This is a genomic window from Enterocloster sp. 210928-DFI.2.20, from assembly GCF_020554465.1.
GTDB lineage: Bacteria > Bacillota > Clostridia > Lachnospirales > Lachnospiraceae > Enterocloster > Enterocloster bolteae.
The window spans coordinates 1-115,343 of the sequence record NZ_JAJCHK010000004.1; the positions used below are offsets into that span (position 1 = coordinate 1).

At 49.1% G+C, this 115,343-nt stretch carries 110 protein-coding genes and 7 tRNA genes (1 of these 117 running past the window's edge); 79 read left to right on the forward strand and 38 right to left on the reverse strand.

Going from position 1 to position 115,343, the window contains the following annotated elements:
• The first annotated feature begins 222 nt into the window (after window positions 1-222).
• The 4 genes from LI015_RS05625 (at window position 223) to LI015_RS05640 (ending at window position 1,631) form a co-directional block, all read left to right on the forward strand.
• Window positions 223-295: transfer RNA gene (locus LI015_RS05625), tRNA-Asn, on the forward strand.
• 21 nt (window positions 296-316) lie between these two features.
• A tRNA-Glu gene (locus LI015_RS05630) sits at window positions 317-388 on the forward strand.
• A 15-nt stretch (window positions 389-403) separates the two neighbouring features.
• Window positions 404-474 (forward strand) — tRNA-Cys (locus tag LI015_RS05635).
• 71 nt (window positions 475-545) lie between these two features.
• On the forward strand, window positions 546-1,631 hold the full coding sequence (locus LI015_RS05640; protein ID WP_227124295.1) for a C45 family autoproteolytic acyltransferase/hydolase: 1,086 nt from the start codon (window positions 546-548) through the stop codon (window positions 1,629-1,631).
• A gap of 4 nt (window positions 1,632-1,635) precedes the next feature.
• Here LI015_RS05640 and LI015_RS05645 read toward each other — a convergent pair whose 3' ends face one another.
• The 4 genes from LI015_RS05645 to LI015_RS05660 are packed head-to-tail and all read right to left on the reverse strand — an operon-like array spanning window position 1,636 to window position 5,337.
• On the reverse strand, window positions 1,636-2,889 hold the full coding sequence (locus LI015_RS05645) for an AMP-binding protein (RefSeq protein ID WP_227124296.1): 1,254 nt from the start codon (window positions 2,887-2,889) through the stop codon (window positions 1,636-1,638).
• 45 nt (window positions 2,890-2,934) lie between these two features.
• Window positions 2,935-4,128, reverse strand: a complete 1,194-nt coding sequence (locus tag LI015_RS05650) for an acetyl-CoA C-acyltransferase (protein ID WP_227124297.1) — start codon at window positions 4,126-4,128, stop codon at window positions 2,935-2,937.
• A 10-nt stretch (window positions 4,129-4,138) separates the two neighbouring features.
• Window positions 4,139-4,690: a biotin transporter BioY gene (locus LI015_RS05655; protein WP_002571105.1), complete on the reverse strand. Its 552-nt coding sequence runs from the start codon at window positions 4,688-4,690 to the stop codon at window positions 4,139-4,141.
• Between the two features lie 2 nt (window positions 4,691-4,692).
• Window positions 4,693-5,337, reverse strand: coding sequence for a hypothetical protein (locus tag LI015_RS05660; protein WP_227124298.1), 645 nt, complete (start codon window positions 5,335-5,337; stop codon window positions 4,693-4,695).
• A gap of 299 nt (window positions 5,338-5,636) precedes the next feature.
• Here LI015_RS05660 and LI015_RS05665 point away from each other — a divergent pair, with 299 nt between their 5' ends.
• Window positions 5,637-6,650 carry a 3'-5' exonuclease gene (locus LI015_RS05665; protein WP_002566436.1) on the forward strand — a complete coding sequence of 338 codons (1,014 nt, stop codon included), beginning with the start codon at window positions 5,637-5,639 and terminating at the stop codon, window positions 6,648-6,650.
• Between the two features lie 80 nt (window positions 6,651-6,730).
• Here the strand turns inward: LI015_RS05665 and LI015_RS05670 are convergent, their stop codons facing one another.
• Complete coding sequence (locus LI015_RS05670) at window positions 6,731-7,777, reverse strand: LacI family DNA-binding transcriptional regulator (RefSeq protein WP_227124345.1); 1,047 nt, start codon at window positions 7,775-7,777, stop codon at window positions 6,731-6,733.
• 315 nt (window positions 7,778-8,092) lie between these two features.
• Between LI015_RS05670 and LI015_RS05675 the strand changes: the two genes are divergently transcribed.
• The 9 genes from LI015_RS05675 to LI015_RS05715 all read left to right on the forward strand — a co-directional run bounded on the left by LI015_RS05675 (window position 8,093) and on the right by LI015_RS05715 (window position 17,202).
• Complete coding sequence (locus tag LI015_RS05675; RefSeq protein ID WP_002566434.1) at window positions 8,093-9,325, forward strand: substrate-binding domain-containing protein; 1,233 nt, start codon at window positions 8,093-8,095, stop codon at window positions 9,323-9,325.
• A 126-nt stretch (window positions 9,326-9,451) separates the two neighbouring features.
• Entirely contained in the window at window positions 9,452-10,987 is a 1,536-nt protein-coding gene (locus tag LI015_RS05680; RefSeq protein WP_002566433.1) for a sugar ABC transporter ATP-binding protein, read from the forward strand.
• Between the two features lie 23 nt (window positions 10,988-11,010).
• Window positions 11,011-11,988 (forward strand): ABC transporter permease, encoded by a 978-nt coding sequence (locus tag LI015_RS05685; RefSeq protein ID WP_002566432.1) that lies wholly within the window; start codon window positions 11,011-11,013, stop codon window positions 11,986-11,988.
• 17 nt (window positions 11,989-12,005) lie between these two features.
• Window positions 12,006-13,229, forward strand: a complete 1,224-nt coding sequence (gene mtnK, locus LI015_RS05690) for an S-methyl-5-thioribose kinase (protein ID WP_002566431.1) — start codon at window positions 12,006-12,008, stop codon at window positions 13,227-13,229.
• A gap of 60 nt (window positions 13,230-13,289) precedes the next feature.
• On the forward strand, window positions 13,290-14,390 hold the full coding sequence (gene mtnA / locus LI015_RS05695) for an S-methyl-5-thioribose-1-phosphate isomerase (RefSeq protein WP_002566430.1): 1,101 nt from the start codon (window positions 13,290-13,292) through the stop codon (window positions 14,388-14,390).
• Window positions 14,391-14,394: 4 nt separating this feature from the next.
• Window positions 14,395-14,838, forward strand: coding sequence for an RbsD/FucU family protein (locus LI015_RS05700; protein ID WP_002566429.1), 444 nt, complete (start codon window positions 14,395-14,397; stop codon window positions 14,836-14,838).
• A gap of 22 nt (window positions 14,839-14,860) precedes the next feature.
• Entirely contained in the window at window positions 14,861-15,514 is a 654-nt protein-coding gene (locus tag LI015_RS05705; RefSeq protein ID WP_002566428.1) for a class II aldolase/adducin family protein, read from the forward strand.
• An 18-nt stretch (window positions 15,515-15,532) separates the two neighbouring features.
• Window positions 15,533-16,528, forward strand: a complete 996-nt coding sequence (locus tag LI015_RS05710; protein ID WP_054354716.1) for a dihydroxyacetone kinase subunit DhaK — start codon at window positions 15,533-15,535, stop codon at window positions 16,526-16,528.
• A 38-nt stretch (window positions 16,529-16,566) separates the two neighbouring features.
• Window positions 16,567-17,202, forward strand: coding sequence for a dihydroxyacetone kinase subunit L (locus LI015_RS05715; RefSeq protein ID WP_002566426.1), 636 nt, complete (start codon window positions 16,567-16,569; stop codon window positions 17,200-17,202).
• Window positions 17,203-17,269: 67 nt separating this feature from the next.
• On the opposite strand, the gene LI015_RS05720 is transcribed toward LI015_RS05715, so the two are convergent.
• The 11 genes from LI015_RS05720 to LI015_RS05770 form a co-directional block, all read right to left on the reverse strand.
• Window positions 17,270-17,962 (reverse strand): response regulator, encoded by a 693-nt coding sequence (locus LI015_RS05720; protein ID WP_002566425.1) that lies wholly within the window; start codon window positions 17,960-17,962, stop codon window positions 17,270-17,272.
• A gap of 3 nt (window positions 17,963-17,965) precedes the next feature.
• Window positions 17,966-19,075: a sensor histidine kinase gene (locus tag LI015_RS05725; RefSeq protein WP_002566424.1), complete on the reverse strand. Its 1,110-nt coding sequence runs from the start codon at window positions 19,073-19,075 to the stop codon at window positions 17,966-17,968.
• Between the two features lie 85 nt (window positions 19,076-19,160).
• On the reverse strand, window positions 19,161-20,795 hold the full coding sequence (locus LI015_RS05730) for a D-alanyl-D-alanine carboxypeptidase family protein (protein ID WP_227124299.1): 1,635 nt from the start codon (window positions 20,793-20,795) through the stop codon (window positions 19,161-19,163).
• Window positions 20,796-20,896: 101 nt separating this feature from the next.
• Window positions 20,897-21,592 (reverse strand): TIGR01906 family membrane protein, encoded by a 696-nt coding sequence (locus LI015_RS05735; protein WP_002566422.1) that lies wholly within the window; start codon window positions 21,590-21,592, stop codon window positions 20,897-20,899.
• Window positions 21,593-21,686: 94 nt separating this feature from the next.
• Window positions 21,687-21,759: transfer RNA gene (locus LI015_RS05740), tRNA-Lys, on the reverse strand.
• 232 nt (window positions 21,760-21,991) lie between these two features.
• A complete protein-coding gene (locus LI015_RS05745) occupies window positions 21,992-22,537 on the reverse strand; it encodes a V4R domain-containing protein (RefSeq protein WP_002566421.1) in 546 nt (181 codons plus the stop codon).
• A 2-nt stretch (window positions 22,538-22,539) separates the two neighbouring features.
• Complete coding sequence (locus LI015_RS05750; protein ID WP_002566420.1) at window positions 22,540-23,460, reverse strand: ABC transporter permease; 921 nt, start codon at window positions 23,458-23,460, stop codon at window positions 22,540-22,542.
• Window positions 23,457-24,506, reverse strand: a complete 1,050-nt coding sequence (locus LI015_RS05755) for an ABC transporter permease (protein ID WP_002566419.1) — start codon at window positions 24,504-24,506, stop codon at window positions 23,457-23,459. The genes LI015_RS05750 and LI015_RS05755 overlap by 4 nt, the downstream gene beginning before the upstream one ends.
• Window positions 24,499-26,025, reverse strand: coding sequence for an ABC transporter ATP-binding protein (locus tag LI015_RS05760; RefSeq protein ID WP_118017070.1), 1,527 nt, complete (start codon window positions 26,023-26,025; stop codon window positions 24,499-24,501). The genes LI015_RS05755 and LI015_RS05760 overlap by 8 nt, the downstream gene beginning before the upstream one ends.
• A gap of 62 nt (window positions 26,026-26,087) precedes the next feature.
• The gene (locus tag LI015_RS05765) at window positions 26,088-27,212 is read right to left on the reverse strand and encodes a BMP family lipoprotein (RefSeq protein ID WP_002566417.1); all 1,125 of its coding nucleotides are present in this window, start codon (window positions 27,210-27,212) and stop codon (window positions 26,088-26,090) included.
• 27 nt (window positions 27,213-27,239) lie between these two features.
• Window positions 27,240-28,109 carry a phosphorylase family protein gene (locus LI015_RS05770; RefSeq protein WP_002566416.1) on the reverse strand — a complete coding sequence of 290 codons (870 nt, stop codon included), beginning with the start codon at window positions 28,107-28,109 and terminating at the stop codon, window positions 27,240-27,242.
• Window positions 28,110-28,277: 168 nt separating this feature from the next.
• On the opposite strand from LI015_RS05770, the gene LI015_RS05775 reads away from it, so the two are divergent.
• Window positions 28,278-29,930, forward strand: a complete 1,653-nt coding sequence (locus LI015_RS05775; RefSeq protein ID WP_227124300.1) for a sigma 54-interacting transcriptional regulator — start codon at window positions 28,278-28,280, stop codon at window positions 29,928-29,930.
• Between the two features lie 72 nt (window positions 29,931-30,002).
• Here LI015_RS05775 and LI015_RS05780 read toward each other — a convergent pair.
• From LI015_RS05780 to trmB, 3 genes are all read right to left on the reverse strand, one after another.
• A tRNA-Lys gene (locus LI015_RS05780) sits at window positions 30,003-30,075 on the reverse strand.
• Between the two features lie 217 nt (window positions 30,076-30,292).
• Window positions 30,293-30,454, reverse strand: coding sequence for a hypothetical protein (locus tag LI015_RS05785; RefSeq protein WP_002566414.1), 162 nt, complete (start codon window positions 30,452-30,454; stop codon window positions 30,293-30,295).
• A 36-nt stretch (window positions 30,455-30,490) separates the two neighbouring features.
• Complete coding sequence (gene trmB / locus LI015_RS05790) at window positions 30,491-31,153, reverse strand: tRNA (guanosine(46)-N7)-methyltransferase TrmB (RefSeq protein WP_002566413.1); 663 nt, start codon at window positions 31,151-31,153, stop codon at window positions 30,491-30,493.
• A 185-nt stretch (window positions 31,154-31,338) separates the two neighbouring features.
• Here trmB and LI015_RS05795 point away from each other — a divergent pair, with 185 nt between their 5' ends.
• The 21 genes from LI015_RS05795 (at window position 31,339) to LI015_RS05895 (ending at window position 51,198) form a co-directional block, all read left to right on the forward strand.
• Entirely contained in the window at window positions 31,339-32,334 is a 996-nt protein-coding gene (locus tag LI015_RS05795) for an SH3 domain-containing protein (protein ID WP_119205504.1), read from the forward strand.
• 202 nt (window positions 32,335-32,536) lie between these two features.
• Window positions 32,537-32,848 carry a H+-transporting two-sector ATPase subunit H.a gene (locus LI015_RS05800; RefSeq protein WP_002566411.1) on the forward strand — a complete coding sequence of 104 codons (312 nt, stop codon included), beginning with the start codon at window positions 32,537-32,539 and terminating at the stop codon, window positions 32,846-32,848.
• A gap of 4 nt (window positions 32,849-32,852) precedes the next feature.
• On the forward strand, window positions 32,853-33,872 hold the full coding sequence (locus LI015_RS05805; protein ID WP_227124301.1) for a V0D/AC39 family V-type ATPase subunit: 1,020 nt from the start codon (window positions 32,853-32,855) through the stop codon (window positions 33,870-33,872).
• 17 nt (window positions 33,873-33,889) lie between these two features.
• Window positions 33,890-35,830, forward strand: coding sequence for a V-type ATP synthase subunit I (locus LI015_RS05810; protein WP_227124302.1), 1,941 nt, complete (start codon window positions 33,890-33,892; stop codon window positions 35,828-35,830).
• Window positions 35,831-35,861: 31 nt separating this feature from the next.
• The gene (locus LI015_RS05815) at window positions 35,862-36,296 is read left to right on the forward strand and encodes an ATP synthase subunit C (RefSeq protein WP_002566408.1); all 435 of its coding nucleotides are present in this window, start codon (window positions 35,862-35,864) and stop codon (window positions 36,294-36,296) included.
• Window positions 36,297-36,300: 4 nt separating this feature from the next.
• Window positions 36,301-36,609 carry a V-type ATP synthase subunit F gene (locus LI015_RS05820; protein ID WP_002566407.1) on the forward strand — a complete coding sequence of 103 codons (309 nt, stop codon included), beginning with the start codon at window positions 36,301-36,303 and terminating at the stop codon, window positions 36,607-36,609.
• Between the two features lie 26 nt (window positions 36,610-36,635).
• Window positions 36,636-37,229, forward strand: coding sequence for a V-type ATP synthase subunit E (locus LI015_RS05825; protein ID WP_002566406.1), 594 nt, complete (start codon window positions 36,636-36,638; stop codon window positions 37,227-37,229).
• Entirely contained in the window at window positions 37,222-38,988 is a 1,767-nt protein-coding gene (locus LI015_RS05830) for a V-type ATP synthase subunit A (RefSeq protein ID WP_002566405.1), read from the forward strand. The genes LI015_RS05825 and LI015_RS05830 overlap by 8 nt, the downstream gene beginning before the upstream one ends.
• A 15-nt stretch (window positions 38,989-39,003) precedes the next feature.
• Window positions 39,004-40,395, forward strand: a complete 1,392-nt coding sequence (locus tag LI015_RS05835; protein ID WP_002571092.1) for a V-type ATP synthase subunit B — start codon at window positions 39,004-39,006, stop codon at window positions 40,393-40,395.
• Window positions 40,396-40,400: 5 nt separating this feature from the next.
• Window positions 40,401-41,021, forward strand: coding sequence for a V-type ATP synthase subunit D (locus LI015_RS05840; protein WP_002566403.1), 621 nt, complete (start codon window positions 40,401-40,403; stop codon window positions 41,019-41,021).
• Window positions 41,022-41,030: 9 nt separating this feature from the next.
• Entirely contained in the window at window positions 41,031-41,411 is a 381-nt protein-coding gene (locus LI015_RS05845) for a MazG family protein (RefSeq protein WP_002566402.1), read from the forward strand.
• A 100-nt stretch (window positions 41,412-41,511) separates the two neighbouring features.
• Window positions 41,512-41,787, forward strand: coding sequence for an HU family DNA-binding protein (locus LI015_RS05850; protein ID WP_002566401.1), 276 nt, complete (start codon window positions 41,512-41,514; stop codon window positions 41,785-41,787).
• Between the two features lie 3 nt (window positions 41,788-41,790).
• Window positions 41,791-42,030: an RNA-binding S4 domain-containing protein gene (locus tag LI015_RS05855; protein ID WP_002566400.1), complete on the forward strand. Its 240-nt coding sequence runs from the start codon at window positions 41,791-41,793 to the stop codon at window positions 42,028-42,030.
• A 112-nt stretch (window positions 42,031-42,142) separates the two neighbouring features.
• Window positions 42,143-42,430 (forward strand): sporulation protein YabP, encoded by a 288-nt coding sequence (gene yabP, locus LI015_RS05860; protein WP_002566399.1) that lies wholly within the window; start codon window positions 42,143-42,145, stop codon window positions 42,428-42,430.
• Window positions 42,431-42,438: 8 nt separating this feature from the next.
• On the forward strand, window positions 42,439-42,819 hold the full coding sequence (yabQ, locus tag LI015_RS05865; protein ID WP_002566398.1) for a spore cortex biosynthesis protein YabQ: 381 nt from the start codon (window positions 42,439-42,441) through the stop codon (window positions 42,817-42,819).
• A gap of 4 nt (window positions 42,820-42,823) precedes the next feature.
• Window positions 42,824-43,141, forward strand: a complete 318-nt coding sequence (locus LI015_RS05870; protein WP_002571091.1) for a septum formation initiator family protein — start codon at window positions 42,824-42,826, stop codon at window positions 43,139-43,141.
• Between the two features lie 104 nt (window positions 43,142-43,245).
• Window positions 43,246-44,664 carry a SpoIIE family protein phosphatase gene (locus tag LI015_RS05875; RefSeq protein ID WP_002566396.1) on the forward strand — a complete coding sequence of 473 codons (1,419 nt, stop codon included), beginning with the start codon at window positions 43,246-43,248 and terminating at the stop codon, window positions 44,662-44,664.
• 90 nt (window positions 44,665-44,754) lie between these two features.
• On the forward strand, window positions 44,755-46,284 hold the full coding sequence (tilS, locus tag LI015_RS05880) for a tRNA lysidine(34) synthetase TilS (RefSeq protein WP_227124303.1): 1,530 nt from the start codon (window positions 44,755-44,757) through the stop codon (window positions 46,282-46,284).
• A 20-nt stretch (window positions 46,285-46,304) separates the two neighbouring features.
• Complete coding sequence (gene hpt, locus LI015_RS05885; RefSeq protein ID WP_227124304.1) at window positions 46,305-46,838, forward strand: hypoxanthine phosphoribosyltransferase; 534 nt, start codon at window positions 46,305-46,307, stop codon at window positions 46,836-46,838.
• Window positions 46,839-46,860: 22 nt separating this feature from the next.
• Window positions 46,861-48,675 (forward strand): ATP-dependent zinc metalloprotease FtsH, encoded by a 1,815-nt coding sequence (gene ftsH / locus LI015_RS05890; protein ID WP_002566393.1) that lies wholly within the window; start codon window positions 46,861-46,863, stop codon window positions 48,673-48,675.
• A gap of 399 nt (window positions 48,676-49,074) precedes the next feature.
• Complete coding sequence (locus LI015_RS05895; RefSeq protein WP_002566392.1) at window positions 49,075-51,198, forward strand: glycoside hydrolase family 13 protein; 2,124 nt, start codon at window positions 49,075-49,077, stop codon at window positions 51,196-51,198.
• A 205-nt stretch (window positions 51,199-51,403) separates the two neighbouring features.
• Here LI015_RS05895 and LI015_RS05900 read toward each other — a convergent pair.
• Together LI015_RS05900 and LI015_RS05905 are read right to left on the reverse strand one after the other, a co-directional pair.
• Window positions 51,404-51,487: transfer RNA gene (locus LI015_RS05900), tRNA-Leu, on the reverse strand.
• Window positions 51,488-51,589: 102 nt separating this feature from the next.
• Window positions 51,590-51,671, reverse strand: a tRNA-Tyr gene (locus tag LI015_RS05905).
• 365 nt (window positions 51,672-52,036) lie between these two features.
• Here LI015_RS05905 and LI015_RS05910 point away from each other — a divergent pair.
• The 5 genes from LI015_RS05910 to LI015_RS05930 all read left to right on the forward strand — a co-directional run bounded on the left by LI015_RS05910 (window position 52,037) and on the right by LI015_RS05930 (window position 56,952).
• The gene (locus LI015_RS05910; protein ID WP_002566391.1) at window positions 52,037-53,089 is read left to right on the forward strand and encodes a LacI family DNA-binding transcriptional regulator; all 1,053 of its coding nucleotides are present in this window, start codon (window positions 52,037-52,039) and stop codon (window positions 53,087-53,089) included.
• A gap of 6 nt (window positions 53,090-53,095) precedes the next feature.
• Window positions 53,096-53,827, forward strand: a complete 732-nt coding sequence (locus LI015_RS05915; RefSeq protein WP_002566390.1) for a 6-phosphogluconolactonase — start codon at window positions 53,096-53,098, stop codon at window positions 53,825-53,827.
• A gap of 21 nt (window positions 53,828-53,848) precedes the next feature.
• Window positions 53,849-55,171 carry an ABC transporter substrate-binding protein gene (locus LI015_RS05920; protein WP_002566389.1) on the forward strand — a complete coding sequence of 441 codons (1,323 nt, stop codon included), beginning with the start codon at window positions 53,849-53,851 and terminating at the stop codon, window positions 55,169-55,171.
• Window positions 55,172-55,228: 57 nt separating this feature from the next.
• Entirely contained in the window at window positions 55,229-56,122 is an 894-nt protein-coding gene (locus LI015_RS05925; RefSeq protein WP_002566388.1) for a carbohydrate ABC transporter permease, read from the forward strand.
• A gap of 131 nt (window positions 56,123-56,253) precedes the next feature.
• Window positions 56,254-56,952, forward strand: coding sequence for a carbohydrate ABC transporter permease (locus LI015_RS05930; RefSeq protein WP_412413407.1), 699 nt, complete (start codon window positions 56,254-56,256; stop codon window positions 56,950-56,952).
• Window positions 56,953-56,962: 10 nt separating this feature from the next.
• Here the strand turns inward: LI015_RS05930 and LI015_RS05935 are convergent, their stop codons facing one another.
• Both LI015_RS05935 and LI015_RS05940 read right to left on the reverse strand, forming a co-directional pair.
• Window positions 56,963-57,358, reverse strand: coding sequence for a DUF2752 domain-containing protein (locus tag LI015_RS05935; protein ID WP_227124305.1), 396 nt, complete (start codon window positions 57,356-57,358; stop codon window positions 56,963-56,965).
• The gene (locus LI015_RS05940; protein WP_002566385.1) at window positions 57,351-57,695 is read right to left on the reverse strand and encodes a DUF4234 domain-containing protein; all 345 of its coding nucleotides are present in this window, start codon (window positions 57,693-57,695) and stop codon (window positions 57,351-57,353) included. The genes LI015_RS05935 and LI015_RS05940 overlap by 8 nt, the downstream gene beginning before the upstream one ends.
• A gap of 271 nt (window positions 57,696-57,966) precedes the next feature.
• Here LI015_RS05940 and LI015_RS05945 point away from each other — a divergent pair, with 271 nt between their 5' ends.
• From LI015_RS05945 to LI015_RS05975, 7 genes are all read left to right on the forward strand, one after another.
• Complete coding sequence (locus tag LI015_RS05945; protein ID WP_002566384.1) at window positions 57,967-60,015, forward strand: DHH family phosphoesterase; 2,049 nt, start codon at window positions 57,967-57,969, stop codon at window positions 60,013-60,015.
• A 44-nt stretch (window positions 60,016-60,059) separates the two neighbouring features.
• Complete coding sequence (gene rplI / locus LI015_RS05950) at window positions 60,060-60,506, forward strand: 50S ribosomal protein L9 (protein WP_002566383.1); 447 nt, start codon at window positions 60,060-60,062, stop codon at window positions 60,504-60,506.
• A gap of 71 nt (window positions 60,507-60,577) precedes the next feature.
• Window positions 60,578-61,936, forward strand: a complete 1,359-nt coding sequence (dnaB, locus tag LI015_RS05955) for a replicative DNA helicase (RefSeq protein ID WP_002566382.1) — start codon at window positions 60,578-60,580, stop codon at window positions 61,934-61,936.
• Window positions 61,937-62,029: 93 nt separating this feature from the next.
• Window positions 62,030-62,698: a MerR family transcriptional regulator gene (locus LI015_RS05960; protein WP_002566381.1), complete on the forward strand. Its 669-nt coding sequence runs from the start codon at window positions 62,030-62,032 to the stop codon at window positions 62,696-62,698.
• A 228-nt stretch (window positions 62,699-62,926) separates the two neighbouring features.
• Window positions 62,927-64,528 (forward strand): C40 family peptidase, encoded by a 1,602-nt coding sequence (locus LI015_RS05965; RefSeq protein ID WP_002566380.1) that lies wholly within the window; start codon window positions 62,927-62,929, stop codon window positions 64,526-64,528.
• Between the two features lie 43 nt (window positions 64,529-64,571).
• Window positions 64,572-65,267, forward strand: a complete 696-nt coding sequence (locus LI015_RS05970; RefSeq protein ID WP_002566379.1) for a response regulator transcription factor — start codon at window positions 64,572-64,574, stop codon at window positions 65,265-65,267.
• Between the two features lie 8 nt (window positions 65,268-65,275).
• Window positions 65,276-67,648 (forward strand): sensor histidine kinase, encoded by a 2,373-nt coding sequence (locus LI015_RS05975; protein WP_002571080.1) that lies wholly within the window; start codon window positions 65,276-65,278, stop codon window positions 67,646-67,648.
• 183 nt (window positions 67,649-67,831) lie between these two features.
• Here LI015_RS05975 and LI015_RS05980 read toward each other — a convergent pair whose 3' ends face one another.
• The 5 genes from LI015_RS05980 to LI015_RS06000 form a co-directional block, all read right to left on the reverse strand.
• Window positions 67,832-68,581, reverse strand: a complete 750-nt coding sequence (locus LI015_RS05980; RefSeq protein ID WP_002570496.1) for a phosphotransferase family protein — start codon at window positions 68,579-68,581, stop codon at window positions 67,832-67,834.
• Between the two features lie 161 nt (window positions 68,582-68,742).
• The gene (glgB, locus tag LI015_RS05985) at window positions 68,743-70,671 is read right to left on the reverse strand and encodes a 1,4-alpha-glucan branching protein GlgB (RefSeq protein WP_002566376.1); all 1,929 of its coding nucleotides are present in this window, start codon (window positions 70,669-70,671) and stop codon (window positions 68,743-68,745) included.
• 1 nt (window position 70,672) lies between these two features.
• Window positions 70,673-72,013: an alpha-amylase family glycosyl hydrolase gene (locus LI015_RS05990; protein ID WP_002566375.1), complete on the reverse strand. Its 1,341-nt coding sequence runs from the start codon at window positions 72,011-72,013 to the stop codon at window positions 70,673-70,675.
• Between the two features lie 68 nt (window positions 72,014-72,081).
• Complete coding sequence (locus LI015_RS05995; protein ID WP_007035993.1) at window positions 72,082-72,396, reverse strand: YaaL family protein; 315 nt, start codon at window positions 72,394-72,396, stop codon at window positions 72,082-72,084.
• 34 nt (window positions 72,397-72,430) lie between these two features.
• Window positions 72,431-72,784, reverse strand: coding sequence for an ArsR/SmtB family transcription factor (locus LI015_RS06000; RefSeq protein ID WP_002566373.1), 354 nt, complete (start codon window positions 72,782-72,784; stop codon window positions 72,431-72,433).
• 295 nt (window positions 72,785-73,079) lie between these two features.
• Between LI015_RS06000 and LI015_RS06005 the strand changes: the two genes are divergently transcribed.
• The 14 genes from LI015_RS06005 to LI015_RS06070 all read left to right on the forward strand — a co-directional run bounded on the left by LI015_RS06005 (window position 73,080) and on the right by LI015_RS06070 (window position 85,646).
• Window positions 73,080-73,664, forward strand: coding sequence for a prepilin peptidase (locus tag LI015_RS06005; RefSeq protein WP_289302125.1), 585 nt, complete (start codon window positions 73,080-73,082; stop codon window positions 73,662-73,664).
• Between the two features lie 56 nt (window positions 73,665-73,720).
• Complete coding sequence (locus LI015_RS06010) at window positions 73,721-74,725, forward strand: hypothetical protein (protein WP_002570494.1); 1,005 nt, start codon at window positions 73,721-73,723, stop codon at window positions 74,723-74,725.
• Between the two features lie 77 nt (window positions 74,726-74,802).
• A complete protein-coding gene (locus tag LI015_RS06015) occupies window positions 74,803-75,999 on the forward strand; it encodes a CpaF family protein (RefSeq protein WP_002566370.1) in 1,197 nt (398 codons plus the stop codon).
• Between the two features lie 61 nt (window positions 76,000-76,060).
• Complete coding sequence (locus LI015_RS06020) at window positions 76,061-76,798, forward strand: type II secretion system F family protein (RefSeq protein ID WP_002566369.1); 738 nt, start codon at window positions 76,061-76,063, stop codon at window positions 76,796-76,798.
• Between the two features lie 7 nt (window positions 76,799-76,805).
• Complete coding sequence (locus LI015_RS06025; protein WP_119205512.1) at window positions 76,806-78,086, forward strand: hypothetical protein; 1,281 nt, start codon at window positions 76,806-76,808, stop codon at window positions 78,084-78,086.
• Window positions 78,087-78,104: 18 nt separating this feature from the next.
• The gene (locus LI015_RS06030) at window positions 78,105-78,284 is read left to right on the forward strand and encodes a Flp1 family type IVb pilin (protein ID WP_002566367.1); all 180 of its coding nucleotides are present in this window, start codon (window positions 78,105-78,107) and stop codon (window positions 78,282-78,284) included.
• Window positions 78,284-80,281 carry a DUF5702 domain-containing protein gene (locus tag LI015_RS06035; protein ID WP_002570491.1) on the forward strand — a complete coding sequence of 666 codons (1,998 nt, stop codon included), beginning with the start codon at window positions 78,284-78,286 and terminating at the stop codon, window positions 80,279-80,281. The genes LI015_RS06030 and LI015_RS06035 overlap by 1 nt, the downstream gene beginning before the upstream one ends.
• A gap of 45 nt (window positions 80,282-80,326) precedes the next feature.
• Window positions 80,327-81,322: a hypothetical protein gene (locus LI015_RS06040; RefSeq protein ID WP_038294445.1), complete on the forward strand. Its 996-nt coding sequence runs from the start codon at window positions 80,327-80,329 to the stop codon at window positions 81,320-81,322.
• Between the two features lie 21 nt (window positions 81,323-81,343).
• Window positions 81,344-81,895, forward strand: coding sequence for a hypothetical protein (locus LI015_RS06045; RefSeq protein WP_002566364.1), 552 nt, complete (start codon window positions 81,344-81,346; stop codon window positions 81,893-81,895).
• Entirely contained in the window at window positions 81,892-82,284 is a 393-nt protein-coding gene (locus LI015_RS06050; protein ID WP_002566363.1) for a hypothetical protein, read from the forward strand. Before LI015_RS06045 ends, LI015_RS06050 begins: the two co-directional genes overlap by 4 nt.
• The gene (locus tag LI015_RS06055; protein ID WP_227124307.1) at window positions 82,274-83,827 is read left to right on the forward strand and encodes a DUF6382 domain-containing protein; all 1,554 of its coding nucleotides are present in this window, start codon (window positions 82,274-82,276) and stop codon (window positions 83,825-83,827) included. Before LI015_RS06050 ends, LI015_RS06055 begins: the two co-directional genes overlap by 11 nt.
• Window positions 83,828-84,009: 182 nt before the next feature.
• Window positions 84,010-84,630 carry a rhomboid family intramembrane serine protease gene (locus tag LI015_RS06060; RefSeq protein ID WP_002566361.1) on the forward strand — a complete coding sequence of 207 codons (621 nt, stop codon included), beginning with the start codon at window positions 84,010-84,012 and terminating at the stop codon, window positions 84,628-84,630.
• Window positions 84,631-84,672: 42 nt separating this feature from the next.
• Window positions 84,673-85,089: an HIT family protein gene (locus LI015_RS06065; RefSeq protein WP_002566360.1), complete on the forward strand. Its 417-nt coding sequence runs from the start codon at window positions 84,673-84,675 to the stop codon at window positions 85,087-85,089.
• A gap of 5 nt (window positions 85,090-85,094) precedes the next feature.
• Window positions 85,095-85,646, forward strand: a complete 552-nt coding sequence (locus tag LI015_RS06070; RefSeq protein WP_002566359.1) for an RNA polymerase sigma factor — start codon at window positions 85,095-85,097, stop codon at window positions 85,644-85,646.
• A gap of 2 nt (window positions 85,647-85,648) precedes the next feature.
• Here LI015_RS06070 and LI015_RS06075 read toward each other — a convergent pair whose 3' ends face one another.
• On the reverse strand, window positions 85,649-86,713 hold the full coding sequence (locus LI015_RS06075; RefSeq protein ID WP_117627320.1) for an undecaprenyldiphospho-muramoylpentapeptide beta-N-acetylglucosaminyltransferase: 1,065 nt from the start codon (window positions 86,711-86,713) through the stop codon (window positions 85,649-85,651).
• 176 nt (window positions 86,714-86,889) lie between these two features.
• Here LI015_RS06075 and LI015_RS06080 point away from each other — a divergent pair, with 176 nt between their 5' ends.
• The gene (locus LI015_RS06080; protein WP_227124348.1) at window positions 86,890-87,660 is read left to right on the forward strand and encodes a DUF4367 domain-containing protein; all 771 of its coding nucleotides are present in this window, start codon (window positions 86,890-86,892) and stop codon (window positions 87,658-87,660) included.
• Window positions 87,661-87,676: 16 nt separating this feature from the next.
• Window positions 87,677-88,201: a hypothetical protein gene (locus tag LI015_RS06085; protein WP_330628593.1), complete on the forward strand. Its 525-nt coding sequence runs from the start codon at window positions 87,677-87,679 to the stop codon at window positions 88,199-88,201.
• A 132-nt stretch (window positions 88,202-88,333) separates the two neighbouring features.
• Here the strand turns inward: LI015_RS06085 and LI015_RS06090 are convergent, their stop codons facing one another.
• Entirely contained in the window at window positions 88,334-88,576 is a 243-nt protein-coding gene (locus tag LI015_RS06090; RefSeq protein ID WP_002570482.1) for a TIGR03905 family TSCPD domain-containing protein, read from the reverse strand.
• A 144-nt stretch (window positions 88,577-88,720) separates the two neighbouring features.
• Here LI015_RS06090 and LI015_RS06095 point away from each other — a divergent pair, with 144 nt between their 5' ends.
• The 4 genes from LI015_RS06095 (at window position 88,721) to LI015_RS06110 (ending at window position 93,219) form a co-directional block, all read left to right on the forward strand.
• Window positions 88,721-89,413: a 5'-methylthioadenosine/adenosylhomocysteine nucleosidase gene (locus tag LI015_RS06095; RefSeq protein WP_002566354.1), complete on the forward strand. Its 693-nt coding sequence runs from the start codon at window positions 88,721-88,723 to the stop codon at window positions 89,411-89,413.
• A 232-nt stretch (window positions 89,414-89,645) separates the two neighbouring features.
• Entirely contained in the window at window positions 89,646-90,728 is a 1,083-nt protein-coding gene (locus LI015_RS06100) for a hypothetical protein (protein WP_227124309.1), read from the forward strand.
• A 236-nt stretch (window positions 90,729-90,964) separates the two neighbouring features.
• A complete protein-coding gene (locus tag LI015_RS06105) occupies window positions 90,965-91,714 on the forward strand; it encodes a hypothetical protein (RefSeq protein WP_002570480.1) in 750 nt (249 codons plus the stop codon).
• A 155-nt stretch (window positions 91,715-91,869) separates the two neighbouring features.
• On the forward strand, window positions 91,870-93,219 hold the full coding sequence (locus LI015_RS06110) for a glucose-6-phosphate isomerase (RefSeq protein WP_002566351.1): 1,350 nt from the start codon (window positions 91,870-91,872) through the stop codon (window positions 93,217-93,219).
• 247 nt (window positions 93,220-93,466) lie between these two features.
• On the opposite strand, the gene LI015_RS06115 is transcribed toward LI015_RS06110, so the two are convergent.
• The 4 genes from LI015_RS06115 to LI015_RS06130 form a co-directional block, all read right to left on the reverse strand.
• On the reverse strand, window positions 93,467-94,837 hold the full coding sequence (locus LI015_RS06115; RefSeq protein ID WP_227124310.1) for an MATE family efflux transporter: 1,371 nt from the start codon (window positions 94,835-94,837) through the stop codon (window positions 93,467-93,469).
• A 116-nt stretch (window positions 94,838-94,953) separates the two neighbouring features.
• Entirely contained in the window at window positions 94,954-95,781 is an 828-nt protein-coding gene (locus LI015_RS06120; protein ID WP_227124311.1) for a MerR family transcriptional regulator, read from the reverse strand.
• A 14-nt stretch (window positions 95,782-95,795) separates the two neighbouring features.
• Window positions 95,796-96,062, reverse strand: coding sequence for a hypothetical protein (locus LI015_RS06125; RefSeq protein WP_002585465.1), 267 nt, complete (start codon window positions 96,060-96,062; stop codon window positions 95,796-95,798).
• A 75-nt stretch (window positions 96,063-96,137) separates the two neighbouring features.
• Window positions 96,138-97,004, reverse strand: coding sequence for an AraC family transcriptional regulator (locus LI015_RS06130; RefSeq protein WP_054354124.1), 867 nt, complete (start codon window positions 97,002-97,004; stop codon window positions 96,138-96,140).
• Between the two features lie 269 nt (window positions 97,005-97,273).
• Between LI015_RS06130 and LI015_RS06135 the strand changes: the two genes are divergently transcribed.
• The 7 genes from LI015_RS06135 (at window position 97,274) to LI015_RS06165 (ending at window position 105,907) form a co-directional block, all read left to right on the forward strand.
• Window positions 97,274-98,686: a family 4 glycosyl hydrolase gene (locus tag LI015_RS06135; protein ID WP_117627120.1), complete on the forward strand. Its 1,413-nt coding sequence runs from the start codon at window positions 97,274-97,276 to the stop codon at window positions 98,684-98,686.
• 193 nt (window positions 98,687-98,879) lie between these two features.
• Window positions 98,880-99,974 (forward strand): hypothetical protein, encoded by a 1,095-nt coding sequence (locus tag LI015_RS06140; RefSeq protein ID WP_117627177.1) that lies wholly within the window; start codon window positions 98,880-98,882, stop codon window positions 99,972-99,974.
• A 106-nt stretch (window positions 99,975-100,080) separates the two neighbouring features.
• A complete protein-coding gene (locus LI015_RS06145; protein WP_227124312.1) occupies window positions 100,081-102,012 on the forward strand; it encodes a sigma 54-interacting transcriptional regulator in 1,932 nt (643 codons plus the stop codon).
• A gap of 365 nt (window positions 102,013-102,377) precedes the next feature.
• Window positions 102,378-103,637: a TRAP transporter large permease gene (locus tag LI015_RS06150; protein WP_227124349.1), complete on the forward strand. Its 1,260-nt coding sequence runs from the start codon at window positions 102,378-102,380 to the stop codon at window positions 103,635-103,637.
• Between the two features lie 19 nt (window positions 103,638-103,656).
• Entirely contained in the window at window positions 103,657-104,685 is a 1,029-nt protein-coding gene (locus LI015_RS06155) for a TRAP transporter substrate-binding protein (protein WP_054354125.1), read from the forward strand.
• A gap of 17 nt (window positions 104,686-104,702) precedes the next feature.
• Window positions 104,703-105,386, forward strand: coding sequence for a cyclase family protein (locus LI015_RS06160; RefSeq protein WP_117627123.1), 684 nt, complete (start codon window positions 104,703-104,705; stop codon window positions 105,384-105,386).
• 11 nt (window positions 105,387-105,397) lie between these two features.
• A complete protein-coding gene (locus LI015_RS06165) occupies window positions 105,398-105,907 on the forward strand; it encodes a TRAP transporter small permease (protein ID WP_002589270.1) in 510 nt (169 codons plus the stop codon).
• A 140-nt stretch (window positions 105,908-106,047) separates the two neighbouring features.
• Here the strand turns inward: LI015_RS06165 and LI015_RS06170 are convergent, their stop codons facing one another.
• The 3 genes from LI015_RS06170 to asnS form a co-directional block, all read right to left on the reverse strand.
• A complete protein-coding gene (locus LI015_RS06170) occupies window positions 106,048-107,913 on the reverse strand; it encodes an ATP-binding protein (protein WP_227124313.1) in 1,866 nt (621 codons plus the stop codon).
• Between the two features lie 4 nt (window positions 107,914-107,917).
• Window positions 107,918-108,988 carry a metallophosphoesterase family protein gene (locus LI015_RS06175; protein WP_227124314.1) on the reverse strand — a complete coding sequence of 357 codons (1,071 nt, stop codon included), beginning with the start codon at window positions 108,986-108,988 and terminating at the stop codon, window positions 107,918-107,920.
• 239 nt (window positions 108,989-109,227) lie between these two features.
• Window positions 109,228-110,619, reverse strand: coding sequence for an asparagine--tRNA ligase (asnS, locus tag LI015_RS06180; protein ID WP_002566323.1), 1,392 nt, complete (start codon window positions 110,617-110,619; stop codon window positions 109,228-109,230).
• Between the two features lie 585 nt (window positions 110,620-111,204).
• Between asnS and LI015_RS06185 the strand changes: the two genes are divergently transcribed.
• The 4 genes from LI015_RS06185 to LI015_RS06200 all read left to right on the forward strand — a co-directional run bounded on the left by LI015_RS06185 (window position 111,205) and on the right by LI015_RS06200 (window position 115,185).
• Window positions 111,205-112,479, forward strand: coding sequence for a glucose-1-phosphate adenylyltransferase (locus LI015_RS06185; RefSeq protein ID WP_002566322.1), 1,275 nt, complete (start codon window positions 111,205-111,207; stop codon window positions 112,477-112,479).
• Window positions 112,476-113,597, forward strand: coding sequence for a glucose-1-phosphate adenylyltransferase subunit GlgD (glgD, locus tag LI015_RS06190; protein ID WP_002566321.1), 1,122 nt, complete (start codon window positions 112,476-112,478; stop codon window positions 113,595-113,597). The genes LI015_RS06185 and glgD overlap by 4 nt, the downstream gene beginning before the upstream one ends.
• 77 nt (window positions 113,598-113,674) lie before the next feature.
• Window positions 113,675-113,962: a septation regulator SpoVG gene (gene spoVG / locus LI015_RS06195; protein ID WP_002566320.1), complete on the forward strand. Its 288-nt coding sequence runs from the start codon at window positions 113,675-113,677 to the stop codon at window positions 113,960-113,962.
• Window positions 113,963-114,270: 308 nt separating this feature from the next.
• A complete protein-coding gene (locus LI015_RS06200) occupies window positions 114,271-115,185 on the forward strand; it encodes a hypothetical protein (RefSeq protein ID WP_002570469.1) in 915 nt (304 codons plus the stop codon).
• Window positions 115,186-115,252: 67 nt separating this feature from the next.
• Here LI015_RS06200 and LI015_RS06205 read toward each other — a convergent pair whose 3' ends face one another.
• A protein-coding gene (locus tag LI015_RS06205) for an NAD(P)/FAD-dependent oxidoreductase (RefSeq protein WP_002566318.1) crosses the window boundary here: on the reverse strand, window positions 115,253-115,343 show its final stretch. 1,322 nt of this gene lie beyond the right edge of the window; 91 of the gene's 1,413 nt are visible here — the last part of the coding sequence; the start codon falls outside the window, past its right edge; it ends in the stop codon at window positions 115,253-115,255.

Consider the following 115,343-nt stretch of genomic DNA (forward strand, 5'->3'; position numbering starts at 1 on the left):
GGAAGTGCAGTAATGTACGGAGCTGACTAATACTAATCGGTCGAGGGCTTATCCAGAAGGTTAAGGGAAAAAGGTTTGTAAACAATCGGAATTCAATATGTGGTTTTGAAGGTATGTATTACCTGCATAATTAATGCAGGTTTTTCATATAATATCTTCAAAAGGTACTTGATGAATTTTTTATTATCATGTATAATAGGAAATCGGAGAGCATCAGCCTATTCCTCGATAGCTCAGTCGGTAGAGCACGCGGCTGTTAACCGCGCTGTCGTAGGTTCAAGTCCTACTCGGGGAGTTTTTTAATTTATATATGCAAGGCCCCATGGTCAAGCGGTTAAGACATCGCCCTTTCACGGCGGTAACAGGGGTCCGAATCCCCTTGGGGTCATTTATAAGTTAATATGGCGACGTAGCCAAGCGGTAAGGCACGGGTCTGCAACACCCTTATCACCGGTCCGATTCCGGTCGTCGCCTCTCAGAAAGAATCACGTATATGTGGTTCTTTTTATTTTAGTTAAAAACAAAAAGCAGGGAGAGGCAATACCATGAGGACAAGGAAGATGAAAAGGTGGCTGTCAATTTTACTGGCAGGCCTGGCGGCGGTGATTCTTATTGCAGCGGCAGGAGGGGCATTCCTGTTCCGGCATGAGTTAAAGACGTTGCACTCGCTTAAAAAGGTGGATGACAATGTGCTGTATACCATGAAGTATGATGGGGATTATGGATTTGATGAATTTCTGGAGACAGGGGCCAGCAGTGACAGTGAGCTGGTGGAATTTGTGACGAATCGTCTGTTAAAGGGAATTCCGCTGGAATTTTCTATTCCTGACTTAGGCTGCTCTACCTTCAGCGCACAGACAGAGGACGGGGCCCGCATATTCGGCCGTAATTTTGATCTGACGTATTCGCCGGCCATGTTCGTATTAACAGAGCCAGCCAACGGTTATCGTTCCATGTCAACAGTCAACCTGGCATTTCTGGGGTTTGGAGAGGACAAGCTGCCGGATACATTGAAACGCAAAATTATAACGCTGGCAGCGCCCTATGCCCCTTTGGACGGTGTGAATGAAAAGGGGCTGGCGGTGGCTGTTCTGCGCATTGGCGATGAGCCTACAAACCAGGATACGGGAAAAACAGATATTACCACCACCACGGCTATACGTCTTATGCTGGATAAGGCCGCCAATGTGGATGAGGCCCTGGAACTACTGGCACAATACGACATGCACTCGTCGGCCGGGAGCTGCTACCACTTCCAGCTGGCAGATGCACTGGGCAACAGTGCGGTGGCAGAGTATATTGATAATGAATTTGAAGTTATCGGAAAAAAAGGAGATTACCAGGCTGCAACGAATTTCCTGCTGTCAGAGAAGAAATTTAATTTTGGAAATGGACAGGACCGTTATCAGATATTGGAACAGGCATTGGGAGAATGTGCCGGCATTGTTAGGGATGAGCAGGAGGCTATGGACCTGTTGGAAGCTGCGTCTAAGGACTGGCATGTGTCTGAGACAACAGGACGTCTTAATGCCACACAGTGGTCCATTGTATATAATTGCACGGACCTTACAGCCAGTGTGGTTACCGGGAGGCAGTATGACAAGCCTGCCCATGAATTCAGTCTTAAATAGCAATCTATTCTTTTGCGGAGAGCAGTCTCTTGACTGTCTTTCCGCTGTTGTTTTTTGGAAGGTTTTCATGGAATATAATATCTCTGGGAATTTCCCAGGATTCCAGATAATCATTCAGCCCCCTTTTTATAATACGGCGCAGGGAAACTGCGTCCTGGCCGGAAGGATTGGGCACTGTGAGGACAACATGGGCCTGCAGGGCATTGTTTTGAAGAATAACAGCGGCTTCCTGTATCTGAGTCAGGGAGTTCAGGGCATTTTCTATTTTTACAGCTGAGACTTTTCTTCCGTGAATATTATATACATTGTCTTTACGGCCATTAAAATACAGATAACCTTTATGGTCTGTATAGCCCATATCGCCAACGCTGTAAGGTCCCGTGATTCCTATGGCGGAATAGGGAGTATCCACATAGATTTCGCCGTTACGGAGGGTTACATCCACGCCGGGAAAGGGTTTGCCGATACAGGCAGGATTATCATTCATTTCCTGGTCTGTCAGCCAGGTGACATAGCTCAGTTCACTGGCCCCATAATAGAGGAAACAGCAGCTGTTGGGATAGGCTGCTTTTAAAAGGACTATATCCCCGTGGCCAAGGCTCTGGGAACCGGCCAGGATGGTCTTGATATCAGGGCTGGGATGGGAGATATATTTTGCCAGGAGCCGGAGCTTGGAGGGGATGAGATAGAGGGCGTCCGCATGGTGAAGCTCTATTTCCCTGCACCAGACAAAAGGATTTACATGGGAAGCAGTGATGATGGATGCCCCTAGTGACAGAAGAGACAGATACAGATTCAGATTGCCGGTGAATGCCAGGTTGCCATGAGCAAAGAGCCGTGTTTGGGCAGTCATTCCAAAGATTGCATTTTGGGTAGGAAAGAAGGAGGCCCAGCTATCCAGGGTACGGAACCATAGTTTGGGCTGACCCGTTGAACCGCTGGTAAGCACTCCCATACAGGCTCCGGCAGGGATTCCCTCTGTTATAAGGGATTCAGGAACATATTTCATGTCCGCAGGCACAATGACAGGAATATGGGATGTACCGCTTAACGCCAGAAACTGTACCAGCTGGCCGTGCACAGACGCTGCCCTGATCCATGCTGCGGAAGGCACAGACGGTTCCGGGGTCAGGGAACGGATACGGCAGGCTTCCCTGGTAAGCATGCCGTATGTATAAAACCGGCCGTTTTCGACCAGGGCTGTCCTGTGGGGAGGAATTGACTGAATCAGAGAGAGATAATCCGTAGAATGTTTCATGGGAGGACTCCTTTTGACGTATGACATTTGGGGAGATGATACTGATTACCGTTCCAAAAGAATGGCGCTTCCGATTCCGCCTGCGGCAGCCGCGCAGCAGATGCCCCGGCAGCTTTTTGACAGCTCCATGGATCTCATAAGATGGAGAAGGATAATGGCACCGGAAGCCCCATAGGGATGTCCATAGGCCAGGGCGCCGCCCAATGGATTGTAACGGGATGCCTTATCCGGATACGCCCGGTTGATGAGAACATCAATGGCAGCAAACGCCTCGTTGCACTCAATGGCTCCTATGTCATCCATTGAGAGTCCGCTGCGTTCTAAAAGCCCCCTGACAGCAGGAAGCACGGAGGCAGGGCTCATAAGAGGGTCAGCTCCAACCGTACAGGCATTAGAAAAGCGGAAACAGGAGGAGAGTTTGTGCTTTTTCAGATACTGTTCTGAGCAGAGAAGAAGGAATGCAGCCCCGTCATTCATGGTACAGGCATTAGCAGCGTTGAGATACCGGCCATCCTTCAGGACGCAGGGCAGCCGGTCCAGCAGACGCTGATTCAGGCGGGGGCGGATTCCCTCGTCATGGGCAAGACCATATACAGGGACAATAATGCCGTCAAGAAGGCCTTCCTGGGCTGTTCTGTACGCCCGCCTGTGGCTTTCCAGCACCCAGGCATCCATTTCTTCTGGGGTTATATGATAATGGCATATAGTCTTTTCCGCACCCTGCAGCATCACATCCTCACGATGAGGGCCGGGAATAAATTTGGCAGTGCTGTATGTCAGGGAAAGCTCCGTCCTGTGGGCATTGCAAATGCCGGCAGGATTACCGGAAAGAGTATCATCATGGGCGGCAGCAGCGTATGGATGGTTAGGGTTATAGCAGCGCATGGGCTGGGTGGAACTGCTTTCAAAACCTCCGGCAATTACCAGATCAGCCAGACCGCTCTGTATCCTGGCGGCGGCTGTTATGACGGCCTCCAGGGAGGAAGCGCACTGAAGGTCCACTGTAAAGGAAGGAATGGATTCTGAAAGTCCTGCTTCCAGCGCCATAAGGCGGGTAATGTTGCCTCCTCCTCCCACACAGTTGCCGCAGATCACCATATCAATCTTTGACGGCTGATACCGGTTGGTCAGTTCCTTTAACACAGCCGCCCCCAGATGCTCGGCGGGGACATGCCGGTATGCGCTGTTTCTGACGCCGATATAGCTGCGGAGTCCGCCCAGTATGAATACCTTGTCCATATAGGTCCCCCTAACGTGCCCGCTGGGCGTTTGACAGACTTATCTGCACCGGCTTTGCAATCAGGGCGGCAGCAAAGCATTTAAAAATGTCAAGGGGAATAAACGGGATTACGGCGGCTGTAAAGGTAGCTGCCCAGTCCATTCCGGTTATGAATTTCATATACGCACTTCCCACCAGATAGATTACCGGCATTCCCACCAGAATGGTCACCAGGCAATACCGCTTAAAGCTGTAATATGTTCCCTTTAACCATGACATGAGGATGACAGCTGGAATCCATGACATGATATAGCCTCCTGTTGGGCCAAACAGTTTTCCGGGACCGCCCATGGCGCCGGAGAATACAGGCAGACCAGTCAGTCCAAGAAGAATATACACGACCATGGTAAATGCTGCCTGCCTGGGAGTGAGAAGCAGTGCAATAAGGTTGACAACCAGGGTCTGGGCTGTAAGGCTGGCCGGTGTGAATGGAAGGGGGATGACAATATAAGCGGAAACGCATATCAATGCAGTCAGCAGTGCCATTTTTGTGAGTTCCACGGTGTTGAATTTCTGGTTCATGATTACCTCCGTTTTTGAGTTTGGACTGATGTGTGAATGGTCATGGTAAAACAGGTAGCGCTGCCCATGGTTCCTGTTACTATATTGTTTTTTTGTTCCAGACGGACAGAACCGCCTGTATGGACAGGACGCAGGAACCGTATGGACAGAGTTTCTGCAGGTCTGTGGGAGCCGTACATTTCCTCCAGCCGGCTGAGAATCCACAGGCCGGGAATGACTGCATTTGGCCCATGGTGAATCGGGTTGGAATCCCCGGAATCAGCCAGGAAGCGATCAAGACATTTCTGGGGGAAGGTCATAGTCATCTGACCCGGCATACATCCAGATGCCATACATCCAGATGCCATACACCCAGAAGTGGCAGGGGAAGCAGCCCGGCTGGCAGGAAAAGTAGAGGCTTTGGTCCCCCAGGAATCCCTGAGAACCTTAATGTCCACCAGACAGATTTCAAGAGACTGGCAGGGCCGGCGGCAGGCATCATATGATGTAGTTTCCAACAGGACATATCCCCGAGCAGCCTTTTGGGGTATGGATTCGCATGATACAGGTTCCGAATGGCTGTGGATACAATACCGGGCCTTTCCAATCACCCACCCGTCAAAATCCTTTTGTCCCCATTGGCAGGCAGCTTGTATGAGCTTTATCATATTGGATACCTCTCTGAAATCTGTCATTATATTTTACTTATTATAGAGAGTCAGCGGCTGATTGTCAACATAAAATAGAATTTTGGTTAACAATTAAAAAGTATCATTGGCAGGCACCTGCTGGAAGGTATTCATTGCCACATGTTCGCTAATGGCATGAGGCTGCAATTAGCGCGGTGGAAACAGAGACAGAATTGACAATACTGGGAATCAATGACATAGAAAGCCCCTTTCCATATCCTTTCCGATATGGTAAGATAGGTAAGTAAATTGAGATTGTATAATGACAGGATGAAAAGATGAATTACATTGTTTTTGATTTGGAATGGAACCAAAGTCCCAATGGGAAGGAAGATTCGGTGGAGCATCTTCCCTTTGAAATCATAGAAATCGGAGCAGTGAAGCTGAACGGGAATTTTGAACAGACAGGAACGTTCCACAAGCTGATCCGGCCCAAGGTTTATAAAAAGATGCATTTTAAGATATCGGAAGTAACACACATGGATATGGCGGAGCTGCGTCAGGAGGGAGAACCCTTTGATGTAGTTATGAACCGTTTCCTTGCCTGGTGCGGGGAAGAGGAGTACTGCTTCTGCACCTGGGGCTCCATGGATTTGACCGAGCTTCAGAGGAATATGGCTTATCATAAACTTCCAAACCCATTTCCCAGGCCCCTTCTATATCTGGATATCCAGAAGCTTTACTGCCTTCAGTACGGGGACGGAAAAAACAAGGTATCCCTTGATATGGCGGTACAGATTCAGGGAATGGAGGAGGAGAGGCCTTTTCACAGGGCGCTGGACGATGCCTATTATACCGGCCGCATCCTTTCGGTTCTGGACATGGAGACGTTTGGAACCTATGTGTCGGTGGATTATTACGGACTTCCCAGGAATAAGGCTGAGGAATACCGGCTGCATTTTCCGGAATACTCCAAGTATGTGTCCAGAGAATTTGACTCCAGGGAAGATATCCTTAAAGATAAGGATATAACAGATATGAAATGCGTGAAATGCAGCAGGATGCTGCGCAAGAAGATCAGGTGGTTTCCCTATGGACAGAGATTTTATTTCTGTCTGGCCGTATGTCCTGAGCATGGATATGTGAAAGGGAAAATAAGGGTAAAAAAGTCAGAGGATGACCGCCTTTATGCTGTGAAGACAGCAAAAATGGCGGATGCCCAGGATGTGGAGCTTCTGGCCCAGAAGAAGGAGGACGGCCGGAAAAAGCGCAGTGCCAAGGCCCACCATAAGGCTGCCTCCAAATCCCTGAAGGGGAAAAGCAAACAGAACCAGCCGGATAAGGTGTCATAGAAAGAAACGGAGCAAGTACCTGGCTGCACTTACAATCTCCCGGTCCCTCAAGTTTGAGAGACCGGGAGATTTTTGTCTGATTATGCCAGATGTTTCACGCTGGAGCGTTCCACCAGCTTTCCCGTAATCTGGGTCTTCATGGGCATGAACCGGGGATCCTCTATGAGCTGCATCAGCTGGATGACGGACTGCTTACCCATTATCTTTCTCTGTACATGAATGGTGGTCAGGGTGGGAGAGCTTATGGAGGAATAGGGAATATCGTCAAAGCCAATCAGGGATACGTCATTGGGAATTTTGTATCCCTTTTCCTTCAGAGCCTTCATGGCGCCCAGGGCAATGGTGTCGTTTTCCGCAAAAAAACAGGAGGGAAGCACCGGGTTCCGATCCAGTATTCTGAAAAAATCGTCATGGGCACCCAGCATGGTGGGTTTTACACGAAACTCATTTTTAGAGTCAAACTGAAAATTCAATTCTTTTACATATCTGAGAAAGGCTATGTGCCGTTCATTAAAGTTTTCTGCCCCGGTGGTACTGCCCAGGTAGCCCAATTCGGTATGTCCGCATTCTTTGCAGTACTGGAGGGCGATGTGGACATTTTCGGCATTGTTCATGCATACACTGCTACAGTAATGGTTGGGGACGGTGTTGTCCACCACCACAAAGGGGATGGGAATGGAATCAAGGGCTGAAAATTCATCCCGCATTACCTCGGTTGCAATGAGGAACATCCCGCAGTATTTGCTGTAATCAATGGAATCAAGGGCTGACTTTAAACCGGTTTTGACCACGGTCATGGTCATACCCAGCTGCTCCGCACGGAGCTGTTCCTCGATGGAATCAATAATCATGGAGATGAATCCCTGATTTTCCTCCACCAGCATACCGCTTTTATAGTATTTTACCAGGAGCACGTTCTTGCCGCTTTTGGGCTTACGGGCAGGAGGCATGTACTGGCAGGCTTTTACCGCATCCAACACCTTCTTTCGTGTATCCTCACTGACTCCCTTTTTTCCGTTTAACACAATGGAAATGGTTGCGGGTGAAACGCCAATCTGCTTGGCCAGCTCTCTGACGGTCATATGAAATCTCTCTTTCCGGATTGCAGACGTTAAATTAAACATAATTGAACAATCCATGTGTTTTACTAATCATACTATAATTTGAATTATAACACAGGGTTGAAACTGGGTCAATTCAATATATAAAATTGAATGTTTACTAAACAAAAATAAATACAAAAACGGCTAAAATAGGGTCGTTTATTGATTTGAACAATTAAAATGCACAATAAAAACAATAATTTATGGAAAATTATAACAAAAACACCAAAGACATATTGACATTGAAGAAAAATCGTTGTACTATTTAGTTAACACAAAGAACGAGGCACACATATTGTTTAGTAAACAATATCAATAACAAAAAGGAGGAAAGAGTAAATGAGAAAAATGAAAAAAGTTGTCAGCGTAATTGCAGCGGCTGCTATGGCAGCATCCTTGCTGGCAGGCTGCGGAGGCTCGGGAGGTTCATCCACCACGGCAGCAGAGACTAAGGCGGCAGAAACCACCGCAGCAGCGGCGGAGACCACGGCAGCAGAGGCAGCGGCAGATACCACAGCGGCGCCGGCTGCAGCAGAGAATCCGGTGGCAGGTAAGAAGGTGGCCTATATCATGCTTCTGCCTTCCGCAACTATTTTCCAGATGTGGAAAGATTCCTGTGCATCTCTTTGCGATGCCCTGGATGTAAAGTTTGATTTCTTCTTCTGTGACGGTGACTTCAACAAGTGGCAGGATACCATCCGTACCTGCGCATCCGCAGGATATGACGGACTGCTGGTCAGCCACGGCAATCAGGACGGTTCCTATGTATTTCTTAAGGAAATCACAGAGCAGTATCCGGATATGAAGATTGTTACCTTTGACACACAGTTCTACTCCGACGGAGAGTATCAGAAGCTTCCGGGCGTTACCCAGATGTTCCAGCAGGATAAGTCCCTGGTTACCGTTCTTTTGGACCAGATGATTGAAAAGTATGGAGAAGGTGTCCGTCTGATTAAGGTTTGGAGAGGTCCTAACTACAACAGCCCATTTGACCGCCGCGAGGTTGGCTGGCAGGAGTATGAGGCAGCCGGTAAGATCGTGACTGTAGGCGAGGTACAGCCTCTTCAGGATTCTGTTGACTCGGCAAACACAGTGACTGCTGCATATCTGCAGGGCGTGAACAGAGCGGATGTGGACGGCGTCATTGCATACTATGACTTATACGGCCAGGGCGTTTACAACGCAATTGCTGAGAATGACAACTTTAACGGCAAGAACGGCGACGCGCTTCCCATGGCATCTGTTGATATTGACCCGGTTGACGTGACCAACATGCAGACCCGTCCTGACATCTGGACCGCAGCAGGAACAACCGACTGGACCATGAACGGCGAGATTGGTATGCGTATCCTGATGCTGGAGCTGGCAGACCAGTATGATAAGATTTTTGACCCTGCAACCGGCGAGAGCGGCGTGGATGTAGTTGAAGTTCCCGGCACTGCAATCAAGGCGGATGCGCTTAAGTCAGATTCCACCGTTGAGAATCTGGGCAATATTGCCGGCGAGACATACGGAAATCTGGATTATCTGTCTGCTGCAGACTGGATGCCAAAGGATTTGATTCACAAATAAGCGGCCAGTAAAAAACGAGGTTTTTTTAGAACACAAAACCACAGGCAATCGTTTTTTTGGGAAGCGCGGGTTTTGGCCTGCGTTTCCCTTTTTTAAAAAGATTGTATCGCTGAAAAGAGGGACTCCATGGATAGGATTAAATTAGAGACGAAACATGTTTCCATTGAATTTCCGGGCGTCAAAGCACTTGATGACATTAATTTTGAGGTGACCACCGGTGAAATCCGGGCAGTCGTGGGCGCCAACGGAGCGGGGAAATCAACTTTGATGAAGGTGCTGGCAGGGGCAAACTCCACTTATACCGGAGAAGTGCTGCTGAATGGAAAAAAGGTGGAGGTAAGGACACCGGTGGATGCCAAGAAACTTGGAATCCAGATTGTGTATCAGGAAGTGGATATGGCGCTGTATCCCACCTTATCAGTTGCGGAGAACATTGTACAAAACGATATGGTCATGGGAAAGAGCGGCTATATTGTAAACTGGAAAAAAGCATACAAGCAGGGGCGCGAGGCCCTGGACCGGCTGCATATCGGCCGCGACCAGGTGGATGAACACGAACTGGTTCAGAACTTGTCCCTGGCCCAGAAACAGATGGTGCTTATAGCAAAGGCCATCCGGTCGGAATGTAATTTCCTGATTCTTGACGAGCCGACCGCGCCATTAAGCAATACCGAGACAGAGGAACTGTTCCGGATTGTCAAGCATTTGCATGAAACGGAAAATATTGCGATTCTTTTTATTTCCCACCGGTTAAATGAAATCCTGGAGGTCTGCGAGAATTATACGGTGATGCGAAACGGCAAAATGATTGACACCACACCGGTTACAGGGGAGACTACCACTAAGGAAATCGTGGAGAAGATGCTGGGGCGCAAGTTCGAGGAGAACTTCCCAAAGGAAGCCTGCCAGATTGGAGACGTGCTGTTTCAGACAGAACACTTATCCGGCGCAGGCGGCAAGGTAAAGGACGTGTCCATACAGGTGAAAAAGGGCGAAGTGGTAGGAATCGCCGGACTGGTGGGAGCCGGAAAATCCGAGCTTTGCAAGACCATCTTCGGTGCATATAAAAAGACAGGCGGGAAAGTCCTTCTGAAGAACAGGGAGTTAAAGATAGCAAATCCCTCCGGGGCAGTAAAGAACAGGATGGCTCTGGTACCGGAGGAACGGAGAAAGGAAGGCGTTCTGGTAAATGAGAATGTAAGCTTTAATTTATCGGCGGCCTGTCTTTCACGGTTCTGCACAGGACCTTTTATCCGCAGGCGGAAAGTGGACGACAATGCGAAGCGGTTTGTAAAGGACCTTGGGATTTCCACGCCGAGCGTGAGGCAGCAGGTCAAGAATCTTTCCGGCGGCAACCAGCAAAAGGTAGCCGTGGGAAAATGGCTTGCGGCGGACTGCGATGTATACATATTTGACGAACCCACAAAGGGAGTGGATGTGGGTGCAAAGCAGGACATTTTCCATTTGATCAATGAAATTGCGAAACAGGGAAACTGTGTTATCTATGCTTCCTGTGAAAACTCGGAGCTGCTGTCTTTGACAGACCGCATGTATGTCATGTACAACGGTACGGTCATGGCAGAGCTGGAAACCGCTAATACCACGGAGGACGAAATCATGTACTACTCGGTTGGCGGGAAAGACAATAAGAACGGGAAATAATAGACAGGAGGGATACGGTAGCGATGAAAAGTCGTACAAATATTAAGAGGTTTTTAGTGGATTGGGCTGCGGTCCTGGCATTGATGGTTTGCTTTGTTGCATTTACAGCCTATAAGGGCAATTCCTTTATGTCAACAAGCAATATGGTGAATATTCTCAGGGCAATGGCCATTAATACGGTGTTTGGTATAGCGGCCACCATCACCATGGCGCCGGATGGTTTTGACATGTCGGCCGGAACACTGGCCAGCTGTTCCGCGTATGTGTTTGTGTCTGCATATCTCTGGCTGGGACAGTCATTAGGAATGTCAATTCTTATCTGTATTCTGGCTACTCTGGTTATGTACCAGCTGACCATGTTCCTGATTCTTGTGTGCAAGATTCCGGATATGCTTGCCACCTGCGCCCTGATGTTTGTCCATCAGGGAATCGGACAGTGGTATATAGGCGGAGGCGCTGTCTCCACCGGCATGAAGACTTCCTGGGGAGCGGCTCCTGCACGTACCGCGCTTTCAGAATCATTTTCAGCCATCGGACGCGCTCCGTGGATCATTATTATCATGCTGGGCTGTGTGCTTGTGGCCTATCTTTTCCTTAACTTTACCAAGCATGGCCGGTATCTCTACGCTATGGGCGGCAATAAGGAAGCTGCAAAGCTGTCTGGTATTGATGTAAAGAAATACCGCTATCTGGCCGGTATGATTACAGCAGTGTTCATCGCCATCGGCGGTATTCTGGTGGCATCCAGGGGAAGCTCGGCCCAGGTTATGTGCTGCGATAACTATTTGATGCCGTCACTGGCAGCTGTTTTCGTGGGACGTACCGTGGGCGGCGCTGAGAAGCCCAATGCACTGGGAACCATGATAGGCGCCATGCTGGTTTCCACACTGGAGAACGGACTTACCATCTGCGCGGTTCCGTTCTATGTTCTGCCGGCAGTAAAGGGTGCTGTCCTGGCACTTGCGCTTATTGCAGCTTATGCGTCTAAAAAAGAAGATTAATCAGGAGGTTACTACATATGTCAAGATTTGATCATTATTTTCAGATGAACGTGGGGGATGTCATTGAGTATACACTGGAGAAGACAACAGAAATTCCCTGGGACCGCGATTCCATGGAGGCAGTGGTTCCTCCTTCCCATGGCAACCTGAACTATGTATACCGTGTATGGGACGGCAAGGGCCATTCCATCTACATCAAACAGGCCGGATCCGAGGCCAGGATATCCAAGGATATAAAACCATCCAGGGACAGAAACCGCCTGGAGTCTGAAATCCTTATGCTGGAGGACCAGTATGCGCCGGGAATGGTGCCTCATGTGTATTTCTTTGACACCGTTATGTGCGCCTGCGGTATGGAGGACTGCTCTGATTATGCTGTCATGCGTGACGCCATGTTAAAGCATGAGACCTTCCCCGGGTTTGCTGAGGACGTATCCACCTTTATGGTCAACACCCTGCTTTTGAGCAGCGATGTGGTCATGGACCACAAGGAGAAGAAGGAGCTGGTGAAAAAATTCATCTCGCCGGACCTGTGTGATATCACGGAAAAACTTGTGCTCATGGAACCTTATATGGATTTGTATAACAGGAACAATGTATATGCGCCTAACCGGGATTTTGTGAAGAAGGAGCTCTATGAGGACGAGGCGCTCCACCTGGAGGTGAGCAAGCTTAAATTTCGTTTTATGACAGACGCCCAGGCCCTTCTGCACGGCGATCTCCACACGGGCTCCATCTTTATACGCCAGGATTCAACAAAGATATTTGACTGTGAATTCGGAACCTATGCGCCTATGGGTTATGATGTGGGAAATGTGGTGGCTAACCTTATATTCGCATATGACAACGGCCTTTCCACGGACGACGGACCGTTCTGCGACTGGTGTCTTAAGACCATTGAAGAGACAGTGGACCTCTTTATAGAGAAGTTTGGCAGGAAATATGACGAGGCAGTGACAGAGCCAATGGCTAAGGTAAAGGGTTTTAAGGAGTGGTATTTTGACGGAATCCTTAAGGATACCGCCGGTTATGCAGGTACAGAGCTGCACCGCAGGACCGTGGGCATGGCCAATGTGGTGGATGTGACCACCATCCAGGATGAAAAGAAACGTCTCCTTGCGGAGCGCATCAATATACTGGCAGGCAAGGAATATATCATGAACCAGGGAGCCTTCCGGACCGGCGCCGATTACGTTGCGGCGGTGTTAAGGGCAAAGGAAGCAGCCCAAAAGACCCTTTAGGCACGGTTGGGATATAAAAAGGGATTATACAGGTTTAGTAGAGAAGGAGGCATAAAAACCATGACGGTAGAGGAATTTTTTGACCAGGTAATCACGGTCAGAATGAGAGAGGACAGAAGCTCGCTGGACATCATAGACCAGACGCTTCTTCCGGGTACCATTAAGCGCATTCATCTGAATACGAAAGAGGAAATATGGGAGGCAATCAAGAAGCTGAGAGTGCGCGGCGCTCCTGCAATCGGCGCTGCGGCTGCCTATGGAATTGCCCTGCTGGCATCGGGCATTGCCGAGGACCAGTATGACGCGTTCTACAGCCGGTTTAAGGAATTAAAGGATTATCTGGCTTCATCCAGGCCAACGGCTGTCAATCTGTTCTGGGCGTTAAACCGTATGGAGGCGGCTGTGATTGCCAACAAGGAAAGGGGCGTGGCTGCAATCAAGGAGCTGCTCTTTGAGGAGGCGGATAGGATTCGCGAGGAGGATATCCAAATCAGCCGCGGTATCGGGGAGATTGGCTTTGGACTGCTGAAAGAGCTTAAAAAGGAGGGGAAGGAGATCGGTATTCTGACCCACTGCAATGCAGGAACGCTGGCCACGGCCAAGTACGGGACAGCTACAGCGCCCATGTATATTGCCCTGGAAAAGGGATGGGCGGGAACAGATATGCATGTTTACTGTGATGAGACAAGGCCGCTTCTCCAGGGCGCCCGCCTCACCTCCTTCGAGCTGTACAATGCCGGCATCACCACCACCCTGCAGTGCGACAACATGGCGTCCATACTGATGAAATCAGGAAAAATTGACATTATCTTTGTGGGCTGCGACCGGGTGGCCAGAAACGGCGATGCCGCCAATAAGATAGGAACCAGCGGTGTGGCCATTCTGGCAAAGCACTATGGAATCCCATTCTATGTGTGCGCGCCGACCTCTACCATTGATATGGATACACTGACAGGCGACCAGATTCCCATTGAGATGCGAAGCCCGGATGAGGTGACCGAGATGTGGTATAAGGAGCGCATGGCTCCGGAAGGAATCAATGTATACAATCCTGCCTTTGACGTGACCGACCACTCCCTGATTACGGGCATCATTACGGAGAAGGGGATGTGCCGCGCGCCATATGACAAGGCGTTTGAAGCCTTGGGAATAGGGAGGTAAGCATATGCTGAGTGGAGTACCTGCAAGCATTTCGCCTGAGCTGCTGAAGGTTCTGCATGAGATGGGGCACGGGGATACCCTGGTTATCGGGGATGCCAATTTTCCGGCTGCATCCATTGCGGCAGAGAAGAATCATATTAATATCCGGTGCGACGGGCACCGGGCCACAGACATGCTGGACGCCATCCTGCAGCTGATGCCTTTGGACGGCTTTGTGGAGAAACCCGTTACCATCATGGATAAAATGGAAATGCACCGTGACCTTAAGTGCCCTGTTTGGGACGAGTTTACGGATATTGTGGCAAAACATGACGAACGCGGCGCAGATGCAGTGGGCTTTTTGGACCGGTTCGCGTTCTATGACGCGGCAAAGGATGCCTATGCGGTGGTATCCACCTCAGAGACGGCATTTTATGCCTGCATTATGATACAGAAAGGATGCCTGTAACGGCAGAGCGGAGGGATTTTACATGCTTGATATATTAAAGGAGCAGGTGGTTGCAGTTGCAAAGGAGGCGGAGCGCCTGGGCATGTGCAGGCACAAATCAGGCAATTTCAGCATCTATGACCCGGAGACGGGATATGTGGTGATAACGCCCAGCGGTGTGGCCAGGGATGTGCTGGGGCCGGAACACGTCTGCGTCATGGACCTTAGCGGTAAGGTGATTGAGAGGGCGGCAGAGGTCAAGCCTTCCAGCGAGGCCATGATGCACCTGTATATTTATAAGGAAAGAAAGGATATCCGGGCAATCGTGCATACACACGCCCGCTATTCCACTGCGTTTTCCATCATGAATAAGCCTATTATGCCCATTGTTTATGAGTGCGCCTACCTGGGCAAGACGGGAACAGTTCCCGTGGCGCCTTATGGACGGGCCGGAACCGTGGACCTGGCTGAGAAGGTGGCGGAAGTGATGAAGGAGTATGACTGCTGTCTCATGGAGAGCCACGGCGCCATTGCAGCGGATAAGGACATGGACGCGGCATTCTTAAAGGCCCAGTACGTGGAGGAAATCGCGGAGATGTATTATATCACTCTGGCCGCCGGAAACGGGGCAGAACCACATGCCCTGCCGGTGGAGGAACTGCAGAAGTGGGCTTATCCAAAAGAAATCATTCTTTAGAAGGATTTAGGAGGTTCTATGAAGAAAATAATAAATGCCCCGGAAGCATATACGGATGATATGCTGCGCGGGATCTACGCTGCCCATCCGGATATGGTGAAATATGTGGAGGATGACCTCCGCTGCTACTGTACGGCAAAAAAGAAACAGGGAAAGGTGGCAATCATTACCGGCGGGGGCACCGGGCATCTGCCGCTGTTCCTTGGATATGTGGGTGAGAACCTGCTGGACGGCTGCGGGGTCGGCGGTGTGTTCCAGTCGCCTTCTTCGGAACAGATTTACAATGTGGCCAAGGAAGTGGAGGCCGGGGCAGGAGTCCTGTTCCTCTATGGGAATTATACAGGGGACATTATGAACTTTGATATGGCGGCTGAGATGCTGGATATGGATGATATCAGGACTGCAAGCATCGTGGGAGCGGATGATGTGCTCTCCAATAAAGACGCCCAGGTTCGCCGGGGAGTGGCCGGAATCTTCTTCATGTATAAATGCGCAGGGGCCATGGCTGCCCGGATGGGAACGCTGGAGGAAGTATTGGACGCGGCAAAAAAGGCAAAGGAAAATACCAGAACCGTTGGTTTTGCCCTGACGCCCTGCGTCATCCCGGAAATCGGCCATTCCAACTTTACCCTGGCAGAGGACGAGATGGCCTTTGGCATGGGAATCCACGGTGAGCCCGGAGTGTGGAACGGTCCGGTTAAGACAGCGAATGACTTGGCAGAGGAATCCGTGGGGGAGATACTGGGAGATATGCCCCTGAATCCGGGTGAGGAGGTCTGCCTGCTGATTAATGGCCTGGGAGCAACCAGCCAGGAGGAGCTGTATATTCTGTCGGGAAGCGTGCACCGTATTCTGGAAGAAAAGGGAATTAAGGTGTACCGCACCTTTGTGGGAGAATATGCCACCAGTATGGAGATGGCCGGAGCTTCCATATCCATCTGCCGCATGGCAGACCAGGAGATGAAGCAGTGGATTGACATGCCTGTCCATACGCCGTTTTACACCCAGGTGTAACCGGTAATACTTATCTGGTTGGTTAAGGAGGAAATAGAATGGAACGGATTACATGCCATGAACTTCCGGATCTCTTTCAGGGTGCGGCGGATATCTTCGGGGAGAAAAAGGAAGAGCTCTGCGAGATGGATGCCAGAATGGGAGACGGAGACCTGGGGCTGACCATGCAGAAAGGGTTTGGGGCTTTGCCCCAGCTGATACGGGATAATGAGGCGGAAGGAGATATTGGAAAAACGCTCATGAAGGCGGGTATGAAAATGGCTGCTCTGGTTCCGTCCACCATGGGAACCCTGATGTCCAGCGGAATCATGGAAGGCGGAAAGGCCATTGGCAAAAAAGGAGAGATGGGGCCCGGGGAGCTTGCGGATTTTCTGGCCGGTTTTGCCAGAGGGATTGCGCACCGCGGAAAATGCCAGTTGGGAGACCGTACCATCCTGGATGCTGTGGACGCCGGGGCAAGGAAGGCCCAGGAGGCCTGTGCAGAAGGCGCTGACATGGGGGCCATGCTCCGCCGGGCGGCAGAGGGCGCAAAGGAAGGCGTGAAAGCAACCGAAGATATGCTTCCGAAGTATGGAAAGGCGGCTGTGTTTTCTGCCAAAGCCAAGGGCGTACCGGACCAGGGCGCTGTGGCGGGACAATATTTTCTGGAAGGATTGGGGAGATATTTTCTATAAAAAGGATCTTTTTATAAAAAGAGGACCGCTCTGTCCGGGCGGTCCTCTTTTTGCTGGTCTTTTTATTTTATTCCTCGCGCATCCGGTAGCCAACCCCGATTTCCGTAAATATGTACTGGGGTTCAGCGGGATTTTCCTCCAGCTTCCTTCTGATATGGGCCATGTTTACCCGCAGAATCTGGTTGTCACTATCCGCAAACGGACCCCATATTTTGGAAATAATACTCTCATAGGTCATGACCTTGCCGGCATTCTGGGCCAGCAGGGAAACCAGCTTATATTCGATCTGGGTCAAATGGACATCCTGTCCCTTTACCTTTACCAGCCGGCGTTCAAAGTCAATGAGAAGATCGCCTACTTCATATTTAAGACTCTGGGTGCCGGCCGCTCTCTGGCTGTGGCGCAGCGCGGTGCGGATGCGGGCCAGCAGCTCAGCCGTGCCAAAGGGTTTGGTGAGGTAGTCGTCAGCTCCCAGGTCCAGGGCAGCCACCTTGCTGCGCTCCAGGGTCCTGGCGGAAATCACGATGATGGGCAGGGCGCTGGTGGATCTGACCTCCTGTATGAGTTCCAGGCCGTCCATGTCCGGCAGTCCCAGGTCCAGAAGTACCACATCTGGCTTAAGGGATTCGATGAGCTTCAGCCCGTCCGTTCCGGTGTTGGCGCAGGTAACCTGGTAGCCCTGGGGGGACAGGACAGTCTCTATGAAGTTACAGATGTTCTTCTCGTCTTCAATGATGATGATGTTGGCTTTGGTATTCATGATTTAGTATTCCCTCCAATCTGGTAAGGTAAATGTAAACTGGGCGCCCCGCAGGTGATTTCCGGCATGGATTTCGCCTCCGTGGGCATTGATTATGGTTTTGCAGATGCTCAGGCCGATTCCCATTCCTTTGTGTCCGTCACCGGTATGGTTTTCCGATGTCCCTCCGCCGTCAAAAATCGTATCCAGCAGTTCGGGAGCAATCCCCTTGCCGTAATCTTTGATGGAAACAGAGAGTCCGCTTTTTTCGGAGGCAGCCACCAGGTCAATGGGCCCATTGGTACCGGAATGGAACAGGGCGTTTTCCAGAAGGTTATTGATTACCTGCTCTATCAAGGTTGCATCCATGGGTATTATGATGACGGAGTCGGGAATGCTGACCCGCACCTGGACATCCGGAAACCGTTTTCTGAACCGCTGCACGGATTCGGATATGACTTCTTCCAGGGATTCGTCTGCCTTGACCACGGAGGCCACGCCTTTTTCGTCCTGGATTCTGGTGACTGAAAGCAGATTCTCCACCATATTGAGAAGCCACTGGGCATCTTCCTCTATGTTCCTGACCAGCTTCCGTTTTTCCTCAGGAGACATATATTCCTCCTGAGCCAGGTAGGTGGAGCTGGAACCGATGATGCTGGTCAGGGGAGTGCGCAGGTCGTGGGACATGGCCCGCATCAGGTTGGCCCTCATGGTTTCCTTTTCCGCATTGAGCAGCATGCGGTCTTTTTCCTGAAGCTGGACATTCTGCTTGGTAATCATGATGCAGATGCTGCTGGACAGGCTGGATATGAGGGCCATGCCCAGGAAGGTGATGGGATAACCGGACATGGTGAAATTTAAAGTCAGGTAAGGGTATGTAAAGGCAAAATTCACCCAGAATACGCCGAAAAGAGAAGCCAGGATACCGGCGCCGTAGCAGCTGGTAGCACGGGCAATCATGATGATGGCCAGGGTGTATATGATGGATATATTTGTTACATTGTTGCTGAAGTGAAAAAATATGGTGGAAACTAAAGTGGCTGCAGCCATATATTCAATGGTAATGGGCAGATTCCTTACCAGATTTATGGCAGCAGCCTTAAGGTCGGTTTTATTTATATGGAATGATTTCATTACATATTCCCCTGTTGGCGTTGGATGCATTCCGGCTGCATAGATGAATTAACAATTTTTATTATAGCGTATGCCGGGGGGAAGTTCAACGGAAAAAGGATTTTTTGCGCCTCCGTCCCCTGCCTTTTTTCCCCTTTTCTCCCAGAGGAGGGGAGGATACGCGGCGCTGGGCCACCAGCTTTTCAAAATCCGAGGAGGAAAAACCGATGTCTTCCAGGCGCTCCAGCCTTCGCTGGCGTCTGAGGTATAGGTCCTCTTCTTCCTTCTTGCGCACATGAATCTTCACGGCCGCCACAATAGCAATGATGACAGCCAGGGAAAATGCGATTCCCAGAATGGCCAGGGTGTTGGCCGGAATCCGGATGCTGGCAGCGGTCCCTTCCTTTGAAGTAATGTCCTGGCGGGGGGCCGGGGTCGGGGCCGGCGTCTGCCCGTGGGGAGTTTCTGCATTAGACGGTGCTTCCGGTGTATCCTGGAGGCCGGGGGCGTCTGGGCGGCCGGATGGATCCGAAGGAGCGGGATTATCCGCCTCTCCGTCCTGGCCTATGGAAACCGCAGAGGCTCCTGAGGCGTCCTGGGATGTCAGGGAGGCAGCGCTTCCCTCCAAACCAGGAGAACACAGGTACACGGAACCCACAGGCCTGTCATTGTACGTATAGCTGATACAGGCAATGGCTGCCTGGGGATGGCTGCCGTCCAAATCATAAGTAAGGGCGGACTGGGTGTCGGTGAAGTCGGCATCCCTGGGTATCACCACGCGGCCGCTCCGGTCCAGCTCCAGGGATATGCTGTCGCCGGAGGTCATGCCGGCAATGGTCATGTCATTTTCCAGGGACTTGTACCTGGTTTCGTAATCAACAGTCCGCAGGGACTGAAAATTGCGGAAACCAAAATCGAAAAGAGCCTTGGTATCAGAGTAATGGGACTGGTGGCCGTTGAGCACCACTGCAATCAGAGTCATGTCATTTTTCCTGGCACAGGTAACCAGGGTGTTTCCCGCTAAGGAGGTGTATCCTGTCTTGCCTGCAAAGGCGCCGGGATAATATACGGCTTCATTTTTATTTAACATCTTGTGGTGGTTGGCCACATAACCTCCCTCCGGGGTCCGCTTGGTGGGAGCCAGCTGGTAGCTTCGGGTGCCGTTGATGGTGAGAAATTCCGGGTTCTGGATGGCGGCTCTGGCTATCAGGGCCATGTCATGGGCCGTAGTGTAGTGGTTTTCGTCATTCAGGCCGCTGGGGTTGTTAAAATGGCTTCCCGTGCAGCCCAGGCTCCGGGCCTTCTCGTTCATCAGCTGGGCGAATGCCTCCCTGGATCCGCTTACATGGCAGGCCAGGGCATTGGCGCTCTCATTGGCAGAGGCTAGCATCAGAGCGTAAAGGCAGTCCCGCACGGTCAGGACATCCCCTTCATCAATGCCGGCGCTGCTGCTTCCAGCTTCCACATTGTATACATCGTCATGGGAAAATGTAACCATCTCATTCAGATCGCACTGTTCCAGCACAATCAGGGCTGTCAGTATCTTGGTGATACTGGCAGGGTAATAGGGCTGGTCCATGTTTTTTCCATAAAGAACCGTCCCGGTGTCGGAGTCCATGACAATGCCCGCGTCAGCCTGGATGGACACATCAGAGGGCCATTCGGGGGCTGCCGCTGCTGTTATGGGGAAAAGTCCTGCACACAGGCAGAGGCATATAAACAACATAAGGAATCGCTTCATCCTAATATTCTCCATTCACTTCTTTGCTAAGATACAGTATAAAGGATTTGCGGCTTCAAGTAAAGGCTGGAGAGGGGCGTTATTTTTGAATCTGTGTCCATTCAGCTTACTTTCCTGCGGTTTTTTATAGTTAGGAGCAGGCAGACTCCAAAGAGAATCAGGGACAGGGAGCCAAAGAGCAGGGCAATGCGGGCAGCCGTGTCCATGAAGAAGCCTTCCGGTACAATGTTGATGAGCATGTCCGTGGCAGGGTCCAGAATCCACAGGTCGTTGCTGAAGAAGATATGGTGGAACATGATGAAGTATTTGGTGAAGTCAGTGGATATGATGAGTCCAAGGGCCGTAATCAGCGCAAAGAACAGTCCGGTCCCCATGCACAGGGAAGGCGGAAGGACCCGTCCCATCCTGGCTTTGGTGGCAGCCATGAGGATGAGAAGGCCGGCTCCAAGGACCAGGCATATCCTGCGGATGGACAGGGCCTTCAGGAAAAGGACCTGCACATCCTCCATATGGGCGATTTCACGTTCATTGAAGAACTCCCTCTGTTCCCCTCCCATGGTGGTGGTCACATGGAGGTCCTCCCTGCCGCCTCTGAGATAATCCATCATTTCATCCGTCACATGGAGAAGATCGTCCATGGTCATGGACGGCAAGCTGTCCAGCACATTGTATTTGGTGTATTCCTTTTCAAAATAACCGGGCGTCCAGTATACCACTGCCTCCACGGAAGTGATGAAAAGAATAATCATCAGGCAAAATGCGGTTACGATTCCGGCGGTTCGGTGTAAATATTTCATGATTCCTCCTGTATGATAGTGTGGGATAAGTTTTATATAACAAAGAAAAGCCCGACCCCGCAGCTTTTCGTATCTGCAAAGTCAGACCTTTTAGTGCGCCTTCAGGGACTCGAACCCTGGACAAATAGATTAAGAGTCTACTGCTCTACCAACTGAGCTAAAGGCGCATGCGATTCATTTGTTTCTTTAAGTGACACGTCCACTATTATAATGCGTTTTAAGAAAAATGTCAACATTTTTTTCGAAAAAAGTTAATTATCAAAAAAGTTAATTATCAAAAAGGCTTATCGAAAAAGTTCATTATTTACTGGGCGGAATCGCCGGGTATCCCCTTCCCCGCAGATACCACCGGATCCGGTGATGCCTGGGGGAGGGATTCCTCAGCTGGTTTATACAGCATTACAGCACTTCGACCAGGAATTCGCAGTAAGGATCGCCGTTGGCACAGCATTTTGTCTCTGTTACCCGGCAGGGTTTTCCCAGGGCGGTGGAGAACATGCCCGCAGCCGTACCTGCCTCGTACACGCATATTTTGGAATGTATATTGGGAAGGCCGTAACAGTCCGCGCATTCATAATGCCTGTAGACTGCGTGGGTTTCATCAGCTTCCACTACTTCCTCAAAGGCGTATCCGTCCCTCTGGGCAATGGGCTGGTTGCTTTCCATGATTTCCGGCAGTGTCTTTCCCCTGATTTGGTCCGAGGTGATGCTTTCTCCTATGATACGGGATATTTCATAGGCAGCCTCCTTCAGTTCCGGGTAAAACAGGAAGGTAAGGGTCTGACGTTCTCTCATATAATTAAAGGGCATATGGTCGCCCAGGCGGGGACGGATTTTCACCCCCTTTTTCTGGGCTGCGTATGCGTCCGCAAAGGAACGCATCACATAGGAATAATCATCAGCCATCTTTCTGGCGTGCTCTGTGTCTATCTGAATTTTACCCACGGTTACTCTCCTTTTTGGTAATAATGTTTTCCCGACGCAGCTGGCGCGGAGCTTTTCTTCCTGGCAAACAGCAGCACCACAAGGGTTAGTATATAGGGAAGCATCTGTACCAGCTGGGGAGGAATGTTGACTCCCTGCAGTCTGAACTGGAGGCTTTGGGCAAATCCGTACACCAGGCCTCCCAGCGCCACCCACAGCGGCTTCCAGTTTCCAAGTATCACCATGGACAGGGCGATATAACCTCTTCCTGATACCATGTCTTTGCTGAACATGTTGATATCCCCGATGGACAGGTAGGCGCCGCCTATGGCGGCAAGCATGCCGCTGGCCATGACGCAGAGATACTGCATTTTATATACGTTGACTCCCATGGTGCCCGCCATCTCGGGGTTTTCTCCGATGACCAGGATTCTCAGACCGGCCGGCGTCCTGTATAAGAGGAACCAGAGAAGAAAGACGCAGAGAACCAGAATGTAGAACAGGGGGGAAATGGTACCAATGATATCCCCAATGACAGGAATTTTTGAAATCACAGGCACACGCAGCATGCCCAGTCCCGCCACCATGCTGGACTTGCCCTTGGTGCCCCATATCATTTCCAGCAGGACAATGGTAATGCCGGAGGCAAAGATGTTGATGCCCACGCCTGCCAATACATGCTCGCATTTAAAGCCCACGGTCAGAGTCACCAGAACCAGACCCATGAGAATACCGGAGAGGGCGGCAAAGAGAAGGCCCATCCAGGCGCTGCCTGTCACATAGGAGCCCACCACTCCGAAGAAGCTTCCGATGAGCATGATGCCCTCCAGCCCCATATTGATGACTCCGGCCCGCTCTGACAGCATACCAGCCAGGGCGGCAAAGGAAATGGGTATGGCCACCCGGACCATGCCGGCTAACAGGGAGAGAATCTGTCCGCTCATGATGTCACCGCCTTCCTTCTTTTGTACAGATTTTGAATAGCAATTACGATTCCCGGTGTGGAGATAAACAGTATGATAAGGGCCTGGAGAACGGAGATGAACTCGCCGGGAATGTCCGTCATACGGTTCATGCTGGAGGCACCTGCGTTAAGGGCTCCGAACAACAGGGCCGATGCCAGGGTTCCCAGGGGCTGGTTGTGTCCCATGACCGCAATGGCGATACCGCTGAAGCCGTATCCTGTGGTCATGCCGGATATGTAATAACCTTGTACGCCCATAACTTCGCAGGCGCCGCCAATGCCTGCCAGGGCGCCGGAAATGAACATGGCTGCCAGCAGGTTTTTCTTGTTGTTGATGCCGGCTGATTCCGCGGCAAATGGGCTGTCCCCTGTCGCCCGCATCTCATATCCCAGCTTTGTCTTGTAGAAAAGGACCCAAAACAGGAATACGGCAAGGAGGGCAATAAAGATGCCTGTGTTCAGCCTGGTATGGGCTACCAGGGATACCAGCCTTGCGCTGTCTTGTATCTCCTCTGTCCTTACCACCATTCCCTCTGATTTAAAGGGATTGTTCACCAGGTATTCCACCAGGTACAGAGCCACATAGTTCAGCATGATGGTGATGATGACTTCGCTTATCTGCAGCTTATTCTTAATCACAGCCGCCAGCATGGCCCATATGCCGCCGAAGATGGCAGCCACCAGAATACATACAGGTATGTGCAGGACGGCGGGCAGCCCCGTGATATAAGTGCCTGCCAGGGCAGCAGGCAGGGCGCCCGCCAGAATCTGCCCTTCTATACCGATATTGAAGATACCGGCCTTGGACGCCACTGCCATGGCCAGTCCTGCAAATATCAGGGGAATGGCTGTGCCGGCGGTCTGGGCCAGGTTATAGGTGCTGCCGAACGCGCCTCCCAGCATGGCGGAGTAAGCTTCCACCGGGGAATACCCTGCGGCTGCTATGATGATGCCCGCCAATACCAGGGAGATCAGGAAGGAAATCAAGGTAAATGCCATGGTACGGCTTTTCAGATATTTAATCATTGTCTGCTGCCTCCTTCCGGGCATTGCCTCCCAGCATATAATAGCCCAGTTCTGTTTTGGTAAATGCGCCGGTCTCCTTTTCGGCCACGACTCTGCCCTCATAGAGCACCGCAATGCGGTCGGCCAGCTTTATAACCTCATCCAGGTCAGCGGAGATCAGCAGGATGGCGGAACCTGAGTCCCTCATCTGCATGAGATGCTGGTGGATGTATTCGATTGCTCCGATATCCACGCCTCTGGTGGGCTGGGCAGCCACAATAATGTTGGACTGGTGAAGGAGCGTGCGCCCGATGATCAGCTTCTGTTGGTTGCCCCCTGACAGGGAACTGGTGAGCTGGTCGATGCCGTCTGTCCTGACATCAAACTGTTTTATGGTGTCCCTGGCAACCTGTTTGATGCGCCTGATGTTCAGAAAGCCGTGTTTCACGTATTCGGGCCGGTAATGGTATCCCAGAATGAGGTTTTCCCAATTGGAAAATCCCTTTACAAAGCCGCGTTTGCCGCGCTCCTCCGGAATGTGGCCCACATAGTCCAGCATCCTGCGGGGAGAGATGGCGGAAACCGGCTGGGATCCGCAGCAGACCTGGCCTGTAAAATGATTCTCAATCCCTGTGACCACCTCAATGAGTTCGGTCTGTCCGTTTCCCTCCACGCCTGCAATGCCCAGTATCTCGCCTGCCCTGCATTCCAGGCTGATATCAGTGAGTACGGAGCGGCCCTTCTTTTTAAGGCAGATATTCTTAAGACCCAGCTTGACGGGGCCGGAACCATCGTAGGGAACCCGCTGTACATCAAAGGATATGGGGCGGCCTACCATGAGCTCAGCCAGCTTGTCTTCTGTGGCCTGGGCAGCCGGAAGGGAGGCGATGTTCTCTCCCCTGCGGAGTATGGTGATGTTATCCGCAATGGCCAGGGTCTCCTTAAGCTTGTGGGTAATAATGATGATGGTCCTGCCGTCCTTCTTTAGCTGCCTGAGCATGGCAAAGAGCTCCTGCACCTCCTGGGGGGTAAGGACCGCCGTGGGTTCATCTAAAAGTATGATGGAAGATTCGTTGTAAAGGGCTTTGAGGATCTCCACCCGCTGTTTTTCTCCCACAGACAGGTTCTCTATCCTGCTTTCAGGATTCAGATCAAAGTGATACCGGCGGATGAGCGCATCCACCTTTTGGCGGGCTTTGCCGCGATCCAGTAAAATGCCTTTGCGCGGTTCATGGCCCAGGATGATGTTCTCCGTGATGGTGAGATTGCCTACCAGAACAAAATGCTGGTGGACCATGGATATGCCATAATCTATGGCGTCATGGGGCGAACGGATGGCTGCCGGGCTGCCGTTAATGAGAATCCGTCCCTTGTCGGCTTTATAAAGGCCGAACAAAATTTTCATCAAGGTGGTTTTGCCGGCGCCGTTCTCGCCTAAAAGGGAATGTATCTCGCCCTGTTCTACCTTGAGGGATACCTCCTTATTGGCATAGGAGCCGTGAAAGGTTTTGGTAATACCCTGCATCTCTATTGCATACATTGGGACCTCCCTGTGTGAAAGGAAAGGTGTTGCTTGTGGTAAGCAGCACCTTTCGCAGCCGGTTATTTAACTTCGTCTATGGTTGAAGGAACTGTGATCTCGCCGGAGATGATTTTATCCTTTGCGGTCTGGGCAGCGTCAAGGCTGGCAGGATCAATCTCTACCTTGGAACCTTCGTTGGTGATGCCCAGTGCGTCCTCCTTAAGTCCGGGTACCATGGTACCACCTTCAAGAGTACCATCTATGGCTGATTTGATGCCGTCCTTGATGACTACATCAATCTTGCGGATAGCCGATAACATGATGTGGTCCGGGTCGATGAGACACTGGTTTACATCTGCGCCGATGGCCTTAAAGGTTCCCTGCTGTGCAGCGTTGAACACGCCCAGTCCGGAACCGCCGGCAGCGGCAAAAATGACGTCGGCGCCTGCGTCTGCCTCAGCCAGTGCCAGTTCCTTGGCAGTGGTGGTATCGGCAAAGGAGCCTACATATTTGACAATTACCTCCACATCCGGGTTGGCAGCTTTGGCGCCGGCCATATACCCGGCCACGAAGATATTCTGGGATGGGCTGTCCACGCCAACCACCATGCCTATTTTGTTGGTCTTTGTGTTAAGGCCCGCAACAGTTCCCACCAGATATGTTTTCTCATTGTCCTTAAACAGGACGCTGGTCACGTTGTCACATCCTGTCACCTCGCCGTCCACGAACAGGTATCTCTGCTCCGGAAACTCGGAGGCCACCTTCTGGAGGGCTTCTACGGCATCAAAGCCGCCGCCGATGATCAGGTCGTATTTGCCGGATGCGGAGAGGTCGGTAAAGTTGGCTTCAAATTCAGATATTTCCTTGGGCTCCACCAGCTGATACTCGATTCCGTAATCAGCCTTGGCAGCTTCCACACCGGCCAGCATGCTGTCATTGAATCCGCCGTCTCCCAGTCCGCCGATGCCGATCATAAGGGCAACCTTGAAAGGCTCTGAGCCGCCGCTGGGGACGGTCTGACCGTCAGCCGGAGCTTTTGCATCTGCTTCCTTGGAGGCTGAGCCGTTGGAATCCGTTTCGCCGGAGTCTGCCGCTGTCTGGGTTCCTGCGTCTGGTGATGAAGCAGCCTTGCCCTGGCATCCGGCCAATGATACGGTCATGGCGGCTGTCAGCGCCAATGCTGTAAATAACTTTAAATGTTTCATGATAGTTTCCTCCTCTGTGTATACCCGCTACATGTCCAGGCGGTTCTGTACGGCCTTGGGCATCTCTATAATGTTTTCGCCGCAGTGGCAGTTCATAGTCTCAGGATTGATGGCAGCCATGGCTTCCAGCATGACCTTTCCCACCACCGGTGCGCATTCCGAATAAATGTCAAAAATGGAGCGTTCCCAGTTGGGATTGATTCCCTCGGCCGAATTGCTGATAACATACAGGGCCGCGTAGCAGGCGCCGATGGCCCTGGCCAACGCCGCTTCCGGCATCATGGTCTGTCCGCACACATCGCAGTGATCCGCGTACATTTTCTGGATTTCAGCAGCTGACTCGAATCTGGGGGCTTCCGCAACGCCGTAGATGCCGGTGCGGAACACACGGCGGAATACGCCGGAGGCCTTTTCTAAAAGTATCCTGTGCAGGTCGGGACATATGATTTCCCTCATGCGCATGCTGTAAGGGGTGAATTTTCCCAGATAGGACACACGCTTTGTATAATCAATGAAATCCTGGGGACATATGATGTCGCCCGGCTCCAGCAGGGGATTGATGCCGCCGCCGCTGCCGTCTGCCAGTATGTATTTCACGCCGGCTTCCCTCAATGCCCAGAAAATGCGCTCGCTGGGAGTGTCATTGTAAGGTGAGAGTCCCTTCCAGCCGTGGAAAGGCACATAAAGTACCTGCCGGGTTTTGTGATCTGCCGTGATGGAGGCATCCATTTCGTACAGTTTCATGCAGGCGGTGACTCCAAACGGGGTTTCAAATTCCATGTCCCGTTTTAACAGGGTAATGCCTTCCATATTTAAATCTTCGGGAAATTCGCATCCCCAGGTTCCTGAGCCACCGATGTGGCAGTACATGGTCTTTGGTATTTCTTTGCAAATCATAACATTCCCTCACTTATATTTTATTTACCTAGGTTACCGTAATTCTATTAATCCCAAGGTGATTATTCAAGTGAGGGGGAGTCGAAAAGAATAGAAAAATGGAGATGCCCCTTGTATCTGTCTCATATTGAGACTATAATCTCATTATGAGATAAATGGGGGAAAGAAATGAAACGATCCGTATTAAGCGCTTGCGCAGCCATTGTGCAGAAGGAGATTGAATTTTATGCGGGATTTACCTGCCTGGAGTACGATGTGAACGATGAGAATACCATGAGAGTTGCGGGCACAGGCATTTTCAGGTCCATTATCTATGCCAATGAAAACCAGCCCTACAGCGCCATTGAACAGGCCAAGACGGACAGGAAGCCTGTATTTGTGAGAAACAGGAACAGCAGCATCTGCCGCAAATGCAGCACCAACCGCATCTGTACGGGAAAGGCAGAGGTGGTGGTGCCCTTGTATATCAGGCAGGCCTTTCTGGGAACTCTGTCCGTGCTGTGCTATGATGAGAAGATACACAAGGATATGCTGGAACATACAGAATATTATAAAAACCTGGCGGTTCATGTGGGACAGGTCATTACCAGGATTGCGGAGTCATACCTTCTTGAAGATGCCCTGCATGTGACGGAGCACGCCCTTTCCGACCTGGTGGATTCCATGGAGGACGGGGCTGTCCTGATAGAGAACCGGCGGGTGTCAAAGGTCAACAAGAATGCCCGGATCCAGATGCAGAGAATGGGGATAGGAGAGGAGCTGTTCCGGGAAACGGTGAAGGTCATTAAGAGAAGGAACAGCAACTGGCTGGATATGAGGGCGGAGAACAGGAGTATCCGCCTTCACGCAAAGCACCAGATTTTTGATTCTGAGTTCCTTATGGGAAAACGGCTGGAGTATGTTGTGCTGGAGCAGAATCTTGTGACGGAGCAGAGCTATTTCCAGGATGCCAGCAGGAATCTGTCTCTGGACTACTTTGAGGGAACCAGCGAGGTTCTGACGAAGATGAAAAAGAACGTGATGAAAATTTCGGAAATAAGCCGTTACATGGTCATACAGGGGGAGAGGGGACTGGGCAAGGAGATGTGGGTAAAGGCCATACATAACAGCGGGCGCTATGCCCAGCAGGAGCTGGTGATTTTTGACTGCAATGCATTTTCGGACCTGAATTTTGCCAACCAGGTATTTGATGAGGAGACCGGCATATTCTGCAGCAGGGATATTACCGTGTGCTTAAAGGAGATTCCCAGGCTTCCTTACTGGCTTCAGCTAAAGCTGGCGGATAACATTACCCTGCTGGAAAACCACAACATCCGCCTCATTGCCACCACCCTGGAGGACCTGTCTAAGATGGCTGACCACAACGCGTTTTCCAAGCGTCTCTTTAACCTGTTTTATCCCGCTATCCTGTGTATTCCGCCAATCAGGGAGAGGGATATGGATATAGACTACTATATTCAGAAGTATCTGATTTACTATCAGGATTTTGAGAAAAAGAAGGTTGCCTGCAGCTCCAGGGCCCTTACCATGCTTAAGAACCATTCGTGGCCTGGCAATTTCAAACAGATGGAACAGGTCTTAAGCTACCTTATATCCATAAACACCAGCGGAATCATCACGGAAGAGGACGTGCTTCGGCTTCCTGATTTTAAACAGAACGACGGGCCCTTTAACCTGAAGGAGCAGGAACGGCAGCTGATACAGAAAGCGCTGCAGCGTTTTACAGGTCCCTACGGCAAGCAGGCCGCGGCAGATGCCCTGGGTATCAGCAAGGCTACGTTATACCGTAAGATACAGGAATACCGCCTGGATGAAGCATAGGACAGAGCGGGGGAGGACAACAAAAAAGTCCGACCCCGCAGCTTCCAATATCTGCAAAATCAGACCTTTTAGTGCGCCTTCAGGGACTCGAACCCTGGACAAATAGATTAAGAGTCTACTGCTCTACCAACTGAGCTAAAGGCGCATTTTTTTCATTTTGTTGTGCGGCTGTCTCAACAGCACGTTCGCCATTATATCGCCTAAAAAGCAAAATGTCAACACTTTTCGAGAAAAAATCTTTGGAAATTTTTTTGCCGGGAGTTTCATGGTTTTTAGTTGTGGCTCCTTTTGGAATCCCTGCGTCCGCGGCTGCCTGTTCCTGTGAGAAACAGACAGCTGCGGATGTGTCCTCTTTTGGGAGGTTATTTTTTATCCTTGTCCTTTTTGGCCTTGGCTGAACCGGAGCCCAGGAGTTTGCCGACTTCCTTAAAGGAACGGTTGAACCGGAGAGCCTGTTTGTTTAAGTCTGTCTTATCGCTGGTGGCCTGGAGCAGTTTTTTGGTGATTCCCGGAGGGAGTGCCATGCTGTCCGCCTCCTGATGGTATCCTTTACCTGTATTCTATGCCGGGTCCTGGCCGAAGGTTCCTGTCCGCCGTGCAATGAGCTTGCAGATGGGCTTGCCCTCGGAGGCGAATTTCATCTCATACTCTGTCATCACATTTCCTTCTGCCATGGGGCTGTTGTGAAGATCAAAGGTATACTCTGTAATCTCCCAGCCGGCATCTGGAATGGATTCCAGGGAATATTCAAACAGCCCGCGGTTATCTGTCTTGAATTCAACAACACCCTGGGGCGCCAGAATTTTGTCGTATACAGACATAAAGACAGGGGATGTGAGCCTTCGCTTGGCATGGCGGTCCTTTGGCCATGGATCTGAGAAGTTCAGGTATATCCGGTCCACCTCGCCGGGGGCAAAGATCTCCGCCATGTCCTTTGCGTCGATGCACATAAAATAAATATTTTCAAGGTCCATTTCGCTGCGTTTCTGAAGTCCCCGCAGAAGGACGCTGGAATAGCGCTCAATTCCAATATAGTTGATATCCGGGTTGGCGGATGCTTTTTCCATAATAAAACGGCCCTTACCCATTCCCACCTCGATTTCAAGGGGATGGCTGCCGCCGAATACCTGGTTCCATGTGCCGCGGTGCTGTTCCGGCTCCTGAATGACAAATGGGCTGGAGGCAATGGTTTCCTCGGCACCCTGGATGTGGCGTAATCGCATGTGTTTCATCCTTTCGTGAATATAGTTGCTGCAGGCCTTATTTTAACATTCAAAAGATGCATTTGCAACAAAATTTACTTTTTTCTTATTTTTCTGATTTTTTATAATTAATAGTGCAAAATTAGCAAAAATCTAGTATACTATACATAATAGGCGGATATCTGCGATACTAAGGAGGAAGGCTTATGTCGAATGTGGAGCGGACGACCAGCTGGCAGCAGATTCAGCAGGGCGTTAAGGAAGCAGAGCGATTAATTGCGCGCAAGGAATATAATCTTGTGATGGTCAGAGCCAGACAGGTTCTGGAATATATGGTAAGATGCATGGCTGAGAGAGCGTGTGTGGTGGAAGGGGATCTGTCCGATACCATAGACCAGCTGTACGAAGGCCAGTGGATTAACAAGGCCACCAAGGACAATTACCATACCATCCGTATACTGGGGAACAAGGCTGTTCATGAGGGGGATGACACGGCGTATGACGCCAACCAGGCATTCCAGCTGCTGACCCAGGAAGTGTATGTGTTTGCCAATGAATTTGCAGGAGGTTCGGGCGGCCGTCCGGCCAGAACGTCCTCGGCTGCAAGGAATACATCAGGGCGCCCGGCGCCCAGGCAGGGAACCGGCGGAGGCAGGAGTGCTTCCGGCAGGAACAGCCAGAGGGTACCTGCCAGGAATACCCGCAGTGGCCCGTCCCGCCAGGGCGGACCCAGGAAGAAGCGCAGACGGGTATCACCGGCAGCATACATACTGAGACTGCTGATTCCGGTGCTGCTGGTTATACTTCTGATTGTGGTTATCCGTGTTTTCACGTCGGATAAGGGCAAGGATGCAGATAAGACCACCACAGTTCCGACTGTGACCACTGCGCCTGTGGAGCCTGCACCTACGCTGCCGCCGGAACCTGAGACAGAGCCTGAGACAGAGCCGCCTGCAGAGACCTACAGGATTAAGGGAAGCAGTGTAAATGTCCGCAGCGAGCCATCTACCAGCGGCCGGATTCTGGTACAGCTGGGCAGCGGCACCGAGGTGGTGTACGTGAAGCGGTATGACAACGACTGGGCAGTCATTAACTACGATGGCCAGGAGGCGTATGTATCCAGCAAATATATTGAAAAGGTAGAACCCGTGGCGTCAACCGGGGGGGAGACTGAGGGCAGCGAGGCCCAGACAGCCAATTAGGCTCATGTATTTGTGAAAATTGTATAGGAAAAATTGGTAATTTTGGATGCAAAAAGAGGAAGAATTTAAAAAGTTCTTCCTCTTTTTGGCGTTTTGCAGTGGGGAAATTGTGAAAAATTAATTTTAAAACTAAAATACCTCTGGTTTTTTTCTAAAAAAGGAGTATCATGAAATGATATGAAAATATATAAGGAGGAGAGCTATGGATACTGTGATTAACCGTTTATCGGAAATCGAAGCAGCGGCCGGAGCCATTGTGGAAGAAGCGAATGCACGCAAGAAGGCATTTGCCGAGGAAATGGACGCAAAGACGGCTGCCTTTGATAAGAGTATGGAACAGGAAACGGCCCGCAGGATTGCAGAGATTCAGGAGAAGATGGAGGCGGACATGAACGGGCTCCTTGCAAAGCAGAAGGCAGAATCAGAGGCCCTGCTTAAGGAGCTGGAAGATAATTATAACCGGCACCATGAAGAATATGCAGAGGCTCTGTTCCAGAAGATGATAAAGGGGTGAGATTATGGGCAGCCTGATTGCTTACAGCGGCATTGCCACCAAGGTGAAGGCAATGGAACGCTGGCGTATAAAAGATGAGCAGTTCCTTGAGATGGCGGCCCTGGAAACCGTACCGGATGCAGTGCAGTACCTGCGTGCCTTTCTGCCTTACCGCGAGATATTTGGCCAGGTGGAGGATAAGGATCTGCACAGGGGAAACATTGAGCAGCATCTGAATCTGTCCCAGTACAGGGATTTTGCAAAGCTTTACCAGTTTGCCAATATAAAGCAGAGGCGTTTCCTGGACCTGTACTTCATGCATTATGAGATTACCATTCTAAAGACCTGTCTGAGAAATGCGGCAGGCCACAGGGAACAGAGGCAGGACCTTTCCATGTTCCGTGATTTCTTTGAGAGGCATTCCGCCCTTGACCTGATCACGCTTTCCCAGTCCCAAAGCATGGAAGAGTTCATAGGGAATCTGAAGGGGTCCGTGTATTACGGCCCGTTGTACCAGATGCAGCAGAACGGCAGGGTAACCCTTCCGGCCTGTGAGACAGCCCTGGATATGCTGTATTTCAGGTCCATGTGGAAGATTAAGGACAAGTACCTGTCAAAGAACGAGCAGAAGATAATCGCCCAGTGTTTCGGCACCAGGATGGATATGCTGAACCTCCAGTGGATTTGCCGTTCCAAAAAGTTTTACCAGCTGGAGCCAGGGGAGATATATGCCATGCTGATTCCCATACAGCTCCATCTGACCAGAAAAGAGATTAACCGGATGGTGGAGGCGGAGAATCTGGATATACTATACGGACTCATAGGAGCGAGCTGGTACGGCAGGACTGGCCTGGTCCATCTGGACCAAGATCAGGAACTGGACCATCTGGCCCACGATATAATAGACAGGATTTACCTGAAGACAAGCAGAAAAGACCCATACTCCATCGCCATACTGAATTCCTATCTCTACTTTAAGGAGAGGGAAATCCAGCGTATCATCACTACTATTGAGAAGATACGTTATGGGCTGGGAGCAAGTTGACTAAAGGGGGTTAAGACGTGATTGAGAAGATGAAGTTCTTAAGTATTACCGGCCCTAAGGAGGATATTGACCGGGTGGTGGACACTTATCTGTCAAGATATGAGATCCACCTGGAAAATGCCCTGTCGGAGCTTAAGACAGTAAAAGACCTGAGGCCTTATATTGAAACGAATCCATATAAGGATGTGCTGGAAAAGGCCCAGGGGCTGGTGGAAAGCTATCATGACCTGATAACGGACCAGACGGGCCGGAACATGAAGCTGGAGGAGGCCGTTGAGGTTATTAACAGCCTTGACACCCAGCTTAAGGAACTGACAGACCAAAAGAACGTCCTGGTGCACCAGCGGGACGAGTTAAAGGCTTCCAGGGACAGGGTTATACCCTTTGCAGGGCTTAACTACAATGTGAAGGAGATACTTAAGTTCCGTTTCATGAAGTTCCGTTTCGGACGTATTTCCAGGGAATATTATGAGAAATTCTCATCCTATGTGTATGAGACCATAGACACGGTTATGTTCAAATGCGAGGAGGAGGGAGACTATGTATGGGTGGTCTACTTTGTGCCGGAGAGCCTGGCGGACAAGATTGACGCCATCTATGCATCCATGCATTTTGAGCGGTGTTTCCTTCCGGATGAGTACGAGGGCACTCCTGTGGAGGCAGGACATGTACTGGACGACAGGATAGGGAGCCTTCAAAAGGAGATAGATGAGGCGGACAGGAATATCGTGGAGGCCATGAGCAGCAGGAAGGACGAGTTTGCCGCTGCCTTAAGCCGCATCAGGACATTTTCAACCAACTTTGATGTGAGGAAAATGGCTGCCGTCACCAAGCATGACACCCATAACTTTTACATCCTGTGCGGATGGATGACGGAGAATGATGCAAAGAGGTTCCAGAAGGAAATCGAACGGGACAGCGATACCTTCTGCATCATTGAGGACGACCACAACAATATCATGAGCACGCCTCCCACCAAGATGAAGAATCCGGGGCTGTTCAGGCCCTTTGAGATGTATGTGGAGATGTACGGGCTGCCATCCTATAATGAGCTGGACCCCACCATACTGATTGGCATTACGTATTCCATTTTGTTTGGTTTCATGTTCGGGGACGCCGGGCAGGGACTGTGCCTGCTGATTGGAGGATTTCTGCTGTACCGGTTTAAGAAGATACGTCTGGCAGGAATCATTTCCTGCTGCGGCGTGTTCTCCACCATATTCGGACTGCTCTTCGGAAGCGTCTTTGGATTTGAGGATATCATAGATGCTGTGTGGCTCAGGCCCCAGGAGGCCATGACAGATCTGCCCTTTATCGGCAGGCTGAACACGGTATTTGTGGTGGCGGTTGCCATTGGAATGGGAATCATCCTTTTATGCATGATTCTCAATATCATCAACAGCCTGAGAACCCATGATGTGGAGAAGGCGTATTTTGACACAAACGGCGTGGCCGGGCTGGTATTCTATTTTGCCCTGGCATCCGTGATTGTACTGTATATGACCGGAAATCCGCTTCCCGCCACCGTGATTCTGGTAATCATGTTCCTGATTCCGCTTCTGGTGATATTCTTTAAGGAACCGCTGGCAGCCATATTGGAGAAAAAGGCGGAACGGATGGAAACCGGCCTGGGAATGTTTATCACCCAGGGCATATTTGAACTCTTTGAGGTGCTGTTAAGCTATTTTTCCAACACCCTTTCCTTTGTCCGTGTGGGTGCGTTTGCAGTGAGCCACGCAGCCATGATGCAGGTGGTCCTGATGTTAGCAGGGGCAGAGGCAGGAGGAAATACCAACTGGGCCGTGGTGGTTGGCGGCAACCTGTTTGTATGCGGTATGGAGGGCCTGATTGTGGGCATCCAGGTACTGCGTCTGGAATACTATGAGCTGTTCAGCCGGTTCTACCGCGGCAGCGGCAGGGCATTTGAACCGTATGGAAAGGCTGCCGGAGAGCAGTAAGCATATATAATACAAAAAGGAGATATGAGATATGAGTTTATTAGTTAAAATTACACTGAGCGCAGCACTTATTTTAAGCATTGCAGTACCTTTTGGAGCATTTGCAGCAGGGGAAAAGACAAAGGGACGCTATAGGACAGCCCTGGCAGCCAATGTATTCCTGTTTTTCGGCACCATGGTATTCGCGGCAGTGGTCATGTTCTCCGGCAATGCAGCGGCAGCCGAGACAGGAGCCCAGGCAGCCGGTTCATCCGCGGCAGGCATGGGCTATCTGTCGGCAGCACTGGCCACAGGACTTTCCTGTCTGGGCGGCGGCATCGCTGTTTCCGCAGCAGCCAGCGCAGCACTGGGAGCTATCAGCGAGGACAGCTCCATCCTTGGTAAATCATTAATCTTCGTAGGTCTTGCCGAAGGTGTGTGTCTCTATGGTCTGATCATATCCTTTATGATCTTAGGAAAGCTGTAATCCCATGAAGATGTACCTTATCAGCGACAACATCGACACCCTGACCGGAATGCGGCTGGCGGGAGTCGAGGGGGCTGTGGTCCATAAGAGGGAAGAACTGAAGGAAGAACTGGATAAGGCCCTGGCCGACAAAACCATCGGGATCATCCTGCTGACAGAAAAGTTCGGCAGGGAATTTCCGGAGATCATCGACAATGTAAAGCTGGAGCGCAAGCTTCCGCTGATTGTGGAGATTCCGGACCGCCATGGAACCGGCCGCAAGCCGGACTTTATCACCTCTTATGTGAACGAGGCAATCGGACTGAAACTGTAGTAATGATAGAAAGAGGGTGAATCAGCTTGACAACAGAGGAAAAGCTAAAGCATTTCCAGGATATCTGCATGACGGATGCCAGAGAGCGCAGCGCCAGGATGTTAGATGACTATATGAACGCCCTGGAGGCTGCCTTTGAGGAGCATGCGGCTGACGCCAGGAGGCGGGCCGACATGCAGGTGGAGGCAGAGACAGAGAAGCTGGAGCGTGAAATCAATAAAAGGCTGTCCATCGGCCAGCTGGATTTAAAGAGGGAGGCCAGCCACAAGCAGGAGGAGCTTAAGGATAAGCTGTTCGTGGAACTGCGCGACAAACTGGCCAACTTTATGGAGACGCAGGATTACCAGCGGCTTCTGGACCGCCAGGTAAAGGCCGCCAAGGAATTTGCAGGGGATGAGGAACTGATTATCTATATGGACCCATCGGATGTGGATAAGCTGCAGCGCATTGCCATGCACCATAACGCCACCATCAAGGTCAGCGAATATTCCTTTAACGGAGGCACCAGGGCTGTGCTTCCGGGCAAGCATATACTTATAGACAACTCATTCCAGACTAAGTTAAACGAGGCCCGCCATGAGTTTAAATTTGACTTGACAGGAGGTAGGCAAAGTGGCTAAGACAGGTGTGATTTACGGTATAAATGGTCCTGTCGTTTCCCTGCTGGGCGACTCAGGGTTCCAGATGAATGAGATGGTGCATGTGGGCCAGGAGAAGCTAGTGGGCGAGGTCATCGGACTGAACTCAGAGAAGACCACCATTCAGGTTTATGAGGAGACCAGCGGAATTAAGCCGGGAGAAACCGTGACTGGTACAGGCGCTCCTGTATCCGTTACACTGGCGCCGGGAATCCTGAGCAATATATTTGACGGAATTGAGCGTCCCTTAAGCGAGATTGCCAAGGGAAGCGGATATTATATCAGCAGAGGCATATCCGTCAACAGTCTGGACACGGATAAAAAGTGGGATACCCACATGGTGGTGAAGGAAGGGGACAGAATCATGCCCGGCACCATTATTGCTGAGGTGCCGGAGACAAGGGCTATCACCCATAAGGTCATGGCTCCGCCGGACGCGGAAGGCTATGTCCTTACAGTGGTGCCGGACGGCCGGTACACCATAGAGGAGCCGCTTCTGACCCTTCAGCTCATGGACGGCACTGAGAGGACCCTGACCATGACCCAGAAATGGCCCATCCGCGTGGCCAGGCCGTCTGCCAGGCGGTTCCCGGCAGTGAAGCCCCTGATCACAGGCCAGCGTATTCTGGACACCATGTTTCCCCTGGCAAAGGGCGGCACGGCAGCCATTCCCGGAGGCTTCGGCACTGGCAAAACCATGACCCAGCACCAGGTGGCAAAGTGGTCGGATGCGGATGTCATCATCTATATTGGCTGCGGTGAGCGCGGCAACGAGATGACCCAGGTTCTGGAGGAGTTCTCAGAGCTCATAGACCCAAAAACAGGAAATCCGCTGATGGACAGGACGACCCTGATTGCCAACACATCCAACATGCCGGTGGCTGCCCGTGAGGCCAGCCTGTATTCCGGCCTTACCCTGGCCGAGTATTACAGGGATATGGGATACCATGTGGCCATTATGGCTGACTCCACCTCCAGATGGGCAGAGGCCTTAAGGGAGCTGTCAGGACGTCTGGAGGAAATGCCTGCCGAGGAAGGTTTCCCGGCTTACCTGGCATCCCGCCTTTCCGCGTTCTACGAGAGGGCCGGCATGATGCAGAACCTCAATGGAACAGAAGGTTCCGTGACCATCATCGGCGCGGTGTCGCCTCAGGGAGGCGATTTCTCCGAGCCTGTGACCATGAATACCAAGCGTTTTGTGCGCTGCTTCTGGGGACTGGATAAATCCCTGGCTTACGCCAGGCACTTCCCGGCCATCCATTGGCTTACCAGCTATTCGGAATATATAAACGACCTGTCCTCCTGGTACATGGACAATGTGGATAAGCGGTTTGTGGACGACCGGAACCGCCTAATGGCACTTCTGGTGCAGGAGAGCAGCCTGATGGAGATTGTAAAGCTGATTGGAGCCGACGTACTGCCGGATGACCAGAAGCTGGTGCTTGAAATCGCAAAGGTGATCCGTCTGGGGTTCCTGCAGCAGAATGCATTCCATAAGGACGACACGTCTGTGCCTTTGATTAAGCAGTTTAAGATGATGGAAGTCATTCTTTACCTGTATAAAAAATCACGTTCCCTTGTGTCCATGGGCATGCCTGTGTCTGTGCTGAAGGAGGAGAACATATTTGACAAAATCATATCCATTAAATACGATGTGCCCAATGACCGCCTGGAAATGTTTGATGACTATATGAAGATGATAGACGGTTTCTACGACAGGGTCGTGGAACGGAACGCGTAAGGGAGGGAGGTCCATATGGCAATTGAATATTTAGGTTTAAGTGAAATCAATGGCCCTCTGGTGGTCCTGGAGGGCGTTCAGAATGCGGCTTATGATGAAATCGTGGAAATGACCGTGGCCGGAAATCTCCACAAGATAGGACGCATCATTGAAATATACGGGGACAAGGCCATCATACAGGTGTTTGAGGGCACGGACGGCATGGCCCTGCGCAATACCCATACCAGGCTTACGGGCCATCCTATGGAGATAGAGGTTTCCGAGGAGATGCTGGGGCGTACCTTTAACGGCATCGGCCAGCCCATTGATGGGCTGGGTGACATCATATCCGACATAAAGCTGGATATCAACGGGAAACCCTTAAATCCTGTGACCCGTGAGTACCCGAGAAACTATATCCGCACGGGAATTTCAGCCATTGACGGGCTGACCACCCTGATTCGCGGACAGAAGCTTCCCATCTTTTCGGGAAACGGTCTTCCCCATGACCAGCTGGCTGCCCAGATCGTGCAGCAGGCCTCCCTGGGGGAGAATTCGGACGAGGAATTTGCCATTGTGTTCGGCGCCATGGGCGTTAAATATGATGTGGCTGATTTCTTCCGCCGTACCTTTGAGGAGAGCGGCGTATCCGAGCATGTGGCCATGTTTATCAACCTGGCCAACGACCCTGTGGTGGAGAGGCTTATCACCCCTAAAATCGCCCTTACCCTGGCCGAGTATCTGGCCTTTGAAAAGGGAATGCATATACTGGTTATACTGACGGACATGACCTCCTATGCCGAGGCCATGCGTGAGGTCTCCTCCTCCAAGGGCGAGATTCCGTCCAGAAAGGGATTTCCGGGCTATCTCTACAGCGACCTGGCTTCCCTCTATGAGAGAGCCGGCATTGTGGCGGGACGGCCTGGTTCCGTGACCCAGATACCGATTCTCACCATGCCCAACGATGATATCACCCATCCTATCCCTGACCTGACAGGATACATTACAGAGGGCCAGATTGTTCTGGACCGGCAGCTGAACGGGCAGAATATCTATCCGCCCATCAACGTGCTTCCCTCCTTATCCAGGCTTATGAAGGACGGCATCGGCGAGGGTTACACCAGGGCGGATCATCAGGACGTGGCCAACCAGCTTTTCTCCTGCTATGCAAAGGTGGGGGATGCCAGAGCCCTGGCATCGGTTATCGGCGAGGATGAACTTTCACCCATTGACAAGAAATACCTGGAGTTCGGCAAGGCCTTTGAGGAGCATTTCATAGGCCAGGCCCCCCATGAGAACCGCACCATCCTGGATACCCTGGATATAGGCTGGAAACTTCTGGGAATGCTGCCCAGGGAGGAACTGGACCGTATCGACACCAAGGTGCTTGACCAGTATTATAAACCTGCGGATACCATGAAGGAGTGATGTAAATGGATCCAAATACATTTCCCACCAAAGGCAACCTGATAGCGGCAAAGAATTCACTGGGCCTGGCCTATATGGGCTACGGACTCATGGATAAGAAGCGGAATATACTGATTCGGGAGCTAATGGAGCTGATTGACGAGGCAAAGGGAATCCAGTCAGAGATCGACAGCACCTTCCGGGAGGCTTATGCGGCGCTCCAGAAGGCCAATATTGAGCTGGGCATCAACTATGTCCAGGAGATAGGCGCCTCTGTGCCCATAGACGACCGGGTGAAAATCAAGGCCAGAAGCATCATGGGTACGGAAATTCCCCTGGTCCAGCATGAATCGCAGCCTTTGGCCCTGACCTATGGTTTTTATAACACCACCGAGTCCCTGGATGAGGCCAGATACCATTTTGAGAAGGTAAAGGAACTGACCATCAAGCTTTCCATGGTGGAGAATTCCGCCTACCGGCTGGCCAACTCCATTAAGAAAACCCAGAAACGGGCCAATGCCCTTAAAAACATCACCATACCTCATTATGAGGACCTGAGCAAGTCCATCTCCAATGCGCTGGAGGAAAAGGAGAGGGAGGAATTTACCCGCCTGAAGGTAATCAAGCGCAATAAAGAGAAGGTGTAGGAGGTTTTTATGTATACATTTGATGACCTTGTGGGAATAATAGCAAAGCTGCGGTCGCCTGAGGGCTGTCCCTGGGACAGGGAGCAGACCTTTGAGAGCCTGAAAAAATGTCTGGCCGATGAGACCGAGGAAGTATTCCAGGCCATAGACAACAAGGATATGGAAAACCTGTGTGAGGAGCTGGGGGACGTACTGCTCCAGGTCATCCTGAACAGCCAGATTGCAAAGGAAGAAGGCAGGTTTACGATTGACGATGTAATTGACGGATTATGCCGGAAAATGGTACGAAGGCACCCCCACGTATTTGGCGGTGTAAAGGTGAATTCCGTGGAGGAAGGAACCGCCCTCTGGAATCAGATAAAAATGCAGGAAAAAGCCAAAAAACCTTGACAAATCATAGTAAAACAGATATAAATGATTAAGTACACTATGACTTTAAAATGTAACGATTCCGGGGCCTTTCCCGGACAATATCTAGGAGGAAAAATTGATGAACAAGACAGAATTAATTGCAGCAGTTGCTGAGAAGGCAGAGCTTTCTAAGAAGGACGCAGAGAAGGCAGTTAAGGCTTTCACAGACGCTGTATCTGAGGAGCTGGTTAAAGGCGGAAAAGTACAGTTAGTAGGCTTCGGAACCTTTGAAGTATCTGAGAGAGCTGCAAGAGAGGGAAGAAATCCCAAGACTGGTAAGACGATGACCATCGAGGCTTCCAAGACTCCAAAGTTCAAAGCTGGCAAGGCATTAAAGGATGAGGTTAATAAATAATCCATGAGATTGGACAAGTTTCTGAAAGTTTCCCGCCTTATCAAGCGCAGGACCGTTGCCAATGAGGCATGCGACGCCGGACGTGTTCTGGTAAATGATAAGCCGGCAAAGGCGTCCGTCAGTGTAAAAACAGGTGATATCATCGAGATCCAGTTCGGAGCCAAGGCTGTTAAGGTGGAGGTTCTGGACGTACAGGAAACTGTGAAGAAGGATGAGGCTAAGGAACTTTACCGTTATATTTAGCGGCAGTTTGCATTGGATGTTTTAACTGCTGCAATATTTAAGATAAGTGGCATAGAATGGCCAACCTCCCCATATATTTAACATAGGTTAGATATACGGGGAGGTTTTTTGCATGGAAGAAAAGATTGGAAGCAATCGTCAGCATAAGCTTATACTGCAGAACCGGGGCAAGGGAAACATAACCGGCATATGCGATGTGGTGTCTTTTGATGAAAATGCAGTTGTCCTGGACACGGATATGGGTCTGCTTACCATCAAGGGGAAGGAGCTTCATGTAAGCCGCCTGACCCTGGAAAAGGGAGAGGTGGACATAGAGGGAACCATAGACAGCATGGTCTACAGTTCCAATGAAGCCCTCAGGAAGTCGGGGGAATCCCTGTTCACCCGGCTGTTTAAGTAGGGGGCATCATGAGCAGCAGGATTCAGTATGAAGCCTGGCTGATGGTGCTCAGCCTGGTCACAGGCGGTTGGCTCATGCTGGCCTATGATACCCTCAGGGTGTTCCGCCTGGTTATCCGCCACGGCCCCTTCTGGACAGGGGTGGAGGATTTTTTGTATTGGCTTTATGCGGGGCTGGTGACCTTTATTCTTCTCTATGAGCAGAATGACGGCGTGTTCAGGGCCTATGTCATAGGAGGGGTATTTGCGGGGATGATTCTGTATGACAGGTTTATCAGCAGAATTTTCTTTAAGTGCTTGAAAAAGGCCGGCAAATGCCTTAGAATGATTATTAGCAGGCACAGACAGAAAGCTGTCTGCAGCCCGGAAAAAGACGGAGCTGGTGATTGAGCAGATGAAATCCTACGGTAAATCAAGGCGTGTAAAACGCGATAAATGGACGAACCGCATGGCCATCATGGGTATTACCCTGGTAGTCATGTTTTTGGCTGTGGCAATCAATATAAAGGGCGCTGATCTTAAGAAATCGGACCTGGAATACAGCATCCGTGAACAGAACCTGGAGCAGCAGAAGGAAGAGGAAGAAAAGCGGACTGCTGAGCTTCAGGAATACAAGATTTACGTCAAGACCAAGCAGTATGCGGAGGAAGTGGCCAAAGAAAAGCTGGGGTTAGTGAATCCGGATGAGATTTTGTTAAAGCCCACTGAGTGATGGCGAAAACAGGCGAACGATTTTTAAAAATTCATGCATGAATTGACATATATTTCCCTCCTGGGTGCGTATACTGAAAGTTACGCGGATTAGGAGGGATTTTTGTGTTTATCAGAGAGCGGGAAGTAAAGGGAAGAACAGATGTAAATTATTATACGGCCAGGAGACTGGGGGATATGGCAGAGTCCTTAAACCAGCTGGCCAGAGCGTTTGACGACGGTATAGAGAAAAACGGACAACTGACAAAGGACGATGGACTGGCCGCCATGCAGGCCAGCGCTGCCCTGGTGTGCGACAACTGCAGCAGGTGTAATCTGTATGCGGACAGCGAGAAGGAGGACAGCTATTACCTCTATTATCTTCTGCGGGCATTTGAGCAGAAGGGCCATATTGATTTTGAGGACATGCCTCAGATGTTTCAGAGCGGGTGCCGGAAAAAGGAGGATTATCTTGCCCAGCTGAACCGGAGCCTGGGAAGGGCTACCATGAATCTGTCCTGGAAGAACCGTTTCCTGGAGAGCAGGGACGCGGTCATATCCCAGTTCAGGGAACTGTCGGTGATACTGGAGGAATTTTCCCACCAGATTGACCGTGCCAGGGATATTACGGATGAGTATGAATACATACTGAAAAAATATTTTAAACGCTATCATGTTGCCCTGGGCAACCTGCTGTTATTGGAGTACGAGAACGGGCAGAAGGAAGCTTTTTTAACGGCCAGGACCACCAACGGCCGCTGCATTACATCCAAGGATGCGGCGCTGATCATGGGAGAGGTCATGGATGGGACAAGGTGGAGTCCGGCCAAGGACAGCCGCAGCATTATCACCAAGCAGTATGAAACCGTGCGTTTTCTGGAGGAGGGAGGGTACCGTATGCTCTATGGAGCATCCAGGATTCCAAAAAAGGGCGAAAAGTATTCCGGGGATAATTATACCTTCTGCGAAAGTCCGGGAAACCAGGTGGTTATGAGCCTTTCCGACGGAATGGGAAGCGGGGAGACAGCGGCCAGGGAGAGCAAGCAGGTGGTGGAACTGACGGAGCAGCTTCTGGAAACCGGATTTTCCCCAAGAGCCGCCCTTAAGCTGGTGAATACAGTGCTTTTGCTGGCTGGTCCGGAACAGCACCCGGCTACTCTGGATCTCAGCTGCATCGACCTGCATACCGGCGTTCTGGAAGCTATGAAGCTGGGAGCAGTGCCGACCTTCATAATAGGAGAAGAGGGAGTGGAAATCATGGAAGCCGGAGAAGTGCCCATGGGAATACTGAGCGGGGTGGAACCCGTTCTCATGTCCAGGAAGCTGTGGGAGGGCGACCGGATTGTCATGGTCAGCGATGGGGTGCTGGATGCATTGCCGGGAGATGATAAGGAGCAGGCCATGCAGCAGTATCTGGAGAGCGTGGAGGAGATGGGGCCCCAGGAACTGGCGGACCAGGTACTGGATTTTGCGGTATCCTTTATTCCGGCGCCAAGGGATGATATGACGGTCCTGACAGCAGGAATCTGGAAAAGACGCTCATAATTTACAATGACAGGCTTGCAAGGAGGGACGTTTGCGGGTATATTATAAGAAATAGACAGAGATAAACAATATGGGACACAGGAGAGACAGGTGGAAGGACTGGAGCACAGGGTCAGGGAGACCATGGAACAATATCATATGCTGGAGCCGGGTGACCGGGTTATTGCAGCAGTTTCAGGAGGGGCAGATTCCGTCTGCCTCTTAGCGTTGTTATGCGCATGGAGGGAACCGCGGGGAATCAGTATCAGGGCGCTCCATGTCCATCACGGGCTCAGGGGGGAGGAAGCTGATCGGGATGCGGATTTTGTCAGGTCATTGTGTGAAGGGCTTCATGTCCCCTGTCATATCCTAAAGGTAGATGTGCGCGGCCTGGCGGCTGAAAAGGGCATGTCTGAGGAGGAGGCCGGGCGTTTTCTGCGCTATGAGGCATTGGAGAAGGAGGCCCTGGACTGGGAAGGCGAGGACCGGGCCAGCGGGGCCCGGAGCGGACAGGACGGAGATTGGGCACATGGCGGTTCGGCGGACGGAGGTCCGGCAGATGGAGATTTGGCGGACGGAGGTCCGGCGGATGGAGGTACGGCAGATGGAGATTCGGCAGATGGCGGTTTGGCTGGCAGCAGTCTCAGTCCCGTGAAAATCGCGGTGGCCCACCACAGCGGGGACCAGGTGGAGACGATTCTCCACAATCTGTTCCGGGGAAGCGGTCTTTTTGGAATGAAGGGGATCGTCTACCGGAGAGGCAGGATTATCCGGCCGCTGCTGGACGTGGACCGGGACTGTATCCTTAAGTGGCTGGCGGACCATGATCTGCCCTATGTGCAGGATTCCACCAACGATACCCTTCACTACACGCGCAACAGGATACGCAATCAGCTGCTGCCGGAGATTGAGCAGTATGTAAACAGGGGAGCCGCGGGCAATATACTGCGTCTGGGGCGTCTGGCGGCGCAGGCAGACGAGTACCTGGAAAGCCAGGCGGCTGCCTGGATTAAGGCCCATGTGAGGAAAAACCCAGGGGCATACATTCCGGCCGAGGCGTTTTTGCAGGAGCCGGAGATACTGCGGTCCTATGTGGTGATGTCGCTCCTTAAGGAGCTGGGAGGAGCCTCCAGGGACCTGGGGCTGGTTCATGTGAGCCAGGTCATGGAGCTGGCCGGGCGGGCCGTGGGAAAACAGGTGGATTTGCCCTACGGGCTGTCAGCCATAAGGGAGTACGAGGGAATCTGGATGGGCAGAGGAGACCCGGCGTCAGAGGAAGAATGGGGAGACCTGCCTATTGTGGATATGGAGGTTTTTTCTCGGAAAAAAGGGATGGAATTTCCTAAAAATGTGTATACGAAATGGTTTGACTGTGATAAAATAAAGGGTACGCCCGTGGTGAGAACCAGGCGTCCGGGGGATTTTATCGTCCTGTCGGACAATAACCACAAGGCGCTTAATCGTTTTATGATTGATGAGAAGATACCCAGACAGATGAGGGATAAGATACCCCTTCTGGCAGATGGCAGCCATGTGATGTGGATTATAGGATACCGCATCAGCGAGTATTACAAGATAGGACCGGATACGGTCCGGGTGCTGCAGGCAGAGGCAGGCCAGACTGGAGAGAGAAAAGAATAGGTGAAACGGAGGATAAGGTAATGGCTGACAGAATTCGTGTTTTATTGACGGAAGAGGAAGTCGATAAAAGGATTAACGAAGTAGCGGCAAACATCAGCGAGGATTATGCAGGAAAGCAGGTCCACATGATATGCATATTAAAGGGCGGAGTATTCTTTACCTGCGAACTGGCAAAGAGGATGACGGTTCCGGTGTCCCTGGACTTTATGTCCGTGTCCAGCTACGGCGGCGGCACTGTGTCCAGCGGCGTGGTCAGGATTGTAAAGGACCTGGATGAGTCCCTGGAAGGCAAGGATGTACTGATTGTGGAGGACATTATAGACTCCGGCCGTACGCTGGCATATCTGATTGAGGTGTTGAAGCAGAGAGGTCCAAAGAGCATCCATCTGTGCACACTTCTTGATAAGCCGGAGCGCAGGGTGAAGAAGCAGGTGAAGGTGGACTATACCTGTTTTACGATACCGGATGAATTTGTAGTGGGATATGGACTGGATTATGACCAGAAATACCGTAACCTGCCTTACATCGGAGTAGTAGAATTGGATGCAGAATAAGAAGGTCTAAGGAGGCAATTCGGTGAGACAGCAGCAGACATTTAGAGGATTTATATTCATACTTCTGATGCTGATCTTAATCGCCACCGCGGTGAGATTCCCTTACGCAAGGCAGGCGGATAAGGTCACAAATCAGGATTTTATCAAGATACTGGAGGATGGCCAGGCGGCAGACGTGAGCATCCACCAGAATCCGCAGACTCCCACGGGAGAAGTGGTACTGACCCTTTTGGACGGTCAGGTGAAGCGGCTTTATGTTTCGGATGTTAAGGACGCACAGAAGCTTCTGGAAGCCCATGACATGGCGTATACGACCATGGATGTGCCTCAGGAGAATTATCTGGTGACCATCATCCTTCCCTTCATGCTGTCTATTGTGGTGGTGGTTATCATCATCATGGTCATGAACCGGAGTGCGGGCGGCGGAGGTGCCAATGCCAGGATGATGAACTTTGGCAAGAGCAGGGCCAGGATGAGCCGGGACAGCAAGGTTAATTTTTCCAATGTTGCCGGTCTTGTGGAAGAAAAGGAAGAACTGGAAGAGGTGGTGGATTTCCTTAAGAATCCCCAGAAGTATACCAGCGTGGGAGCCAGGATACCAAAGGGCCTTCTGCTGGTGGGCCCTCCGGGAACCGGTAAGACCCTGCTTGCCAAGGCAGTGGCAGGAGAGGCGGGAGTACCGTTTTTCTCCATATCAGGTTCTGATTTCGTGGAGATGTTTGTGGGTGTGGGCGCTTCCCGCGTCCGTGACCTGTTCGAGGAGGCCAAGAAGAACTCTCCCTGTATCGTGTTTATCGACGAGATTGACGCGGTTGCCCGCCGCAGAGGTACAGGTATGGGCGGCGGCCACGATGAGAGGGAGCAGACACTGAACCAGCTGCTGGTAGAGATGGACGGCTTTGGCGTCAATGAAGGCATTATCGTCATGGCGGCCACGAACCGCGTGGATATCCTGGACCCGGCTATCCTTCGACCGGGCCGTTTTGACAGAAAGGTGGCAGTGGGACGTCCCGATGTGAAGGGGCGCGAGGAAATCCTTAAGGTCCATTCCAAGGAAAAGCCTCTCAGCGAGGATGTGGATCTGCACAGGGTGGCCCAGACCACGTCAGGCTTCACAGGAGCTGACCTGGAAAACCTGATGAATGAGGCAGCCATTATATCCGCCAGGGAAAACCGCAGGTTCATCAAGCAGAGCGATATCGACCGGGCCTTCGTGAAGGTGGGAATCGGTGCTGAGAAGAGAAGCAAGGTAATATCCGAGAAGGATAAGAAGATAACGGCTTACCATGAGGCGGGCCACGCCATCCTGTTCCATGTGCTTCCGGACGTGGGACCGGTGCACACTGTGTCCATCATCCCCACGGGAATCGGGGCAGCCGGTTACACCATGCCCCTGCCTGAAAAGGATGAGATGTTCAATACCAAGGGCCGCATGAAGCAGAATATCATGGTGGATTTAGGCGGCCGGATTGCGGAAGAGCTGATATTTGACGATATCACCACCGGCGCATCCCAGGATATCAAGCAGGCCACCCAGATTGCCAGGGCTATGGTGACCCAGTACGGCATGTCTGAGAAGGTAGGAATGATTCAGTACGGCGGCGATGAGAATGAGGTATTTATCGGACGGGACCTGGCCCATACCAAGTCCTACGGCAATGAGGTTGCTGACACCATTGACAGTGAGGTCAAGCGGATCATTGACGAGTGCTACCAGAAGGCAAAGGATATCATCAAGCAATATGACTATGTCCTCCATGCCTGCGCTGATTTGCTGATTGAGAAAGAGAAAATCAGCCAGTCTGAGTTTGAGGCGCTGTTTACACCGGTGCAGTAGCATAGTATTTCGGTTCTGTTTTGGGCTGAGAATGATGGAAAATAGTATAAAAAAGGGGAGGGAGGCTATAAAGCCCCCTCCCTTGTCTATATTGCTCATAAATACACTGGAAAATATTGCATCTTTGTGCACACTTTTTTTCGTTCCTATGCTATTATAATAGACGTAACCCCCCCAATACATTATATAGTTTTTGCTACACCCCATAAGAAACGAAATACCTTCTCCTGAAAAGCCTGGCTACCCCGCCAGGCTTTTCACTTTGTGAGAAAGCCATGGAAAAGGTGTAATGTTATCAAGATTTTTCTGGTATAATTTTTCTTGTATATTTGAGAAAATTCAGATACAATAAAGGAACAGGATTGTAATTATGAGCAAATTAGGAAAAGGATATAAAACGTGGAAGATAATTTGAAGGGACGTATCAACAGGGATGCCCTTTTTTCCTCTGAGACAGAGGATTACCGCATGCCAATGGAACCGGACGCAGATGACGATGTGCTGCTTCGCATGCGGACAGCTAAGGGCAATGTGGATCATGTATATTATGTGGAGGATAAAGCCGAGGTGGAGATGACCAAGGCCAAGTCCGATGAATTGTTTGATTACTATGAATATGAAATTACAGTAGGCACCGATCAGGTGCTTTATCACTTTAAAGTGGTATCCGAACAGGATGTCTGTCTTTATAACCGGCTGGGACCCACACAGGATGGCCAGCCATGCTTTGATTTCAAGATTACCCCGGGATTCCACACGCCGGAATGGGCAAAGGGTGCGGTCATGTACCAGATTTTTGTGGACCGTTTCTGCAATGGAGATGAGAGCAATGATGTGGAATCATATGAGTATGTCTATATCGGCCGTCCGGTACAGAAGGTTACGGAATGGGACCGGTACCCGGCCGCCATGGATGTGGGGTACTTTTACGGAGGCGACCTGCAGGGAATCTGGGATAAGCTGGACTACATCAAGAAGCTGGGAGTGGAGGCCATCTATCTGAATCCGGTATTTGTATCCCCCTCCAACCATAAATATGACTGTCAGGATTACGAGCACATTGATCCCCACTTTACCAGAATAGAGAAGGACGGGGGAGGTCTGGTCAGGCCTGACGCCACGGATAACAAGGAGGCTGACCGGTACGTGCAGCGCAGCGCAGGCAAGGAGAATCTGGAAGCCAGCGATGCATTTTTTGCCCGGTTTGTGGAGGAAGTCCATAAGCGGGGGATGCGGGTAATTCTGGACGGAGTGTTCAATCACTGCGGCTCCTTTAACAAATGGCTGGACGCAGAGGGAATCTATGAGCATTCCGGCGACTATGAGGCAGGGGCCTATGAGAGCAAAAGCAGCCCCTATCACAGCTTTTTCCAGTTCCATGACGACAGCGACGGGGCCTGGCCTTACAACAGGACCTATGACGGATGGTGGGGACATGACACCCTGCCCAAGTTAAATTACGAGAATTCTGAAAAACTGGTGGAGTATATACTGAACGTGGCCAGGAAGTGGGTATCCCCGCCCTATTCCATTGATGGCTGGCGTCTGGATGTGGCTGCCGACTTGGGACACACGGCAGAATACAATCACGAATTCTGGCGCAGGTTCCGCCAGGCCGTAAAAGAGGCTAATCCGGAAGCGCTGATTCTGGCGGAGCACTACGGGGATCCTGCTTCCTGGCTGGAGGGAGATCAGTGGGATTCTATCATGAATTACGACGCGTTCATGGAACCGGTCACGTGGTTTCTGACCGGCATGGAGAAACACAGCGACAGTTATAACGGGGGCATATGGGGAGATGGTGAGGCTTTTTTTAACGCCATGGGATACCATATGAGCCGTATGCAGACCAACACGGTGATGACGGCCATGAACCAGCTGTCCAACCATGACCATTCCCGTTTCTTAACCAGGACCAACCAGATGGTAGGCCGTATCCAGACAGCTGGTCCGGAAAAAGCAGGACAGAATATAAAGCCCTGTGTGTTCAGGGAGGCAGTGGTGATTCAGATGACCTGGCCGGGAGCCCCCACGCTTTACTACGGCGATGAGGCCGGAGTCTGCGGATGGACGGATCCGGACAGCAGGCGTACCTATCCATGGGGGAAAGAGGATTTAGAGCTTATAGAGTTCCACCGCTATATGACCGGAATCCACCGCAAGATACCGGCGATCAGAAAGGGTGCGGTAAAGCCCCTTCTGGCCGGATACCAGAAGATTGCCTACGGGCGTATGTACGGCAAATATCAGGCCGTGGTGGTCATATCCAACAGCCCGGACAGCCAGACCATGGACATTCCGGTATGGCAGCTGGGCGTTACTGACGACATGGTGTTAGGCAGGCCCATCCTGACCGCTGAGACAGGGTACAATGCAGGGGTCATGCTCTACCGCATAAAGAATGGCATGCTGAAGCTGAACATGCCGCCTTACAGCGCGGCAGTATTCGTTTCTCAGCCGGATGAATTTTATCCGGTGGTGGATTCGCGGTTCGCGGATGATGGGGCGGCTGTGGAGAAGTAGGCAGAAGGATGATGTAAGACTGACAAATGTTGTAAGACAGGGGGATTTTGAATCTGATATTAGGAAAGAGCACCTTTCGGAGGCGGAGAATTGTTCCGCGGGCGGGGAGGTGCTCTTTTTGGGAGCAACCAAGTAAGCGTCATAAAAATAGAGTGCTGTAAAAACATTAGAATTTTCAAATGCTTTTACAACACTCCATTTATAATGCGGGTGGCCGGACTTGAACCGGCACGGTATCGCTACCGAGGGATTTTAAGTCCCTTGTGTCTGCCTATTCCACCACACCCGCATAAGTTACCCGCAGGTACTTTTCAACACGTGCCCCAGCTGAAAACCAGGACCTTTACATGCACTGCACTGATGTCCTTAAGCCATATTTTAGGCACGCTAGTGGGCGAAGGTGGATTCGAACCACCGAAGCTATTAGCAGCAGATTTACAGTCTGTCCCCTTTGGCCACTCGGGAATTCGCCCAGAGTTTGCTTTAATAAGCAGTGATTATAATACCACAGACTTCGGAAAAAATCAAGCATTTTGTGAACATTTATCAGCCATAATTGTCACAGATTTGTGGCTGGTATGGTTGGAAGTATTAGCAGGCGATCATTTTCTTTACAGTAAATAAAAAAAGTTTTTTTGCTGTTGGTTGCTGTCAGATAGAAAAACTTTCTATAAAAGTCTGAAAAGAACTATAAAAATGAATTAATAACATAAAAAGGTAGAAAAATCCATAGAAAAATATGAAGAATAAGAAAAAGGCCCCCCATTGACAGTAAAATATGTCCATGCTAATATGAGCTCATAGATAACGTTTTCTATATAATATTTGAGGGGCCCCAATGAATAAGAAAACAACGATTAAGGATATTGCTAAAAAGGCAAACGTATCAATTGCTACTGTGTCCAGGGTACTGAGGCGTACGGATTACCCTGTCAGCCAGGACGTAAAAAAACGTGTTTTTGACGCTGCGGACGAGCTGGAATACAAGCCCAATTTGTTCGGCAGGATGCTGCGCGGGGATGCCAGCATTGAGATCGGTATTATTGTTCCGTCAATTAATAATCCGTTTTATGCAGCACAAGTGGCAGCGTCAGAGGAGGAATGTTTATCCCGTAATTTCATTCCTATAATCTGTAACTCCAATTCCAATCCAGGATTGGAAAGCTGGTATCTGGAAATGCTGGAGGAAAGGCAGGCAGCAGGTATATTGCTGACAACAATCCAGAATGAGGAGACTTTTGTCAAACGGATTGAACGGCTCAACATGCCTGTCCTTCTGGTGGATCAGGGAATTGAGAATTATACAGGAGACCGTGTGCTGTTTAATTTCTTTAAGGCTGGTTATATGGCGGCAGAGTATCTGATTGAATGCGGACATAAAGACCTAGCATTGGCGTCAGGACCAATTACAAGACATAACAGAAGAGAGATACTGAGGGGCTTTAAGCAGGCGCTGCTGGATTATGATATTGTTTTTAATAAGCGCCGAATTGTGAATTATGATTCCAAATATGATATTTATAATATTGGAGATGATCAGGGAGCCATCCAGATTATAGACAAAATGTTTGAGGAGGAATATCTTCCGGAAAGTATTGTTGCGATTAATGATTCACTGGCAATTAAGATGATAAATGAATTACATAATCGCGGAATCCATGTTCCCAATGATATTTCCATTGTTGGAATGGATGATATTTTTGTCAGTAAGATGGTGACGCCAAGACTCACTACAATTCATGAACCGGCAGAAGAGATGGGTAAACGGTCCGCTAAATATCTTATTGATAAAATTGAGGGTAAGTCCAGGAATATAGTTAATATCACAATGCAGCCCACTTTGGTTGAAAGAAATTCTGTAAGGAAGGTTCATAGTAAAATCAGGAGGTAAGGAGAGATGGCGGTATATATTCTTGACAATTCCGAAGAATTGGGAGAGAAGGCAGCTGAATTAATTGCTCAAAAGTTAAATGAAGCCATAGAAAAAAAAGGGAAGGCAAGAATCATTCTATCCACAGGTGCATCACAGTTTGAGACAATTAAGTATCTGGTTGAGAAGAACGTTGATTGGGAAAAGGTTACTATGTTTCATTTGGATGAATACCTGGAACTGCCGGAAACCCACAAGGCAAGTTTCAGGCGTTATCTGAAAGAGCGTTTTACCAGCAAAGTACCGGTTAAGGTGCATTTTGTAAACACGGAAGGAGATGTGGAGGAGAATCTGAAGGAGCTGACCAGTGAGATTCGTAAAGATATCATAGATATAGGTGTTATAGGTATTGGCGAAAACGGACATATTGCTTTTAATGATCCCCCAGCTGATTTTGAGACGCGGGAAGCATACAGAATCGTGGAATTGGAGGAACGCTGCAGAAAGCAGCAGCTGAATGAGGGCTGGTTCCCAACACTTGATGATGTCCCGTTTAAAGCCGTTTCAATGACTCCTTATCAAATCATGCAGTGTGAGACAATTGTATCCAGTGTACCGGGGGAAAGAAAGGCGGAGGCTGTCAGGAATACATTAAAGTCGGATGAAGTTACTAACATGGTTCCGGCTACCTTACTTAAGACACATAAGGATTGGCATTTGTTCTTGGATAAAGAATCATCATCGCTTATTGACAGTTAGTGTAAAGGGAGGAGAATTAAAATGAGGAAAATGATATCTGTTTTGTTGGCAGGTGTTCTGGCTGTTAATCTAGGTGCGTGTTCTTCGGCAGCGTCAAAGGCATCTAAAGAAGCAGAATCTGCTGCTCCGGCAGGAACCACGGCTCAGGAAAGTGGTGGAAAGCGTACTTTGCGTATAGCAGGCGAGTCGTGGCAGGTCACAAAGCTATTTCTGAATGAAGCAGCTGAAGCATTCATGAAGGACCATCCGGATGTTACGGTTGAGGTACAGACCTATGCGGATCCTACGGTGGTGTCCAATTACAGTATTAACTGGCAAAAAGGAGATACCCCTTGCGATCTGGTGGTTATAGATGGAGCCTCCTTTGCAGAACAGTTTGTTACAAAGGACCTTATATATGACTTTGACCAGGATTTAAAGTTTTTTGATACATATTCCAAAGATAAGTTCATCCCTGCGGCATTAGAGATGGCGAAACTTCACGATAAACAGTATGTAATCCCTGTCATACAGGAAGTGACGGCTATTAATATAAATAAAGCGATGTTTAAAGATGCAGGCCTTGTGGATGAAAACGGGGATGCACTTGTTCCAAAGACATGGGATGATGTATATGAATTTGCTAAGAAACTGACAAAGACGGAGAATGGTGTCGTTACGCAGCAGGGATGTACCATTCAGTGGAGCAAGGATATACATGGAACTGTATTAGGTATTCTTCAGGCATCCTGTGGCGGACTGTATCAGGAGGATGGAATCACGGTTAACTTCCAGTCCCAAGAATTTAAGGATATACTGGCAATCTGGCAGAAAGGGGTTAAGGAGGGGGTGTTCTCCACCGAGACATTTGCCGACTACGATGCAGGTAAGAACAGTTATAAAGCTGGTAAGGTTGCCATGCTTCTTCAGTCAGGTTCCAACTGGGTGGAAGCGATTCCAACGATTGGAGAGGACAATGCATCTGTTGTACCCATCCCAGGGGGAGAAGAGAATGGATCAGTTGGATATGTAAATGGCGTCATCATTCCCAAGTGTTCTCCAAGCTCTGACCTGGCAGTACAGTTTGTTCAGGAACAGCTTTTAGGTGAATATACACAGACCAGTACAGTGAACCAGTATGGTAAAATTCCTGTAATTACAGAGTATTACAATAAGACAGAATCACCTAATTGGCAGAATATTAAGGGATCCATCGAAAAGGCAGTCACCTATCCTCCTTATAAAGATTTAGGAGAATTTGTAATAAAGTGTCAGGAGATCTTCCAAGCCAGCCTCGTGGACGGAACGGATGTGAATACCACAGCTGAGGAGCTTCAAAATATGGTAAATAAGTTGGATAAGTAATTTGCAAAGGTGCTATGCAAATCATGTGTAGCACCTTTCTTGGCAAGGAGGCAGAAAATGAAGAGGACGTGGAACGCAAAGAAACAAAAGGCATTTTGGGGGATACTATTTGTCTTGCCCAGTTTTTTGATTATAGCTGTATTTGTGGCATATCCCCTGTGCTATACAGCGTACCTAAGTATGTCTGAATATGACTTTATGTATGATTTGACTCCCTCTTTTGTAGGAATAAAGAATTATGTGTCACTGTTTTCTGACCCTGATTTCCTTGTATCAATGAAGAATACAGCAGTATTTGCTTCTTTAGATTTCCTGTTGCTGATGGTATTGTCACTGATTATAGCATTGCTTATTTTCTTCTGTAAAAAGGGAACAGGTATTTTCAGGACAGCAGTATTCACTCCTATTGTAGTCCCTGCATCGCTGGCATGTATCATATTTGGCTGGCTGTTCAGTGAAAATTTCGGATACATCAATTATTTTCTGGTAAAAATTGGACTTCCGCAGTTTACCCGTGCCTGGCTGACCTCCAGGAATACGGCCATGGGAACCACTATTGCGGCCAATCTATGGTACAATATAGGATTTATAACCATTCTGTTTTTAGCCGGGCTTCAATCTATATCTGCAGATATTCTGGAGGCGGCGGTAGTTGACGGCGCAACAGGAATAAAGAAGATTTTTTATATTGTTCTGCCAAATTTAAGGGAAAGCTTTGTCATTACTGGTATATGGGGAATCGTCACCGCTTTGAAGGTCTTTGTGGAACCCATGGTTATGACCGGAGGAGGTCCGGGCAACGCCACCAGGACATTGTATATGTATATATATAACACCGCATTTAAATATTTTGATATGGGTTATGCGTCAGCCATGGCTTTTGTACTCAGTGGATTGATTCTCCTGTTTTCACTGATTAATTTGATGGTTTCGAAAGGAGAAAATGAATGAAGGTAATGAAAAATATCCCCAGATTGATTATGCTCGCAGTGCTGACCCTGATTGCAGTGGTTTTTGTTATTCCTATTTTTTATAGTGTATTTAATTCTTTTAAAAGCCAGAAAGAAATTTTATCTACAACCATGACATTTTTCCCCAACAGTCCATCCCTGGAAAATTATTTATATGTGTTCCAGCATGGCTCACAGTATTTGGGGTATTACGTAAATAGCTTGAAGATTACATTTATTGGGGTAATATTAACCGTTATTCTGAGTGCAATGAGCGGATATGCCTTTGCAAGGCTTCCTTTTAAAGGGAGCGGCGCAGTGATGGCATTTATTCTATTCGTCATAACCTTTCCTTTGGCAGCACTTTTGATTCCAATTTATATTATGGAATATAATGTTGGACTTTTAAACACAACTATGGGTTTAGTATTTCCAAATGTAATGAATGTGCTTCCGTTTTCGATTTTTATTATGCGTGGAATTTTTCTGGGGCTTCCTATTGAATTAGAGGAGGCGGCAAGAATGGATGGATGCAGCGTATTCAGGACGTGGAAAGATGTTATGGCGCCTTTGGCTAAGAATGGGATGATAATTGTGCTGGTATTTTCTTTTTATAATATATGGGGGGAATATACCATGGGAAAGACACTGGCTACTCAGGACAGCGCCATGCCCATTGCGGTAGCTTTGACGCTGTTAAAGGGTGACAGCTGGAATTTTGGAGTACTGGGTGCGGTCATAACAATGACAATCATACCTCCGGTAATTATATTTATTATATTCCAGAGACAACTGGTGGACGGCATTGCCATGGGGGCTGTAAAGGGATGATTGTAAGAGTTCAAGGCCGCAGCCACCCAAACCCAGGCAGATTCCGCATCACCCCAAACACAAGCAGCACCCCAATCATTACATAGAAAACACAGGCCTGAACCCGTGTAAGGTGTGTGCTTCCGGTCCTTACATACCGCACAGCCATCCATCCAGCCATGAACAGTCCCGGGGGCAGCAGAAGAAAGATGGCTGCATTTGCCTGAAAGGCAGATGCAAAATCCAGACGGAGAAGGGACAGGCACATCCGGCTTACGCCGCAGCCCGGACAGTACAGCCCGGTAACCGTATGAAACAGGCAGGGAATCAGGGGACGTCCCGCCAGAATACAGATAAATGCATAAAACAGGCCGGCTCCCAGGAGCCCGCCTGTTTTTATGCATAGTGTCCGAATACGTTTATGCATTAGGGAGATACTTGTTCAGCTCATTCTGAAGCAGGGCGTAAGCCACGATGCCCAGTCCGAACAGGCTGAGAAGCAGATAGACCACCGGTGCGCTTCCCCTTGGCTCTCCGTGCTGGTCATGGAGCATCTCAACGGCATTGCCCATCTGGTACATCCAGTACAGGGCATAAATCCCGCATGTAATCAGTGAGAACAGGAAAACCAGTCCTCCGCTTGTACCCTGCCTGCCGGAGAGCGCGTTGGTTTCGTCGTTCAGTACGATCATCCAATAGATGCCGTAAATTCCGCAGGTAACCAGGCTCAGCAGGATACATACTACGATGTTGCGCTGTTTCATACGTATATCCTCCTTGGTATGTTCATGCAATACAGCATAGATTCTATCATAGACATAACTGTTTATCAACAAAAAGCGTTACAATGTTCATCTTTTTGTCCTCTTTTTACTTCCTTTTTACACAGATTATGTCCTGGGCTCAGGGGAAATTGCTGGCATAGTACTGGCACATTGCTGGCAAAAACTCATTTTTATGGACGAATGGGGCCGGATATGATATACTGACTAAGATAGGCGTATTCTGATTTTCGGATACGAATGGAGGCAGACTATGAGAGATAAAGGAAGGACGCGGGGGATTTTTAAGGTCTACCTGCAGTGGCCGCTCTTTTTGTCGGTCCTTTTAATCGTACTGACTGCTGTTGTGGCAGCGGTATCTGTTAAAGCCGGCATTATAGTATCGGTCTTTACCATTGTCTATATAGGGATTGCCCTGTGGCTGTATTTTTCAAGAAAAAGAGGCATACTGGCCGGGCTCATCGCGTTTTCGTCCGCTTATGACCAGAGCAGGCAGAACCTGCTGGAAGAGATGCTGATGCCCTATGCGGTGACAGACGGATCCGGACATCTGTTGTGGATGAACCGGGAGTTTACGGCAATCCTGGAAGAAGACAAGAATTCATATAAGAACATTACAGCCGTGTTTCCTGAGATTACAAAGGAAATGCTGGCTACCGGCGGGGAGGTTGTGAGTATTCACAGCAGCCTGGGAGACAGGAAGTTCCGGATTGACTTAAAACAGGTTATGGTTGACAGTCTTGACGCGGCAGTGACCGCAGGGGGGCTGGAAGGCCAGGGCTCATCTGTTACGGCTGTCTATCTGCTGGACGAGACCCAGACCCTTAAGTACATGCAGCAGATTAACGACCAGAAGCTGGTGGCGGGCCTGATTTACCTGGATAACTATGACGAGGCCCTGGAAAGCGTGGAGGAGGTCCGGCGCTCCCTTTTGACCGCCCTCATAGACCGTAAGATAAGCAAATATATCTCCGGCATGAACGGTATTGTAAAAAAGATTGAGAAGGACAAATATTTCTTCGCCATCAAGCAGCAGTACATGGCCAGGATACAGGAAGAACGTTTTTCCATCCTGGAGGATGTAAAGACAGTGAACATAGGCAACGACATGGCAGTGACCTTAAGTATCGGTATCGGTATGAACGGTGACAGCTACAGCCAGAATTATGAATATGCCAGGACGTCCATTGACATGGCCCTGGGACGGGGCGGCGACCAGGCAGTGGTCAAGGATTCTGATAAGATTCAGTATTATGGCGGCAAGGCCCAGCAGATGGAGAAGACAACCAGGGTTAAGGCCAGGGTAAAGGCCCATGCCCTCAGGGAGCTGATGGAGAACAAGGACCGGCTCCTTATTATGGGACACCGTCTGGCAGACATTGATTCCTTTGGCGCGGCAGTGGGCATATACCGTATTGCCATGTCCATGAACAAGAAGGCCAATATCGTGGTCAACGAGGTGACTTCTTCGGTGCGTCCTATGATGGAGCGCTTTACGGGAAATGCTGAATATCCTGAGGATATGCTGCTCACGGGTCCGAAAGCGGCCGAGCTGGTGGACCAGGGGACCATGCTGGTTATCGTGGATGTGAACCGGCCCAGCATTACGGATGAACCGGCTCTTTTGGAGATGGTGAAGACGGTTGTGGTTTTAGACCATCACAGGACCAGCAGCGAAATCATAGATAACGCAGTGCTTTCCTATGTGGAGCCGTATGCCTCGTCTACCTGTGAGATGGTGGCGGAGGTATTGCAGTATATTGCAGATGGTATTAAAATCAAATCTGCTGAGGCGGATGCCATGTATGCCGGTATTGTCATCGACACCCAGAACTTTACCAATCAGACGGGTGTCAGGACATTTGAGGCAGCGGCATTTTTAAGAAGAAGCGGAGCTGATATCACCAGAGTGCGTAAGCTTTTCAGGGAGAACATGAAGGACTACCAGGCAAAGGCGGACGCGGTCAGGAAGGCGGAGGTGTTTATGGATGCCTTTGCCATCAGTGAGTGCTCGGCCGAAGGGCTGGAGAGTCCCACCATCATCGGTGCCCAGGCGGCCAACGAGCTTCTGGAAATCCGCGGCATGAAGGCTTCAGTGGTGCTTACGGATTATAACGGAACCATTTATTTCAGCGCCAGATCCATTGACGAGGTTAATGTCCAGGTCATGATGGAGAAGCTGGGAGGCGGCGGACACCGTACCATAGCAGGCGCCCAGATGCAGGGTGTAACCGTGGAAGAGGCAAAGGAACGGTTAAAAGACGTCATCCGCCAGATGATGGAGGAAGGCGAGGTATCCTGATAAGGGATGCATATAGACACAGAATCAGAAAGGAAGTATGAGACATGCAGGTAGTATTACTGGAAGATGTGAAGGCATTAGGAAAAAAAGGTCAGATTGTGAATGTAAATGACGGCTATGCCAGAAATTTTATTCTGCCCAAGAAGCTTGGGGTGGAAGCCAATTCCAAGAATCTGAATGATTTAAAGCTTAAGAAGGCCAATGACGACAGGATTGCGGCAGAGCAGCTGGCGGCAGCAAAGGAGCTGGGAGCTAAGCTGGATGATTCCTCCGTGACTCTGACCATCAAGGCGGGAGAGGGCGGCAGAGCTTTCGGCTCCGTGTCCTCCAAGGAAATCGCCAAGGCCATTGGGGACCAGCTGGGAATTGATATTGACAAGAAAAAGATTATGCTGAGCGATCCCATCAAGTCCATTGGCAGCTTCGAGGTGCCTGTTAAGCTCCATAAGGATGTGACTGCCAGACTGGCTGTCAAGGTAGTGGAAGCATAAAATCATAGCGCAGACACAGGACCCGCCTCAACAGGCGGGTCTCATAGATTCAGATACAGGAGACGAGTAATATGGAAGAAGCCCTGATTAAGCGGGTGCTTCCCCACAGTCTGGAGGCGGAACAGTCGGTCATCGGTTCCATGCTCATGGACAGGGAGGCAGTGATTGCCGCATCGGAGATTGTGACGGGAAGTGATTTTTACCAGCAGCAGTACGGAATCATGTTTGACGCCATGGTAGAGCTGTTCAATGAAGGCAAGCCCGTGGACCTGGTAACCCTCCAGGACCGTCTGAAGGAAAAGGATGTGCCTCCTGAGGTTAGCAGCCTGGATTTTGTACGGGATATTGTGACCATGGTGCCTACGTCTGCCAATGTAAGGTCCTATGCCACCATTGTCGGGGAGAAGGCAGTGCTGCGAAGGCTGATTAAAACCACGGAGGAGATTGCCAATACCTGTTACGCCGGAAAGGAGCCCCTGGAGAACATATTGGCAGACACGGAGAAATCCGTTTTTAACCTGCTGCAAAACCGCGGGGGACAGGATTTCGTGCCCATCAAGCAGGTGGCCATCAACGTGCTGGAGAAGATTGAGGATGCCTATAAGAACCAGGGAACGGTCACGGGTATACCTTCCGGTTTTATTGACCTGGATTATAAGCTTTCAGGTTTTCAGCCTTCGGATTTCATTCTGATAGCAGCCCGTCCTTCCATGGGTAAGACGGCCTTTGTCCTGAACGTGGTGGACTATGTGGCGGTGCGCAAGAGCCTGCCCTGTATGGTGTTCAGCCTGGAGATGTCCAAGGAGCAGCTGGTGAACCGTATGCTTTCCATGGAGTCCAATGTGGATTCCCAGAAGCTGCGTACCGGCTCCCTGACGGATTCTGACTGGGATGCGGTGGTGGAGGGTATCGGCGTCATAGGAAATTCCAAGCTGATAATTGATGACACCCCCGGTATATCCATATCAGAGCTGCGATCCAAGTGCAGGAAGATGAAGCTGGAGTATGGACTCAGCGTTGTAATTATCGACTACCTGCAGCTCATGAGCGGCAGCAAGAAGGGCGGAGGCGATAACCGCCAGCAGGAGATTTCCGATATCTCCCGTTCCCTGAAGGCTCTTGCCAGGGAACTTCATGCCCCTGTCATTGCCCTGTCACAGCTGTCCCGCGCCTGTGAGACCAGACAGGACCACAGGCCCATGCTCTCTGACCTTCGTGAGTCAGGGGCCATTGAGCAGGATGCGGACGTGGTTATGTTCCTGTACCGTGATGATTATTATAATAAGGATACGGAGCATCCCAACGAGGCAGAGGTAATCATAGCCAAACAGCGTAACGGCCCCATTGGAACCGTTACATTGATATGGAAACCGGAGTACACCAAGTTTGTGAATGCTGCCAGACCTCAGGGCGGCGGACAGGACGCATAAAAATTTTTCTAGGATGTCATAATATCCATTCTCAATGCATACACTAATAGTAAGGCAGGACATGCCTGTTAACTTGTGAAGGAGAGAATGGCTATGGATGAAGTACATTATCTGATATCGGATGCGTCCAAAAAGGTCGATGTGGAGGCCCATGTATTAAGGTACTGGGAAGAGGAGCTGGAACTTGATATTCCCCGTAACGAGATGGGGCACCGGTACTATACGGATTTACATATCCGCCTGTTCAAGCAGGTCAAGAACCTGAAGGAGAAGGGGTATCAGCTGAAGGCAATCAAGCATGCGCTGAACCAGGTCCTGAAAAAGGACGGTAAGGCCCAGGGAGAGCTGTCCGATGAAATCCTGGAGCGCGACATGAGCGCGGCGCTTAAGGAATTTAAAGAGGAAGACAGCGCAACGTCCCTCAGCACTGTGAAGGGCGATGGTGTGTCCGTGGTCGCCATGGAAGAGAAGATGGAACAGTTTCAGCAGATCATGAACCTGATTATTGGACGTGCCCTTGAAGTGAACAATGAAAAACTGAGCCAGGATATCAGCTGTCTGGTCAATGAGAAGATGGGCAAGGAACTGGAGTTTTTGTTCCAGGCTTCGGACCAGAAGGAGGAGGAACGGTTCCGCCAGCTGGACGAGACGCTCAGAAGCTACCAGAAGGGCGGACAGGCAGAGGCGGCAGCGGCCAAGGTTCCCTTTTTTAAGCGGCGCAGATTTGGGCGAAGCGGAAAAAAGCTCAGGGATGGAAAGTAATTGCAGATACAGCAGGAGACGGCACCTGCACCAGTGGATTAACACCATGGTGCAGGTGTCTTTTTCTGTTGTTTTTCCATTTTTTTATAAACAGGGAATGGTTATTTTATAGTACTTTCAATTTTCTTACGACCTTAATTTTTGTATCGCTATTCCTTAAGAAATGTGTTAGAATGAATTTGATTTGAGCTTTTTGACATAAGAAGAAGCAGGAAGGATAAGTTCTTCATGAATTCAAAATACAGAAAATATGTTACATATACGGCAGCCGTAGGCGTGCTGACCCTCAGCTCTGTCCTGGGCGGCTGCACCAAGAAATCCACATCAGAGGTGGGGGATGCCACGCCTTCAGAGGTCAATGTTATACAGGCTGTGCCTGAGACCATTGCCCAGCTGGGCCTGAACGGGCAGGTGCTGCCGGGACTGAACGATATTAACCTGCCGGACGCGGAGCCGGCACCTGAGTACCTGAGAATTGGGGTGCGCCATGAGATCATCAAGAGACTGCAGCAGCGTCTCATGGACCTGGGGTTCATGGACAATGATGAGCCCACGGATTATTTCGGAGAGATGACCCAGCAGGCAGTCAAGCATTTCCAGAGGCAGAATGAGCTGCCTACAGACGGTATTGTGGGCAATGTTACCTGGGATGCCATTATGTCTCCGGATGCCAAGTATTATGCGGTTTCCAAGGGAACTCAGGGTGATGATATTGAGCGCATCCAGCAGCGTCTTTATGAGCTGGGATACCTGGCAACCGCTGATTTGGTCACAGGCAACTTCGGTGATTCCACGGAGGCAGCCGTGTTAAAGCTCCAGGAGGTCAATGGACTGGAGCAGGATGGAAAGGTGGGACAGAGGACCATCAATCTGCTGTACAGCGATGAGATTAAACCTAATTTCCTTTCTTACGGTGAGAAGAGCGATGTGGTCCTGGCCTGCCAGGAGCGTCTTAAGGAATTGGGATATCTGACCACTACCCCGGACGGGGCTTACGGTGAGGACACGGTAGTGGCTGTGAAGCAGTTCCAGGCCAGAAACGACCAGGTGGTGGACGGCTATCTGGGACCATCCACCAGAATTGCTTTAAACAGCCCGGACGCCAGGGCCAATGGCCTGATGCTGGGTGAGCGCGGTGACGCGGTTACCAAGGTGCAGCAGCTTCTTAACAAACACGGTTATCTGGTTTCCGGCAACGTGACCGGATATTACGGTGAAGCCACGGAGAACGCTGTCAGGAACTTCCAGTCACGCAACGGACTGACCTCTGACGGTCTGGTAGGCGTTCAGACCATGGCCAAGCTGACCGGCGACAATGTAAGGCGTCCGGCGGCTAATTCCAGCGGTTCCGGCACCACCACGAGACCTAACAATTCAGGAAACAGCGGCAATACAGGAAATAACGGCGGTTCCGGCAATACGGGCAAGCCTTCCGGCAATACCACGCCGCCTGTGAGCATACCGGCAAGCGGAGGCGCATCCGCACTTATATCGGTTGCCTCATCCAAACTCGGGTCACCGTATGTATGGGGAGCAAAAGGACCGAACTCCTTTGACTGTTCCGGTTTCATATACTGGTGTCTCAACCAGGTGGGTGTAAACCAGAGCTACCTGACTTCTTCGGGCTGGAGGAATGTGGGCCGTTACACGAAGATTACAAACTTTAATGACATCCAGGCCGGTGATATCGTGGTGGTAAGGGGCCATGTAGGTATCGCGGCAGGAGGAGGCACGGTGATTGACGCTTCTTCCAGTAACGGACGGGTGGTGCACAGAAGCCTGAGCCAGTGGTGGGCCAACAACTTTATCTGTGCATGGAGGATTTTCTAACAAACATAAAGGTACTGGAATATGAAAAGGAGGGCGTTTGGTGATGCAGACCATACTGGTATGTGATGATGACAAGCAGATTGTGGAGGCCATTGATATCTATTTGACAGGAGAAGGGTTTAAGGTAATCAAAGCTTATGACGGCTATGAGGCCCTGGAGTATCTGGATAAAAATGAAGTGGATTTATTGATTGTGGATGTGATGATGCCGGGACTGGACGGCATCCGCACCACCCTGAAGGTCAGGGAGAACAGCAGTATACCCATCATCATCCTCTCCGCCAAGTCCGAGGATGCAGATAAGATTCTGGGACTTAACATTGGGGCAGACGATTACATTACAAAGCCCTTTAATCCTCTGGAGCTGGTGGCCAGGGTCAAGTCCCAGATGCGCCGTTATACCCAGTTGGGAAACCTAAACCAGCAGGCGGACGGACAGATTTATAAGTGCGGCGGCCTTCAGATTAATGATGACAACAAAGAGGTGACCGTGGATGGCGATGCCATCAAGCTGACGCCCATCGAGTACAATATTCTGCTGCTTCTGGTGAAGAATGCGGGAAAAGTATTTTCCATTGATGAGATTTATGAGCAGATATGGAATGAGGAGGCCATTGGCGCGGATAATACAGTGGCCGTGCACATCCGCCATATCCGTGAAAAGATAGAGATTAACCCAAGGGAGCCAAAGTACCTGAAGGTGGTATGGGGCGTAGGCTATAAGATAGAAAAGCAGTAGGTGGTTGCATGACAGATGAAAAGAGGAAGTTCAGACGGAGGAAACTGTTCCTGACCCTGTTCCATATTATTTTTGTGTCTATGTCCGTATTCGGGATCAGTGCCATGTACCTTAATTCCAATTACGGAAAAGGTGTAAAGTGGATATATGAGGATGCATACGAGGATTCTCCTCAGTTTGACAAACAGCTGACAGAGGATATCGACCGCATATTTACCTATGTGGGTTATAAGGATATGTTCGAGACCGACGGAAAGCTGGATATGCATAAGGTCATTGTAAGGGTCAGCAATGGACCGGGGGAACAGGGAACGGAGTGGACTCTGGACCGGATTGTGCGCTATATCAAGACCAGGGGATATTATCTGGATGAGAATTTCCAATTGGCCGGATCGCCTATTTCCATGGACGATGACGAGGAAGAGATAACCGTGGATTTCCAGAGCTATAATCCGGATTTTGTGGATGCGGATGCAGGAGATGCTCCAAGGATGACCATGGAGGATCTGGCCCTCGATATACTGGTCCATCTGAGTGAATATTACACCATATATTATAATTACATAGAGAACGACACCAACCTCAATTTCCGTATCCAGTACACAAGCAATAAGGGGGTTACAAAGGTATCCACCAATGTGCCGGATAAGACCATGGAAGAGATAATAGGGACCGGGAAATACCTCTTTGTGCCGGGAAATACCATCCGCATGGAGACCAACATGGCCACGGTTCCTGCCAATGCGGCCACGCTTCTGGAGATATGGAATCCCTATAAAAACGATAAGAATTACATGGTCCTGTCCGTGGACACCAGCTACCCAAATACGGATGCGTATTCCATAGAGGCAAAGGCATATAAGGAAGCCAGAAACGAGTTTATTCTGGGTATGGGAAGCGTTATCCTGGGAGGCCTTGGATGTGTGGTTACACTGGCCATGCTGATGCTTATGTCAGGCCACACCACGGACGGAAGCACGGAAATACGCCTGTTCCCTATTGACGAGATTCACACGGAACTATGCCTGATTCTCTGGGCGGCGGCCACAGCGGTGTTTATCTACATAGGAAGGTATGTGGGTATCCGGCTGTTCAGCCTGTTTGCTCCCAATGAACAATGGAATTACTGGAATAAGATGATTAAACTGGTCATTGTGTACGGGAGCGTTGTATTGTGCGGCTTTGATTTGCTGCGCAGGTATAAGGCCAGGACCTTGTGGAGCAACAGCCTCGCAAAAAGGGCTTTGGAAGCTTCAAAGGACTATGTGGGTAGAGTCAGCTATGCAGTGGGCACCGGGTTCTGCTACCTGTTGTTTTTAGGATTTAACGCAGGTATGCTGTGGGGACTGATTTTCCTCTTTTTCTATAAGGAGAACAGGATAAGCTACCAGATTATGTTCTATGTATTCGTGGTGCTGTACCTGGGACTGGATGGATGGATATACCATCAGCTGTTTAAAAAATCAGTGCAGAGGGATGTGCTGGACATGGCTGTCAGCACTATCTCCCAGGGGGATACCAGCTATCAGATTGATACCTCCCGCCTGTCAGGCAAGGAGCGGGACATGGCAGAGCATCTCAATAATATCAGCAGCGGTCTGGATTCAGCTATTCAGGAGCAGGTTAAGAGCGAGCGGCTGAAGGCAAGCCTGATAACAAATGTATCCCATGACATCAAGACTCCTCTTACGTCCATTATCAATTATGTGGACCTTCTGAAACGGGAGAAAATACAGGATCCCAAGATTGCCGCATACCTGGAAGTGCTGGACCAGAAGTCTCAGCGCCTTAAGACTCTGACAGAGGACCTGGTGGAGGCATCCAAGGCCAGTTCAGGCAATATGAAGTTAGATATATCGGATATTGACCTGGTAGAGCTGGTACAGCAGACCAACGGTGAGTTTGAGGAGCGGTTTGCCATGCGCAGGCTGGAGCTGGTTTCCAACATACCGGATGAGGTGCTTATCATTCAGGCTGACGGACGCCGCCTGTGGCGTGTCCTGGAAAATCTCTATACCAATGCAGTGAAGTATGCAATGGAGCACAGCCGGGTCTATGTGGATGTGCTGGACGAGGACGGCAAGGCCATATTTACAATCAAGAATGTTTCCGAATCATCACTGAATATCAGTCCGGATGAGCTGACCGAGCGCTTTGTCAGGGGAGATGTGTCCAGGGCCACGGAGGGAAGCGGTCTGGGATTATCCATATCCAAGGATTTGACCCAGCTTCAGGGCGGTGAGTTCCAGGTGGTTATAGACGGGGATCTGTTTAAGGCTGTTGTGTCATTCCCGGTAAAGAGAGTTGAGTTTAAGGCGGACAAAACGTCTGGGGAACCCGGAGACATATCTCAGGATTTTGGCTTCGAGGAAGAAATATAATTTTAGGAAAAAAATGGAATTTGATAGAAGGATTATGATAAATATTTCACGAACAAATTGTAAAATATTTGAAAATATTGTGGAATAAATCTTGTTTATTGGTCATTATAACCATGAAGATTTTGGAAAAAAGGCGCCGGAAGATATCTTCCGGCGCCTCCTTTTTCCATGTGCAGGCGGATTTTACTGATAATCAAATACGTTAATCCAGCTTTCCAGCAGTTCCTTTTCCTCAGGACGTTTGTAAGCCAGCTGGGCAGCTGCCACGATGGGGAGCCAGCCCTGTACATAACGCTTTTCTGTGCCCGTTTTATCACAGAACAGATCCATGTACATATCAGCTATCTTCTTATCCTTCAGGCTCAGAAGCAGATAGGTTCTGGCTACATCGGCACTTGCGTTGCCCTGGGAAGCGTGTACCCAGTCAACCAGATACCATTTGCCGTCGTCGCCTACGATGATATTAGATGGGCAGAAATCTCCGTGGCACAGTTTGGTGTGCTTTGGCATGCCGTCCAGCCTTGTAAGCAGCTCATAGCGCAGGTTTTCATCCAGCTGTTCCTCGGATTTAAGGGCGCGGATGGTCTTTTCCTTCAGCTTGTTTAACAGTGGGCAGGCCTGGGCAAAAATCAACAGGTGTAAATCAACCATCTGCTCCAGATACTCCCCTGTCTTGTCGGGATTTTCTTCCATCAGCTGCTGAAGGGTCTTGCCCTCCACAAATTCCCTGGTAATAGACCATTTGCCATCAATTACAGATACCCCCAGAACCTTAGGAACATTCAGGACTTCAATGGTTTCCACACGTGCGTTGCACAGGGCTTCATTCAGGACCTCGGCTTTTGGGAAGCCTTCGCAGAATTCCTTGATGGCAGTGCTTCCGTCACGGTAAACGGATTTTGTTTCGCTACTGGAAATTAATTGTTTTGCCATAACTATACTCTCCTTCCACACATTGTAAACGGTGCTGCGACAGGTAATCCATCGCACTGCCTTTATTCTACTACAACATGACTGAAAAGTACATACCCAATTTGATAAATTTTTAACGTACTTTTAGGCATTAAAAAGTACATATTTCTTAATAACATTTCTTAAAAACGGAAGATTGCAGTTCCGTATCCAGGAAGAGGATAGGAGAAGGAATAGGGCTGTCCGTCGCATTCGCTTTTAGAGGATGAGAAACAGGGAGCTTCTGCTGCCTTATAAGCTCCGTGGTTATCCAGGAGCAGGGTGTACCTGCCGCGCTTTGGGACACCTACACGGTAATCGGGTCTCTCCACCGGAGTAAAGTTTATAATGAACATCAGGTTTTTCTTACCTGTCTCATCCCGGCGGATGAAGCTGAAGATACTTCTGTCGCCGTCATTGGCATTAATCCACTGGAAACCATTCCAGTCATTGTCCTGGCGGTAAAGGGAAGGATACTTTTTGTACAGATGGAGCAGGTCCTTTACATAGTTCTGAAGCTCCCTGTGGTCATCCTCGTCTGTGAGGTACCAGTCCAGGGAAACCTTTTCATCCCATTCATGGAGCTGGCCGAAATCCTGTCCCATGAACAGGAGCTTCTTGCCGGGATGGCCCATCATGAAGGTGTAACCGGCCTTCAGATTGGAGAACTTGTCCCTGCCCAGGCCGGGCATTTTGTTAATCATGGAGCATTTCAGGTGAACCACCTCATCGTGGGAAAGGACCAGGATATAGTTCTCACTTGTAAAGTAGGTAAGTCCGAAGGTCATGCGGTGATGGTTATATTTGCGGAAATAGGGGTCTAGCTTCATGTACTCCAGGAAGTCATGCATCCATCCCATGTTCCACTTGAAGGTAAAGCCCAGCCCGTCCTGTTCGGGATGCTCCGTCACCTTTGGCCACGCGGTGGATTCCTCGGCAATGACAAGAGCACCGTGGTTGCGCCCCTGGACTACTGTGTTCAGGTGCTTAAAGAACTCGATGGCTTCCAGGTTCTGGTTGCCTCCGTCTTTGTTGGGGACCCACTGGCCTTCCTGGCGTCCGTAGTCCAGGTACAGCATGGATGCCACCGCGTCCACCCTGAGGCCGTCCACGTGGTACTGTTCCACCCAGTAGAGCGCATTGCTGATGAGGAAGTCCTTGACCTCATTTTTACCGTAATCAAATACCTTGGTGCCCCAGTCCGGATGTTCGCCCTTCCTGGGGTCCGCATATTCAAAAAGGGGTTCTCCGTCAAAGTCAGCCAGGCCATGGGCATCCTTGGGAAAGTGGGCCGGAACCCAGTCCAGTATGACGCCTATGCCGTTTTTATGCAGGTAGTTTACGAAATACATGAACTGTTCCGGTGTGCCATAGCGGGAGGTGGGGGCAAAGTATCCCGTCACCTGATATCCCCAGGAACCGTCAAATGGATGTTCTGCAATGCCCATCAGCTCCACATGGGTATAGCCCATCTCTTTTACATAAGCTGCCAGCTCATGGGCTGCCTCCGTGTATGTATAAAAGCCGTCCTTTTCAGGCCTGTCCCGTTTACGCCAGGAACCCAGATGCACTTCGTAAATGCTCATGGGCAGCTTCTGTACATCTGCCTGGGTCCTCTTTTCGATCCAAGAGCTGTCAGTCCAGGAAAAGCCCTGGATATCGGCTGTGACAGAGGCTGTACCCGGACGGTATTCCGCGCTGAAGGCAAAGGGATCTGCCTTGTAGAGAATCTTGCCGGACTGGGTGGTAATGGCGAATTTATAGAGCTCTCCCAGCTTCATGCCCGGATTGAAAATCTCCCAGATACCGGATTCGGAGATACGTTCCATGGGGCTGGCCTCCGGATTCCAGTTGTTAAAATCGCCTACCAGATGGACCTCTTTTGCGTGGGGGGCCCAGACGGCGAAGTAGATACCTTCCTTTCCCTTGTATGTCTTGGGATGTGCCCCTAATTTCTGGTAAATATCATAGTGTGTGCCTGCCCCGAACAGATAGCAGTCCAGGTCAGATATGAAACCTGTGGCAGAAGCCTTTTTCTTTGAAGATGCTGCAGTGCGTTTTTTAGCTACCATATCAGTTCTCTCCCTTGAGTTTCAGGACAGCTCCCCAGTTGCCCTTTAGTTTTATGTGGACCTTCCCGTCTGAAATGGGGAGGCGGTCTGCGGGTTCCAGAAGATTGACTGCCTCGCCGGCCTGAAGCGGAACAGGGATGGCCAGTTCGGCCGGCTCATCGTCATTGTTTACCGCGGTGATGATGACAGAGTCTTCACCGTGTCTGGCAAATGCATACTGGCGGTTGGTCAGCAGCAGTTCCTGGTAACGGCCCGTGTGAAGCGGCTCCTGCTGGCTGTGAATCTGTCCCAGCTGTGCAATCAGGTCTGTAAGTTCGCAGTGAAGTTCACCTTCCTGCTCTATGGAGATGGCGGGACGCAGTGCTTCATCGCTGGTGTTGGTGCGCTTTCCCTCAACGCCCCATTCGCCGCCGTAATAGATGGATGGAATTCCGGGCAGTGTGAAGAGGCAGATGTATATGGGGAACAGGTGCTCCCTGAGCTTAAGCTTTGTGGCAATCCTATCCTCGTCATGATTGTCCACAAAGGTGTAAAGCTGGCGTCCGATGGCCTCCAGCCGTCTTACGTTGTGGGCAATCTCAAAGAAGTTGTGGTCATTGAAGCCGGAGTAAAGGCTTTTGTGAAGTTCGTAATTAGTGACGGAGTGAAGCATCTCATTGTTAACCCAGCGGCTGTAGTCCCCGTGTATCACCTCACCCATAAGCCAGAAATCTTCCTTCATGGCCTCTGTCTGGCTGCGCATTTCCTTCATGAAGTTAAAGTCCAGCACATTGGCGCAGTCCAGGCGTATTCCGTCAATGTCAAACTCGTCAATCCAAAACCGGATGACATCAAAGAGATAGGACCTCACATCCGGGTTAAAGAGGTTCAGGCAGGGCAGTTCAAAGTGTCCCTGCCAGGCTTCATATCCAAAGGAATCGCCGCAGGGGCTCTGCCAGTCGAAGTTCACTCCCTTATACCAGTCCTTATAAGGGGAATCCCAGCGCTTTTCCTGTATGTCCTTAAAGGCAAAAAACTCACGTCCTGTGTGATTGAACACACCGTCCACAACAACCTTTATGCCCTCCTGGTGGCATTGGTCCACAAATTTTCTGAAAGAACCGTTATCGCCCAGACGCCGGTCCACCAGTTTATAATCCCTGGTATCGTATCCATGGCTGGTGGATTCAAAAAGCGGGCCTATGTAGATGGCGTTTGCGCCCAGGGACCGGATGTGGGAAATCCACTTGTCTAATTCTTCAAAACGGTTGGTTACTTCGGTTGCATCATTGTGTTTGGGGGCTCCAGTCATCCCCAGGGGATACATGTGATAGAACACTCCCCGCTCATACCAGGTGCTCATGTTGTTTTCCTCGCAATCTTTATGTAGTCATATGTTACAGTGCCCGGAGGGGGATAGTACTGTAAGTACTAATCCTCCTGGCTTTTAAATTTACGCAGCAGGAACTGGTAGCGCAGCTGTGCCGCGTTCAGTTCGTAGATATAGCAGTCTATCAGGGTAGGGTCCACGGCCTGCTCAAAGTGGTTCCTGGCGGCTTCGATGGCACATTTTGTGCGTTCGATTTCCACGCGCAGGCGGATGAGTTCAGGTCTGGGGCGCCGCGCCCTGGTCACAGCGGACCTGGCGGCAGCAGTCTCCCTGACTGCTTTCATGATGTCAAACATATGCTTCATCTCCCAGATATTGATAGAAATAGTATATCTGGAAAATGGCATCTTATGCATGTGGGCCGGCAGAATTAAATTTTAATGCTGACTGTCAGTACAGGAATTCTTCCAGTCTGTATCCCAGCTCCATCAGCCGGCGGTTGGATTCCCTCAGGGTGAGATAATAATAGTTGGCCGTGCCTTCCTGGCGTACGCCCACAATACCCGCATCCTTTAATATTTTAAGGTGATGGGATATGGCCGGACGGGAAAGGCTGGTCCGCCGGGTAATTTCATTTACATTGAGGCCGTATTGCTCGAAATGGATGGGGCCGGGCGTCTGCCTTCTGTCAAGGGCTTCCTCTGTCAGTACCTCTATGATGGACAGACGCATCTCATCGCCCAGGGCAATGAACAGCGGCATACAGGCATGAAAACGTTTCTGCAGTTCCTGGGCAGTTGTCATCTGCCGTTTCCTCCTTTGGTTTAAAAATTTGAACCAATTTCATTTTACCATGTATAGAGAGGAAGGTCAAGGAAATCGGGTGTGAAATGCATAAAATTCACCCTTGACATCTGCTGGAAAATCCTTCATAATAAAACAACATTCAACACAGTCTATTTTATGACAGTCTGATTTATCTCAATGGTATTATTTACGTCAATGGTTTTGTATTGTCTGGCTCAGGCAGAAATTTCCTCAGAAAAAAGTGACAGATGGAACGGAGAGAGGGGGTAGTGTATTCAGTTTACATAGTTTTATGTCGTATGCCTTGTACGGCATCATGTCTTATTGTGCCTTTATGGATATCAGGCGTTACCGGATACCTAACAGGGCCCTGGCGGCGGCAGCTGCTGCAGGGCTGGCTGTTTCGGTGGAGGCCTGGGTGTCCGGAGCCGGGAATGTTGGGTTATGGGCGGCAGGCATAGGCTTTTGGATGCAGGATACTGGTTTTTGGGCGGCTGCAGCTGAGGGCGCTGCTGTATTTATAATGCGGCTGATGTTGGCGGCCGCAGCCGGTTTCCCATTTTTCCTGCTGCGGATGGTGGGGGCCGGGGATATTAAATTTATGGCCCTTGTGGCAGGCTGTTTTGGCCTGGAGAGAGGATTTTGGTCCGTTGTGATTGGTTTGTGTCTGGGAGCTGTTCTGGCTCTCGGAAAGATGCTGCGAGAGGGCAGCATATGTCAGAGATTCTTGTATTTAACTGCCTATATCAGGCGTGTGATTCAGAGTAAAGAAATTGAGGCGTACTACTGCCCGGAGCGGGATGGATATAAGTGCGTAATTCCATTGGGAGCCTGTTTTTTTGCGGGGACTCTTATTTCAGTGTTGTGGAAGGGATGAGTGATGGGTGTTAAGGTGCGTATGCGCCAGGAAGAAACGAGGTGAGAAGTGAATATATGGTAAAGATTCTGGCGGTCTATGACGCTGATCCCGCCTTTGGGGAACGGCTGGCGGATTATGTGAATCAGAAGGAAAAGATTCCGTTTACAGCCATGGCATTTTCCAGCCTGGACAGGCTTATAGAATATGGGGAAGAGCATCCCATAGAAATCCTGCTGGTAGATGAGAGTTCACGGGCGCTGGTGGGAGATGTGAAGGCAGAGCAGGTTATGGTGCTGTGTGACGGGGAGCTGGTGGATGGGCCGGATATATTTCCGGCCATCTACAAGTACCAGTCCGGGGATTGTATCATGCGTGAGGTGCTGGCTTCCTACTGCAGCCGGCCAGTGGAGCCGGCGCTGGCCCTTCTGGGGACCAGGGCCCTGGTAGTGGGAATATATTCCCCTGTGAACCGGTGCTTTAAGTCCTCGCTGGCCCTGACCATAGGGCAGGTGATGGCGAAAAAGGAGTCGGTGCTGTATCTGAATCTGGAGGAATATTCAGGATTTACCAGGCTGATTGACAGTGAGTACAAGGCCGATTTATCAGATGTTCTGTATCTGTACAGGCAGGGAGGGTATAACTGGATGAAGCTAAAGTCCATGATCAGCAACTGGGGGAATATGGATTTTATACCTCCGGTGAGGTATGCGGAGGATTTAAGCCAGGTGGCGCCGGAGGATATGGCGCAGCTCATAGACAGGATTGCGAGGGAGAGCGGCTATGACAGGCTGGTGGTGGACGTGGGCCAGATGGGAAGGGGGGCTCTTCCCGTTCTATCCATGTGTAATGTGGTGTATATGCCGGTCAGGGAGGACTATATCTCAGCCGCCAAGATAGAGGAGTTTGAGGAGTACCTGGAGGAAGCAGACGATGCCGGGGTCAGGGACAGAATCCAGAAACTGAGACTGCCCAGGCATACAGGTGTTGCGAAACAGGAAGGGTATCTGGAACAGCTGATATGGGGGGAGATGGGGGATTTTGTGCGGCAGCTTTTAAACGGAAAGCAGCCGGAGAGATAAGGAATGGAGGGAGGAGGAGTGAGAAGGGAGAGTCAGGAATAAAGAACAGGGAAAGGAAAAAGAAGGAAAATTGAGCTATGGAAGAGAGGGAGAGTAAAAGGAGGAGCCGTGAAGGTGTGCGGTGGCTCATAAGGGAGCGCATTATGGAGGAACTGCAGGAAAGGCACCATATGGACGACGGAGAACTGCTGGAAATGATTGACAGGTCCATAGGCGAGATGGGGCAGGAAATATTTCTGCCCTTAAAGGAACGGCTCTGGCTGCGCGGCAGCCTCTTTGACAGCTTCCGTCGTCTGGATATCCTGCAGGAGCTTATTGACGACAGCTCCGTGTCGGAAATCATGGTGAATGGAGCAGGAAAGATATTTATGGAGAGAAACGGAAGAATGGAATTATGGGACAGGAATTTTGAGAGGCCGGAACAGCTGGAGGATATCATACAGCAGATTGTAAGCAGGGTCAACCGTGTGGTGAATGTGTCCTCTCCTATGGTGGATGCCAGGCTGGAAGATGGTTCCAGGGTCCATGTGGTTCTGCCGCCTGTGGCTCTTGATGGTCCTGTTGTTACTATAAGGAAATTCCCTGACCCGATTACCATGGAAAAGCTGATTCGTTTCAAAGCCATAAGTACGGAGGCAGCGGGCTTTCTGGAGCAGCTGGTGGAGGATGGATGCAATATGTTTATCAGCGGAGGGACAAACTCCGGAAAAACCACATTCCTGAATGCATTGTCATCCTTCATACCCTCCGGTGAGCGTGTAATAACCATTGAGGATTCTGCTGAATTGCAGATAACACAGGTTCCAAATCTTGTGCGTCTGGAGACAAGAAACGCCAATACGGAGGGAGAAGGGGAAATTACCATGAGCCAGCTGATTAAGGCGGCTCTGCGCATGAACCCCAATCGCATTGTAGTGGGCGAAGTGAGGGGGAAGGAGGCTTTGGACATGCTCCAGGCCATGAACACAGGCCATCCCGGAAGTCTTTCCACAGGTCATGGGAACAGCCCGCGGGACATGATAAGCAGACTGGAAACCATGGTGCTGATGGCGGCGGACCTTCCGCTGGCAGCAATCAGGAGCCAGATTGTGTCGGCCCTGGACATCATGGTCCATCTGGGCCGGCTGAAGGATGGGAAAAGAAGAGTTTTATCCATTATGAGAATAGGAGGTTTGCAGAATGGAGAGGTGGAGCTGGAACCATTGTTTGAATACGACGGTAAGGAGGACCGGCTTTGTCAGAAAGGGGGAAGGACACAGGCGGGACCTGGTTAGGCAGGAAATTGCCAGGAGGAAACCGGAAAAGAAGGTTCCCAGGGCCAGGCCTCCCGACCGGGTGGATTACAGTACCTACAGACTTACTGCCGGAGAGTGGCTGTTATACGGAGCTCTGGGGGTGGGAGCCTGTGGGCTGGCATCCTATGTCTTTTACCGCAGTGTGGTGGTGTTCCTGATTCTGATGCCTGTTGGAGCCTGTTATCCTTTATACAGGAGATCGAATTTGAAGAAGGAGAGGGCCCGGCGGCTGGAACTGCAGTTCAAGGAGGGAATCCAGGTTCTGTCCTCCTTCCTGAGCGCAGGGTATTCATTGGAAAACGGACTTACCCTTAGCATAAAGGAGCTGGAAATACTGTTTGGAAGGAGGGAGATGATTACAGAAGAATTCCGGATCCTCTCCGATGGAATCCGGATGAACCGTCCGGCAGAGGAGCTGTTTATGGATTTTGGCCGGCGCAGCGGAGTGGAGGATGTGGACAATTTTGCCCAGGTCCTGTCAGCGGCTAAACGAAGCGGAGGCGAGCTGGTGGAAATCATCCGGCAGACAGCGGGAATTATCAGGGACAAGGTACAGGTCAAGGAGGAGATACACACCATGCTTGCCTCCAGGATTTTCGAACAGAGAATTATGAATCTGATACCGTTCTTGATTGTGCTCTACATTGACCTTACATCCCCTGGTTTTTTCAGCGTGATGTACGGTACCTGGATGGGACGGAGTGTGATGACCATGTGTCTGGCGGCCTATGCGGGTGCGCTGGTTCTGGCCGGTAAGATACTGGACATTGAGGTGTGAAAGGCAGGTGAGGCGGACGATAAAGGTGAGAAAAAGACCGGAAGAGAGGCTTCATGCCTGGATTGGCCGGAAGCAGATCCTTTGTCTTATGGCTGGCCTTTTCATAGGAATGGCGGCTCAGTTGTGGCAGCGTACAGACAGTGCGCTTTTGGAAGGAGATACCCTGGCCAGGGGAAATTATGGGCAGGGGGATCAGACATACAGCCTGATAGTGGAGGGGCTTGGGGAGAAGGAGGTTCCTGTGGAAATGGTCCTGTCAGAAAGGATGTATACAAAACAGGAGGCACATAAGACTTATGAGGCTGTGATGGTCCAGCTTCCGCAGCTCATACTTGGGAATAATCCGTCTCTTGAGGATGTAAGGCAGGATCTGAACCTGCTTACATATCTGGACAGCTATGGAATAAGGCTCAGGTGGGAATCGGATGAGCCAGAGCTTTTGGATTCCTTCGGTGAACTGCATGTGCAGGAGCTGAAACAGAGGGGGATAGGCGAACAGGGAATCAAAATCAGCCTGCATGTGCGCATGACAGAGGGAAACTGGCCGGAGGAGTATGAACTGTCTGTGTGCGTAAAGCCGCCGGTGCTTACGCAACAGGAACAGACGGAGGAAGCATTTGTGGAATTTCTTAAGAGCCAGGATGAATTGCAGTCCTACACTGCTTATATGAAGCTTCCGGAGGAATATCAGGGACAGAGCCTGAAATACAGCCTGCCGGAGGAGTCTGTGTTTGTTCCTGTGATGGGATTGGGGGTGGCAGGAGCTGTATTATGTTTTTTCGGGGACCAGGCCAGGCAGCAAAACAGGACAGAGGAGAGAAAACGCCAGCTGGCGCTGGATTACCCTGAGGTATTGTCCAGGCTGACCATTTTTCTGGGCGCAGGCATGAGTATCCGCACAGCCTGGGATAAGATTGCCCTGGAATACAAAATGATGGTGGAGCAGGGAAGGCGCAGGAAACGGTATGTATATGAAGAAATGTATGAAACCAGCTGTCAGATGAAGGGGGGAGTGCCGGAGGGCAAGGCATTTGAGGAGTTTGGACGGCGGTGCGGGCTTCAGTCTTATATGAAACTGGGAGGTCTGCTGGAGCAGAACCGTAAAAATGGTTCAAAGAATCTCAGGAATCTGCTGCGTACAGAGATGACAGATGCATTTGAACAGAGAAAACACCAGGCCAGGCGCCTGGGAGAGGAAGCAGGGACAAAACTGCTGCTTCCTCTGTTCATTCTCTTGTCCGTGGTCATGGTCATGATCGCTGTTCCGGCACTGATGGAATTCAAATAAAATATAAGGAGGAGCGTAATGAAGTTAGGAAAGGAAATCAGGGAGTTCTGGAAGGACGAACAGGGGGTGGGAGTGATTGAGCTGGTGTTGGTATTGGTGGTTCTTATAGGCTTGGTCATTATCTTTAAAAAGCAGATAACCACCTTACTCCAAAATATTTTTAAGGAGATAAACAGCCAGTCAAAAGAGGTGTATTAATGTGCAGGAAAGGTGAGATTACGGTATTTCTGGCAATGATACTGTTCAGTGTCTGCGCACTGCTGTGTGTGATTGTGGAATCGGCCCGCACAGCAGGCGCCAGATGCTATCTGCGGATGGCTGTGGATTCATCCGCAGATTCCCTTATGGCCCAGTATCACCGGGAACTGTGGAATAAGTACCGGATATTGGGGCTTGAGTATGACAAGGCAGAGACACTGGAGAAGGAGTTCAGGGAATTTATGAGGCCCTATATGGAGGCTGAAAATTGGTATCCCATGAAGGCGGAGCAGATTCGGATAACAGATATGACGGATCTTACCCAGGGGGACGGAAGATATTTTGAACAGGAAATACTGGATTATATGAAGTATGGTCTGTTGGATGCAGATTGGGACGAGCTGGATGAAGCCGGCGCATCAGAACTGTTGGAGGCCTGGAAAGAGGGAAACAGTGTTAACCGCGTTTCAGAACTATATGCCGCCCATTCCAGGGAAGCTGTAAAGGTGGAAAAGGCGCTGGAGATAATCAACAGTACACTTTTGGCCCAGAGGGAACGGTGGGAACAGGGGAAGGGCTGCCTGGACCAGCTGGATGGGGGAGGATTTGTATCCCAGGCCAATAAATTGATACGGGAGCTGGAACGGCTTCCGGGCCAGGTAAACTCCTATGAAAAGCGGGCCGATGAATTGTATGAGAAATTGGCAGACAGCAGAGAACGTTTTTTGGAAGAAGCCAGTGACCTGAGTGGGGATGTGAGGGCTGGCCTGGAGGAGGAAATCAGACAGTATGAGGCATATGCGGCCCAGGATGGACAGCGCCGCAGGGAGGTTGAGGCGCTGACAAATCTGAGCCGGGACAGAATACTGTGGATTAGGGATGTGATTGATATGGCGGAGGCGGTAATGGAGTATATCAGCAGCTGGGAGCCGGAGGATGAAGACGATGAGCTGGACGAGGATGCCTTATGGCAGCCGGTAAGGGCGCGCTGGTCCCAGTACGGCATGCTTACACTGGGAGTGGAATTCGGGGTCCGGGATAAGGAAAAGGAAGGTTTTCTGGAACAAGTAGGAAATATGGCAGGAAGAGAAATGCTGGAATTAGTATTACCGGAGGGAACCGTTGTTTCTGGGACAGCCCTCAGGCTTTCCGGCACACCGTCCGTCCAGAGGAAAACAGACGGCGGTGGATGGAAGGAAACAGACCAGGATGGAGATTCTAAGAGCACCGGCTTTTTGACCGGAGTCAGGACACTGATACAGCGCCTGTTGATTGGAGAATATGATATTCGTTTTTTTAAAGGGTTTAAAAAAGAGATGCAGAAGGGGGAATTTTATGAGCTAGAATATATCATTCATGGAAAGGAAAAGGACAGGGACAATTTAAGCGGTGTGGCGGCGCGCCTGGTTGCATTTAGAGAGGGACTCAATCTGGTACATATTCTGTCAGATGCCGGAAAACGCCAGGAAGCGCGTAATCTGGCTCTGACCATTGTGGGAGGGACCGGGATTTTGCCACTTGTATCAGTGGTGGCATTTTTTATCATGGCAGTATGGGCTCTGGGAGAGGCTCTGCTGGATGTGCGGTACCTTCTGGAAGGGAAAAGGGTACCGGTCTTTAAGACTGGATCCGACTGGAAACTGGATTTGGCCGGACTTTTGGAGATGGGAAGGAGCGGAAGCCTGATTGATGAAGAAGGAGGAAATGGAAGCGGAGCTGATTATAAGGGCTATCTGCGGATACTTATATTCGGCGCTTATGACACGGATCTGGTTTACCGGATGATGGATGTAATGCAGATTGTCACTGCGGTGAAGCAGCCTGGATTTTCTTTGGCAAACTGTGTATGTACGGTGGATGCAGAAGCTCTTGTCAGTGGAAAACATGTGTTTTTTTCAAATGGATTGTGGAAAAGCCGGGGACGGGAAGACGGTTACGCATATGACACGCGTATGGCTGTAGCCGGGAGCTACCTGGAAGACTACAAAAGCCCATAAAGACGGGAACTGTAAATTTTTAGGAATGGGGAAAGGAGGTTCATGATGATGCCCTTTTTTCTGGTGCAGAATAAAAAATCAAATCCGTATTGTCCATATAAAAAAACAGCAAAAATAAATACAACCGCACCTCTCCAAGTACGTAAATGCTGTCGACTGTTCCATGGAAAAAGGGCATTATCATGGAACTCCTGCCAGATGCAGGGGAGTCTCTCCGTAGAGGCTGCTCTCAGTCTGTCCCTGTTCCTGTTCTTTTGTTTCTGTCTGATTATGCCTATGAAGATGCTGGACCGTCAGAGACAGATACAGGCTGTAATGGAATCCGTGGGGGAGGAGCTGAGTCAGTATGCCTATGTGGAATACTGTTTCCGTAGCGCAGAGGAAGGAGGTGCAGAGGTGGATGTGGGAAGAGCAGAGGATACAGCCACCTCTGTTTTGGCAGCAGCTTATGCTTCCGCCAGAATATTGGGAGAGATTAACAGGGAGTGGGTGGAAGCCGTATCATTTGAGGGGACGGACATAGGGGAAGATGAGATGGTCCATATCGTGATGAGATATAGGATGCGTCTTCCCTTTTCCGTATTAGGAGTCAGCAGCATTCCCGTGGAACAGGTATGCAGCCGCAGAATGTGGAATGGAGCAGATGGGGGACGTTTTGGGGATGGTGACAGGGATGGGAATGGAGAAGAAGATGAGATAGTATACATTGGAAAAAACTCCACCCGCTATCACCGCTTAAGGACCTGCCACTATCTGTACAATGATTTAAAGGCAGTGGATTTAGGGGCTGTGGGGGAACTGCGGAATGAGGCAGGAGGAAGGTATTCTTCCTGTGGGACATGCGGTGGGGGAAGCGGAGGCACAGGAAGCGGGGGCGCGGGAAGCGGCAGTATGGGGAGCAGCGGTACGGTTTATGTCATGCCATATGGTTCAAGCTACCATGTGTCTAAAAGCTGCCGGTCCATCATTGCGTATGTTCAGGAGGTTCCATTGACGCAGGTGGAATATCTGGGGGAGTGTTCTTATTGCAGAGGAAAGTGATGTGGGAGACGGGGGTGTTATTTGTTGGGCATATTAAATGGGGATTTGACGGAACAATTAACAGCAGGACATGACATAGCCGGAGTATTGCTGCGCTGCGGATTTCTTATGACGCTGTCAATTGGAGCCTGGCAGGATATGAGGAATCACAGAATAAAACTCAGCCTGATTGTGATGTCCGCAGCCGCGGGCGCGGTTCTGCGATGCATGTATATTGTGCTGGATGCGGCAATCATATACCGGGATTCGGGACATAAGATACCTTCGGACTTGGTGTCGGGCCAGATTATAGATACAGCCATGGCCATGGCTGTAGGAGCGGGATTGCTGTTTTTATCCCGGATAACAAACGAGGCTGTGGGAAAGGGGGATGGATGGTTTTTTCTGATATCGGGCATTTATCTGGGTGCATTGAAAAATCTGGTTTTGCTGGCAGGCGGCTTGGGGATTTGCTTTTTACTATCTATGGTTTTAGTATTTAAAGGGATTATACAGGGAACAGACAGGGGGAGGCTGCGCATTCCTCTTCTTCCATTTCTGATCCCGGCAGGAATCGGGGTGATGTTCCTATGAGGGAAAAAACGCTTAAGGGAAGTCTTACGGTTGAGGCCGCATGGATTATGGCCATGGTATTACTGTCCATAGCGGTGATGCTCCAGCAGGCATGCCGTATTCATGATGAGACCAAGGCCGCCATGGGTCTGCATGAGGCGTTAGAAAAGGGCCGTCATGGAAGTGCAAAGGAGCTGGAAGCCTCTGCGTCCGGGGTGCAGGAACATTTAGGCCGTCTCATGTTCTTTCCTGACTGCGATCTGGCTATAAAGGAAAAAGGGAAGAGGATATACGGAGAAGGCAGAGGGGGAAAATGGAAAAGAGAGATTGAGGCGGAAAGGTTCCGGCCGGAGACATTTCTGCGCAAGATTACTTTAATTGAAGGGCTGGTTAAAGAAGATGGAAATTAGCTACAGGAGAGAAGCAAAACGCAATTACCTGGTAGCGGGGGTGGCAGAGGCCACAGCTGGATATGAAGCCAGAATGCTGGCCCACAACGAGATTCGTGGACTGTTAAGGATGTACATAACATACCAGGATGGACTGCCCTTATATTGTTATGACATTACCTCCAGACAACCGTTAAGCCGCCTTCTGGAAACCCGTTTTATAACCAGAGAAGAGATATGCCAGTTATTAATCCAGATACATGCAGCGCTAAGTGGTATGGAGGAATATCTTTTAGATGCAGGGGGTGTCCTGCTGGAACCGGAATATATTTATGTGGAGCCGGAATTATTCCAGACCGGTTTGTGCCTGATCCCTGGTGTTCAGGATGATTTCCAGGGTAAACTGAGCCGCCTCCTGCAATATATACTGAAGAGGATAAATCATAAAGACAGGGAGAGCGTAGTCCTGGCTTATGGACTTTATCAGGAGAGCCTTAAGGAAAACTGCGGAATGGATGATTTGCTGGGGCTGATTGCGTCAGAACGGCGGAAAGGGAAGAAACGGGAGTTATTGAGCGAACCGGAGGGAGATTACATAAAGAAAGGAGGACTACAGGAAACAAATCATTGGGAGAAGGGGCTGAAGGAGAAGGGGCTGAAGGAGAAGGGACAAGGGAAGGAACAAGGGAAAGAACAGGGGAATGAGCAAAATAGAGATTGTATTACAGGGAAGGGGAAAGGAAAAAGCGGGGAGACAGAGAAAGAGCATAACAGTGACAGGGGGGAGAAGCGGAGAAAAAAAGAAAAGGGTAAATTGGAAAGGTGTGAAATAAAACAGGAAGGCTCAGGCCGGACTGAACCTGAATGGAAAGGAACCACTTTCAGACGGCAGTTTATCGTATGGCTGTCAGCGGCAGTACTTTGTCCATCCGCACTGTGGATGTTCAGAGGGATGACAATGGTCATTGACAACTGGAGGCTGCTGGCAGCAATCGACGGAGGCTTGCTGTTTATGCTGTCAGCCATGAATCTGTATAGGCTGTTCATTGGGCATAGGGCTGCAAAGGCAGATGGGGCAGGTTCAGATGATGAGCAGGACCCATGGAGAATTTTGTATGAGGATGAAGATGACGAAGACGAGGATTTAGGTAATCAGCCATCCACTGCGTATATGAATGGGGATAAAAATGAGTATTTGCAGAAAATGCCGGAAAGCAGCGCCGGAGAGTGCTTTCAGACCGTGCTTTTATCAGAGCGGCCAGCACAAGGGGAGGAAGTCCGGCGTTTATCTGCCCTCAATGGTTCGGATGAGGACATTGTAATATCCTATTATCCATTTGTGATTGGCAAACACAAGGATTTAGCAGACTATGTGCTTTTGAAAGATACAGTCAGCCGTTTTCACATAAGATTAGACGAGGACAATGGGAGTTATACTGTAACGGACCTTAACTCTACCAATGGTACCAGGGTCAAAGGACGATTGCTGGAGGCAAACGAGACAACGCAGCTGGAGCCGGGAGACCAGATATTTATAGCTGACTGCGGATATATTTTTTATTAACAGCACAGAGTAACCCAGTATGTTTCGTTTATCTTAAAAGACAATTGTGTGAGTGTGGTTGCAGAAATAGTAAATAACAGTGGGGTGGGGGCATAAAAAATAACTTTATTGCGTCAAAGCCACTTAACAAGTCCTTTAAAGTATGCTAAGATTATATATCATTGAGGATGTGAGGAATACGGATGGTTACGGGCATAAACAGGAGCAGGCCATATGTCAACATTGCGCTGGCAGCAGTCAACGTATTGGTATTTCTGTACCTGGAGGCCATCGGCTCCACGGAGGATGGCGTATTCATGGTAAAACACGGGGCTGTATTTGCGCCTTTTGTTATCCTTGGTGGAGAGTATTACAGGCTGTTTACTGCCATGTTCCTGCACTTTGGAGTCAGCCATCTGGCAAATAATATGCTGGTGCTTCTGGTGCTTGGAGAGAAGATGGAAAGGGCGCTGGGTCATATCAAGTATTTGATATTTTACCTTGCCAGCGGTGTTGCTGCCAACAGTATATCCCTGGCTGTCCAGGTACGGACAGGGCAGGCCAGTGTGTCCGCGGGGGCTTCAGGCGCAATCTTCGGTGTGGTAGGCGGTCTGGTCTATGTGATTGCCATTCATCATGGTCAGCTGGACGGACTAACCAACAGGCAGCTGGGCTTTATGGTTCTGCTGACGCTTTATCATGGGTTTACTTCAGCAGGAGTGGACAATATGGCTCACATAGGGGGCCTGATTTCCGGCTTCATATTAGGTATCCTGCTTTACAGGAGAAAAGATGCTGCCAGAATTTCCGGTATGGCTGGATAGAATGCAGGCTGTGTTAACCGCAGCGGAAGGAGGATTTTCAGAATGACAGATGACAATTGTATTTTTTGTAAAATAGCAGGAGGGGTGATTCCGTCAACCACTCTGTATGAGGATGAGGATTTTCGCGTGATTCTGGATTTGGGACCAGCGTCCAGAGGACATGCCCTTATCCTTCCAAAACAGCATTTTGCAGATGTATGCGCACTGGATGGGGATATAGCCGCCAAGGTACTTCCTCTGGGTGCCAAGATTGGCTCTGCGATGAAGAAATCTCTTGGATGCGCGGGATTCAATCTGGTTCAGAATAATGGAGAAGCAGCCGGGCAGACTGTTTTCCATTTCCACATGCATGTGATTCCAAGATATGAGGGAGGTCCAGACATGGTCAGCTGGACTCCGGGAAAGGCTTCGCCGGAGGAATTGGCAGAGGTTGCGGATAAAATCAAAGGCTGTCTGTAGTTGCAATGAAGATTGAGAAGATGGATACAGAAGATAAAAAACTGTTTGAAGAAATGTATCTGGAATATGAGGTATACCTGAGAAGGATAGCTTATGTTAACGATATTCCTGTAGATTATATTGAGGATGTGGTACAGGATACATTTGTTTCATATGCCCGCTATAAATATTCCCTGGATATGTCTGAGGAAAGTAAGAGGGCGTTGCTGATACGTATTCTGAAGAGCCGGTGTATGGACTTTCACCGAAGAATGAAGTACAGGAGCTATGGGGAATTGGACGAAGAGGCATATAACAGTGAAGATTATCCGGCACACGATAAGGCTGCCAATCTGCCGGATTATGTAGTCAGCAAAGAGAGATGTCAGGCGCTTCTTAAGGAAATCGAGAGGATGCCTGAAAACTGGCGTCAGGTCGCGACGCTCAGATTGATAGAAGGACGGCCGACAAGGGAAGTATGCGCTATGCTGAATATTACAGAAAAGGCATGCTATTCCAGAGTCAGCCGTATCAGGAAATATCTTGAGGAACTGCTAAAAAGTGATAATTGGCCCTAACGTTATTTTACACATGATTCAATGAGAGATACAACTGTTTTAACAGCATTGTTCAGACTGCTCTGCTCCATGGCCTGTATATAGGAATTGCGGTTTAGGTATAAATCGTTAATGGCATCAAACAGGGAGTCATCAGACAATGCTTCTTCTTCCAGAACCTTGCTGAATCCTTGTTTTGCAAAGGAGTTAGCATTGAGAATCTGGTCTCCGCGGCTGGCCGCGGCTGACAGAGGAATAAGCAGGTTCGGTTTGCGCAGTGCCAGGAGCTCGCAGATAGAATTAGCCCCTGCCCTTGATATGACAAGGTCGGCTGCCGCAAAAAGATGCTTTAAGGGAGCGTCAACGTATTCATACTGTACATATCCGGCTGTTCCTATCAGGCTTTCGTCCAGATTGCCTTTGCCACAGATATGTATTACCTGATAGCTGGACAGAAGCCTGGGGAGGATATTACGGACCGCTGTATTTACGGCTACAGAGCCCAAACTTCCGCCTATGACAAGGAGTACAGGTCTGCCGGCAGACAGGTGGGCATACGAGAGCCCGGACAGCCGGTCACCCTGGAGTAGCTCTGCACGGATAGGGGAGCCTGTCAGTACAGCCTTGTCGGATGGAAGGTACTTAAGGGTCTCCGGGAAGTTACAGCAAACCTTAAGGGCGGAAGGAATGCAGATTTTATTGGCCAGGCCAGGCGTCATATCGGATTCGTGTATGATGACAGGGATTTTGTAGTGTTTGGCAGCAAGGACCACGGGAACTGCAACAAAACCGCCCTTAGAAAAGATTACATCCGGTTTATGGCGTTTTAAGAGCCGTCTGGCTTCCGCGTAACCCTTGACGACGCGGAATGGGTCGGAAAAATTCTTGATATCAAAGTATCTGCGCAGCTTGCCAGAGGATATGCCATCATAGGGAATGCCTGCAGTTTCAATCAGCTTGCGTTCCATGCCCTGGTATGAACCGATATAGCGGATTTCGTAACCAGCTTCCTTTAACGAAGGGAGCAGGGCCAGATTGGGGGTAACGTGTCCGGCAGTACCGCCGCCGGTTAAAATAATTTTTTTCATAAAAACCTCCTAAAGTATATGATATGCGGGGGAAACCGGCATTCATAAACGTCTACTATTATAGTAAGCATTAAACGCAAAAAGTCAACCCTAAAGGCAAAGGGAACTTTAGGAGATTTGGTAAACAGAGGTGTCACGTGGGAGATTATAAAAGAGATTCAGAACAGGACAATTCTATGGACTGCCCCATTTGGGGAACGGACGATATATCAGATGAAGAACTGTTAAAAGAATTAGAAGCAGTCAAGAATATGGCCGTCCCCCTTCCCATTACATCCCCATCCCCAGATGAATTTGAGAAAATCTGGGCAAGGATACAGGAAGAAAGAGCTGAGTCAAAGAATGTACCGGAATCCGACCAACCGGAGCACCCCAAGGTTATCAAACCAAGGTTTGGATGGAAGCGGTTGGCTGCGATTGGTTTAATTGCCTGTCTTGTGGCAGGGAGTGGATGTATGGTGGCTATGGGGACGAAGTCGTATTTTTATCGGGAGAAGGAGTTGGGGGATGGACAGAAAAAGGTATTTGTTAACGATTCATATAAGGCTAATGTCAATGGTGAAGAAGAGGCTTATACTATAATACAAAATGATGTAGGTATAAAACCATTAAAGCTGGGATATATACCATCTAATATGAATTTTCTTGATTTAACTGTTGAAGATGGTTATGCAAGTTTAAGATTCAAATATGAAGGAGAATTTGTGTATGTTGTTCAATCAAAGTTTGACAGAAGAGCATCTTTTAATTGTAATTCGGAAACCAATTATAGTCGTGTAGTTTATAATAAATGGATTGCTCAAGATTTTGATATATGTAGAGAACAGCTTTCCAATGGAAAATATCGTTATGAGTGTTCAATTGTTATTGATGGAATTTCATATTGTATTGCAGGGGTATCTAGCGAGGAAGAATTTGTAAAGATAATTGAGCGACTTACTTATTAATAAAAGGAGTATGGTTATGCTAAAGAAAAAGGGAATAGTATTGTTCATTAGTTCAATGGTGATATCAATAGTAATGGCTATTAATATATACGCAGTATCATTTAATCCAAATGAGTATACATCTGTTGATTTGGAGTCTCGTTTGCTTGCTCCAACTGTTAAGCAAAGTATGGTTAGCGAAACAGCAAAACTGCGTGGTGATTTTTTTATGAAGGCGGACCTAATCATAAAGGATAATGGTAATGGTGATATTGGGGCATTTGCTAAGGCATTTATGGCGGTTCCTGTTGATGAAGTTTATATTACAGTTTATCTGGACCGTTGGGATGCTGATACTGAGCGGTGGCGTCAAGTAACCTTTTATGATGCAGAATTCTATGCATCAGATTATCCCGATGGGTTAAGTGACCCTTCTATAGATGTGACTTTTAAAAATCAGGATAAAGGATATTACTATAGAATAAGAGGAGTTCTTGCTGCCGTATTGGGGGGGAAGTTTGAGGGATTTAGCCCTGTAACCGCGGGGATTTTAATCGAATAAAGGATTGTATATGAAATTATTTAATGCTAAAAGTTCTATCCAGAAATAGCGTATTAGTAAAAGGCTGTCGTGAAATTTTAAGTTATCACGACAGCCTTTTATACCCAAAAAGGAATAAAGAATAAATTTTTTTTATTTCATTTTAAACTGCTTCAACGCCCGAGCCAACTGATCCGGACAAGACGTAGGTCTGGGACCGCACTGGATTCCGTCAAGTCTTCGGATGGCCTCATCTACGTCCATGCCCTCGATGAGCCGGGACAGGCCCTGGGTGTTGCCGGAGCAGCCGCCTACAAACTGGACATTGGTCAGTTTATTATCTTTTACTTCAAAGGATATCTCCCTGGAACAGACCCCTTGTGTTTTAAATCTCATGTGTAGTGCCTCCTGTGATAAATTCGTGTATATCCGATTATGCCTTATGCAAAAGATAATGTCAAGTGAGAACAAGCTTTGAACTTGAAAATCTGCGGGCTTCCTATATAATAGAAGAATAGTACAAGACAGAAGGAGGTAATTATGCTAGGAATTATTGGAGCCATGGACGAGGAAGTGGCTATGATTAAGGCGCAGTTGACAGATGTACAGGTGGAGACAAGGGCTGCCATGGACTTTTATAAAGGAAAGCTGGAGGGGAAAGAGGTAGTGGTGGTCCGTTCCGGAATCGGTAAGGTCAATGCAGCTATGTGTACCCAGATTCTGGCAGATATATATGGTGTAACAGGTGTGGTAAATACAGGAATAGCAGGTTCCCTGAAGGCAGAGATTGATATTGGGGACATTGTGCTTTCCAGCGATGCAGTTCAGCATGATATGGATGCAACCGGATTTGGCTATGAACCGGGACAGATACCCAGGGTGGAGACCCTGGCTTTTAAGGCAGATGAAGGTCTTATACATCTTGCGGAGGAATGTTGTTCCAAAGTCAATCCGGACATCCATACCTTCGTAGGACGAGTGGTGACTGGAGACCAGTTCATTTCTGATAAGGGAAAAAAGAAGTGGCTGACAGATACCTTTGGAGGATACTGTACAGAAATGGAAGGGGCAGCCATTGCCCAGGCTTGCTACCTCAATTCCATCCCATTCCTCATTGTGAGGGCGATTTCTGATAAGGCAGATGACAGTGCCACAGTAGATTACCCTGCTTTTGAGGCTAAGGCCATTATTCACAGCGTTAATCTGCTTACTGAGATTGTACGCTCTATTTGATTCAGATAACTGTTGATTGATAGCCAGATTTATATTATTTGTATTCATGAATAACAGCCTTATAGATGGCATAGATGACATGTTTATAAATAGAATGTTTATAAATAGAACTCTTATAAATGGTACACTTACAAACAGCAGACTCATAAACAATACACGCATGACTCATTAATAATCGGACCTCTGGATGTGACAAGATTCAGAGGTCTGTTTTATAAGAGAGGGGGATGGTATGGAAAAGAAAAAGAAGTGGATGATATTTGGGGGAACGGCGGTTGTTGTTGTGGGAGTATTTCTTTGCATTGCAGCTTTTTTCCTATATAAAGGAGTGACTCTCTTTTTTGATAGGGAAATAGTTGCAGACCAGTATCTGGAACAGATGACGTCGGCAGCATCCCAGGGGGACAGAGATGCCATGCGTTCTCTGTATATGCCAGGAGCGGTACCGGAAGAACATATGGAAAGGCAAATACAGGAAAATGTGGATATATGGGGCAAAAGTCAGTTAGATTCTTTTAAAAAGAAGGGGTTAAATATCCGGACCAGTACTAAAAACGGTGTAAAAACTAAATCTGTGGAGTGCAGCTACGGAATAAAAACAGAGGATGGGCAGCGGTTTACGGCAATCCTTAATAGAATGGAATCGTCAGATGGAAACCAGGGAATCATCAGTTTTATCATTAGGGACAATGTATCCTTAGCTCCGCAGGGAACGCTGCGCTCCATCAGTCATTGGAATGTATTTCAATGGGGATTGTTCCTGTTGTCACTTATCATGATTTTCTCTACCATTGCGACTGCTGTCATATGTTACAGACAGAATCCGAGATATAAATGGGGATGGATTATATTGATATTAATAGCCTATCTGTCTATGGGTTTTTCCGTTATTCGTACACCAAACACGTGGGAATTTAAGGTCAACTGGTCGGCAGCCACAGTCCGGCTCAGCCGGTATGTTACATATGAGAATGGCAGCAGGGAGTTCCGGCTGTTCCTTCCGGCCGGTATGGCAGTGTACTGGATTATGAAAAAACGGTTGGACCGGGAATCTGTTCATAAGAAGTATGGAGACCGGGAAGCTGCCACAAAGAAGCATGGAAACTGGGAATCTGGCCAGGAGAAGCGTGGTAACCGGGAATCTGTTCATAAGAAGCATGAAAACCAGGAACCCGGTCCGGAGAATCGCGCAGACCAGGAACCCGGCCCGAAGAAGCGTGCAGACCAGGAACCCGGCCCGGAGAAGCGTGCAGACCGGGAAACCCGCCAGGAACAGCGTCCGGATGCAGACAGAGGATCCTGGCGTATACCTTAACTGTCTAAAGCAAAATCTTACCTCTCAGAATCGTTTTTTAGGAGAATTTGGCGAACGATTCTAGGGACTCTCAACTTCCCAAATCAAAATCCGTTGCTATAATAGATTTTACCGGGAAACGCCTGACTGCAGGGGCGCTTCCCAAACCAGGCAGCGGCTGCAGCCAGCAGCCCGGGCCAAAAAATAATATTATATAGAAACGGGATGGATTCCGGGAAGAAAGGGGAGCTTTTACTATGATGAGCTTTTTACAAACAGGAAAGGCACTGTACGTGCTGGCAGCAATCTGCCTGGCTGGAGTATTTACCAGGCTGATGGCAGGAAGCTTCTACAAACGATTAATTAAAGAAAGCACCAATATGGCATTGACTAAGAACAAATATCTGCGCGGATTGAAACAGAATGCAGAAGATACATATCGTATGAATCAGGGAATGAATAACACACGTGTATATCTGGAGCGCCAGATGTACAGCCTGCGGACCTTTGGAATGTCCGTAAAGGGACTGGACAACCTGTCGGGGCAGCTGACACTTCTCTGCTTCCTGGCAGGCGGCGGAGCAGCATTTCTCTCTTATTGGTTTAGAAGTGATAACTACTATATAGTATTGTACGGCACCACAGGCATCCTGGCCGGCATGTTTACCATGCTGGTGGATTACGGAGTCAACCTGGAATCCAGGAGACAGCAGCTCCTTACCTGCCTCCAGGACTATCTGGAAAATGTGATGTGGCCGCGAATGAACCGGGAAGGCACAGCGGAGCATGTGCCTGCCGTTACAGCCGAGGAGGACCGCAGGGAGCCGGCTAATCTGCGTTCCATAGGAAGAGACCGCCGTTCAAATAGTAATAACAGAAGGGGGCTGGAGCAGACTGCTGCCAGCAGGGAAAAGCAGGAAGAGAAGTCAAAGGATAACTGGCTTCAGGATTTAAATCCAGAACAAAAAAGAATGTTGGGGGAATTGCTGAAAGAATTTATTTCCTAAATATGCTGACTTCCAGGAATTTGTTACCAGGGTCAGAAAGAAATGGTATTATAAGGGAAATTATGATATAATTTAAGAGATAAGCGGCTTTACCGCAGCACTGACAGAATCATGGACGCATGGTCCATGGACATAAGAAAAGGAGAGCGCGAGTTATGGGAAAGGAAGTTATGTTTGATTATTCCAAGGCAGCAGGATTCGTTTCTGCGGAAGAGATGGCCAATTTTAAGACCACAGTCATGAGTGCAAAGGAGACCTTGCTGGAGAAGACTGGCGCCGGTAATGATTTTCTGGGATGGATCGATTTGCCGGTAGATTATGATAAGGCTGAATTTGCAAGGATTAAGAAGGCAGCGGAAAAGATTCAGAATGATTCTGACGTCCTGCTGGTGGTAGGTATTGGCGGCTCCTATCTGGGAGCAAGAGCAGCCATTGAATTTCTGTCGCACAGCTTTTATAATGTGCTGCCCAAGAGCGTTCGTAAGACACCTGAGATTTATTTTGTTGGAAACAGCATCAGCAGTAAATATATCCATGACTTAAAGCAGGTACTGGACGGCAAGGATTTCTCCGTCAACATCATTTCCAAGTCAGGCACTACCACAGAACCTGCAATCGCATTCCGTGTATTTAAGGAAATGCTCATTGAAAAATATGGCAAGGAAGAAGCCAACAAGCGCATCTACGCAACCACAGACAAGGCTAAAGGCGCCCTTAAGAACCTGGCAGACGAAGAGGGATATGAGGAATTCGTTGTGCCGGATGACGTGGGCGGTCGTTTCTCCGTATTGACGGCTGTAGGCCTTCTTCCGATTGCAGTAAGTGGAGCGGATATTGATAAGTTAATGGAGGGTGCTGCTTCAGGAAGGCAGAAAGCCTTAGATGCACCATATGAATCCAACGCAGCCCTTCAGTACGCGGCTGTGCGCAACATCCTGCACCGCAAGGGCAAGGCGGTTGAAATCGTAGCCAATTATGAGCCAAGCCTTCACTATGTGTCCGAGTGGTGGAAGCAGCTCTATGGCGAGAGCGAGGGTAAGGACCAGAGAGGCATTTTCCCGGCCGCAGTGGATCTGACCACAGATCTTCACTCCATGGGCCAGTTCATCCAGGACGGATCACGTATCATGTTTGAGACAGTTCTCAATGTTGAGGAATCTCCTGCTGAGATTCTTCTGAATAAAGAAGACGTGGATACCGACGGCATGAATTATCTGGCGGGAAAGAGTGTTGATTTTGTAAATAAAAGCGCCATGAATGGAACCATACTGGCCCATACCGATGGCAATGTACCTAACCTGATGGTTAAGATTCCGGAGCAGAACGAGTTCTATCTGGGAGAACTGTTCTACTTCTTCGAGTTCGCCTGCGGTGTCAGCGGATATATCCTGGGCGTGAATCCATTTAACCAGCCAGGTGTGGAGAGCTATAAGAAGAACATGTTCGCACTGTTAGGTAAGCCTGGATATGAGGCTCAGAGAGAGGAACTGCTTAAGAGGCTGTAATGACAGGGCGGGCCTGCGGGGGCTGGTCAGTCATACCATATAATCTTAGCCGGATGAAAGCTAAATAGAGATACGGCGCAGAGAAAAGGCCGTCCTGCTGATGGGGTAAGTCAGCAGGGCGGCTTTTCGATTGCCTAAAATATCCGGGACACCGGGTTTGGGCCGGTTTACATCAGACCCTGCGATGTGTAAGCTTCTTAGACTCTGCGATGTGTAAGCTTCTTAGACCCTGCGATGTGTAACCTCCTTAGACTCTGCGGGGTGTAAGCTCCTTTTGGCGTTCTGTCCCGTCCTGTTTTAACTGCCGTATCACAAAGAGAAGGGTATAAAAGGCCATGAAGCCTGACACAGCAGGCGCGATTAGTCCGATGACAAACAGATTGTCCGGGCAGCAGGTGTAGGCCAGCCATATGAGAGGCATTCTGAGGACCAGGGCGCCGAAGCAGCAGCTGACCATGGTAAATACTGTCTTGGAACGGCCGTTCATGAAGCCGTTGAGACAGAATACAAAGGATACAGCCAGATAATCAAAGCTGCAGGACTGGAAGAAGGGAATTCCCGCCTCGATGATTTCAGAATTGGTGTTAAAGAGACCAATCATGGTATGGGGAGACAGCTGGGCCCACAGGAAAAAGACAGAGGATGCCAATACCGCAAATCCAATGCCGGCTGCCAGGGACTGCCGTGCCCGTTCAGGCCTTCCCGCGCCATAGTTCTGGGCCGTGATAGCTGCCAGGGCGCTGGCAATGGAAGTGGCAGGGAGCATGGCAAACACGTCGTATTTGCTGGCAATACCCACTGCGGCGGCTGCGTTTACCCCCAGACGGTTGGTGACTGAGGTCAGATAGAGAAAGGACAGCCGAACCATGCATTCCTGGGAGGAAATGGGGATTCCCACCATTGCCAGCTCCTTCAGCCTGTCCTTGTCAATGCGCAGATTCTTAAGGGTAAAGGTAAATATGAACTTCTTCCTGTTAAGGTAGATAATGGAGCATATCATGCTGATGGACTGGGAGAGGACGGTTGCCAGGGCCGTGCCGGCTACTCCTAATTTCAGATACTTTACAAAGATAATATCGCCCGCAATGTTGAGCACACAGGACAGGGCCACAAAATACATGGGCCTGCGGGAATCGCCGTATCCCCGCAGTATGGCACTTATGGCATTGTAGCCGCAGATGAAGAATATGCCGTAGAAGCATATGGTTACATACTGTCTGGCCTCATCCATGGAGGCGGCCGGCGTCCTTAAGGCAGTCAGTATGGTGTCTCTGAAAATAAGCATTCCAATGGTCAGCACCAATGCCACAATTGCAAATACGGACAGGGTGGTCCCGATGGTGCGGCAGGTCCTTTCATCATCTTTCATGCCGGTGTATTTCCCCACCAGAATGGTGCCGCCCAGAGTCAGGCCGGATACCATGCTGGTGATGATTTGGGTTACCTGGGTTCCGGTGGACACTGCGGCCACACTCTCAGGCGTACAGTACCACCCGATGACCATAAGATCCACGGCTCCATAAAGGGCCTGTATGATATTGGCAATCAGGAATGGAACGGAGAAGGCCAGCAGTACGTGAAATACATTGCCCTCTGTCAGCAGATTGTGGTTTTTCATGATGAATCTCTCCTCAATATAACATTTGTTAAAAATAAAAATAAACCCTCCAGTTACTGGAGGGTCAATAAGAAACGCTTATTTAATTTAAAAATATTTATTCCATTAAGAAATATTTATTCTTTCATGCATTTTAAGTATGGAATCTGTATTTCCGTCACATACCGGGATGTATCATTGGTAAAACCTGCATCAATCAGTGTGATTTCCACGGAATCCCCGCAGCAGGCATATCCCATCTGGTCCATATACTCCAAAAGCTGTATGTAGTACTGTGACGCTTCCTGGTGAGTGCCGGAAAAGCGCACGCTCACATAATCCCCGGCCTGAAGATATTGTTCCTCCCCCATAAAGTGGTCCTCCTTCTCAAGAAGTACGAATATACCTGAAAATGATTCAAATTTCCGGGCCTTCAGATTGGCGGCGGACAGGGAAACGCCTACCTTGCCCAGAAACATCACGGGTTCCAGGGTATTGGCTCGTTCCAGCTCGCGAAGTGAGAATTCCAGGTCCTCTCCCAGCCTGATATCCTTCCTCAGATACGCAATCTGTCTTTGGTCAAAATGAAGGGTCCTAATCTCACCGCATTGTGTATGAACCGCGTCCTCCAGAGCTTTGAGACGGTATTCCAGCTTCTGTTCAATCTGTGTCAGTTCGCTGATTTTTGCCTGGGTTTCGGCCTTCTGCTCTTTTAGAAGGTCAAGCATGATATCCACATCCCTGTTTTCAAAAAACAATGCGATCTTCTTTAGGGATACGCCCAGGGCCCGGAGATACTTGATGGTGTTCAGGCGTTCAAACTGGCGGGTGGAGTAATAGCGGTATCCGGTATCCGGGTCCGCTGTCTCGGGATGCAGGATACCGATTTCGTCGTAATACCGCAGGGTGCGTATGTTGATGCCGAACAGGTCGGCCATTTCTCCGATTGGGAAAAGATTTTTCACGTTTATTCTCCACTTTATTCTTCAATTACCTGGATTTCCAGGAAGTCAAAATCTACGGATTCAATAAAATTATCCTGTGTGAATCTGGCTTTATCATGGTACTTAAATTCCTTTACAGTAGAGTCCAGCCAGATGGGTTTTTCCAGATCAAATTCATAACAAATAGAATCCAGGGAATCAAAGACCATCTGGGTTCTGGATAAGGAATAGTCAGATATGCAGACCACCGTATCTTTTAAAAGATGGTTGTCTTTCATTAATTTTCCCCACATTCTGAACATAAAGCTTCTCCTCTCGCAAACGATTGGCGGACATATAGGTTTCTGATGTTTTAGTATAACATCTAATCCGGTGTTTTAAAAGTCATTTTTTAACCAGTATTGTTTACGGTACCTGGAAGGCGAGGTTTGGGTATACTGGTTAAATACCCGTTCAAAGTAGGTTATATTCTCGTACCCTACGGATTCTGATACTTCCGTGATGCTCATGGAGCTGCCTGACAAAAGCTCTCTGGCGCGGCGTATCCGTATCATATTAATATACTCATTTACTGTGAATCCGGATACTTCTTTGAAAATACGGCTCAGGTAACATTTGTTGACATAAAAATGGTCTGCTATCATCTCCAGGGACAGGCGGTTATCATAATGGCCAATAATATAAGAGGCCACTTCATCTACCTTTCTGTGTTTGGGTTGGGTAGACAGGGGAAGGACGGGAGATAGAGAAGAACCAGACATATGCCTTTGGGCAAGAATGAAAAGCCGGGACAAATTTGACATGGCCATATGCCTAAATCCAGTCTTTTTTTCATGAAGTTCCTTAGCCGCATCGTCCAACAGGCACTCAGCCAGAACCTGTTCTTCCGTATCCAGGGTAAGTATACCGGAATGACAGCGGAAAAAGCCCGGCAATGACATCTCACCTGTAGATGACAGGAATTCTGAGAAGGGACTTGGGTCAAGGGATATAAGGATTCGTTCGTGACTGCAGGGACCGGCCTGGCTGGTCTGGTGAATCTGATTTCTGTCAATGAACACCAGGCTTCCGCCTGTTACATGGCAGGTCCTCCTGTCAATGAAATAATACCGCTCTCCCTCCAGCAGATAGTATATCTCATATTCATTATGAAGATGTTTGCGGGGCATGGAAAAAGCGGCATCCCTGCGGATGCGGTCTATGGAGATGCCGTCGGTCTTTTCAGCATATATGATTTGTTCCATAATCGTTCTCCTGTATACAAAGTACAATGATTTATAAGTAACAGGCTTGAATGGGTCGGATGCCTGTATACTGTCCCGGATGTATCCTGGATATATACATCATTGTACCTTCATGGTACCTCATGGTATATAATCAGGAATAGTAAATATAAGTTGATTACAACAGAAATTAATCAATATAGAATAAGATAATTATACTAAATTTATTTATAATGTCCAGTGTAGATTAGAGTGATAAGAAAAATCATGGAGAAAGGAAGGCATTTAAAATGATTTGTGAAAATGAAGCGGTAAAGGATGTACAGATTGCTTACATAGGAGGCGGATCCCGTGGCTGGGCCAGGACCTTTATGACAGACCTGGCCATGGAGCCCAGGCTGGGTGGTACCATACGGTTGTATGATATTGATACAGAGGCAGCCAGGGCCAATGAAATCATTGGAAACCGCCTGTCACAGAGAAAGGAGGCAGCAGGTAAATGGTTATACAGGACCTGTATGAGCATGGAGGAAGCTCTTACAGGAGCTGATTTTGTTGTTATCTCTATCCTTCCTGGAACATTTGACGAGATGGCTGTGGATGTCCACATGCCGGAACGGCTGGGCATATACCAGTCCGTAGGTGATACAGCCGGGCCGGGAGGCATGATGAGAGCGCTCCGTACCATACCTATATATGTACAATTTGCAGAAGCCATCAAACAGTATTCCCCGGATGCCTGGGTCATCAATTATACCAATCCAATGTCTTTGTGCGTAAAGACACTGTACCATGTATTTCCCCAGATAAAGGCATTTGGATGCTGCCATGAAGTTTTCGGCACTCAGAAGGTGTTAAAGGGGTTGGCAGAGGATGTTCTGGGATTAAGAAACATTAACAGGAGGGATATCCATGTCAATGTATTGGGAATCAACCATTTTACCTGGTTTGACTATGCGTCTTACAAGGGAATTGACCTGTTCCCTTTGTACAGGAAGTATGTGGATGAACATTTCCAGGAAGGTTATGCGGAACGGGATACCAATTGGGCTAATGCATGTTTTGCCTGTGCACATAGGGTGAAATTTGACTTATTCAAGCGCTTTGGTTTAATAGCCGCGGCTGGAGACCGCCATCTGGCAGAGTTTATGCCGGGGAATGAGTATCTGAAGGACCCCGGGACTGTGGCAAAATGGAAATTCGCCCTGACAAGCGTGAAGTGGCGCAAGGAAGATTTGGAACACCGGCTTGAAAAGAGTAGAAGGCTTCTGAACGGGGAAGAGGAGGTTGAACTGAATCCCACGGGAGAGGAAGGCATTCTTCTTATCAAAGCGCTCTGTGGCCTGGAACGGGTGGTCAGCAATGTGAATATACCTAATACAGGAATGCAGATTGGTAATCTGCCGGCAGAGGCAGTGGTGGAAACAAATGCCATTTTTGAGCGGGATACCATCCGCCCTATTCTGGCAGGAAATCTGCCTGAGCATGTGAAGGAGCTCATTATGCCGGCAGTGGAAAATCATGAGACCATACTGGAGGCAGCGCTCACCTGCAATGAGGAGCTGGTAGTCAAAGCTTTTATGAATGATCCTCAAGTTAAAGGAAGGAAATGCGAGGAGCAGGATATCCGACTGCTTGTAAAGGATATGTTAAGCGCTACTAAAAAGTATCTTCCGGAGCCTGCTCTTTGGTCATGTCCGTAAAATGGCGCAGTGGATCCAGGTAAAACCGGCAATATCCTGGTGTATGGCATTTCGGCCATAATGTGTTGCCGGCAGTGCCTGTGTTCGTCATATTTCGGCCATATTTGAATTTTTTGTAACATCCCTTGCCCGTGGGGATTATTTGTAGTAAGCTATACGTAATGATAAATGTTCCCATAAGGAGGAAATGCAGGTGGGACAGGCAATTACGGATTATGTAAAGTTCCTGGCAGATGCCAGGGATGCGGTGTACCGTCTTAACTGTGACCAGAATACGGCCGGCCAGCTGGCGGATGAGGAAGAGATGAAAGAGCGGGAGCTGGAGACTGCCAAGAAGGCTGTGTCTGACTCCGTGAATCAGACGATTAAGAGGCGTTTGGATGAGATTAATTCCAGCTATGACCAGGAGATTGGAAAAGGACAGGAACGTCTCAGGAAGGCAAGGGCGAAACGGGAGAAGGCCAAAAGCCAGGGGGTAAAGGAGCGGATTGCCGAGGAAACCAGCGAGCTGCGGGAACACAACCGGGACCTGAAGGTCCAGATGAGGACAATGCTTCAGAAGAACCGGGTGCCTGCCTGGTGTGGCACCACTTTTTATTACGCTCTGTACTACCCCAGAGGGGTCAGGGAGATTATGATTTTCCTTCTTACCCTGGTAATCTGCTTTCTGGTAATTCCATGCGGTATCTATTTTATGATTCCCCAGAGGGTTATCTGGTATCTGGCGGCGGTGTATTTTGTGGCTGTCATTTTGTTTGGCGGGCTTTATGTGGTGATTGGCAATAAGACCAGAATCCGTCATCAGGACACACTTAAGAGGGGCAGGGATATACGCAACCACCTTAGGTCAAATCAAAAGAAAATAAAGGTTATTACCAGAACCATTCAAAAGGATGGGAGTGAGGATTTATATGACCTTGAAAAATATGACGATGAGATTGCCCGCGTTGAGCAGGAGCTGTCGGAGATTGCTTCCAGGAAAAAGGATGCTCTGAGTACCTTTGAGAATGTGACAAAAACCATTATCTCGGATGAAATCATAGCCAGCCATAAGGACAAGCTGGATCGGCTCAGCCAGGAGCTGGATGAAGTAACCGCCAATCTACGCAGTCTGGAGAGCAGTATCAGGGAGCAGAATATACGCATAGCAGATACCTACGGTCCATACCTGGGAAGGGAATTCCTGCAGCCGGAAAAACTGGCCCAGCTATCCAAAATTATACAGGCTGGTTCGGCATCTAATATTACGGAGGCCATTAAGATGTACCAGGATGCAGGACAGTCATAAAATTTTAAATATAAGAGCTATGTAAACAGGTCCTGTAGATTGCAGGACCTGTGTAATTTATGGCGCAGCATGTGTAATTATAATGAACAGAGGAGGGTGCACCAGATTGGATATACTATTCGTAGTGCCATATCCGGAATTAGAACCGGTAGTTCAGGAGGTATACAAGGAATATCCTGAAAAAAACAAGGTCACTGTGGAATTTAAAGTGATGACGGTTGATATGGTTCGTCAGTACAAAATGGAGAGGGAATATGATGTTCTTGTGGGGCGTAATTTTACACTTGAAGAGCTGAAACACCAGTACCCCACTAAACCCGTTATTAATATTCCAATTACAGGTTACGATATAGTTCAGGCTCTCTGCGAGGCCAAGAAGATGTATCACTGCAGGAAGGTGGGGATTGTGGGTCGGTTTTTTCATATGTATCAATACGAACATATGGAAGAAATTACCGGGGTGGAGACCTCCTATCATCCGGTTGACCAGGGACATGATTTGGAATGCTGTGTTGCCGAGGCAGTGAGCCAGGGATGTGACTGTATTATTGGCGGCTATTCCACTTATCTGTATCTTAAGAACGGCCCTATTCCTGTAGTGACTATAAAGGTCAGCCGTGAAACTATTTTTAATGTGTTGGAAGAAGCTGTTCATATAGCGGAAGAGGTTAAGAAGGAAAAAGAAAAGTCTGAGCTTTTCAGAATCATTACTCAAATTTCAAATGCAGGAATTTTTTATGTTAATGATAAAGGACAGATAGAGATAGCAAACAGAGAAGCAAGAAAGTTGTTCCCGACAGTGCAGACTTTACGGGGGGGGGGGTCTTATCTGAGGCAAATTGCTCCGTTTATGCAGCAGGAGGCGGAATGCTGTTTTGAGTCTGGTGAAAGCATAGTGGATAGAGTATACCTGAGAGAAGGCAATTCTCTTTCTACGGATTTCCTTCCCGTAAAAATAGGAAATTCTATGCCAGGGCTGGTGGTCAGTTTTATGAATGCATCAAGAATACAGCAGATGGAAAGTCAGATACGCCGGCAGATGAGTGATAAAGGGTTGGCTGCGCGGTATACATTCCGGGACATAGTCCATAAAAGTGATATTATGGATAAGACCATTGAGAATGCCGGAAGATATGCGGGAGTATCCTCCAATGTTCTTCTTGTAGGGGAGACAGGAACCGGAAAGGAGCTTTTTGCTCAGAGCATACATAATGCCAGCAAAAGGGCGGGAAATGCTTTTGTGGCAGTTAATTGCGCGGCACTGCCGGAAAGCCTGTTGGAAAGTGAATTATTTGGTTATGTAGAGGGGGCTTTTACCGGTTCAAAAAAGGGCGGAAAAATGGGATTGTTTGAAATGGCCCATAAGGGCACACTGTTTTTGGATGAGATTGCAGAAATTCCTTTGACATTTCAGAGTAAACTGCTTCGCGTGCTGCAGGAACGGGAGGTGCGCCGTGTTGGCGGTAACTCAGTTATATCCGTGGATGTACGGATTATTGCGGCCACCAATAAAAATCTGCAAAGACAGGTGAGTGAAGGGAAATTCCGGCAGGATCTTCTTTACCGTTTGAATGTTCTTAGATTATACATTCCTCCGCTGCGCAAGCGGAGTGAGGATATCCCCCTTCTCTTCCATTACTATCTCCAATACTACAGTAATCAATTCGGTTATGAAATGCCTATTTTGTCTGAAGGAGCAGAGGAGCTCATTAAGCAATATGCCTTTACAGGCAATATCAGGGAACTTAGGAATATAGCTGAGCGGTTGAGCGTGGTTCATAGCGGATATATGATAACAGAAGAAGAAATGGCAGGAGCACTGGGGCAGGATGATATAGAAATTACTGAGTATACAGAGCGGCCGGCCGCGACCGGTCCCTCCTATATGATGTATGCGGAAGGCAAAAGGGAGCAGGAGAAGCAGTATATCCAGCGCCTGTTAAGTGAATACGGATATAATAGGAGCGAGACCGCCAAGGCCATGGGAATTGACCGCTCCACTTTATGGCGAAAAATGAAAAAATATGGGTTGCAGTAGTGATGCGTTGCAAAAATCATCAATAGCAACGAATTATTACTACAATTGGGAAAAAATTAACAATACACGGAAAAGATGCTTATTTCGATGGATATGAGCATCTTTTTTTATATTATGGGGTAATTGTGGTTGAGACATGGTGAAATCTAATAGAAACATTTTGAAACAGGTATACAACAGAATAATACAAAAAATTTAAATTATTTGTAATCAACAAGCTTTATTGTGTATTATTTATATGTTTGGAAAAAAATGAGGAAATAAATTGGAGAGAATATATAGTTTGGCACGATTATTGCTGTAAAAAATGTAAGAACAATATAAATATGAGACAGGAGGAGAGATTCTTGAATATTGCAGTTTTAATGGGAGCATTTTTTGTATTACTTTTTCTGGGAGTTCCGATTGCATATTCGTTGTGTCTGTCTGCAGTGCTTTATATGGCACTTTTTATGGATGTACCTATGATAATCATAGGTCAGCAGATGCTGAAAGGGGTGGACTCATTTACACTAATGGCCATACCGTTTTTTGTAATCGCAGGCGGACTCATGGAATCCGGCGGTATTTCAAAACGAATTGTGAACTTTGCCAGAACAGTAGTAGGTCATTTGCCGGGAGGTCTTGCTATTGTTACGGTGGTGGCGAGCATGATTTTTGCAGCTATGACAGGAGCCGGGGCAGCGACTACCGCGGCAGTGGGAGGAATCATGATTCCATCCATGCAGGAGGAAGGGTATGACGGCGGCTATGCCAGTGCAGTCCAGGCAGTGGGAGGAATATTCGGACCTCTTATTCCGCCAAGTATACTTATGGTTCTATATGGAGTTGCATCCGGAGAATCTGTAGGTGATATGCTGCTGGCAGGACTTGTGCCAGGACTTTTTCTTGGGGTAATTGTCATAGGGGTAGTAGTATGGCAGTGTATTAAAAAGGGATACAAGGGAGTAGGCCATTTTAGCCTGAAACGGGCCGCAAAATCATTTTTAGATGCTATATGGGCCATACTTGCGCCTGCCATTATTTTAGGCGGTATTTATTCTGGCTTGTTTACGCCAACAGAGGCATCGGCCGTTGCCTGTTTCTATTGCCTGATCATCGGATTATTCGTTTACAGGGAGCTTAATTTTAAATCTCTGGGGAAAGTGGTATTTAAATCAGTCAAGACAGCAGCGGGTATCATGCTTATTGTGGCAGCTACCCAGGCATTTGGATGGGTCCTGACAAGAGCAGGAATACCCCAGATGGTGGCAGAAGGCTTTACTTCTGTAATATCAAGCCCGACTGTGTTTATGTTTGCTGTTGTATTTATTCTGATTGTTGCGGGGTGTTTCATAGATGCAGTGCCGGCATTGCTGATTTTTGCACCCATATTGATTCCTACAGCAACCCAGTATGGAATTTCTTTGATTCATTTCGGCGTGGTTATGGTGGTTACCTTATGTATTGGACTGGTGACGCCGCCGGTAGGAATTAACCTGTTTGTGGCATCTTCTGTAGGCGGACAGCCTATACATAAAATCATACCGCATTTGCCGGTACTTATTGCCTCAATTATAGCAGGAACCATAGCAATTGTATTAATACCCGGCATTTCAACATTACTGCCGGCGTTAATGAAATAAACCATAGGAGGATTTTATTATGAGAAAGACTGTAATGTATATGTTATTGGCAGCAGCTGTATTAGGTATGGGAGGTTGTGGTAAAGCAAATCAACCAGCTTCCGCTGATAATGGAGGCACAGAAGCAAAAAAAGCAGAAGCAGCAATTGAACTCAGTGTGTTTGCCGGTTCTGTGGCGGAGAACACGCCCACCGGTACCGGTTTAAAAGCTATGGTAGACTATATTAATGAAAATGGCGGCGGTACCCTGAAAGCGACGGATTATTATGATACAGCTTTGGGCGATGCCACATCCATGGTACAGGGACTTCAGCAGGGAACAATTGATATCGGGGTATCCGGCACTGCCTATTTTTCTGGATTGGTTCCCGAGGTAGAGGTATTTCAGCTTCCGTTCCTGTTTGACAACCTGGAGGAGGCCAGAGCCGCTGTTGATGGGGCTGCTTCAGAAAAAATATTTGAGAAGTTTGCCGAAAAGGGAATCGTGGGATTGGCTTTCTGGGAAAACGGTTTCCGCGAACTCAGCAATAATGTGAGGCCGGTTACGACACCGGCGGATTTAAATGGCATTAAGATGAGGACACTGCCTGCAACCGTACAGGTAGAAACATGGAAGGCCTTGGGAGCTTTGCCCACAACCATTGACGCATCTGAGTTATATACGGCATTGCAGCAGGGTACTGTCAGCGCGGAGGAGAATCCGCTTCATGAAATTGTGTCAAGAAAGTTTTACGAGGTACAGCAGTATATAACGCTGACAGACCATGTTTACACCCCGTTCATGATGGGAATTAGCCAAAAAACATGGGATAAGCTGAGTGACCAGCAAAAGCAGGTTGTCATGGATGCGGCCAATGTAGGTAAAGAGGCCCAGAGGAAAGCCAATGAGGAAAAGACAATAGAGGCAAAGCAGGTGCTGCTGGACAATGGATGCGAGATTGTGGAAAATCCTGATAAAGAAGCATTTAAAGAGATTGCAGTGAGCGCCTGGAAGGTATTTACAGATGAAAATGGTACAGAGCTTCTCGACATCATCCAGAAGAATTAGAGGGGGAATTACAGAATATGAGAAAAATAACTGACCTCACTCTGCCAGTAGTGGAACATTGGCGCTATGGAATCAAGTTTGAACTGGCCACATCCCATGCCAATAAAGACCGTTGGCAGACAACAAAATATAATTTGCAGTCACATTGGTTTACCCATATTGATGCACCTGTCCATCATGACCCAGACGGTAAGAATCTGGACGCATACCCAATCAGCGACTGGTGTATTTCGGATTGTCTGATTCTGGATTTATCATTTGTAGGTGATAATGAGGCAATTACAGCCCAGATGTTGGAACGGGCAAACGAACCCTTTAAGGATAAACATTATGATACCATTATAATCCGTTCTGACCGTGGACGAAGGGTATCTTGGGAGTCAGTGGAATTTTGGGATAATTCCTGTTGGGTCAGCGCTGACGGAGGAAAGTGGATTAGAGACTATAATCCTAAAGTGGTTGGATTTGACTTCCCTCAGGATTATGAAATACGCAAAATCCGTACTGCAAAACCAGAGGATCCGATTGTACAGCCGGTACATGATTTCGTCCTGAAAGAGGGGGAAATATTAATGATTGAATATCTCACCAATTTATGGGAAGTAGGGCAGCCGACCTGTCAGCTGATTGCGCTGCCGCTTAACACAAAAAATGCGGATGGCTCCCAGATAAGAGTAATTGCGGTGACAGAACAACCCTAGGAGGAATGGAAATGAAGGGATTGGTTTCAAAGCTTGATTCAGGGGTAAAGAGTATATTTGGTTATGTGGGAATTATAATGATTTTAATTGAGACCTATGCTGTCTTTGCCCGCAATGTTCTGAAGGCTCCGGCGCCATGGACAGATGAAACACTGAAAATGCTGTTTGTATGGTCTATATTTGTTTGCTCCAGTCTGGCTTTTATGGGCGATGAGTTAATCGGTCTGGATCTTATTCAAGAGAAAATAGCTGATAACAGAAAGGCTTATGGAGGTTTAAAAATACTCCAATATGCCCTTGGTCTGGTATTCGGAGTCCTGACGACTAACTGGGGTCTTAATATCATTTTAATGCAGCTTTCCACAAATGAAAAGACAGCTGTCGTTAAATATCCGTTATGGATAATTAATATGGGTTTTCTGTTAGGAAGTGTGCTGCTGGTTATATTTGCCTTATGGAAAATATACGATTGCAGGAAGTATTTTAAGGATAATACTGCTAAAAAAGACGGGAACAGATAAAAAATGGAGGCACCGCTCAATCATCCGTAACAGATGACTGAACGGTGCCTCCGTTTAGCTGCAGCCTTATGAAGTTAATATTAAGCTGCGCTTTGGAGTCTCTCCAAAGGCACACTGCCAGGCACCTTCGTTGTTCTGTTCTATATCCGTATCAAATGATACTTCACCTGATTCGCCGTCAGCAGCTGTGCCTCCCGCTGATGGCAGGTAAACACAATAATCTGATTATCATACGCCTTCACAAGCCATTTTAACGCTGTCTTCAGACGTTCATCGTCGTACAGAACAAAACTGTCATCAAAAATCAGGGGCATGGTATCCCTTCGGCCATTCTGGACCAGCTTGGCGGCGGCCAGGCGCAGGGCCAGATAAATCTGATCCATGGTGCCGCTGCTGACCTGCTCTATGGGAACCAGCTTGGACGGCGTGTTCATGAATACATCCAGGTTCTCGTCAATGCTCATGCTGGTGTAAATTCCTCCGGTAATACCGGATATAAGATCAGAGGCCTCCCTGTTCAGGTATAATCCGAAGGAGTCGCGGATGGAGGTGGACAGGGTGGTCATGGTGTCCTGGGCCAGGTCGATGGCGTCCAGTTCCTCCTGAATGCGTTCATTCTCCGCCAGAACATGTTTCAGGGCTTCGGCCCTGGTCTTGCAGTCAGCCAGATGTTCCAGCTTCTGTTCCAGCTCCCACTGGATACGCTGCTGCTGTTCTATCTCCTCGGAAAACTGGTCCTCGCTGGACTGGAGCTTTCCAATCTCCTGGGATAACTGCACCAGGGTCTGCTCAGACTGCTCCACAGCCTTGCTGAGCCGGAGGAATTCCGCCATCCTTCCCTCCAAGGCATTCATGGCATCCTGGGAGATGCTGGAATCGCCCAGATGACGGGCGAATATTTCCTGGAGAAGGCGGGTGCTGGTGTCCAGTTCCTTTCTAAAACGGCGGTTCTTGCCCAGCTTAAGGATTCCGGTTATACAGGCAGCCAGGGCAATGGCGCCTGATATCCCCGCCGCGGCTGTAAGGGGAAACGGAAGAAGAACAAGGGAGCGGACCATCTCCGGCGCGGCCAGGCACAGCCCGGCGGCTCCTGCGAAGGCCAGGGTAATGAGGAACATGAATACAGCACAGACCGTTCTGGATTTTTTACTGCAGCCAGCCAGGGTGTTCTGGTACTCACCGTAAAGCTTCCTGGTGTCCTCCATGTATTTTTGTACGGATTCCTGATCTGTAAACTGGCTGTTTAAAAGAATCTGGCGTCCTTTTGCAGACTTTTCAAGCAGCCCTTCTTTTTCCTTCTGACAGCACTCCAGCTGCTTTTTGATTTCACTCTTCTTATTGCGGTACTCAATTAACTGGTTGGCATACTGAGGCGCGGATATTTCCTGCTCCGTCTTGCGTATATCACCTAAAAGGGCTGTATAACTGCGCGCTGCCTCAGGAACCACCTGATTCTCCAGCTCCCGCCTCTGGCTTTTTAAGTATGCGGTGGCCTTAGTTATATTCAGGGCAATGCTGCCAGAGGTATTGAGGTTGGCGATATAATTGCGCAGCTCAGCGACCATGCCCCCGTCCGTGGCGCACTTTAACTGGCCGATGCTGATGGTGTTGTCGTAGGCTGTTTCTGACAGGCCGCAGCGGAGCTGGTCTAAGAGTGCTTTGGTGGGCTCCATCTCCCTGCCCTGAGTTTCATTGACAATGGTCAGCTCCTTGTTCTGCTTCTGAAACCTTCTCTGGATACGGTATATCTGGCCTTCGCTCTCCAGCCGCATCCATCCCTCGTAGGTGCCGCTGCCCTTCCAGGGCTCGTATTTGCTGTAGACATCATTCCTGGCAGCCCGGCCTCTCTGTTTCTCAATGCCAAAGAGCATTCCCCTGATAAAGGTATGAAGGGTGGATTTGCCGGCCTCATTTTTGCCGTACACTACATTCAGCCCGTCCTTAAAGGAGATATCCAAATCGTGGAATTTACCGAATCCCTCAATGTGCAGACTTAATATCTTCATGGGTTCAGCTCCTTTCATCGGTGGTATGCAGAAGAGCATTTACCCCGTAATACAGGGCCTTCTTCTCCACCGGACTCATATCTTCTTTTTGAAGGGCCTGGATATAGAATCCAATCATATCGCTGGAGTGCTCGGCAAACAGTGCTGAAAAATCATACTGAGGTTCGGAATCATCAATGATTTCCGCAATTCTGTATCTGGCTGAGAGCTTTTCCAGGTCAAATTCAATGTCAGGATCCCTCATGCCCCTGATTCGGAACCGGTAAATATGCTGAGAACCCCGGTTTTCAATTTCATTTGATATCCGGTCGCACAGTTCTCCGTTGGTGGTGTCCTTGGACACATTCACGGCAAGCGGTATGTACTGGAGGCTGGCGGCGGGAATGAACTGGAGGTTTATCAGTTTTCTGGTGACAGGATGAATCTCTCCTGCATAGAAACCATGAGAACCGGTCTCGGTCAGATCCAGGGGTTCAGGTGAGCCGCAGTAAGCAATCTTTCCGTCTGCCAGGACATGATGTTTGTGGATATGTCCCAGGGCAATGTAGGAAAATGGGGACAGCTCCAGGCTGTTGAAATTGATTGGCAGGTGGGCGGCGTCGCCGCCATGGGCCATGAGGATTTGAATACGGCTGTTCAGGGGAACCTGTATATCCTCCAGCAGGGGCGCCTTGATTTCAGCCGTATGATAGCTGAATCCATGGACCTCCGTGTTAATTTCCTCAAAATAGACAGAGGTCAGGTCTTCATCCATTATGAAGGTCACGTTGGGACTCCAGGTAAAGCTTAACAGGGCAGAGTTCTCCCTGATGCGGTCATGGTTGCCTGCTATCAGGATGATCTTTACAGACGGAATGGTGGAGAAGAGATAATTGACCTCCTTAAGGTCTTTCATCAGCGGCTGCCTGTGAAACAGGTCTCCGCTGATGAATAAGCAGTCCACATCCATCTCTTTTGTCTTTTCTATGATTATCCGGAAGGTATCTTTGATGGCCTGGGCGCGTTCCTTGCCCCAGGGCTTGTTTGCATCGGGACACATACCCCAGTGGATATCCCCGGTGTGGATGAATTTCATGTCTGCCTCCTGTCAAATGTTGAGTTCCCGAACTCCGCGCTGCTGCGTCCGGGCAGCAAATATTTGCCCGCTGGCGCTGGGCAGGCAGAGACGGGTTCCCCGAACCCCGCGCTGCTGCGGCTGGGTAGCGAATTTCTGCCCGCTTCTACGGGGCGGGCAGAGACGGGTTCCCCGAACTCCGCGCTGCTGCGTCCGGGTAGCGAATCTCTGCCCGCTTCTACGGGGCGGGCAGAGATTCTTTATAATTCGCAGTTGTTTACTGTTCTTGGGAAGGGGATTACGTCGCGGATGTTTGACATTCCGGTCAGATACATGACGCAGCGCTCGAAACCAAGGCCGAAGCCGGCGTGACGCGTGGATCCGTACTTCCTCAAGTCCAGATAGAAGTCATAGTCCTCCTTCTTAAGGCCCAGTTCGTCCATTCTGGCTACCAGCCTGCCGTAGTCGTCCTCCCTCTGGCTGCCGCCGATGATTTCACCGATACCGGGAACCAGGCAGTCCACGGCTGCAACGGTTTTATTGTCAGGATTCATCTTCATATAGAAGGCTTTGATCTCCTTCGGATAATCAGTTACGAATACGGGCTTCTTAAATACCTGCTCTGTCAGATAGCGCTCATGCTCTGTCTGCAGGTCGCATCCCCAGGAGACCTTGTAGTCAAATTCATCGTTGTGTTCTTCCAGTATCTTTACGGCCTCGGTGTAGGTAACGCGGCCAAACTCGGAATTTAACACATTGTGAAGGCGGTCCAGAAGGCCTTTGTCCACAAACTGGTTGAAGAAGTTCATCTCCTCAGGCGCATGCTCCAGGACAAAACGGATGATATATTTAAGCATGCCTTCTGCCAGACACATATCGTCATCCAGGTCAGCAAAGGCCATCTCTGGTTCAATCATCCAGAACTCCGCAGCATGGCGGGTGGTATTGGAATTCTCGGCGCGGAAGGTGGGGCCGAAGGTATATACGTTGCGGAAAGCCATGGCATAGGTCTCGGCATTCAGCTGTCCGCTAACGGTCAGGTTGGTGGCCTTGCCGAAAAAGTCCTGGCTGAAATCCACCTTTCCCTCCTCAGTTTTTGGGATATTGTTTAAGTCCATGGTGGTTACCTGGAACATTTCTCCGGCTCCCTCACAGTCGCTGCCTGTAATCAGAGGCGTGTGAACATACACAAAATCCCTCTCCTGGAAATACTGGTGAATAGCGTATGCAACCAGGGAGCGCACACGGAATACAGCCTGGAAGGTATTGGTTCTGGCACGCAGATGGGAGATGGTGCGCAGGTATTCAAGAGAGTGGCGCTTTTTCTGAAGTGGATAATCCGGTGAGGAGGTGCCCTCCACAGTTACTTCTGCGGCCTGAATTTCAAAGGGCTGCTTGGCCTGGGGCGTACTTACCAGGGTTCCCTTTACAAGGATGGCTGTGCCTACGCTTAATTTAGAAACTTCTGCAAAGTTGGGAAGGGTGTCGTGATATACAATCTGCAATGTTTCGAAAAAGCTTCCATCACTGACAACGATGAAGCCGAATGCTTTGGAATCACGGAGACTGCGGACCCAGCCCCCCACATTTATCTCCTTGTCCAGATATTCCTCCGGATGTTTGTAAAGTTCTCTTACGGTAATCAGATCCATGACTGATATTCTCCTTTTCTCTTATCTATATATTCAGTATCCCCAATTCCCCTGGAAATGGACGGTAACTACATATACGTGATTATATGATATTTCACGCTATGTTTCAAGGCTTAACTTTCCTATGGAGCCGGGTGTGAAGCCTGTATTTTCAATATGATTACATAATCATAATGTTTAATCGGGGAAAATACCCGTAAGGTACGTTACTTAACTGAAGCGGATTATGCCGTATGCGGATTATGCAGCATTTGCATTATGCCGTGTGCGTTTTATGTCAGATGTCCGCGGAACTGCGCGTTCCAGAAATTGGAATGCACCGGGTACCTATTATCTGATATTATGTTTATAGCTGTTTTTGACAAAAACGTCCGTGAATATACCGCCTGCGAGGGGGACTTATTTAGTGGTAAATTTTGGAAAGGGGTACTAGATATAGATAAATCACCATCAAATGGTTAAAAACGGAAAAAATGTCGGAAAAATGCACAAAAACGATGAAATAAATTTAAAAATTTATGTACTATTTACGAAGTTTGTGGTATAATTAAAATTACAAAAATTTTAACAGCAAGAGGTGATAACGTGATTAAAAAAGAAATGATAGCTATGCTATTAGCAGGCGGACAGGGAAGCCGCCTTGGCGTGCTAACACAAAAAGTAGCCAAGCCGGCCGTATCTTTTGGGGGGAAGTACCGAATCATTGATTTTCCGCTGAGCAACTGTATCAATTCCGGAGTTGACACAGTCGGAGTATTGACACAGTATCAGCCATTACGTTTAAATTCTCATATTGGAATTGGAGTACCATGGGATTTAGACCGGAACGTTGGTGGTGTAACCATTTTGCCTCCATATGAGCGCAGTAAAGGCAGTGATTGGTACACAGGAACTGCCAATGCCATTTATCAGAATCTGGAGTATATGGAATCATATAACCCGGAATATGTTCTGATTTTATCCGGCGACCATATTTATAAGATGGATTATGAGGTAATGTTGGATTATCACAAAGCCAATAATGCAGATATCACCATTGCTGCCATGCCAGTACCCATTGAGGAGGCCAGCCGTTTTGGCATCCTGATTACGGACGAGTCTAACCGTATCACGGAATTCGAGGAGAAGCCTCCTGTTCCCAGAAGCAATTTGGCTTCTATGGGTATCTACATATTCAGCTGGCCTGTATTAAAGGAAGCACTGATCAAGATGAAGGAAGAGCCGGGGTGTGATTTCGGCAAACATATCATTCCATACTGCCATGCGAGAGGCGACAGGATTTTCGCATATGAATATAATGGCTACTGGAAGGATGTAGGTACGCTGGGTTCCTACTGGGAGGCCAACATGGAGCTCATTGATATCATTCCTGAGTTTAACCTGTATGAGGAATATTGGAAGATTTACACCAAGAATGATGTGATTCCGCCCCAGTTTATTTCCAATGAGGCAAATATCGAGAGAAGCATTATCGGTGAAGGAACTGAGATTTACGGCGAGGTAATGAACTCCGTTATTGGAGCAGGCGTTACTGTTGCCAAGGGAGCCGTGGTGAAGGATTCCATTATAATGCAGGGAACCGTCATCGGAGCGGGAACCGTTGTGAACAAGGCCATCATTGCTGAGAATGTAAGGATTGGCTCTGGCGTGGAACTGGGAACAGGAGAGTATGCGCCCAGTACATATGACCCCAAGGTATATCAGTTCGATCTGGTGACCATTGGTGAGAATTCTGTGATTCCTGACGGGGTTAAGGTAGGCAAGAACACTGCCATAGCAGGCGAGACAACCGTAGGCGATTATCCTGACGGATTACTGGCTGGCGGAAATTACATTATAAAGGCAGGTGGCGTAAAATGAGAGCAATCGGTATCGTATTAGCAGGTGGTAACAGCAAGAGGATGCGGGAACTTTCTAATAAGAGGGCAGTGGCTGCCATGCCGGTTGCAGGAAGCTACCGCAGCATTGACTTTGCACTCAGCAATATGACAAACTCCCACATCCAGAACGTGGCAGTTTTTACACAGTATAATTCCAGGTCATTAAACCTGCACCTAAGTTCCTCTAAGTGGTGGGATTTCGGACGTAAACAGGGCGGACTCTTTGTATTCACCCCATCCATCACACCGGAGAACGGCGACTGGTACAGGGGAACAGCGGATGCATTATACCAGAACCTTACATTCTTAAAGAACAGCCATGAGCCATATGTGGTCATAGCGGCAGGCGATGGTGTATATAAGCTGGATTATAATAAGGTCCTGGAGTATCACATTGAGAAAAAGGCAGACATTACCGTTGTCTGCAAGGACATGGAAGATGGCACGGATGTGACCCGGTTCGGCTGTGTGAAGCTGAATGATGACGGCCGTATCACGGACTTCGAGGAGAAGCCCATGGCATCTGACGCCACCACCATTTCCTGCGGAATCTATGTCATCCGCAGAAGGCAGCTCATAGAACTGCTGGAGCGCTGCGCGGCAGAAGACAGATATGACCTGGTCAATGATATTCTGGTGCGCTATAAGAATCTTAAAAGAATTTATGCTTATAAGCTGGACGGCTACTGGAGCAATATCGCTTCTGTGGACTCCTATTATAAGACAAATATGGATTTCCTCAAACCTGAGGTGAGGGATTACTTCTTCAAACAGTATCCTGATGTATACACGAAGATTGATGATCTTCCTCCTGCCAAATATAACCCTGGCGCGCTGGTCAGAAACAGCCTGATTTCCAGCGGATGTATCCTGAATGGCACAGTTGAAAACTCCATTCTCTTTAAAAAGGCATACGTGGGCAACAATTGTGTAATCAAGAATTCCATTATTTTAAATGACGTCTATATAGGTGACAACACAGTGATTGAGAACTGTATCGTAGAGAGCAGGGATACCATCCGTGCCAACACCACACACATCGGCACACCGGAGAACATCAAAATCGTTGTGGAGAAAAACGAAAGGTATACATTATAATACGCACATAGCCCCGCGCAGCGCACGGGGAGCGCAGAGCGGGGGACCGGCGGGATAAGACGGAAGGGGTAGAAAACATGCAGGTTACAGACGTGAGAGTGAGACGGGTTGAAAAGGAAGGCAAGATGAAAGCAATTGTTTCCATCACACTGGACAATGAATTCGTCATTCATGACATCAAGGTAATTGAGGGGGAGAAGGGTTTATTCATAGCCATGCCAAGCCGCAAGGCAGCGGACGGAGAGTACCGCGATATTGCCCATCCTATAAACTCCAACACAAGGGATATGATTCAGACCATCATTTTGAATAAGTATGAGACAACCTTGCTGGAGAATGAGGCGGCAGAGGAAGGAATGGCATAAGATACAGAAGGATGAACAGGAGCTGATTTCGGTTGATACATTATGAACCGGGACGGCTCTTGTTTTTTGCATATGCCTGTGCTATAGTTGAGTTGTATTTTCAGATGTCGGACAGACATTCTTTAGCGCCTTCAGGCGCTGTGACGGCCGTTTCGGCCATAGATTCAAATTGTGATACTGCAATAGCATGTTTAGAAGGAGCCGGGTGATGCCATAGAGCGTTGGTGCAGCTTTCCGGGCAGGACAGAATTTCAGATACAGCTATTGCTGACAGAGACATAATTTATTATAATAAAGGGAGAGTGTGTATGGATAAAAAACGGCTTCAATGGCATCCCGGTTTTTTTGCAGTATTGCAGATTGAACTGGAGGAAGAACGGCGGTTTCTGCGGTTTTACGCGGAGTATAATCTTACAAGGAAGCCCTTGCAGATTGATGTTCTGGTGGTCAGAAAGGAAACCGGACGGGTGATACAAAAGAACATTGGCCGCATATTCCGTCAGTATAATGTGGTGGAATATAAGGGGATAAAGGATTACATCAGTATAAATGATTTTTATAAATCTATAGGATATGCGTGTTTACTTCAGTCCAATACGGAGAGGGTCCAGGAGATTTTGCCGTCCCAGGTTACGGTCACATTGGCAGGGGAACATTATCCGCGGAGCCTGCATGTGTTTTTGGAAAAGGCTTATGGAGTGCATATGGAGGAGGAAGCCCCGGGGATATATTACATTAAGGGACTTTTGTTTCCGCTACAGATTCTCGTCATAAGGGAACTGTCAAAGGAGGACAATATCTGGCTGAGCCGTTTGAGAAGCGGACTGAAGCCGGATGAAGACATTGAAGTACTGATGAAGGAGTATAAGGGGAAGGAACAGAATCCCCTGTATGAGACAGCCATGGATTTAATATTGCGGGCAAACTGGGAAACGTGTCAGGAGGTGGAGAAGATGTGTGATGCGCTGCGGGAACTTTTTGCAGATGAGCTGGAGGAGCGGGAGACCATAGGGCTTGAAAAGGGCTTGGAACAGGGGAAGATGGCGAAATTAATAACCCAGGTCATGCGTAAGCGGGAAAAAGGGCAGTCGGCTGCCAGGATTGCTGAGGATTTAATGGAACCCGCGGAGGTGGTGCAGAGGCTGTATGATTTAATCGGACTGCATCCGGATTCTGACGCGGAGCATATATTGGCATATATGGAGTCCTGGGATAAGGTGTAATAGTGCGGATAAGAACACAAAAACGTTTGGGGTCCCCTTAAATAAGGGGATTCCAAACGTTTTGATATTACAGGGTTTCCATCTGTTTCAGAATACTTCTTGCCACGCTTATGCCATTTGCAGAGGCCTGCTGCAGCCCTCTGGTGACGGAGGCACCG

What these genes read in the sequence shown, in the direction of transcription:
- LI015_RS05870 (WP_002571091.1), top strand. Translation starts at nt 42,824, where the DNA reads ATGAAATCCTACGGTAAATCAAGGCGTGTAAAACGCGATAAATGGACG.
- LI015_RS06170 (WP_227124313.1), bottom strand. Translation starts at nt 107,913, where the DNA reads ATGAAGATATTAAGTCTGCACATTGAGGGATTCGGTAAATTCCACGAT.
- LI015_RS05710 (WP_054354716.1), top strand. Translation starts at nt 15,533, where the DNA reads ATGAAGAAAATAATAAATGCCCCGGAAGCATATACGGATGATATGCTG.
- LI015_RS06200 (WP_002570469.1), top strand. Translation starts at nt 114,271, where the DNA reads ATGGATAAAAAACGGCTTCAATGGCATCCCGGTTTTTTTGCAGTATTG.
- LI015_RS05935 (WP_227124305.1), bottom strand. Translation starts at nt 57,358, where the DNA reads ATGCATAAACGTATTCGGACACTATGCATAAAAACAGGCGGGCTCCTG.
- LI015_RS05945 (WP_002566384.1), top strand. Translation starts at nt 57,967, where the DNA reads ATGAGAGATAAAGGAAGGACGCGGGGGATTTTTAAGGTCTACCTGCAG.
- glgB (WP_002566376.1), bottom strand. Translation starts at nt 70,671, where the DNA reads ATGGTAGCTAAAAAACGCACTGCAGCATCTTCAAAGAAAAAGGCTTCT.
- LI015_RS06135 (WP_117627120.1), top strand. Translation starts at nt 97,274, where the DNA reads ATGATTTGTGAAAATGAAGCGGTAAAGGATGTACAGATTGCTTACATA.
- LI015_RS06110 (WP_002566351.1), top strand. Translation starts at nt 91,870, where the DNA reads ATGGGAAAGGAAGTTATGTTTGATTATTCCAAGGCAGCAGGATTCGTT.
- LI015_RS06100 (WP_227124309.1), top strand. Translation starts at nt 89,646, where the DNA reads ATGGAAAAGAAAAAGAAGTGGATGATATTTGGGGGAACGGCGGTTGTT.
- LI015_RS05700 (WP_002566429.1), top strand. Translation starts at nt 14,395, where the DNA reads ATGCTGAGTGGAGTACCTGCAAGCATTTCGCCTGAGCTGCTGAAGGTT.
- LI015_RS05940 (WP_002566385.1), bottom strand. Translation starts at nt 57,695, where the DNA reads ATGAAACAGCGCAACATCGTAGTATGTATCCTGCTGAGCCTGGTTACC.
- LI015_RS05960 (WP_002566381.1), top strand. Translation starts at nt 62,030, where the DNA reads ATGGATGAAGTACATTATCTGATATCGGATGCGTCCAAAAAGGTCGAT.
- yabP (WP_002566399.1), top strand. Translation starts at nt 42,143, where the DNA reads ATGGAAGAAAAGATTGGAAGCAATCGTCAGCATAAGCTTATACTGCAG.
- LI015_RS05910 (WP_002566391.1), top strand. Translation starts at nt 52,037, where the DNA reads ATGAATAAGAAAACAACGATTAAGGATATTGCTAAAAAGGCAAACGTA.
- LI015_RS05785 (WP_002566414.1), bottom strand. Translation starts at nt 30,454, where the DNA reads ATGGCACTCCCTCCGGGAATCACCAAAAAACTGCTCCAGGCCACCAGC.
- LI015_RS05680 (WP_002566433.1), top strand. Translation starts at nt 9,452, where the DNA reads ATGGATAGGATTAAATTAGAGACGAAACATGTTTCCATTGAATTTCCG.
- LI015_RS05730 (WP_227124299.1), bottom strand. Translation starts at nt 20,795, where the DNA reads ATGAAGCGATTCCTTATGTTGTTTATATGCCTCTGCCTGTGTGCAGGA.
- LI015_RS05930 (WP_412413407.1), top strand. Translation starts at nt 56,254, where the DNA reads ATGACATTTTTCCCCAACAGTCCATCCCTGGAAAATTATTTATATGTG.
- LI015_RS05735 (WP_002566422.1), bottom strand. Translation starts at nt 21,592, where the DNA reads ATGAAATATTTACACCGAACCGCCGGAATCGTAACCGCATTTTGCCTG.
- LI015_RS05805 (WP_227124301.1), top strand. Translation starts at nt 32,853, where the DNA reads ATGGGCAGCCTGATTGCTTACAGCGGCATTGCCACCAAGGTGAAGGCA.
- LI015_RS05725 (WP_002566424.1), bottom strand. Translation starts at nt 19,075, where the DNA reads ATGAAATCATTCCATATAAATAAAACCGACCTTAAGGCTGCTGCCATA.
- LI015_RS06105 (WP_002570480.1), top strand. Translation starts at nt 90,965, where the DNA reads ATGATGAGCTTTTTACAAACAGGAAAGGCACTGTACGTGCTGGCAGCA.
- LI015_RS05820 (WP_002566407.1), top strand. Translation starts at nt 36,301, where the DNA reads ATGAAGATGTACCTTATCAGCGACAACATCGACACCCTGACCGGAATG.
- LI015_RS05650 (WP_227124297.1), bottom strand. Translation starts at nt 4,128, where the DNA reads ATGGACAAGGTATTCATACTGGGCGGACTCCGCAGCTATATCGGCGTC.
- yabQ (WP_002566398.1), top strand. Translation starts at nt 42,439, where the DNA reads ATGAGCAGCAGGATTCAGTATGAAGCCTGGCTGATGGTGCTCAGCCTG.
- LI015_RS06080 (WP_227124348.1), top strand. Translation starts at nt 86,890, where the DNA reads ATGGACTGCCCCATTTGGGGAACGGACGATATATCAGATGAAGAACTG.
- LI015_RS05720 (WP_002566425.1), bottom strand. Translation starts at nt 17,962, where the DNA reads ATGAATACCAAAGCCAACATCATCATCATTGAAGACGAGAAGAACATC.
- LI015_RS06175 (WP_227124314.1), bottom strand. Translation starts at nt 108,988, where the DNA reads ATGAAATTCATCCACACCGGGGATATCCACTGGGGTATGTGTCCCGAT.
- LI015_RS06015 (WP_002566370.1), top strand. Translation starts at nt 74,803, where the DNA reads ATGGAAGAGAGGGAGAGTAAAAGGAGGAGCCGTGAAGGTGTGCGGTGG.
- LI015_RS06050 (WP_002566363.1), top strand. Translation starts at nt 81,892, where the DNA reads ATGAGGGAAAAAACGCTTAAGGGAAGTCTTACGGTTGAGGCCGCATGG.
- LI015_RS05755 (WP_002566419.1), bottom strand. Translation starts at nt 24,506, where the DNA reads ATGATTAAATATCTGAAAAGCCGTACCATGGCATTTACCTTGATTTCC.
- LI015_RS05965 (WP_002566380.1), top strand. Translation starts at nt 62,927, where the DNA reads ATGAATTCAAAATACAGAAAATATGTTACATATACGGCAGCCGTAGGC.
- LI015_RS06090 (WP_002570482.1), bottom strand. Translation starts at nt 88,576, where the DNA reads ATGAGATTTAAAACACAAGGGGTCTGTTCCAGGGAGATATCCTTTGAA.
- LI015_RS05675 (WP_002566434.1), top strand. Translation starts at nt 8,093, where the DNA reads ATGAGAAAAATGAAAAAAGTTGTCAGCGTAATTGCAGCGGCTGCTATG.
- dnaB (WP_002566382.1), top strand. Translation starts at nt 60,578, where the DNA reads ATGGAAGAAGCCCTGATTAAGCGGGTGCTTCCCCACAGTCTGGAGGCG.
- LI015_RS06095 (WP_002566354.1), top strand. Translation starts at nt 88,721, where the DNA reads ATGCTAGGAATTATTGGAGCCATGGACGAGGAAGTGGCTATGATTAAG.
- LI015_RS06005 (WP_289302125.1), top strand. Translation starts at nt 73,080, where the DNA reads ATGTCGTATGCCTTGTACGGCATCATGTCTTATTGTGCCTTTATGGAT.
- LI015_RS06040 (WP_038294445.1), top strand. Translation starts at nt 80,327, where the DNA reads ATGATGCCCTTTTTTCTGGTGCAGAATAAAAAATCAAATCCGTATTGT.
- LI015_RS05920 (WP_002566389.1), top strand. Translation starts at nt 53,849, where the DNA reads ATGAGGAAAATGATATCTGTTTTGTTGGCAGGTGTTCTGGCTGTTAAT.
- LI015_RS06115 (WP_227124310.1), bottom strand. Translation starts at nt 94,837, where the DNA reads ATGAAAAACCACAATCTGCTGACAGAGGGCAATGTATTTCACGTACTG.
- LI015_RS06160 (WP_117627123.1), top strand. Translation starts at nt 104,703, where the DNA reads ATGAGAAAAATAACTGACCTCACTCTGCCAGTAGTGGAACATTGGCGC.
- LI015_RS06150 (WP_227124349.1), top strand. Translation starts at nt 102,378, where the DNA reads ATGGGAGCATTTTTTGTATTACTTTTTCTGGGAGTTCCGATTGCATAT.
- LI015_RS06070 (WP_002566359.1), top strand. Translation starts at nt 85,095, where the DNA reads ATGAAGATTGAGAAGATGGATACAGAAGATAAAAAACTGTTTGAAGAA.
- LI015_RS05840 (WP_002566403.1), top strand. Translation starts at nt 40,401, where the DNA reads ATGGATCCAAATACATTTCCCACCAAAGGCAACCTGATAGCGGCAAAG.
- LI015_RS05990 (WP_002566375.1), bottom strand. Translation starts at nt 72,013, where the DNA reads ATGAGCACCTGGTATGAGCGGGGAGTGTTCTATCACATGTATCCCCTG.
- LI015_RS05800 (WP_002566411.1), top strand. Translation starts at nt 32,537, where the DNA reads ATGGATACTGTGATTAACCGTTTATCGGAAATCGAAGCAGCGGCCGGA.
- LI015_RS06155 (WP_054354125.1), top strand. Translation starts at nt 103,657, where the DNA reads ATGAGAAAGACTGTAATGTATATGTTATTGGCAGCAGCTGTATTAGGT.
- LI015_RS05795 (WP_119205504.1), top strand. Translation starts at nt 31,339, where the DNA reads ATGTCGAATGTGGAGCGGACGACCAGCTGGCAGCAGATTCAGCAGGGC.
- rplI (WP_002566383.1), top strand. Translation starts at nt 60,060, where the DNA reads ATGCAGGTAGTATTACTGGAAGATGTGAAGGCATTAGGAAAAAAAGGT.
- LI015_RS06010 (WP_002570494.1), top strand. Translation starts at nt 73,721, where the DNA reads ATGGTAAAGATTCTGGCGGTCTATGACGCTGATCCCGCCTTTGGGGAA.
- LI015_RS05715 (WP_002566426.1), top strand. Translation starts at nt 16,567, where the DNA reads ATGGAACGGATTACATGCCATGAACTTCCGGATCTCTTTCAGGGTGCG.
- trmB (WP_002566413.1), bottom strand. Translation starts at nt 31,153, where the DNA reads ATGCGATTACGCCACATCCAGGGTGCCGAGGAAACCATTGCCTCCAGC.
- LI015_RS05975 (WP_002571080.1), top strand. Translation starts at nt 65,276, where the DNA reads ATGACAGATGAAAAGAGGAAGTTCAGACGGAGGAAACTGTTCCTGACC.
- LI015_RS05995 (WP_007035993.1), bottom strand. Translation starts at nt 72,396, where the DNA reads ATGCATAAGATGCCATTTTCCAGATATACTATTTCTATCAATATCTGG.
- LI015_RS05645 (WP_227124296.1), bottom strand. Translation starts at nt 2,889, where the DNA reads ATGAAACATTCTACGGATTATCTCTCTCTGATTCAGTCAATTCCTCCC.
- LI015_RS06085 (WP_330628593.1), top strand. Translation starts at nt 87,677, where the DNA reads ATGCTAAAGAAAAAGGGAATAGTATTGTTCATTAGTTCAATGGTGATA.
- LI015_RS05750 (WP_002566420.1), bottom strand. Translation starts at nt 23,460, where the DNA reads ATGAGCGGACAGATTCTCTCCCTGTTAGCCGGCATGGTCCGGGTGGCC.
- LI015_RS05850 (WP_002566401.1), top strand. Translation starts at nt 41,512, where the DNA reads ATGAACAAGACAGAATTAATTGCAGCAGTTGCTGAGAAGGCAGAGCTT.
- LI015_RS05660 (WP_227124298.1), bottom strand. Translation starts at nt 5,337, where the DNA reads ATGATAAAGCTCATACAAGCTGCCTGCCAATGGGGACAAAAGGATTTT.
- LI015_RS06055 (WP_227124307.1), top strand. Translation starts at nt 82,274, where the DNA reads ATGGAAATTAGCTACAGGAGAGAAGCAAAACGCAATTACCTGGTAGCG.
- glgD (WP_002566321.1), top strand. Translation starts at nt 112,476, where the DNA reads ATGAGAGCAATCGGTATCGTATTAGCAGGTGGTAACAGCAAGAGGATG.
- LI015_RS06030 (WP_002566367.1), top strand. Translation starts at nt 78,105, where the DNA reads ATGAAGTTAGGAAAGGAAATCAGGGAGTTCTGGAAGGACGAACAGGGG.
- spoVG (WP_002566320.1), top strand. Translation starts at nt 113,675, where the DNA reads ATGCAGGTTACAGACGTGAGAGTGAGACGGGTTGAAAAGGAAGGCAAG.
- LI015_RS05970 (WP_002566379.1), top strand. Translation starts at nt 64,572, where the DNA reads ATGCAGACCATACTGGTATGTGATGATGACAAGCAGATTGTGGAGGCC.
- LI015_RS05835 (WP_002571092.1), top strand. Translation starts at nt 39,004, where the DNA reads ATGGCAATTGAATATTTAGGTTTAAGTGAAATCAATGGCCCTCTGGTG.
- mtnK (WP_002566431.1), top strand. Translation starts at nt 12,006, where the DNA reads ATGTCAAGATTTGATCATTATTTTCAGATGAACGTGGGGGATGTCATT.
- LI015_RS05915 (WP_002566390.1), top strand. Translation starts at nt 53,096, where the DNA reads ATGGCGGTATATATTCTTGACAATTCCGAAGAATTGGGAGAGAAGGCA.
- asnS (WP_002566323.1), bottom strand. Translation starts at nt 110,619, where the DNA reads ATGGATCTGATTACCGTAAGAGAACTTTACAAACATCCGGAGGAATAT.
- LI015_RS05925 (WP_002566388.1), top strand. Translation starts at nt 55,229, where the DNA reads ATGAAGAGGACGTGGAACGCAAAGAAACAAAAGGCATTTTGGGGGATA.
- LI015_RS06125 (WP_002585465.1), bottom strand. Translation starts at nt 96,062, where the DNA reads ATGTTCAGAATGTGGGGAAAATTAATGAAAGACAACCATCTTTTAAAA.
- LI015_RS06075 (WP_117627320.1), bottom strand. Translation starts at nt 86,713, where the DNA reads ATGAAAAAAATTATTTTAACCGGCGGCGGTACTGCCGGACACGTTACC.
- LI015_RS05765 (WP_002566417.1), bottom strand. Translation starts at nt 27,212, where the DNA reads ATGAAACATTTAAAGTTATTTACAGCATTGGCGCTGACAGCCGCCATG.
- LI015_RS06130 (WP_054354124.1), bottom strand. Translation starts at nt 97,004, where the DNA reads ATGGAACAAATCATATATGCTGAAAAGACCGACGGCATCTCCATAGAC.
- LI015_RS05775 (WP_227124300.1), top strand. Translation starts at nt 28,278, where the DNA reads ATGAAACGATCCGTATTAAGCGCTTGCGCAGCCATTGTGCAGAAGGAG.
- LI015_RS05655 (WP_002571105.1), bottom strand. Translation starts at nt 4,690, where the DNA reads ATGAACCAGAAATTCAACACCGTGGAACTCACAAAAATGGCACTGCTG.
- LI015_RS05855 (WP_002566400.1), top strand. Translation starts at nt 41,791, where the DNA reads ATGAGATTGGACAAGTTTCTGAAAGTTTCCCGCCTTATCAAGCGCAGG.
- LI015_RS06065 (WP_002566360.1), top strand. Translation starts at nt 84,673, where the DNA reads ATGACAGATGACAATTGTATTTTTTGTAAAATAGCAGGAGGGGTGATT.
- LI015_RS05665 (WP_002566436.1), top strand. Translation starts at nt 5,637, where the DNA reads ATGAATTACATTGTTTTTGATTTGGAATGGAACCAAAGTCCCAATGGG.
- LI015_RS05980 (WP_002570496.1), bottom strand. Translation starts at nt 68,581, where the DNA reads ATGGCAAAACAATTAATTTCCAGTAGCGAAACAAAATCCGTTTACCGT.
- mtnA (WP_002566430.1), top strand. Translation starts at nt 13,290, where the DNA reads ATGACGGTAGAGGAATTTTTTGACCAGGTAATCACGGTCAGAATGAGA.
- LI015_RS05640 (WP_227124295.1), top strand. Translation starts at nt 546, where the DNA reads ATGAGGACAAGGAAGATGAAAAGGTGGCTGTCAATTTTACTGGCAGGC.
- LI015_RS05815 (WP_002566408.1), top strand. Translation starts at nt 35,862, where the DNA reads ATGAGTTTATTAGTTAAAATTACACTGAGCGCAGCACTTATTTTAAGC.
- hpt (WP_227124304.1), top strand. Translation starts at nt 46,305, where the DNA reads ATGGCTGACAGAATTCGTGTTTTATTGACGGAAGAGGAAGTCGATAAA.
- LI015_RS05760 (WP_118017070.1), bottom strand. Translation starts at nt 26,025, where the DNA reads ATGTATGCAATAGAGATGCAGGGTATTACCAAAACCTTTCACGGCTCC.
- LI015_RS06000 (WP_002566373.1), bottom strand. Translation starts at nt 72,784, where the DNA reads ATGACAACTGCCCAGGAACTGCAGAAACGTTTTCATGCCTGTATGCCG.
- LI015_RS05770 (WP_002566416.1), bottom strand. Translation starts at nt 28,109, where the DNA reads ATGATTTGCAAAGAAATACCAAAGACCATGTACTGCCACATCGGTGGC.
- LI015_RS06165 (WP_002589270.1), top strand. Translation starts at nt 105,398, where the DNA reads ATGAAGGGATTGGTTTCAAAGCTTGATTCAGGGGTAAAGAGTATATTT.
- LI015_RS06035 (WP_002570491.1), top strand. Translation starts at nt 78,284, where the DNA reads ATGTGCAGGAAAGGTGAGATTACGGTATTTCTGGCAATGATACTGTTC.
- LI015_RS05685 (WP_002566432.1), top strand. Translation starts at nt 11,011, where the DNA reads ATGAAAAGTCGTACAAATATTAAGAGGTTTTTAGTGGATTGGGCTGCG.
- LI015_RS06060 (WP_002566361.1), top strand. Translation starts at nt 84,010, where the DNA reads ATGGTTACGGGCATAAACAGGAGCAGGCCATATGTCAACATTGCGCTG.
- LI015_RS05845 (WP_002566402.1), top strand. Translation starts at nt 41,031, where the DNA reads ATGTATACATTTGATGACCTTGTGGGAATAATAGCAAAGCTGCGGTCG.
- LI015_RS05705 (WP_002566428.1), top strand. Translation starts at nt 14,861, where the DNA reads ATGCTTGATATATTAAAGGAGCAGGTGGTTGCAGTTGCAAAGGAGGCG.